Annotated in this window: 102 protein-coding genes, 2 tRNA genes, 1 other RNA gene and 1 riboswitch (2 of these 106 only partly in view); of the genes, 43 read left to right on the plus strand and 62 right to left on the minus strand. The window is 61.5% G+C overall.

The genetic code is table 11. The annotated features are described in order from the left end of the window. From BUC24_RS14265 to BUC24_RS14280, 4 genes are all read right to left on the minus strand, one after another. On the minus strand, positions 1-118 hold the beginning of the coding sequence (locus tag BUC24_RS14265; RefSeq protein ID WP_073217309.1) for a sensor histidine kinase. It extends 2,135 nt beyond the left edge of the window; the window shows 118 of its 2,253 coding nt (coding positions 1-118); it begins with the start codon at positions 116-118; its stop codon lies off the left edge, out of view. After that, entirely contained in the window at positions 115-1,401 is a 1,287-nt protein-coding gene (locus tag BUC24_RS14270) for a class I SAM-dependent methyltransferase (protein ID WP_073217312.1), read from the minus strand. Before BUC24_RS14270 ends, BUC24_RS14265 begins: the two co-directional genes overlap by 4 nt. A gap of 39 nt (positions 1,402-1,440) precedes the next feature. Next, on the minus strand, positions 1,441-2,634 hold the full coding sequence (locus BUC24_RS14275) for a TRM11 family methyltransferase (RefSeq protein ID WP_073217317.1): 1,194 nt from the start codon (positions 2,632-2,634) through the stop codon (positions 1,441-1,443). A gap of 364 nt (positions 2,635-2,998) precedes the next feature. Beyond that, positions 2,999-4,084 carry a hypothetical protein gene (locus BUC24_RS14280; RefSeq protein ID WP_073217320.1) on the minus strand — a complete coding sequence of 362 codons (1,086 nt, stop codon included), beginning with the start codon at positions 4,082-4,084 and terminating at the stop codon, positions 2,999-3,001. Between the two features lie 1,694 nt (positions 4,085-5,778). On the opposite strand from BUC24_RS14280, the gene BUC24_RS14285 reads away from it, so the two are divergent. From BUC24_RS14285 to BUC24_RS14350, 11 genes are all read left to right on the plus strand, one after another. After that, positions 5,779-7,047, plus strand: a complete 1,269-nt coding sequence (locus BUC24_RS14285) for a hypothetical protein (protein ID WP_143167523.1) — start codon at positions 5,779-5,781, stop codon at positions 7,045-7,047. A 1,523-nt stretch (positions 7,048-8,570) separates the two neighbouring features. Next, positions 8,571-9,422, plus strand: a complete 852-nt coding sequence (locus BUC24_RS14295; RefSeq protein WP_073217329.1) for a leucine-rich repeat domain-containing protein — start codon at positions 8,571-8,573, stop codon at positions 9,420-9,422. A gap of 926 nt (positions 9,423-10,348) precedes the next feature. Further along, positions 10,349-10,849, plus strand: coding sequence for a DUF2726 domain-containing protein (locus BUC24_RS14305; RefSeq protein ID WP_073217336.1), 501 nt, complete (start codon positions 10,349-10,351; stop codon positions 10,847-10,849). Between the two features lie 355 nt (positions 10,850-11,204). Then, positions 11,205-11,558: a hypothetical protein gene (locus tag BUC24_RS26660; protein WP_143167524.1), complete on the plus strand. Its 354-nt coding sequence runs from the start codon at positions 11,205-11,207 to the stop codon at positions 11,556-11,558. Positions 11,559-11,718: 160 nt separating this feature from the next. Continuing rightward, entirely contained in the window at positions 11,719-12,168 is a 450-nt protein-coding gene (locus tag BUC24_RS14310; protein WP_073217339.1) for a DUF4240 domain-containing protein, read from the plus strand. Positions 12,169-12,263: 95 nt separating this feature from the next. Continuing rightward, positions 12,264-12,764, plus strand: a complete 501-nt coding sequence (locus BUC24_RS14315; RefSeq protein WP_073217342.1) for a DUF2199 domain-containing protein — start codon at positions 12,264-12,266, stop codon at positions 12,762-12,764. A gap of 114 nt (positions 12,765-12,878) precedes the next feature. After that, on the plus strand, positions 12,879-13,220 hold the full coding sequence (locus BUC24_RS14320) for a hypothetical protein (protein WP_073217345.1): 342 nt from the start codon (positions 12,879-12,881) through the stop codon (positions 13,218-13,220). Between the two features lie 501 nt (positions 13,221-13,721). Further along, positions 13,722-14,093 (plus strand): SMI1/KNR4 family protein, encoded by a 372-nt coding sequence (locus BUC24_RS14330; protein ID WP_073217347.1) that lies wholly within the window; start codon positions 13,722-13,724, stop codon positions 14,091-14,093. Between the two features lie 203 nt (positions 14,094-14,296). Next, positions 14,297-14,980, plus strand: coding sequence for a DUF1963 domain-containing protein (locus BUC24_RS14335; protein WP_083598925.1), 684 nt, complete (start codon positions 14,297-14,299; stop codon positions 14,978-14,980). A gap of 170 nt (positions 14,981-15,150) precedes the next feature. Beyond that, entirely contained in the window at positions 15,151-15,543 is a 393-nt protein-coding gene (locus tag BUC24_RS14340) for a hypothetical protein (RefSeq protein WP_143167525.1), read from the plus strand. A 908-nt stretch (positions 15,544-16,451) separates the two neighbouring features. After that, positions 16,452-16,883, plus strand: a complete 432-nt coding sequence (locus tag BUC24_RS14350; protein WP_083598926.1) for a DUF6678 family protein — start codon at positions 16,452-16,454, stop codon at positions 16,881-16,883. A gap of 49 nt (positions 16,884-16,932) precedes the next feature. Here the strand turns inward: BUC24_RS14350 and BUC24_RS14355 are convergent, their stop codons facing one another. From BUC24_RS14355 to BUC24_RS14395, 9 genes are all read right to left on the minus strand, one after another. After that, on the minus strand, positions 16,933-17,505 hold the full coding sequence (locus tag BUC24_RS14355) for a hypothetical protein (protein ID WP_143167526.1): 573 nt from the start codon (positions 17,503-17,505) through the stop codon (positions 16,933-16,935). Positions 17,506-17,542: 37 nt separating this feature from the next. Beyond that, positions 17,543-18,022, minus strand: coding sequence for a lysozyme inhibitor LprI family protein (locus BUC24_RS27560; RefSeq protein ID WP_373887974.1), 480 nt, complete (start codon positions 18,020-18,022; stop codon positions 17,543-17,545). After that, the gene (locus BUC24_RS26975; RefSeq protein WP_073220112.1) at positions 17,928-18,626 is read right to left on the minus strand and encodes a hypothetical protein; all 699 of its coding nucleotides are present in this window, start codon (positions 18,624-18,626) and stop codon (positions 17,928-17,930) included. Before BUC24_RS26975 ends, BUC24_RS27560 begins: the two co-directional genes overlap by 95 nt. 82 nt (positions 18,627-18,708) lie before the next feature. Next, positions 18,709-19,905 (minus strand): tyrosine-type recombinase/integrase, encoded by a 1,197-nt coding sequence (locus BUC24_RS14370; RefSeq protein ID WP_073217367.1) that lies wholly within the window; start codon positions 19,903-19,905, stop codon positions 18,709-18,711. Between the two features lie 141 nt (positions 19,906-20,046). After that, positions 20,047-20,136, minus strand: a tRNA-Ser gene (locus BUC24_RS14375). Between the two features lie 59 nt (positions 20,137-20,195). After that, positions 20,196-22,244, minus strand: coding sequence for a putative bifunctional diguanylate cyclase/phosphodiesterase (locus tag BUC24_RS14380; RefSeq protein ID WP_073217370.1), 2,049 nt, complete (start codon positions 22,242-22,244; stop codon positions 20,196-20,198). A 1-nt stretch (position 22,245) separates the two neighbouring features. Next, the gene (locus BUC24_RS14385) at positions 22,246-23,364 is read right to left on the minus strand and encodes an EAL and HDOD domain-containing protein (RefSeq protein ID WP_229448216.1); all 1,119 of its coding nucleotides are present in this window, start codon (positions 23,362-23,364) and stop codon (positions 22,246-22,248) included. A gap of 343 nt (positions 23,365-23,707) precedes the next feature. After that, positions 23,708-24,334: a response regulator gene (locus BUC24_RS14390; protein ID WP_073217373.1), complete on the minus strand. Its 627-nt coding sequence runs from the start codon at positions 24,332-24,334 to the stop codon at positions 23,708-23,710. Further along, positions 24,331-25,689 carry a cache domain-containing protein gene (locus BUC24_RS14395; protein WP_073217376.1) on the minus strand — a complete coding sequence of 453 codons (1,359 nt, stop codon included), beginning with the start codon at positions 25,687-25,689 and terminating at the stop codon, positions 24,331-24,333. Before BUC24_RS14395 ends, BUC24_RS14390 begins: the two co-directional genes overlap by 4 nt. 188 nt (positions 25,690-25,877) lie before the next feature. Here BUC24_RS14395 and BUC24_RS14400 point away from each other — a divergent pair, with 188 nt between their 5' ends. From BUC24_RS14400 to BUC24_RS14440, 9 genes are all read left to right on the plus strand, one after another. After that, positions 25,878-27,941, plus strand: a complete 2,064-nt coding sequence (locus BUC24_RS14400) for a carbon starvation CstA family protein (RefSeq protein WP_073217382.1) — start codon at positions 25,878-25,880, stop codon at positions 27,939-27,941. A gap of 2 nt (positions 27,942-27,943) precedes the next feature. Continuing rightward, on the plus strand, positions 27,944-28,144 hold the full coding sequence (locus BUC24_RS14405) for a YbdD/YjiX family protein (RefSeq protein WP_073217386.1): 201 nt from the start codon (positions 27,944-27,946) through the stop codon (positions 28,142-28,144). Between the two features lie 137 nt (positions 28,145-28,281). Continuing rightward, positions 28,282-28,626 (plus strand): GntR family transcriptional regulator, encoded by a 345-nt coding sequence (locus BUC24_RS14410; RefSeq protein WP_083598928.1) that lies wholly within the window; start codon positions 28,282-28,284, stop codon positions 28,624-28,626. Further along, a complete protein-coding gene (locus BUC24_RS14415; RefSeq protein WP_073217394.1) occupies positions 28,626-29,522 on the plus strand; it encodes an ABC transporter ATP-binding protein in 897 nt (298 codons plus the stop codon). Before BUC24_RS14410 ends, BUC24_RS14415 begins: the two co-directional genes overlap by 1 nt. Further along, positions 29,519-30,193 (plus strand): hypothetical protein, encoded by a 675-nt coding sequence (locus BUC24_RS14420; RefSeq protein ID WP_143167527.1) that lies wholly within the window; start codon positions 29,519-29,521, stop codon positions 30,191-30,193. The genes BUC24_RS14415 and BUC24_RS14420 overlap by 4 nt, the downstream gene beginning before the upstream one ends. Continuing rightward, positions 30,160-31,323, plus strand: coding sequence for an acyltransferase family protein (locus BUC24_RS14425; protein WP_178372551.1), 1,164 nt, complete (start codon positions 30,160-30,162; stop codon positions 31,321-31,323). The genes BUC24_RS14420 and BUC24_RS14425 overlap by 34 nt, the downstream gene beginning before the upstream one ends. Before the next feature lie 29 nt (positions 31,324-31,352). Beyond that, entirely contained in the window at positions 31,353-32,078 is a 726-nt protein-coding gene (locus tag BUC24_RS14430) for a LolA-like protein (protein WP_073217405.1), read from the plus strand. Between the two features lie 262 nt (positions 32,079-32,340). Beyond that, the gene (locus BUC24_RS14435) at positions 32,341-35,187 is read left to right on the plus strand and encodes a hybrid sensor histidine kinase/response regulator (RefSeq protein WP_073217408.1); all 2,847 of its coding nucleotides are present in this window, start codon (positions 32,341-32,343) and stop codon (positions 35,185-35,187) included. Position 35,188: 1 nt separating this feature from the next. Next, positions 35,189-37,294: a putative bifunctional diguanylate cyclase/phosphodiesterase gene (locus BUC24_RS14440; RefSeq protein ID WP_073217411.1), complete on the plus strand. Its 2,106-nt coding sequence runs from the start codon at positions 35,189-35,191 to the stop codon at positions 37,292-37,294. 3 nt (positions 37,295-37,297) lie between these two features. Here the strand turns inward: BUC24_RS14440 and BUC24_RS14445 are convergent, their stop codons facing one another. Further along, positions 37,298-39,700: a penicillin acylase family protein gene (locus tag BUC24_RS14445; RefSeq protein ID WP_073217414.1), complete on the minus strand. Its 2,403-nt coding sequence runs from the start codon at positions 39,698-39,700 to the stop codon at positions 37,298-37,300. 166 nt (positions 39,701-39,866) lie between these two features. On the opposite strand from BUC24_RS14445, the gene BUC24_RS14450 reads away from it, so the two are divergent. After that, positions 39,867-40,157, plus strand: a complete 291-nt coding sequence (locus BUC24_RS14450) for a hypothetical protein (RefSeq protein WP_073217417.1) — start codon at positions 39,867-39,869, stop codon at positions 40,155-40,157. On the opposite strand, the gene BUC24_RS14455 is transcribed toward BUC24_RS14450, so the two are convergent. The 8 genes from BUC24_RS14455 to ubiD all read right to left on the minus strand — a co-directional run bounded on the left by BUC24_RS14455 (position 40,048) and on the right by ubiD (position 48,243). Then, complete coding sequence (locus tag BUC24_RS14455) at positions 40,048-40,914, minus strand: DUF2334 domain-containing protein (RefSeq protein ID WP_083598929.1); 867 nt, start codon at positions 40,912-40,914, stop codon at positions 40,048-40,050. The two genes, BUC24_RS14450 and BUC24_RS14455, sit on opposite strands and share 110 nt — an antisense overlap. Beyond that, positions 40,901-42,037, minus strand: coding sequence for a glycosyltransferase (locus BUC24_RS14460; RefSeq protein WP_073217420.1), 1,137 nt, complete (start codon positions 42,035-42,037; stop codon positions 40,901-40,903). Before BUC24_RS14460 ends, BUC24_RS14455 begins: the two co-directional genes overlap by 14 nt. A gap of 82 nt (positions 42,038-42,119) precedes the next feature. Next, on the minus strand, positions 42,120-43,325 hold the full coding sequence (locus BUC24_RS14465) for a CaiB/BaiF CoA transferase family protein (protein ID WP_073217423.1): 1,206 nt from the start codon (positions 43,323-43,325) through the stop codon (positions 42,120-42,122). Beyond that, positions 43,325-43,915 carry a recombination mediator RecR gene (recR, locus tag BUC24_RS14470; protein ID WP_073217426.1) on the minus strand — a complete coding sequence of 197 codons (591 nt, stop codon included), beginning with the start codon at positions 43,913-43,915 and terminating at the stop codon, positions 43,325-43,327. Before recR ends, BUC24_RS14465 begins: the two co-directional genes overlap by 1 nt. A 7-nt stretch (positions 43,916-43,922) precedes the next feature. Then, a complete protein-coding gene (locus BUC24_RS14475) occupies positions 43,923-44,249 on the minus strand; it encodes a YbaB/EbfC family nucleoid-associated protein (protein ID WP_073217430.1) in 327 nt (108 codons plus the stop codon). A gap of 49 nt (positions 44,250-44,298) precedes the next feature. After that, positions 44,299-46,470 (minus strand): DNA polymerase III subunit gamma/tau, encoded by a 2,172-nt coding sequence (locus tag BUC24_RS14480; protein ID WP_073217433.1) that lies wholly within the window; start codon positions 46,468-46,470, stop codon positions 44,299-44,301. A 122-nt stretch (positions 46,471-46,592) separates the two neighbouring features. Then, positions 46,593-46,691, minus strand: an RNA gene (ffs, locus tag BUC24_RS14485) — signal recognition particle sRNA small type. A gap of 67 nt (positions 46,692-46,758) precedes the next feature. Further along, on the minus strand, positions 46,759-48,243 hold the full coding sequence (ubiD, locus tag BUC24_RS14490; protein ID WP_073217436.1) for a 4-hydroxy-3-polyprenylbenzoate decarboxylase: 1,485 nt from the start codon (positions 48,241-48,243) through the stop codon (positions 46,759-46,761). A 468-nt stretch (positions 48,244-48,711) separates the two neighbouring features. On the opposite strand from ubiD, the gene BUC24_RS14495 reads away from it, so the two are divergent. Further along, positions 48,712-49,629: a transglycosylase SLT domain-containing protein gene (locus tag BUC24_RS14495; RefSeq protein ID WP_178372552.1), complete on the plus strand. Its 918-nt coding sequence runs from the start codon at positions 48,712-48,714 to the stop codon at positions 49,627-49,629. 408 nt (positions 49,630-50,037) lie between these two features. Here BUC24_RS14495 and nusB read toward each other — a convergent pair whose 3' ends face one another. Genes nusB through ribBA form a run of 3 tightly spaced genes read right to left on the minus strand, consistent with a single transcriptional unit; the run spans position 50,038 to position 52,178 of the window. Continuing rightward, a complete protein-coding gene (nusB, locus tag BUC24_RS14500; protein ID WP_073217439.1) occupies positions 50,038-50,508 on the minus strand; it encodes a transcription antitermination factor NusB in 471 nt (156 codons plus the stop codon). A gap of 33 nt (positions 50,509-50,541) precedes the next feature. Next, positions 50,542-51,021 (minus strand): 6,7-dimethyl-8-ribityllumazine synthase, encoded by a 480-nt coding sequence (ribH, locus tag BUC24_RS14505; protein ID WP_073217442.1) that lies wholly within the window; start codon positions 51,019-51,021, stop codon positions 50,542-50,544. A 44-nt stretch (positions 51,022-51,065) separates the two neighbouring features. Then, a complete protein-coding gene (ribBA, locus tag BUC24_RS14510; RefSeq protein WP_073217445.1) occupies positions 51,066-52,178 on the minus strand; it encodes a bifunctional 3,4-dihydroxy-2-butanone-4-phosphate synthase/GTP cyclohydrolase II in 1,113 nt (370 codons plus the stop codon). Between the two features lie 243 nt (positions 52,179-52,421). On the opposite strand from ribBA, the gene BUC24_RS14515 reads away from it, so the two are divergent. Beyond that, the gene (locus tag BUC24_RS14515; protein WP_073217448.1) at positions 52,422-54,299 is read left to right on the plus strand and encodes a putative bifunctional diguanylate cyclase/phosphodiesterase; all 1,878 of its coding nucleotides are present in this window, start codon (positions 52,422-52,424) and stop codon (positions 54,297-54,299) included. Positions 54,300-54,343: 44 nt separating this feature from the next. After that, a complete protein-coding gene (locus tag BUC24_RS14520) occupies positions 54,344-57,160 on the plus strand; it encodes a M16 family metallopeptidase (RefSeq protein ID WP_073217453.1) in 2,817 nt (938 codons plus the stop codon). Positions 57,161-57,173: 13 nt separating this feature from the next. Here the strand turns inward: BUC24_RS14520 and BUC24_RS14525 are convergent, their stop codons facing one another. The 10 genes from BUC24_RS14525 to glyA all read right to left on the minus strand — a co-directional run bounded on the left by BUC24_RS14525 (position 57,174) and on the right by glyA (position 66,000). Beyond that, positions 57,174-57,794, minus strand: coding sequence for a riboflavin synthase (locus BUC24_RS14525; RefSeq protein ID WP_073217456.1), 621 nt, complete (start codon positions 57,792-57,794; stop codon positions 57,174-57,176). 6 nt (positions 57,795-57,800) lie between these two features. Next, entirely contained in the window at positions 57,801-58,877 is a 1,077-nt protein-coding gene (ribD, locus tag BUC24_RS14530; RefSeq protein WP_073217459.1) for a bifunctional diaminohydroxyphosphoribosylaminopyrimidine deaminase/5-amino-6-(5-phosphoribosylamino)uracil reductase RibD, read from the minus strand. 183 nt (positions 58,878-59,060) lie between these two features. Continuing rightward, positions 59,061-59,606, minus strand: a complete 546-nt coding sequence (locus tag BUC24_RS14535) for a GspH/FimT family pseudopilin (protein WP_229448220.1) — start codon at positions 59,604-59,606, stop codon at positions 59,061-59,063. After that, a complete protein-coding gene (locus tag BUC24_RS14540; RefSeq protein WP_073217461.1) occupies positions 59,603-60,046 on the minus strand; it encodes a type IV pilin protein in 444 nt (147 codons plus the stop codon). The genes BUC24_RS14535 and BUC24_RS14540 overlap by 4 nt, the downstream gene beginning before the upstream one ends. Beyond that, positions 60,043-62,028, minus strand: coding sequence for a pilus assembly protein (locus BUC24_RS14545; protein ID WP_073217466.1), 1,986 nt, complete (start codon positions 62,026-62,028; stop codon positions 60,043-60,045). Before BUC24_RS14545 ends, BUC24_RS14540 begins: the two co-directional genes overlap by 4 nt. Beyond that, positions 62,025-62,672: a pilus assembly PilX family protein gene (locus BUC24_RS14550; protein ID WP_073217469.1), complete on the minus strand. Its 648-nt coding sequence runs from the start codon at positions 62,670-62,672 to the stop codon at positions 62,025-62,027. The genes BUC24_RS14545 and BUC24_RS14550 overlap by 4 nt, the downstream gene beginning before the upstream one ends. Continuing rightward, a complete protein-coding gene (locus BUC24_RS14555; RefSeq protein WP_073217472.1) occupies positions 62,669-63,604 on the minus strand; it encodes a PilW family protein in 936 nt (311 codons plus the stop codon). Before BUC24_RS14555 ends, BUC24_RS14550 begins: the two co-directional genes overlap by 4 nt. After that, on the minus strand, positions 63,601-64,134 hold the full coding sequence (gene pilV / locus BUC24_RS14560) for a type IV pilus modification protein PilV (RefSeq protein ID WP_143167528.1): 534 nt from the start codon (positions 64,132-64,134) through the stop codon (positions 63,601-63,603). Before pilV ends, BUC24_RS14555 begins: the two co-directional genes overlap by 4 nt. Positions 64,135-64,262: 128 nt before the next feature. Further along, a complete protein-coding gene (nrdR, locus tag BUC24_RS14565) occupies positions 64,263-64,730 on the minus strand; it encodes a transcriptional regulator NrdR (RefSeq protein WP_073217476.1) in 468 nt (155 codons plus the stop codon). 22 nt (positions 64,731-64,752) lie between these two features. After that, on the minus strand, positions 64,753-66,000 hold the full coding sequence (glyA, locus tag BUC24_RS14570; protein WP_073217478.1) for a serine hydroxymethyltransferase: 1,248 nt from the start codon (positions 65,998-66,000) through the stop codon (positions 64,753-64,755). Between the two features lie 102 nt (positions 66,001-66,102). After that, positions 66,103-66,212: riboswitch (ZMP/ZTP riboswitch) on the minus strand. Between the two features lie 128 nt (positions 66,213-66,340). On the opposite strand from glyA, the gene BUC24_RS14575 reads away from it, so the two are divergent. The 9 genes from BUC24_RS14575 to BUC24_RS14615 all read left to right on the plus strand — a co-directional run bounded on the left by BUC24_RS14575 (position 66,341) and on the right by BUC24_RS14615 (position 72,489). Beyond that, entirely contained in the window at positions 66,341-67,090 is a 750-nt protein-coding gene (locus BUC24_RS14575) for an SDR family oxidoreductase (protein WP_073217480.1), read from the plus strand. Between the two features lie 91 nt (positions 67,091-67,181). Next, entirely contained in the window at positions 67,182-67,586 is a 405-nt protein-coding gene (ybgC, locus tag BUC24_RS14580; protein WP_083598930.1) for a tol-pal system-associated acyl-CoA thioesterase, read from the plus strand. Positions 67,587-67,610: 24 nt separating this feature from the next. Continuing rightward, positions 67,611-68,300 carry a protein TolQ gene (gene tolQ, locus BUC24_RS14585; RefSeq protein WP_073217486.1) on the plus strand — a complete coding sequence of 230 codons (690 nt, stop codon included), beginning with the start codon at positions 67,611-67,613 and terminating at the stop codon, positions 68,298-68,300. 12 nt (positions 68,301-68,312) lie between these two features. Next, on the plus strand, positions 68,313-68,747 hold the full coding sequence (locus BUC24_RS14590) for an ExbD/TolR family protein (protein ID WP_073217488.1): 435 nt from the start codon (positions 68,313-68,315) through the stop codon (positions 68,745-68,747). A 16-nt stretch (positions 68,748-68,763) separates the two neighbouring features. Next, a complete protein-coding gene (locus tag BUC24_RS14595; protein ID WP_073217492.1) occupies positions 68,764-69,600 on the plus strand; it encodes an energy transducer TonB in 837 nt (278 codons plus the stop codon). Between the two features lie 37 nt (positions 69,601-69,637). Next, positions 69,638-70,903: a Tol-Pal system beta propeller repeat protein TolB gene (gene tolB, locus BUC24_RS14600; protein WP_073217495.1), complete on the plus strand. Its 1,266-nt coding sequence runs from the start codon at positions 69,638-69,640 to the stop codon at positions 70,901-70,903. 36 nt (positions 70,904-70,939) lie between these two features. Beyond that, a complete protein-coding gene (pal, locus tag BUC24_RS14605; RefSeq protein WP_073217498.1) occupies positions 70,940-71,461 on the plus strand; it encodes a peptidoglycan-associated lipoprotein Pal in 522 nt (173 codons plus the stop codon). 117 nt (positions 71,462-71,578) lie between these two features. Then, complete coding sequence (gene ybgF, locus BUC24_RS14610; RefSeq protein ID WP_073217501.1) at positions 71,579-72,340, plus strand: tol-pal system protein YbgF; 762 nt, start codon at positions 71,579-71,581, stop codon at positions 72,338-72,340. 73 nt (positions 72,341-72,413) lie between these two features. After that, positions 72,414-72,489 (plus strand) — tRNA-Lys (locus BUC24_RS14615). 289 nt (positions 72,490-72,778) lie between these two features. Here the strand turns inward: BUC24_RS14615 and BUC24_RS14620 are convergent. From BUC24_RS14620 to epsL, 23 genes are all read right to left on the minus strand, one after another. After that, entirely contained in the window at positions 72,779-73,573 is a 795-nt protein-coding gene (locus tag BUC24_RS14620) for a DUF1345 domain-containing protein (protein WP_083598932.1), read from the minus strand. A 74-nt stretch (positions 73,574-73,647) separates the two neighbouring features. Next, positions 73,648-74,787 carry a nucleotidyltransferase family protein gene (locus BUC24_RS14625; RefSeq protein WP_073217507.1) on the minus strand — a complete coding sequence of 380 codons (1,140 nt, stop codon included), beginning with the start codon at positions 74,785-74,787 and terminating at the stop codon, positions 73,648-73,650. Positions 74,788-74,804: 17 nt separating this feature from the next. After that, positions 74,805-75,788 carry a UDP-glucose 4-epimerase GalE gene (gene galE, locus BUC24_RS14630; protein WP_073217509.1) on the minus strand — a complete coding sequence of 328 codons (984 nt, stop codon included), beginning with the start codon at positions 75,786-75,788 and terminating at the stop codon, positions 74,805-74,807. Beyond that, complete coding sequence (locus BUC24_RS14635) at positions 75,785-76,585, minus strand: WecB/TagA/CpsF family glycosyltransferase (RefSeq protein WP_229448222.1); 801 nt, start codon at positions 76,583-76,585, stop codon at positions 75,785-75,787. Before BUC24_RS14635 ends, galE begins: the two co-directional genes overlap by 4 nt. Continuing rightward, positions 76,551-77,873: a UDP-glucose dehydrogenase family protein gene (locus BUC24_RS14640; protein WP_073217512.1), complete on the minus strand. Its 1,323-nt coding sequence runs from the start codon at positions 77,871-77,873 to the stop codon at positions 76,551-76,553. Before BUC24_RS14640 ends, BUC24_RS14635 begins: the two co-directional genes overlap by 35 nt. Then, positions 77,870-78,934, minus strand: coding sequence for a DUF4124 domain-containing protein (locus BUC24_RS14645; protein WP_073217514.1), 1,065 nt, complete (start codon positions 78,932-78,934; stop codon positions 77,870-77,872). The genes BUC24_RS14640 and BUC24_RS14645 overlap by 4 nt, the downstream gene beginning before the upstream one ends. Then, positions 78,931-80,130, minus strand: a complete 1,200-nt coding sequence (locus tag BUC24_RS14650; RefSeq protein ID WP_218606507.1) for a glycosyltransferase family 2 protein — start codon at positions 80,128-80,130, stop codon at positions 78,931-78,933. Before BUC24_RS14650 ends, BUC24_RS14645 begins: the two co-directional genes overlap by 4 nt. Further along, on the minus strand, positions 80,127-81,398 hold the full coding sequence (locus BUC24_RS14655; RefSeq protein WP_073217517.1) for a glycosyltransferase family 4 protein: 1,272 nt from the start codon (positions 81,396-81,398) through the stop codon (positions 80,127-80,129). Before BUC24_RS14655 ends, BUC24_RS14650 begins: the two co-directional genes overlap by 4 nt. Next, entirely contained in the window at positions 81,395-81,952 is a 558-nt protein-coding gene (locus BUC24_RS14660) for a serine O-acetyltransferase (RefSeq protein ID WP_073217520.1), read from the minus strand. The genes BUC24_RS14655 and BUC24_RS14660 overlap by 4 nt, the downstream gene beginning before the upstream one ends. Continuing rightward, positions 81,942-82,988: an acyltransferase family protein gene (locus BUC24_RS14665; RefSeq protein WP_073217523.1), complete on the minus strand. Its 1,047-nt coding sequence runs from the start codon at positions 82,986-82,988 to the stop codon at positions 81,942-81,944. The genes BUC24_RS14660 and BUC24_RS14665 overlap by 11 nt, the downstream gene beginning before the upstream one ends. Beyond that, a complete protein-coding gene (locus BUC24_RS14670; RefSeq protein WP_218606508.1) occupies positions 82,985-84,379 on the minus strand; it encodes an O-antigen ligase family protein in 1,395 nt (464 codons plus the stop codon). The genes BUC24_RS14665 and BUC24_RS14670 overlap by 4 nt, the downstream gene beginning before the upstream one ends. Continuing rightward, positions 84,376-85,308 (minus strand): glycosyltransferase family 2 protein, encoded by a 933-nt coding sequence (locus BUC24_RS14675; protein WP_073217532.1) that lies wholly within the window; start codon positions 85,306-85,308, stop codon positions 84,376-84,378. Before BUC24_RS14675 ends, BUC24_RS14670 begins: the two co-directional genes overlap by 4 nt. Further along, the gene (locus tag BUC24_RS14680) at positions 85,305-86,402 is read right to left on the minus strand and encodes a glycosyltransferase family 2 protein (protein WP_073217536.1); all 1,098 of its coding nucleotides are present in this window, start codon (positions 86,400-86,402) and stop codon (positions 85,305-85,307) included. The genes BUC24_RS14675 and BUC24_RS14680 overlap by 4 nt, the downstream gene beginning before the upstream one ends. Continuing rightward, entirely contained in the window at positions 86,403-87,851 is a 1,449-nt protein-coding gene (locus BUC24_RS14685) for a lipopolysaccharide biosynthesis protein (RefSeq protein ID WP_073217539.1), read from the minus strand. Further along, the gene (locus BUC24_RS14690) at positions 87,852-88,841 is read right to left on the minus strand and encodes a glycosyltransferase family A protein (protein ID WP_073217543.1); all 990 of its coding nucleotides are present in this window, start codon (positions 88,839-88,841) and stop codon (positions 87,852-87,854) included. After that, positions 88,838-89,845, minus strand: coding sequence for an acyltransferase family protein (locus tag BUC24_RS14695; protein WP_073217547.1), 1,008 nt, complete (start codon positions 89,843-89,845; stop codon positions 88,838-88,840). Before BUC24_RS14695 ends, BUC24_RS14690 begins: the two co-directional genes overlap by 4 nt. An 8-nt stretch (positions 89,846-89,853) precedes the next feature. Next, positions 89,854-90,756, minus strand: a complete 903-nt coding sequence (locus tag BUC24_RS14700; protein WP_083598933.1) for a polysaccharide biosynthesis tyrosine autokinase — start codon at positions 90,754-90,756, stop codon at positions 89,854-89,856. 31 nt (positions 90,757-90,787) lie between these two features. Further along, positions 90,788-92,155, minus strand: coding sequence for a chain length determinant protein EpsF (gene epsF, locus BUC24_RS14705; protein WP_073217550.1), 1,368 nt, complete (start codon positions 92,153-92,155; stop codon positions 90,788-90,790). Continuing rightward, the gene (epsE, locus tag BUC24_RS14710) at positions 92,155-92,940 is read right to left on the minus strand and encodes a polysaccharide export protein EpsE (protein WP_073217553.1); all 786 of its coding nucleotides are present in this window, start codon (positions 92,938-92,940) and stop codon (positions 92,155-92,157) included. Before epsE ends, epsF begins: the two co-directional genes overlap by 1 nt. Continuing rightward, entirely contained in the window at positions 92,940-93,782 is an 843-nt protein-coding gene (locus tag BUC24_RS14715) for an EpsD family peptidyl-prolyl cis-trans isomerase (RefSeq protein WP_073217556.1), read from the minus strand. Before BUC24_RS14715 ends, epsE begins: the two co-directional genes overlap by 1 nt. Continuing rightward, on the minus strand, positions 93,779-94,117 hold the full coding sequence (locus BUC24_RS26980; RefSeq protein WP_178372553.1) for a hypothetical protein: 339 nt from the start codon (positions 94,115-94,117) through the stop codon (positions 93,779-93,781). Before BUC24_RS26980 ends, BUC24_RS14715 begins: the two co-directional genes overlap by 4 nt. 31 nt (positions 94,118-94,148) lie before the next feature. Beyond that, entirely contained in the window at positions 94,149-95,492 is a 1,344-nt protein-coding gene (locus tag BUC24_RS14725; protein WP_178372554.1) for an undecaprenyl-phosphate glucose phosphotransferase, read from the minus strand. Positions 95,493-95,547: 55 nt separating this feature from the next. Then, positions 95,548-96,750 carry an XrtB/PEP-CTERM-associated polysaccharide biosynthesis outer membrane protein EpsL gene (gene epsL, locus BUC24_RS14730; RefSeq protein ID WP_143167529.1) on the minus strand — a complete coding sequence of 401 codons (1,203 nt, stop codon included), beginning with the start codon at positions 96,748-96,750 and terminating at the stop codon, positions 95,548-95,550. Between the two features lie 723 nt (positions 96,751-97,473). On the opposite strand from epsL, the gene BUC24_RS14735 reads away from it, so the two are divergent. The 8 genes from BUC24_RS14735 to BUC24_RS14770 all read left to right on the plus strand — a co-directional run bounded on the left by BUC24_RS14735 (position 97,474) and on the right by BUC24_RS14770 (position 106,289). Next, the gene (locus BUC24_RS14735) at positions 97,474-98,655 is read left to right on the plus strand and encodes a DUF4124 domain-containing protein (RefSeq protein WP_229448224.1); all 1,182 of its coding nucleotides are present in this window, start codon (positions 97,474-97,476) and stop codon (positions 98,653-98,655) included. A 124-nt stretch (positions 98,656-98,779) separates the two neighbouring features. Continuing rightward, on the plus strand, positions 98,780-99,307 hold the full coding sequence (locus tag BUC24_RS14740; RefSeq protein WP_073217566.1) for a hypothetical protein: 528 nt from the start codon (positions 98,780-98,782) through the stop codon (positions 99,305-99,307). Between the two features lie 115 nt (positions 99,308-99,422). After that, on the plus strand, positions 99,423-100,073 hold the full coding sequence (locus tag BUC24_RS14745; RefSeq protein ID WP_073220143.1) for a TetR/AcrR family transcriptional regulator: 651 nt from the start codon (positions 99,423-99,425) through the stop codon (positions 100,071-100,073). A gap of 142 nt (positions 100,074-100,215) precedes the next feature. Beyond that, positions 100,216-101,595 carry a D-arabinono-1,4-lactone oxidase gene (locus BUC24_RS14750; protein ID WP_073217569.1) on the plus strand — a complete coding sequence of 460 codons (1,380 nt, stop codon included), beginning with the start codon at positions 100,216-100,218 and terminating at the stop codon, positions 101,593-101,595. Beyond that, positions 101,592-102,872 (plus strand): alanine racemase, encoded by a 1,281-nt coding sequence (locus BUC24_RS14755; protein ID WP_073217573.1) that lies wholly within the window; start codon positions 101,592-101,594, stop codon positions 102,870-102,872. Before BUC24_RS14750 ends, BUC24_RS14755 begins: the two co-directional genes overlap by 4 nt. Positions 102,873-102,898: 26 nt before the next feature. Then, the gene (locus tag BUC24_RS14760) at positions 102,899-103,324 is read left to right on the plus strand and encodes a DUF2147 domain-containing protein (protein WP_073217576.1); all 426 of its coding nucleotides are present in this window, start codon (positions 102,899-102,901) and stop codon (positions 103,322-103,324) included. A 20-nt stretch (positions 103,325-103,344) separates the two neighbouring features. Next, positions 103,345-104,250 carry a TorF family putative porin gene (locus BUC24_RS14765; RefSeq protein WP_083598936.1) on the plus strand — a complete coding sequence of 302 codons (906 nt, stop codon included), beginning with the start codon at positions 103,345-103,347 and terminating at the stop codon, positions 104,248-104,250. Positions 104,251-104,279: 29 nt separating this feature from the next. Beyond that, positions 104,280-106,289, plus strand: a complete 2,010-nt coding sequence (locus tag BUC24_RS14770) for a neutral/alkaline ceramidase (RefSeq protein ID WP_073217580.1) — start codon at positions 104,280-104,282, stop codon at positions 106,287-106,289. Here the strand turns inward: BUC24_RS14770 and BUC24_RS14775 are convergent. Next, positions 106,282-107,367, minus strand: a complete 1,086-nt coding sequence (locus BUC24_RS14775; RefSeq protein WP_083598937.1) for a hypothetical protein — start codon at positions 107,365-107,367, stop codon at positions 106,282-106,284. The genes BUC24_RS14770 and BUC24_RS14775 overlap by 8 nt on opposite strands. A gap of 71 nt (positions 107,368-107,438) precedes the next feature. Between BUC24_RS14775 and BUC24_RS14780 the strand changes: the two genes are divergently transcribed. After that, positions 107,439-108,092: a hypothetical protein gene (locus BUC24_RS14780; protein ID WP_143167530.1), complete on the plus strand. Its 654-nt coding sequence runs from the start codon at positions 107,439-107,441 to the stop codon at positions 108,090-108,092. 20 nt (positions 108,093-108,112) lie between these two features. Here the strand turns inward: BUC24_RS14780 and BUC24_RS14785 are convergent, their stop codons facing one another. After that, a complete protein-coding gene (locus tag BUC24_RS14785; RefSeq protein ID WP_073217586.1) occupies positions 108,113-109,525 on the minus strand; it encodes a pyridoxal phosphate-dependent decarboxylase family protein in 1,413 nt (470 codons plus the stop codon). A gap of 40 nt (positions 109,526-109,565) precedes the next feature. Between BUC24_RS14785 and BUC24_RS14790 the strand changes: the two genes are divergently transcribed. Continuing rightward, positions 109,566-109,976, plus strand: a complete 411-nt coding sequence (locus tag BUC24_RS14790; RefSeq protein ID WP_073217589.1) for a DUF3293 domain-containing protein — start codon at positions 109,566-109,568, stop codon at positions 109,974-109,976. Here BUC24_RS14790 and pbpC read toward each other — a convergent pair. After that, on the minus strand, positions 109,973-112,060 hold the full coding sequence (gene pbpC / locus BUC24_RS14795; RefSeq protein ID WP_073217592.1) for a penicillin-binding protein 1C: 2,088 nt from the start codon (positions 112,058-112,060) through the stop codon (positions 109,973-109,975). The genes BUC24_RS14790 and pbpC overlap by 4 nt on opposite strands. Next, on the minus strand, positions 112,057-114,750 hold the 3' portion of the coding sequence (locus BUC24_RS14800) for an alpha-2-macroglobulin family protein (protein WP_073217595.1). 2,943 nt of this gene lie beyond the right edge of the window; the window shows 2,694 of its 5,637 coding nt (coding positions 2,944-5,637); its start codon lies beyond the right edge, outside the window; the stop codon is at positions 112,057-112,059. Before BUC24_RS14800 ends, pbpC begins: the two co-directional genes overlap by 4 nt.

The raw sequence follows: 114,750 nt of genomic DNA on the forward strand, positions 1-114,750 counted from the left end.
CATCATAGGAATTTTTTATTATCTCAACAAGGGCGATACGTTCGTTTTTAATTAACTGATCACCTAACATTGTTAGGAGACGGGCGTAAGGGCGGAATTTGAGTTTCTTTTGGGTCATCGATGAGCGATCAAAATATATTCTTCGGAATAAACCATCTTCGATAGTTTCTTTTGTGAAAACTGTCCGTTATTCTCGCGATAGGGAGTATGCAGTTTATTTGAGATCGTTCGCTTTGTCGCCAGCACTTTCCTAAAACCGCTTTTCATTAACGATTCTGTCAGATGCGCGGCGTTATCAAGCTTGACGCCATTCTGAGTTGTGTCACCAATGACAAAAAATGCTAGACCGCCTGGACGCAAAAAAGAGAAACACCGCTTCGCAACTTTTTGCATATCCAAGTAGTATCTGGCCGCAGCGCCTGCGGCAAGCGGGTTTTTACCGTACAGGCTGAATACAATTTGGTAGGCAACCTCATTCAAATTCTTGAGTTCTTTTCGCAAATCTACCGCGTTTACTCCACTACCAATCGAACCGACGCGAAGATCGCGATAGTCTTCCGCGTAACCTAACCACAAAGAAGATAATTGATGCAGATCGGCATATTCATACGACGTTACGTATGGCGGACTGGTAATAATCATGTCCATGAGCTCGGCAGGCGCTTGGACATCAATAATATTACCGTTAACGATTTCTGTTTTTGCGGTATTGCTTTGACTTGACGCGCGCCAAGCGCTAGTCATGAAGCTACATTGCTTCAAAAATTCGTTCAAAACGTCCTTGGGCTTTTTAGTCGGGTCAAGCTGAGGCTTTGTCGAACGCTGTCTCCATTGTGAAGTCGACTTTAGAATTGCAGAAAACGCGCAAAGAAACGCATCCTTGAACGGTGAGTTTTCGGGCAGCGAAATATTTATACTGTTCCGGAGCCTCGCCAAAGCCCGAAACTGTTCAATTTGAAACCAATACAAAAGCCTATTTGTTCGGCGTAGAGAGAAGTTAGTCTCTTCGTCAACTAACTCAAAATTTGCCAAAATCAAATCGCGATATCGAACAAACTCCTCTGGATCACAGAATGTGCTCTTGACCGAGGCAATCAATGTCGCAACTGGATTGATGTCACAGCCCCAGAAATCCACTTCTTCTCGTCGGGCCTCATAGGCAACTGTTCCGCATCCACAAAATATATCGGCAACGCGCTTGAGAGTTATCCCCTCTCTCCTCGCGTAGTCCAAAGCCCTAGTCGCGAGGAACGCAGGAAACTTTGCTGGATAAGAGTGAATTTTATGAATTTTTGACTCTACGATGTCATCCAAATCCCAGTCGCCATTTGACTCCAGCGAATCGAGTCTCTTGAATGATGAATTGTAGGAATAGCTCACATCAGTCAATTGAGTTATCATTATGGTCCGCAACCCTTATCCGGATAAACCCGAACCTACTTAAGCGTGCCCGAAGGTCAGAATGGTCTCGGTTCGCATCCTCTTGCCAAGCGAGCCACCTGCCGGGGTCGGCAAGTATCTACTTCCTACTGGCAAATCCCGCTCGAAGGAATTAATCGTTCTCATTCCATTCATCACCGCAGCCGCTTCAACGCCTGCCGAGTTTTGAATAAAGTTGCCCTTTAAACACGAATTTCCCACCACAAAGGTGGCTGTACCCTCTCTTTTCACTACGCGGGCTACTTCGGACATCATCCGATATAAGTCTTCAGAATAGCGGTGGATCATGGAAACATGCTTGCGCTGCAGTATCTCAACATCGCACATTGCTGTCCAAATAGGCTGATATCTCGTCATTACCAATTGTTTATCTGGGGCACGTTCGGCGCCAATGCTAGTCGAACGAATTCCTCTTAAATTGCTTATACGAAAGCCAAGCCAGACTAATGAAAGTCGATGGCCTCTGAGATAGTCAATCGCATTTAGATAAGGCGGGGAAGTTAGTACAAGATCAACACTATTATCGCCAACTGACTTCAATTTGCGTGCATCGCCAAGGTTTACTTCCGAAGCTCCAGAAGTTGGCGTTTCGAGTAAGCGCTTTCGAATTTGGGCTATTGACCGCATCAATGCCGGTAACACTTCAAAGTCTGATTCAGCGCTTACTTTATGTGGCCTGCTGTGGGAGGTGTCGCGCGCTAGCGAAGCGGCTTGTTCTTTAGTGATAATAATTCTACTGAGTGCAACTTTTATCACATCTATGGCTGCTTTCTTTTGGCCGGAGAATCGCCTCCGTGTCATGCCATCAAGCACAAATGCAATTTTTCGCAGAGCAATCTTTTGCGCAGAACCGAACCAAAAATCGATAAAATCACTGGTTTCTGGGTCGTCGTCAATCCACGGAAGCACTACGCTCTGGTCGCCGATTCGCTCAATTTCATCGAAAAGTTGATCAGCCACCGTTTTGATCAGGTCGTCTGCAACGGACTTCGTCCAGACACGGCTCATCAACACTGCGAGGGGGTCCATATCAAAACCAAAAGCGCGATGGCCCAATTCTGCAGCTTGACGGATCACAGTTCCAGAACCCGACATAGGATCTAACACCACGCTATTTGGACGCAGATTGTCTAAGGTCGCAAGCGCGAGTTCCGGAGCCATGCGGGCCGGGAAGGGATGGATTGTACGAATCAAAATTTTTCCTAGTTATCTTCGGCGATGACAGTAAGGCAACACCGGTCGGCGGCGCATCATAGAGTTCGGGGCGCGGCAGATTCTTCGCAACGATTCTACCTCTCGGCTCATCTTGGTCAAAGTATTACTAGCGGTAAATGCTCAAATATTCGCTTTCGGAGGGGTGCCACGGCTGCGCAAAGTGAGAATTTACCTGGTATGGGCGTCAAAGCACACAAAATCACCTCGTACCGCTAGCGACGGCACGACCTTGAAACGGTCAGGGCGGAGCGAAATCGAACAATTCAAAAAATGGCCTCTACCCTGCCATGGGGCTTCAAGAAGAATGGAAGGCACTTTTCATGGTGGCCAACCACGCGTATGTTCATGTCCGCGTTTTCGAGCTGGTGCCAACGGGGCCTAGCGGCTCGAAATAGGTGTCTATAAAATTTGGATTCGGATGAAGCACGAAACGCCATAGAGGTAATAAGGTGCTGTTGAAATTAAGGGGGATGCATAATGAGAATTCGTCTGGATCACCTATGACGTCAATTGCAATGGGCTTTCCGTTAGCGACTGTATATTCGGAATAGGCCTGCGAGATCATTGAACTCATTTCAGCGACAATAGCGAACGGTTGCCCGCTCGGTACCTCATCCGGGCAACTCGTGAATAGCAAACCCAGCAATCTATTGTTGTCGATTATCGGCTGGCAGGATTGTCGCCAGCGCCCGTACTTCATCAGGTAGAACGCTATCCGCTGGTCTAGCTCATCCAGGAGTTCGTTCCCATCACAAAAAAGCTTTGCGGTTTTGAACGTGACGCTAGCGTCTCCATTGATATCAATCTCATTTGCATTGTCAGAGTCCCCCATTAACTCCAATGAAAGCTGCGGAAGCGTAGCGATTGATACATCTCCAAGAGTGTACATTTCGTTTTTCGCGATCGCGCTAAGTACGGTAATGGTAAAACATTTTCCGGTTCTAACAAATGCGTCCCTTGAAAGCAAACACCACATTTTAATTCGCGAAAAATAAACAGCTACTTTTAGATTTAGTCCTTGCGCCTCTGCGTAACGTTCAAGAGTTTCCAAATAGTTTTCATTTATAGAGAAGCATTCGTCGAAACTCGTGAAGTGAAAATTTTTCACCTCGACCAGCATCACCGTTCCGTCGTGCAAAACAAGCCTATAATCCGGCGCCTGCATCGGAAGCCCAGAAACGAACAAATCCCCTCCATCTTCTGTCTTTATTAACCTACAGCGTCCAAGAGCCCCTGCGATATAGGCGAACATTGCCTCAACTCGCTTTCCATGCAAAATTGTATCGGCTCGTCTTGTGGTTGTAAGGGAATTTAAAGTAATTTTCCCGAACTGGATCAGGTCTTGGTCACTGTCGAGCTTGAGATTGTTTACGCGCGCCAGTGCCGAAAAAAGTTCAAGGACCCCGAATTTCTCCGGGTCTCTTTTCATACGTCTCATCGCGTTACTCTCAATATTGGGAGGCCGTCGCCGACATTGTTCGGGAAAAGCACACGTGAGATCTCAAATGGAAAACTGCGAGGCCTACTGTCCAATGTGCTGGATCAACAAACTTTACCAGCTAAATGCACTCGGTGCACACCCAACTACTGTGCGATCCAGCGCTTCCCGCGTAAGAGTGCCTGGCGTAGCGAACCATGCTGCACCCCGCAAGGGGCCCAGCATCAGGGTGGCGGATCCTGCGAGAGTTCGCTATTGTGTTCGCCTTGTGCGGTCCTACGAATGTCTGATGGATTCGTAATAGGTTGAACATTTCCTTAGCTGGGTCGGGTGAATAGTTCTTGCGATGCTGCTATTTGCGGTTAATGGGCAAAGTCGTTCTTCGCATATTCACCTGAAAATCGTTAGCGCAAGAATATTGCGTAACTGCACAAACGGTTCTGCTAGCCGGTTCATCCCATTCGAAACGAAGACTTGCGCCAGCACCAAGCAAGATGAAACGGCCCTAGAGTTCTGCCAGGGCTTTCAACGCATACGACAAGCTTGGTTCTCGCCAATTATACGAACGTGGATAAATCTCTATAAATGAGATTTCGATCTGCGATGCAGCAGTTGAAGAGGAGCAGCACCGGGATTGCCCCCGACGCGCCAACATCACCCATAGCTCCTCGTTTCGCAAAGATCGGCACACGGCGACGTCGGAGAGCCGACCACGTGAGGATCTGACGTAACCGCCGCGCTGTAAGCTGGGATTCAAAATCCTCAACGCACCTCACTAGGGGCGACGCGCGCCCGTGGCAAAGGGTCTCGGGGCACAGCCCTGAGCAGGATGGTAGGCAGCTGCAGGAAGTGCAACGACCGCAAGCTGCCGGTTGCGATTCCGCCGCATGCGGCGGTGGAGCAAACCCTACCCTGTCCCAGCTTTTTTCGACATTTTTCTGTCGGTTTTAGCGGTCGGGATCCAGTGGTCAGAACAGTCGCGTAAGCGCAGGCTGGAACGTCGGGCGACACAGACGATGTGCGTTTTTTGGTGCGTTTTTTCGTGCGTTTTTTTGCGTTTTTTTTGCGTCTTTTTGTGCGTCTTTTGTGCGTGCTTATGAGCGTCGTTGTGTACGACTTGTGTGCGTGCTCGTGAGCGATGTTGCGTACGATTTTGGTGCGTGTTCGTGAACGTCGTTGTGTACGATTTTGTAGGAGCTTCTGCGCGTCCTTGTGCACTTCTTGCACACATTTCTTTGCGCTTTACGCAGTTGGTTTGATGTGCGTTCGTCGCGGCAAGCCAGCGGTAAAGATCCTGACCAAGCTATCCGCATTGTCTTTCCGAACTACGCTAGCATCCGCGAAAGCTTTGCCGCAGGTGTTAGCTAGCTGTGCGGTACGCCCTGCCCCCGCCGCGCGACAGAACCCTCTCGTTCTTGCATTCGCCCCCCACCTTGGCCAATTGCGCGTTCGCACACGGCTGTGCAGGATTCGTGAACTTCGGAATGATTTGTCTCCGCTCAGATGAGATCGTGTACGATTGCCGACCTGACACCGGCGGCCCCGCTGACAAGACGTAACCGGGGCCCCTGCCAGAGTTCGGACGTCACTAGCCCATCGTCGACCTCCCGGCTTCCTTTGAACGTGGGGCTGTGTCGGGTTTTCCGAACCGTCATCCACAGAGCTTCGAAATCAAGGATCGCAAAGTGTCTTCATTTACTATCGCAATCGAATCTTTTCTTGACGCCATCAATGACGAGCAGTCCTGGGTCGAGGAGCTCAACGTTCATTTGCAGAAAGTCTCCGCGCTATATTCAGAAGCCAGTGCTGGCGAAATCAACGATTCGCTCCGTCGGCTCGCGTCGTTTTTGCCAAACTTGCGATTGGTGGCACTCGGCCATGTCGCCATTACCTGCGGTTCGCTGGTTGAGCGCGGGGGCGATCCTGAAATCGCCGGGCCCTCATTGCTTGAAAAGCTCACTGTTGTCAACGAGGCGGTTTTGGACTTCTATCATCGCTGCCGGGCTCGGGCCGAGTGGGATAAAGAACTCATTGAGGAGCTGCGGCCGGCGGCCATCGAAAATGCTGACGAGGATATCGGGCCGGACGGCTTGACGCCAGCTGCGATTATCGAGGATCACGTCAACAACGAAGGATGGCAAGGCCTCGCTCAGCGCTTCGGGCCTGAACTTTTTGAAATATGCCCGACTTCGGTTTTAGGCCATATGGCGGACGAGTATTTTCGCCTTGGCCTGATCGCCCATCTCTCGCGGTCGAAGAAATTGCGCAGAGCAGCACGGGAGCAATCCGGATTACTTGAACAGACTCGCACAGTAGACAAAGCCAGTGGTACCGAACGGAGCTTCCTAATCACCATGTTGCGAGTACTCGACGATGAGCAACTATTGATCTTGCATGTCGAGCAAAAGAAAGGGTTTGTGATTCGCATTTCCGGCATCGCTGACAATTTTCAACTGCACACGCTACTGGCCGGTGCGATCATCGGTTCACCATCTAAGGGCATGGTGACCGGGGAGGCGCCGAGCAGCTTGGCCGTGGCCCAATGTAAAGACACTGCCGTGGGCGAGGCTGGCGGCGAACATGTGACCGGGCCATTCAATCTTTGGAACTGGGGCGGTATCCAGGCCGACGGTCGCCTCCCAGCCGGACAAGCCGGCATGCGTCACTGGATTTGGGGCGAAGGATCGCCCGCCGACATCCTTCCATTCGAGGATCGCCGAATGGTGCTCGTGGGCCCGCCGCCGTTCGGACGGAGTTGGGTCGCTGGCCGTACATTTTGCGGCATGGCTGGCGAAATGAAGGTCGAGCGACAACTAAGCGATTCCGAAGTGGCGCATTGGGTGACGCGCATTGCGCAAGCGGCACACCCGGCTCAGTCAAGTGCGGGCTCGCAGCGGACACCTTTCACCTCTGAAGCGGCGTCGAATGCGAAACCATGGTGGAAGTTTTTTTGAGGGTGTCAGGGCCAGGTGCTGGAACCTGACATCAGGACTACAACGAGCGCATCAACGCATCTAGCCGCGCCGGCTTTAATAAACTGTCGCATGTTCTAACTGCACATAGTCGACATTGCGTGCGACTGCTGCACCTGGCCCCTTTACCGGAAACTGCGGAATGCCTCATCGCAGCGCAGATGGGATTATGTATGATAGCCGCACCTGACACTACACCACGCTTTTTCGCATCCGATGACGACTTGGTGAAGTTCACTGACCTACTCAGAGAAAAAATCGCGCGCCATGAAGCTGTCAACCCAACTGATTAGACGAAATGTCCCACAATCCAACGATGGCGAAAGCACACAGTGCCAAGCAAATGGAAAAGTTCATTGCATTAGGGTGGACGCTAGAACATGAATTTAAGGCTGCAAATGGGGAAACCTACGAATGGCTTCTCCGTTGGACCCTCAGTTCTTCTCCGGTCAGCCGCCCTGTCGATAGCATAGATTGAAGAAGATGTCGTTAGCTGCGACGCCGTTACGGCCGGTCGTATAATCGGCCGAGATCGGCGAGCAGCGGTCGTTAAAATTATCTCAACGATCTTGATGTACCTTACACTTGGATGCATAGAAGAAATGACTTGGGAATATCGAGTAATGAATCGGAGCGGTGAGCTTGCCATCTATGAGGTTTACTACCGTGACGACGGAACTGTGCAGGGCTATAGTGCCGATCCAACCTTCCCAGGTGGGGATACGATAGGCGCGCTGCGCGAGAATTGTCATCAATACTTGGCTTCGCTGGAAAAGCCAGTGCTTGAATACCAAGACTCGTGAAGTCATGCATCGCACGTCTGAGGGCAATTAAACATGGCATGCAAGGTGCAGACGGAGTCGTCAGCTTGCGACCGAGTATTATCGGCCAGGAGCCGTCATTCGTTTAGCTCTTACTTCACTAGTCATACTTATGTACGAGATCGAAATCACACGGTTTCAACCACTCCCCACATTGCAGAAATTTTCCTTAGCTGCAGCGGCGGAGGCAGCGACTGTAGTCTCGGGTATAGACGATGAGACAGCTGTCATATTCGTCGCGAACATCCGCGATCAAGTCGACTACGGCAACTTCTACGTTTGGCTTTGCACAGGGCGCGCATATGTCCGCCTCGACGAACACGGAGAGCACTTCGGTTCCTATCGAGATGCCTCGGCGATTCCACCGGTTGAAACTGTATTCTTTCATGAGGATGGGTCAACCTTCAGTGCTCCACTCGCCGCCACGGTTAGTGTTGCGTCAGCTCGAGAAGCTCTGGCGTATTGGCTGGCCACAGGCCGAGCAACCACTGCGCTCCTGTGGTCATAGTGGCGACAAACAGCGCTTGGCTGATGCGCGCAGCTGTGACCGGTGAGTCTACTTGCTGCATGTCCGATGTAGCGGCATCGGCCGAGGTCTGCACCGTGCCTTAACCGTCAAGTACAATCAGCCGCAACCGGCCAGCATCGGCCGTTCGCCATTCAAACGCAACTAAGGAACTCGCTTTGGCTGACATCTTACTCACACCGGATGAGGGAGGCTACTACTGTCTGACGCGGGAACTGCCACCCGAGACAATGCGTCAGCTGGCACAACTAAGTGCGTTGGAGCCGCTCAAGCTCAGCATCACCAAGATTGCGCAATTTGGTGTCGGGCACGCACGGTGTCTCGCTGGTCTGCGGGTTCAGCAACTGTGGATATGGTGCGATGTAACGCGGGCGGCCATGAATCACATCCTGCAGCTTGAAGGACTACGGGAGCTCGACATCCTCTGTATGTCCGGTCCAGGCAAATTGAAGAATTTTCACAAGGCCGTGCAGCTCGAAGTTTTTCGCGCCAATCATTACATGACTGAGCCCGACCTGCTCCAAGTGGCGCAATGCAAGTCCATTCGCGTGCTCGGTGCGCAAAATGCCGATCTAACGCAGTCCGCGTTTGCCGCGCTGCTGTCTATGCCCAACCTCACTGCGCTAGATCTTGAAGCCACCCGCTTTGACGACAAGATGGCGAGGAAGATCAGTCGCTCCACCACCGTAACCTCGCTCGACGTCGGCGGAACTCGTCTGACGCGGGCTGGCCTCGCACACCTAATGAAAATGACCCAGTTGCAGTCCCTCGACCTGTGGGCACTCGACTTGAACGCTACAGACCTCACGATACTGCTGACGCTCCCCAACCTGGAATACGTGTCGTTCGGCGGAAATGATAATGCGCCGCCGCTCGACGCCGGTGCCATCACGACGTTAATTTTGGGAAGTCATAGTCTAAAGCGCGTTTGGCTTGAAGGCATTCCGCTAGAGGTCCGTCAACGCGAAGCTCTGGAAGTCAAACTTGAATACTTGCACCTTTCTAACTGAACTATGGGCGGCGAGGGAGCATTGGTCCGATAGCAGCTTTGGGGTGCGGATTCAACCGCTCGCATTTACCAGCAACTAAAGGCCAGAAGTGGTCGAGCGCATTTTGCGCCAGTTAACGCGTTCGCCCCCGCCGCCGGCTGGTCGCGGGTAGTCCGCAAGTCGCTTTGGTCGCGCGGCCCGAGGCACGTCAACGGGTCTCGGGGCGAAGCCCTGAGAAGGGTGCTAGGCAAACGCAGGGAGTGTAACGACTGGAGCTTCGCCGATTGCTATGCCGCCGCGCGCGGCGGTATAGCAAAGCCTACCCTGTCCCGCTATTTTCATCGCCCTTTTTTCAGGCATGAGGCACTCGCACAGCGCCGCTAGTGATACGTTCTCGAATACGTTTTTGCATACGATTTCGTCCACGTCTTTGTATACGTTTTCGTGTACGTTCTCGTGAACGTTTTTGTGAACGTTTTTGTGAACGTTTTTGTGACGATTGTTGCGAAGACTCGTGCGACGGCTTTGGTGAACAAACACCGACACGATGCCTTGAACGAACACCTGAAAGACCGTATGAAGGCGTCCGTGCACGACCCCGCCTCCGCACTCCATGTGCGGCATCGGATGGGCCTCGCTTGGTGCGCTCGTCTATCGCCGCATGCTCTTGTGGTTCCGCCTTACCGCGCTTCGTCTTATGCACGGTATGCCGTTCGCGTTGGCGGCTTGACCCGCGGCATTGGCTGGTCCGTTCGGCGCCATTGGGACTCGCGTCTCCTGGCAACGGACGGCCCAACAAGTGTGGGCTCGGGCAGCGGTCCTCGTTGCGCGAAAGCGCGCCGTGTAACGCTTTTAAAGCTACGACGCTTAGCTACACTTGGTGATATGATTCCCAAAAGAAACAACCAGTAGATCTATCCCATACTCAACCTAGAACGATCACACGCATGAAAATAGTAATTGTCATCGCTTTGTTTGCCTTCATTGCCGCCATCTTGGTGGCCGTTACGCTAACGCAGCAAGGCAAAGAAAGGGCTGGCGCCTACCGGAGGCGGAAGGTGATGTCGGAGAATGAACTAGAATTCTTCGGCCGTCTCGTAGCCGCGCTCCCCGACCATTATATTTTTCCTCAGGTCGCCATGAGTGCGCTACTGGAAGCCGCGAGCAGCGACAAGAAAACAGCCCACAGTGACCGGCTTCGCATCGCGCAGCAGCGCGCAGACTACATTGTTTGCACGAAGAACTGTGACCTGGTTGCTGTCATCGAGTTGGACGACAGGACCCATTCAACGGCAAAGGATCAATTGCGGGATTCCCGCCTGGAGCAGGCCGGCATCCGCACCGTCCGGTTCCAGTCCCGCGCCAAGCCTACTGTCGATGTGCTCCGCGCCGCCATCGTTGGACAGACTTCAATGGCTGCTGCAGTGCAGGCCGCACCAATGCCTTGAAGATCGCCGCTGCTCCTGGGACCGATGAAGCTTTGCGGCCCAGCGTGGTCGGCGACATAGGCGCGCGCGACCAGGAGCAGACTTATAAAATTTGAATGATGCACGAGCTCACCCTCTTCCTGACTCAGATTTGTGGTACGACGATGGCTCCGTGCGGGCATGTGCAGTGATCGATGAGAACACTCAGATTGCGCTGCAGTGGCTATCCATCTATTGGAATCGCTGGTGGGGGCAACCGAGCCGACTAGCGCTGTTTTTGCCGTCAAGTACAATCGACAGTTGTCGGTCAGAAGCCGGTATTCGAACTCCGCACCATGGTCACCGCGTTTAACTTTAAGACTGGATCAAACGCCACATGAACTTCCTTCCCCTTGGGTTTCTTCTTGGTGGCTTTCTCTTAGGAGCGTGCATCTCGGAACGATCATTGCGCAGGGTGTCCGAGACTCAGCAAGGTCGGCTGCTGCGCGAAACGGCGATGCTACGAAAAATTCATCTGGTTGGTATTCCTCTTCTTCTGCTACTAGGATACTTTTTTCCTATCGCATTTTGGCCAGGCCTGACTGTATATTTTTTGCTTGCTACGTATTTGGTCGCTGCGCGACTGCGTTCGGTGGATTTGCCGATCGAGCTCAAACAGTGGCAAATCGGGTCGGTAGCATCGATAGCCGCAGGCGCAGGTATCGCATGGATTGCTACCCTATTTTTTTAGTGGCGCCTCCGCCAATTTATGAAGGTTCAAGGCTGCAGTGGCCGAGGTCGGCACGCACCGGCACCGTCGGTTACCACCGGCCAAGAACAGACCCTCGAGGCGAAGAAGGCCTGTTGGCCCGGCAGAAGCACAAACAAATTTAACCTTGGCGAAAACTTCAATGACTGATCCTGAATTCTGGAACCTGATAGCGCTGATCGATGTGACTGCATTAGATGAAGGGCGCGAAGATGAGGCTGTCGAACCGTTGCAGACCGCACTGAATATGAAGTCAGAGGCTGAGCTATTCGGCTTCGAAGAGGCCCTGTCTCAAAATCTCTATGCGATAGATGGCGATGTCTTCGCCGACAACGCAGGTGATTCCGGTGGTTCGGATGATGGGTTTCTTTACGCACGCTGCTTTGTAGTCGCAAAGGGGCAGGAGTTCTACGAAGCCGTGAAATCTGACTCCACACGGATGCCGAAGTCAATTGAGCAATGGTGTGAATCCTTGCTTTATCCACATCGCGCCGCATGGGCGAAGCAGACGGGAAAAGATCAATCCGAATGGCCGTTCGAAGCAACCGTCAGTTATGAAAGCGGCAGCAACGCGGAGCTCTGGCACGAGTAGAGTGCAGCTCTCGGCCAGGAGCTGCCCCTCGCAATGGGGCTCGGGCTCAGCGGCATGCAGAGCTGGTTTAGTTTAATAGGTATTGGGCGCTATTTATGAATGGATTCAATTGCCGAACATGCGGCGAGTATCACTCCGAGATGCCTATGTGCCTCGGAGCAGATGCGCCTGCCTTGTGGTACACGTTACCGGAGGCAGAGAGAGCCTCTCGTGCATTGCTTTCTTCTGACCAATGCGTAATCGACAACGAACATTTTTTCGTCCGTGGTCGCATCCTGCTCCCCATCGTAGAAAGCGATGACTCATTCATCTGGCTAGCTTGGGTTTCGCTAAGTGCTAAGAACTTCAAAAGAATGAGTGAGCTCTGGGATACTGATGGGCGAGAGGCAGAACACCCATACTTCGGCTGGCTCCAGTCTGCACTTCCATATGCGGAGTCTACTCTGAGCTTGAAAACCGCAGTACATACTATGCCGCTTGGCGAGCGTCCGGAAATCGAGATTAAGTCGGAAGAACACCAACTCGCGACCGAGCAAATTCGCGGCATCTCGATGGCAAGGGTTCAAGAAATTGTGGAGCGCGCTTTACATGGGTAGTCCGCCTCGCCGGACTAGTTAAAAACAGTGCTGGACCGCCGGTTCACCGCCCCTGGTAGGTGCACTGAACGGGTAAAATGGACCATGAGCCGACGCACAAGGGCAAGGAAAACAATGATTTATCTTGACTGTTCGGGCGTCCGTTTTGGTTCACAGCTTGACGAGAAGCATCTGTTTGAGTGGGCGATGGAGATTCCCGGTATCCTTCGATGGGAACAGGACACACTGGTCGTGAGAACGATCCTATCGCAGGCCTCCCTGAGGGATCTCGTAGCTTTGTTCAGTCGGTATCAGATACCGATGGCACAACTTGCTCAATTCCGAACGACAAAGAACGAAGACTGGTTTGCTTCACCAGAGATGTATTGGCAAGGTCGCGTGTTCGGCACTTCGTTACAAATCGCCTCGCATGTTCAGGAGGCAGCTGGCGCACCAGGCTGTGAAAAATGGCGCTAACTAAGCGATAGGGTGTGTCCGATTAAACTGGGGCAAGATCAAAGACAAGTACGATGCATGGGGCACCTCATAGTGGCATTTTGAAGTCGGTACTGATGGCTGGGTGACTCGGCAGATTGAACAGTACGATTGCGGGATGCGGCTTCGCTATGGGCCTGCACATGAGGCTGACGAATCTGGGGGGCTTGCTCAGGCCGCACTTGCGCTATCGGATCCGGAGTACGTATCGATTTCTCAGCAGGAATTCGATACGCTTTGGCAGCACTTGTAGCGATCCATTTCGGCCGATAGCGGACTTTGGCGACCTAATGGAATGCTACTTCACCCTGCACGGCAGCGCCCATCTGATACGTAGCAACGGGGCCTCTCCCCTGTCCTGTTCCGCATTCACGCAATGCCGAGCAGAGTTGGAAAGCTGCAGATGCTTTGTCTCGGCTTAGACGAGATCGGGTACGATTGCCGCACCTGACACCACGCCGGATTCACGCCGGCTTCAAGCGAATGCAAAAGCTTACCAATCCTGAAATTGATGCAATTGAATCCGATCTTGGATTTCAGCTTCCTGGACTCTACAGAAAGCTTCTGATCGAAATTGGGCACGGAGAGTGCGATGGCTTCGAAATCTATCACCCCCGCGAGATCTCCGGCCTCTATGAACATCACTTCGATAACCCGGCAGATCTCTTCAGGTCCTACTTCCCTTTCGGCTGTAACAACCGAATGCAGGAGATTTGTTTGATCGATCCTTCGAGAGAGGTCGCGGCGAGTATCTGGCATGAAACCCACCCTGATGACTACCCTGACGAAAGATGGCTGCCATACGAGCAGTGGATGCTCGAGCATGACAGCAAGCTTCCGCGCGCGGAAATCTAACGTTAGCGGAGCCCATTTTGAGGTTCATCGCGTGACAATGTCGTCCTAGGAACGCGAAGTAGCCAGACATCGTAATCGCACAGACAAAGGGCAGGTACGGCACGACGAACAGCGAGTGACTTCTTGACGCAACAAGGCCAGTAGAACGCGAGGCGCCTTTGCTGCCCACCTTGATTAATGGTAGTTCCAAATTAGATAGGCCAATGGAAAATTTCAGACGTCAACTCGCACGTTCCGCTACAAGGTTTGAAATTGGTGGTTTTCGGCCTCCACAGGACGAATTTGAGAGCTGGTTTGGCCGCGTGAATGTTTGTGCCCCTGGCGAATCTTGGCCGGAGTCCGGAGGAAAGCCGATGCATGCACTTTGTCAGATCAACATGCGAACGCTCGCAACCAGACCCGAACGTCTCGCAGACATCGATCTCATTGCCATATTTGTCGGCCCAGATGACCTCCCCATTGATACACCGAATGGTGAAAACTCGTGCCTTCGTGCTTACAAAAATATTGACACCTTAGTCGGCCTTCCCCCGAGAGATACAAAGTCGCAGATCCGAGCTCTTCCTATGCGGCCAATCGCGATTCAAGAGGATTTCCCCTGCTGGGAAGATGTGCCAACTGAAATCGCCGCCGAGGTCGATGAGCACTATTTCGATCTGTTTGAAAACATCGGTGGTCTGAAACTGGGTGGTTGGCCAATGCTGGTGCAATCTGAAATTTATTGGGCGCCATGGAACCGACATCCAGCGTTGCCAGAATACGTGTTTCAAATCGACTCTACTGAGAAAGGCAATTGGATGTGGGGAGACGCAGGCGTAGGCTATTTTGGGCGAGGGACGGCGCCGGGAATGGAAGACGAATGGGCGCTAGCATGGCAATGTCTCTAGGCATTTAATTTCGTTCACCAAATAACCAAAGAGGACCGATAAACGCAGATCTGCAACGTCGGCAATGGGGCAGTCGCCGACGACCATGTGTGCGTGGCCGGGTACAATCGGCCAGAAGCCGTCACTCGCTGGACTGCTTCCATCTTTCGTCAACTCCGATCCACGATTGCATGCCCATCAACGCCATGAAAAACCTCACCGTGATTTTGGTCGACCCACCTGACGATGAAGCACCGTCAGTTACGCTCCGAAGCGAACAAGGTGAGCTGGTTGCATTTTGCTATCCGTGCAGCCTCAAGGTGGGCGATGTCATCGCAAACCGTCTAACGGTTCTGGATGCCGATGTTCGGGCGGCTTATTTGTCTGACTGGCCGGCCGACCAAAAGGAGGCGCTGTCCTCAGATTACCTTGAACGGATCAGCCATTACGCCTATCGTGGACGGGGACGCGTTATCGACGCTGAGAGAGGGCTAGTTGAAGTGCAAGGTTTTGTGATTGAGATGGGCGCCGCGAACGAAGGCCATGTCGATTTCGAGATCAATCGCCTCGATATAAGCCTTTAGGTCACGACGAAACAGTCCACCTCGGGCGGCCGCGGGCAATTCGCCGACAGCATTTTGATGTCGAGTACAATCGGCAGTAACCGGCTAGAAGCGGCCAGTCACGTCAAAACTATTCTTTGCTTGTCATGTCTCTACTGTCACCAACATTGAACTGGATTGTCAAGGCGTGGAACGAAATGGGCAAAGAGTTTTGCTCGGTCGAAATTCCGGTCCTACAGTTTCATCACTTTGATACTGACGATCTGGGGTTTCCCTTCCGGAATTCAGCCATTAATTCTTGGCGCTTAGTATCTGGACAGGTGATTGCTGATCCAGAAGTGAAATTGTCTCGAGTGCCTTACGTGGCATTTTGCTTGAGCGAGCAAAAGTCTACCGTGCATGTGCAGGTGCAATGGGCTACACGGTGCGGCTATGGATGGGATATCAAATTTGGCACCCATGGGGAAGTCAGCAGTCAGAAACTGCGATGGATCTCCTAGACTTGTTGTAGCCCCCGGGGCAGCGCTGGAACGAATGCGGGGCATCTCCACGTCAATGACAGAGTTGGACGAGTTAAAGGAATTTGCCCGTGTTGCGACTCGATCCGCACTTGAAGGATATGAGCGCATACCTGAGGAGTGGGAGCTGAATCTGACTCTCAGGACTTCTTTCGACGGTGACCATCGAATTTTCGAGCTGTACGTTGCTGCCGAACGGCCTGTCGATACGGTAGTGATCAGTTCCGCAACTGTGAATCGAAAGACGAAAGCAGTTGTCGTCGCAATCCCAAATCTAATGCAGAAGGCGAAATAATAACCCTTCCTTCCTCCCAAAAATAACATGCCGCGAATACGATTGTGCAGTCGCGTAGGCTGCTTTGAGGTCCGGATTCAACCGGTCGACGCAGCACACTAATACCCAAGAACGCCATGAATGACTTGCCAAACGCCGGAACCGGAAGCAACGAGGTAGTACGAAAAAAAATTGACGCGGCCGTCGCTGCCAGGAACTTAGGTGCCGTGTCAAACAACACTCGCTGGAATGAGCTGATCAATCACTTCCGCAGTCTGACGGAATGGCGTCCGTCTTACCGGTCCAAATCGGTGACCGGGCATATTTCCGATTGGGACGTTGAGTGGTTCTACCATTTGCCTTTTCCGTTCGCGTCCGTCGAATGGTTTGATATCGGTCTATGGGAGCCGGTCCCCGCAAAAGGGATGCTGCTCGCACCTTCCAATATTGACCATACGGTTGAAATTTCTGAGATCGTCAAACAGATCGGTTTCGAATTCGAGGTACGCGGCGACATCCTCAGGATCTGGGGCTACGTGCCGAAATCTTACGAGGACTTCCCGCGCTGATCCTTACGGTTCGACGTGCTCCAGCAGCCTGATGAAGTCTGGTGCAACCTTAGGGCTGGGACTCTCTGGAACCTTCGGGGACGGGGAATGGTCTCTGATCGGACACTACTCCCTGCCCGGCATCGCGAAGGATTACGATCAAACTTTGCGCGAACTGCAGAAACCCAGCCGCCACGCTCATGACCTCCTCAAACCTCACGGTCTCTAATGCTTCGACTTGCTTCTTAACGTCTTGATCGTAGTGGCCTGCGGCGTGATTGCGAACGGGGTGCCAGCCTTTCAGTTGCTTGAGTTCCGCTTTCCACCGTCGCTTCAGATCGTTAATAGCGCTTGCTTCGACCGCGATGTCACGCGCCTCTGCTAGAGCCAGCAACCTAGGTAGCAGCGTTGTCCTCAAGCGCGCGTCAAACTCAAACAGCCGCAGTACCAATCCCTTAAGAGCGACGGATAGCGCGAAGCCAATGGGCTGATTGCGCAGCACCGTCGTCATCTCCACGCACACATCGTATTGGAATATGCAAGTCTGCAGCTTTATCTCTACGAATTCATGCGAGAGCGCATTAGTCGGCAACGAATAGTGCTTGTAGGCCTCGTTTAGGTTGGTCTGCGCCTTGAGGACCATCTTCTCAAAATCGATCTCGTATATGGGCGTCACAGCGTTAGGACCGTTTCGAGAGGGCGTTCAAGTCGATGAGACGAGTGTCGTTCAGCCGTATCAGACACGAGCGCTCGTACGACGGAGCTGCTGTGCCATTTTCTGAATTCCGTGAGTGCTGGATGCGAGTGAGGTCTAACTCAACACCGCACTGCTTCATACGATAGTCTCTCCACGCCTCATGCGCTGCAATCAGCATTGGCCTGCGCGTGTTGTCCGCACCTTTCACTAACGCCGAGTTGGCCTTCTCTACTTGCATGGACGTGTCTTCCAGAGTCGTTTTACTACAAGCTTCGTCAGAAAACCAAAACGGTTTCTCACGGCAGTTCTCAGCCAATGCAGCTGATGGTAGAGATAGTAGAATCAGGAGGTAAAGGGCCGGCCGCATATCAGTCTTCGTGGCAAAGATGCCCCGTTGCGCCGAACGCCTTGTATCGGTACGTTCTAAATTCCCCTTTGGACACGTACTCCTTCGCACTTTCATTGCGCACCTTAAGATGCTCTTCAACCTCCGCGCTCTTGAGATTGTAGTGACGCTTGTCCAGAAAGCCCGCATTTACAAGCTTGGGATGATTCATCAGTGGCGTCAGATCGCCATCAAGAACGCTTGTGTCAACAAATCGGAAGTCCAGCAGGTTCGGCATTTTCTCCAGAAAGCGAAGATTGTCTAGTGGCGCGCACCCGTTCAAGCATAGAACCTTCAGATTGCGAAGGTCAAACAGGTCACTCTTCGGACTGAACTTTCGCGACGTGTTCACATGGAGCCATTCGAGATGATCTCCTATACCGGAGAGTCCTGCGTCGCTCTCAAGCTTCAGGCACCAACTAAGTTCAAGGCGCTTGATTTTGCCTAGTTTTGCGATTTCCGAGAAGGACGTGATGTTTGAAAAATTCATTTCAACGTATTCAGCTGAGGTGACGCCACTCAGCCCATGAAAGCCGGGCTCCTTGGTTTTGAACCTCTGAATACGATAGTACGTTGCACCTGCCACTGCTTCAGACAAGGCCTTACCGCGTTCAAACTCGATGGTCGCCAATTGGCCTCGTGGCAAGCGATCCATCCATATCGTGTTGTAAGTCCAATCCATCTGCATTTTCTCGCTGTGGGCAACGGCAGCTTGTGGCCGGCAACGCTATTGTACTTGACGTGCCATTGTGATTAACCGGCGCTCAGGGCCACGCCGCGCAATAGCTCGCCCACGCCTGCATCAACGTCACCCGCTTCTCGAACAGATCTCCACGCCGATACGCCGCCTCCACCTTGTCCGGCAAGCTGTGAGCCAGCGCATGCTCGCACACCTCGCGCGAGAACGCGTTGCTCGCCTCCTCCGAGCACCAGTCGCGGAAGGTGGACCTGAAGCCATGCACCGTGATGTCCCCGTGCCCCATGCGCCTTAAAACGGCCGTCAGGCTCATATCGGACAAAGGCAGGTCTTTGCCCCGGCCAGGGAAAACAACGTCGCCAACGCGCTCCAATGACTTCAGAAGGACCATCGCCGCAATCGACAAGGGAACCCTGTGCTCCTTCCCCGCCTTCATGCGTCCGGCCGGAATCGTCCACACCTTCGCAACGAGATCGATCTCGCTCCACCTGGCGCCACGCACTTCGCCCGACCTGCACGCAGTGAGGATCGTGAACTCGATGGCCCGCGCAGCCACGCCCTCGCACGCGCGCAGTTCGTCCATGAAGCCACCCACGTCGCGCCACGGAAGCGCGGGATGGTTCTTCACCGGTGCGATCTTGTTCGGATTGGCCAGCAGATTATCGAGATGCCCGCGCCAGCGCGCCGGGTTGTCCCCCTGCCGGAATTTGCTGACGGTCGCCCAACCGAGTATGGCCTCGATGCGTCCACGCAGACGCACCGCCGTCTCGGTCTTGTTTCGCCAGATGGGCCGCAACACCTTGACCACCAGGTCCGTATCGACAGCCGCCACGGGCAGCCCGCCAATCAACGGACTCGCATACGTGGCGATGGTGTTCTCCCACTGGGCCACATGCTTCGTATTCTTCCAGCTCCCCCGATGCGCATCGATATACGCCGCAGCACATTCATCGAACGTGATGCGCTTCGCTTCATCAAGAGCATGCGCACGCCGCGCATCGCGCCGCTGCCCCAGCGGATCGACACCATCGAGCAGCATCTGCCGGCACGCCCTCGCCTTCGCGCGCGCGCCGGCCAGGTCCACGGTGATGCAAGACCCCAGCCCCATCTCGTGCGACCGGCCATCGCGCATGTAACGAAAGATCCAGCTCTTTGATCCAGACCGCGACACCTGCAGCCAAAGTCCGCCACCATCCCCATGGTAGCCAGGCTTGTCGAGCCTGCCAACGAGTATGGCGGAGAGTTTGTTGATCCGAGAGGCCATAAATTCCTACCCACAAATCTACCCACAAATGAAAGCTGGATTGAGCGGGATCTTATCGCACAACCTGGGACAAACTTTTGAGATTTCTCCTATGAGGAGACGAAAAAAAGCCCCATCGTGTGGGGCTTGATGTTCAAGATCTGGCGGAAGCGGTGAGATTCGAACTCACGAAGGGCGCAAACCCTCGCCAGTTTTCAAGACTGGTGCCTTCAACCACTCGGCCACGCTTCCTGCAGCCCCGCATTATACAGAATTCACCGCCGCCTGGACACCCGCCCCGCCCAACCCCTTCAAGCGGTCCAATTATCCTTCAGCGCCTGCTCAAATACATCGGCCGCCAGCGGCCGCGAAAACAGATACCCCTGCACCTCGTCGCACCCCGCTCCCCGCAGGAATTCAAGCTGCTCCACTGTCTCCACGCCCTCGGCAATCACCCTGTGTCCCAACTGCTGCCCAATGCTGATAATGGTGCTGGCAATCGCGCAGTCATTGCTGTCGCCCGGCAGTCCGGTGGTGAACGAGCGGTCAATCTTGAGCGTATCAATCGGAAAGCGCTTCAGGTAAGACAAACTCGAATACCCGGTCCCAAAGTCATCCAGCGACAAGGTCACGCCCAGCGCGTTGATCTGGTCCATGATGTTGATCACCCGCTCGATGTCGTGCATCAGCGTGCTCTCGGTGATCTCCAGCTCCAGCCAGCACGGCTCCAGGCCATGCCGCGCCAGCGTGTTCGACACCCGCATCGGCAGGCCCGCGCTGAACTCGCGCGCAGACACGTTCACGGCCAAACGAAACGGCGCCACGCCGGCCTGCTTCCACAGCGCGGCCTGGGCGCAGGCTTCTTCCAGCACCCACTCGCCCAATTGCACGATCAAGCCGGTCGATTCTGCCAGCGGAATAAATTCGGACGGTGGCACCAGCCCGCGCACAGGGTGCTGCCAGCGCACCAGCGCTTCCGCGCCAACGATATGGTCGCTGCCAATTTCAAACTTGGGCTGGTAATGCAGCAGCAGGCCGCCGTTGTGCAGGGCGTAGCGCAGGTCAGTCTCCAGGCGCATACGCTCCTGCATTCCCTGGTTCATCTCCTGGCTGTAGAAGGCCACGCCGTCATCGGCCCCGCCCACGGTCTGTTTGGCGCGCGCCATCGCAATGTCGGCCGTGCGCAGCAGCGATTCGGCGTCGGTGCCGTCCTGCGGATACACGCTGATGCCAATGCTGGCGCCCACGCGCAGGTCATGCCCTTCAATCAAAAACGGTTCCACCAGCGCCGCCTGCAGCTTGCGTGCGACCGTGGTCGATTCAAAGTGCTGGCGCAGGTCGAACAGGCCAACGGCAAATTCGTCGCCCGACACGCGCGCCACCACGTCCTGGTCGCGCAAGGCGGCTTTGAAGCGCTGCGCGACTTGGCGCAGCAGCTCGTCGCCAATGCGCCGCCCCAGGGCGTTGTTCACTTGCTTGAAGCGATTGAGATCGATGAACAGCACGCAGCCGCTGGCGTCGTTACGCTGCGCGACTGCCATCGATTGGTCCAGCAGCTTGGTCAACAGCGTGCGGTTGGGCAGGCTGGTCAGGCTGTCGTGGTAGGCCAGCTGGTGCAGCCTTTCTTCGGTGCGCTTGCGGTCGGTAATGTCGCTCAGGTAGGCGATCAATCCCGCGGGCCGGCCCTGCAAATCCTTCAGCGGCGCCAAGGACAGGCTGGCCCAGAAGACTTCGCCCGATTTTTTCCGGCGCCGCACTTCCATCACTTGCCCGCCCTGCTCCATGAACGCGTCGTGGAAGGCGGGATCTTCGTTCACGTACAAGAACAGCACGTTGCGGCCAATCGCTTCTTGCGCGGTGTAGCCGAACAGGCGCTCGGCACCCTTGTTCCAGCTGGTGATGTAGCCTGTCTGGTCCATCGTCAGCACCGACTCGTGAATCTGGTCCAGTATCTGCGCCTGGTGCGACAGTTGACGTTCAATCTCGATGTACGCGTGCGAGGAACGCAGCGCCATGGCGTGCATCTGCAGTAGGTTGCCAGTCAGGTTGGCCAGGCTGGACATGTGCTGGCGGTCGCCGCTGTCGTACAGCGGCCGGCCCCACACGGCGTAATAGCCAAACCGGCGCCCACTGCACACAATGTCCTGCACCAGCCCCACCATGGTCGCGGGGAAGGGTTCGGGGGCGGGTTGCGCTTCGCCGTCTGGCGCGGCGGGTACGAAGACGCCGAACGGGCTGCCCAGCAGACTGCGGGCGATGCGTCCCAGTTCGTCGGCCAGAAAATCGCCGCGCATGTGCATCACCGCTTCGCACAAGGCGGCGCTGCTGCTCATGATGTCGGTGGCCGGGCGCAGGAACATGCTACAGGTTCCGGCTAACTTGAATCGCCCAGTGATAGGCCGCCAGCTGCGTCGTCCACCATGCCTGCGGCGCTATCCGCGCCTGCTCCAGCATGGCCGGCGTCGCGCTGCGCGCTTCGGTCAGGGAAAGCATGTCGCCAAAGCGCCCGCTGCGCGTAAGCAGCGCGTCGCCCGCAAGCGATGGCAAATTCAAGGTGCCGACGATTTCTTCCATCGGCATGGCAAACAGCAAATCCAACAGCGAGAACACGCCGGTCATGAAGGCCAGGTCCTGGTCGTCACGCTCGCCGCCGTCCAGTTTGCACAGGGCTTCCATCTGCGCAGCGCGCAAGGCAGCCACCGGCAGCAGCGGGTTGGCCAAACCGTCAGGTTGCTGGCGTGCGTACAGCAGCAGTTGCAGCCAGCGCTGCAGTTGGCGCCGGCCAAGTACACTGATGGCTTGCCCAAAGCTGGTGATGGGAACGCTGTGTGCAAACGCGGCGGAGTTGGCCAGCTTGAGCAGGTGGTACGACAGCGCAGGGTCCTGCTTGAGCAGTGTTTCGATGTCGCGCGTTTCGGCGTCGCGCGCCAGCAGGCCCAGTAGGGTCATCAGGCGCTTGCGCGAGCTGCCGTCATTCGGTTCGCTCGACGGCTCGGGGTGCAGCGGAAAATCGCCAGAGAACCATTCGTACCCTACCCGCGCGCACTGGGCACGCCGCGCGGCGCTGTTCACGCCGTGCGCAAGGTGGGGGCCAAACATCAGCGGCAGCACTTCGCGCAAGGGCGCTTCGTTGCTGAAGTCACGCGCAACGGCGCGCATTTCGGGGTGTTGTTTGACGCCTTCGGGCAGCGGGCCGTCGATCAGGATGCGGTAGCCGCTCGCCTGCAAGGCCAGCAGGCGGTTGCGCTGTGCATCGTTGGCCATGGCGCTGGCCTGGATCGCGAACATGACGCGCGCGGCAGGCATGGATTCAAGCAGCGATTCTGTCAGCACGTCGGGTGAGTCCAGCATCAATACCGCAGGCAGCGGTGCAATGGCGGTCAGTACATCTGGCAGGCGGAATACGCTGTGCAGGGCGGCCGTCAAATCGCCGTCGGCGGGCTGCACGCGCAGGCATAGTGCTGCCCACGCGTTTTGCATGTTTGATACCGCTTCAATTCCTACAATGGGGAAGGTCTGGGTATCGGTCGGGGCCATCTGCATCTCACTAGGGGTCTTACTCAATGATAAGGGGGATGATACTGAAACACAATCAAATTAGTTGCTTCTGGGATACGCTTTTAACGATTGTTTCTTGCAGATGTAACTAAATTAAAGGGCGTGTTTGATACGGGTGCTTTGGGCTATCGATTTCGGAGACGCCCCGTACTTACATCGCCCTCGCGTAGGCGGGGGCCTATGGCACGCATCCGTAAGAGGTAAAGCCAGCGTGGTATGGGCCCCCGCCTGCGCGAGGGCGATGTGGTGGTTGCATGCTATTGCTCTACGGATCAAACCTGGCGTGCTGCACCGCGTATTTGATCAGCTCCGCCTGCCCTTCTATCCCCAGCTTGCGCTTGATATTGAGCCGGTGCGTTTCCACCGTCCGCACCGACAAATCCAGCACCTTGGCGATCTGCTTGTTCGACTCGCCCTTGGCCAGCTGCTGCAGCACTTCCTGCTCACGCACGGTCAGCTGGTTGTCCTGCACCAGCGGGCGCGCCAGCTGTCTGGCCAGGGCCGCACTGTAATAGATCCCGCCTGCCATCACCGTATCAATGGCCAGCACAATGTCCTTGCCCGGCGCGTCTTTCAGCACATACCCGCGCGCGCCAGCCTGCATCGCCTGGCTCACATATTCCAGCTTGTCGTGCATCGACAGAATCAGCACCGCGATCGCCGGAAAGCGCGCCCGAAACTGCGCCGTCGCTTCAATCCCGCTGGTGCCGCGCATGTTAATGTCCATCAGGACCAGATCGACCTTGCAGTGCGCCGCCTGCTCCAGCGCTTCCTCCGCGCCACCCGCCTCGGCCACCACATTCAGATACGGCACTGCCTCCAGCCGCGCGCGCAACCCGTCGCGCACTAGCGGATGATCGTCCACCAGCAAAATGTGTATGGTCTCGTTCATGCGCCCGCCTCCACCGATGCTTGTACTATCGTGCCGTCCGGCATTGAATCAATTTGCAGCTCACCGCCGATCGCTTCCATCCGCTCCATCATGTTGCGCAGGCCGATGCCGCGTTTCGGGTGGCTGGCCACCATGGCGGGGTCGAAGCCGCTGCCATTGTCAGCAATGCGCAAGATTACTTTGCGGCCGTCGCGGATCAGTGTGATGTCAACGCAGCTGGCTTGGGCATGCCGTTCGATGTTGGTTAACGCTTCCTGAGCGATGCGGAACAACACCGTGTTCACCACATGCGGCAAGGCCTCCGTGCTGCCTTCGGCCCGAAAGCGCACCGGCACGGCGGCGTTGTGCGTGCATTCCTGCGCCAGGTGATCGAGCGCCGCGGCCAGCCCCAGGTCATCCAGAAGGGCGGGCCGCAAATTGTGCGAGATGCGCCGCACTTCGCCCAGCACGTCATTGAGCTGATGGGCCGTGTGCTCAAAGCTGGCGCGCGCGGCCTGCTGCTGCTCGGCGCTGCCGCCAAGCCGAATCACGCCGGCCTCAATCTGCAGCTTGATCGACACCAGCCACTGGCTAATGCCGTCGTGCAGATCGCGCGACAGGCGCGCCCTCTCTTCTTCCTGTGATTCCACCACGCGCTGCGCCAATACCTTGAGCTTTGCGTCAGCCACACGCAGTTCGCTCACGTTGAGCGCGTAGCCCGATCCCGCCACCACCAGCGCGCTCACAATCGCCATGGCGGCGATCCACAGCATGGTGCCGCGGATATTGCGCGACTGCTGGGCGTCGATCTTGGCCAGCGCCGCGTCCACGTCGTCCAGGTAGATCCCGGTGCCCATCATCCAGCCCCAGTTCGCCACCGGCACCACGTAGCCAAGCTTGGGCGCGGTCTTGCTGGACGAGGGCTTGGCCCACATGTAGCGCTGCAGCCCGCCGCCGGCCTTGGCGCGCGCCACCAGGCGCTGGATGGTGGGTTCGCCACTGGCGTCACGCAGCTCCCACAGGTTGCGGCCCACCAGTTCGGGCTGGCGCGGATGCATCAGGTTGTTGCCTTGGTAGTCGTAGACAAAAAAGTAGCCGTCGTTGCCGAAACTCAGCGAGGACAAGATGCGCTTGGCTTCGTCCATGGTGGCCGCGTCAGTACGGCCCGACCCGGTCAGGTGGGCAATCGATTGCGCGGCAATGGCCACGTAATGTTTGAGCTCGATTTCCTTGCTGGCCAGGTAGGCTTGCTGGATGGTTTCGCGCTGCTGCTCGGCCAGGGTAATGGCCTGGTGCCGCACAAACAGGGCGATCACGCACAGTGCAAGAATCAGCGGGGTGACCGCCAGCAGGATGACCTTTTGCCTGAGCTTCATTGATTCCATGCATGGATTTTACGTTGCTTATGCCCTGCGCGCCTACGTAGTACTACGCAGGCGCTTGCGTAGTGCTGCGCTTGTCGCGCTCCCGGCCCTGGCGAATACTCGCTCCAAGCTGCATGGAATCCCGACCGGTTTAAATGGTCTAACTTCGTGCGGCACATAAAAACTACAGGAGGAGTCACATGAATCGTCTCACAAGCCAGGCCGGCTGGGCCGCGCTATCGGTCGGCGGCGCCATTGCCCTGGCCTACATCGCCCTCATGCGCGGCGAAACCATCAATGCCATCTGGGTCGTTGCCGCAGCAGTGTGCGTGTACCTGATCGCCTACCGCTTCTACAGCAAGTTCATCGCCGAGCGTGTGGTCAAGCTCGATGCAACGCGTCAAACACCGGCCAACAAGTTCAATGACGGGCTCGACTTCGTTCCCACCAATCGCTACGTGCTGTTTGGCCACCACTTCGCCGCCATCGCTGGCGCCGGCCCCTTGGTCGGGCCTGTGCTGGCCGCGCAAATGGGCTATCTGCCGGGCATGATGTGGATTCTCGCTGGCGTGGTCTTTGCCGGTGCGGTGCAAGACTTCATGGTCCTTTTCATTTCCACCCGGCGTGACGGGCGTTCGCTTGGCGACCTCATCAAGTCGGAACTGGGTGAAATACCGGGCGTGATCGCGCTCTTCGGCACCTTCATGATCATGGTCATTATCCTGGCGGTATTGGCGCTCATCGTCGTCAAGGCGCTGACCGGCTCGCCGTGGGGCAGTTTTACCGTCATGGCCACCATTCCCATTGCGCTATTCATGGGCGTGTATTCGCGCTATGTGCGTGTGGGCCGCATTGGCGAGGTATCGCTGATCGGCTTTGTGCTGCTGATGGCAGCCATCTTTGGCGGGCAGTATGTTGCCGGCCATCCCGTTCTGGGCCCCATGTTCACCTTTACCGGGGTGGAACTTACCTGGATGCTGATCGGCTACGGCTTTGTGGCTTCCGTCATTCCCGTCTGGCTGCTGCTGGCGCCGCGCGATTACTTGTCCACCTTCCTTAAAATTGGCACCATCGTTGCGCTGGCCATTGGCATTTTGTTTGTCGCGCCTGAACTGAAAATGCCAGCGGTCACCAAGTTTATCGATGGGACCGGCCCGGTCTGGTCGGGCAGCCTGTTCCCCTTCCTCTTTATTACCATTGCCTGCGGTGCGGTGTCCGGCTTCCACGCACTCATCGCTTCCGGCACCACCCCAAAAATGATCGAGAACGAGCAGCACGCGCGCTTTATCGGCTACGGCGCCATGCTGATGGAATCGTTTGTCGCCATCATGGCACTGGTGGCTGCGTCCACCATTGAGCCTGGCATCTATTTCGCCATGAACAGCCCGGCAGCCTTGCTTGGCACCACGGCAGAATCGGCGGCAGCGGCCGTCAGCCAGCTGGGCTTCGTCATCACGCCAGAGATGCTGGTGCAAACGGCCAAGGATGTGGGCGAAACCACCATCATCTCGCGCGCCGGCGGCGCACCGACGTTGGCTGTGGGGATGGCGCATATTCTGTCCGGCGCAGTGGGCGGCAAAGCCATGATGGCCTTCTGGTACCACTTCGCCATTCTGTTCGAGGCGCTGTTCATCCTTACCGCAGTCGATGCGGGCACCCGCGCTGGTCGCTTCATGCTGCAGGATCTGCTGGGGGCGTTTGCACCTTCGCTCAAGCGCACGGAATCCTTGCCGGCCAACCTGATCGCCACGTCGCTGTGCGTGGCAGCCTGGGGCTACTTCCTGTACCAGGGCGTGGTCGATCCATTGGGCGGCATTAATACACTGTGGCCACTGTTCGGCATTGCCAATCAAATGCTGGCTGCCATCGCGCTGATTCTTGCCACCTGCGTGCTGTTCAAGATGAAGCGGGCACGTTATGCCTGGGTCACCATGGCGCCAACCGCGTGGCTGCTGGTGTGCACACTCACAGCCGGCTGGCAGAAAATGTTCCACGAAAACGTGAAGATCGGTTTCCTCGCCCACGCACACAAGTTCCAGGCGGCGATTGATCAAGGCGTGCTGCTGGCCCCGGCCAAAAACATGGAGCAGATGCAGCGCATTGTCTTTAACGACTACGTCGATGCGTCGCTGGCGGGCTTCTTCATGGTGGTGGTGCTGGCGGTGCTGGTGTTTGGCATCAAAACGGTCCTTGCGGCGCGCGCCAATGGTTCCCCAAGCGCAAAGGAATCCCCGTTCGTGCTGCAACCCATGGCGCAGGCCTGATCATGTTCAGCGAACTCGTTCAGGCCGGCCGCTATCTGGGACAGAGCATGCGCCTGATGGTCGGCTTGCCCGAGTACAGCACCTACGTCGCGCACATGGAAAAAACCCATCCGGGCGATCCGATGATGACGTACGAGGAATTTTTCCGCGAACGACAGGAGGCCCGCTACGGCGGCGCCGGCAAACGGGGCGGCTGCTGCTAGCCTGCTCAACAAAGGACGCTGCCCGGCGTCCTTTTTTTTCGTCCGCAAAAATCGCTTGCACGACCGTGCATAGTGTATATACTGTGTATATGGACATACACAGTACATTCGTCATTTCGCAAACTGATGGACGCCCCATGTACCTGCAGATCATCGAGCAGGTACGGCACAAGGTCGCCGCGGGCGACTGGCCTGCCGGCGCGGAAATTCCTTCCATTCGTCAACTCGCTGCGAATTTGAGCGTCAGCGTCATTACCGTTAAGCGGGCCTATCAGGAGCTGGAACAGCAGGGTGTCATTCTCACCCAGCCCGGCCGTGGCTCCATCGTGGCCCATGCGCCCAAGCTCGATCCGGCGCAGTGGGAGGCACAGTTGACAGACGTGCTGGCCCAGGCCGTGCGTCTCGGCCAATTGCTGGGGCTGAAACCGAAAGAAATCAGCGCCCGCCTCGACCAGGCACTTCACCAAGCAAAGGAACAATAATGGACTCACTGGCAGTGCAACTACGCGCCGTCTGCAAGCGCTATCCACACTTTGCCTTGGACCAGGTGGACCTGTCGGTGGCCAAGGGCAGCGTCATGGGATTTCTCGGTGCAAATGGTGCGGGGAAATCGACCACCATCCGCATCCTGATGGGCCTGAATCATCAATCCAGCGGCAGCGTGCAGGTACTGGGCCATGCAATGCCGTCACAGCAAGCCCTGGCCAAGCAGGAAATCGGCTTCGTGTCCGAAGATTTGCGCCTGTACGGCAGTGCCAGCTTGCAGTGGCACATGGATCTGGTGGCCTCGGTCTACCCGCGTTGGGATGCCACGTACTCGAAGGCTTTACTGGGCCGCTTCGATCTGAAGGCGGAACAGAAAATCAAGGGCTTGTCGCACGGTCAGCGCGTCAAGGCGGCTTTGCTGCTGGCACTGGCGCGCCGCCCCCGCCTGCTGGTCCTCGATGAACCGACCACCGGGCTCGATCCGGTTGCCCGGCACGAAGTCCTGGCAGAACTGATGCATGCCATGGTGGATGAAGAACGCACGGTCCTGTTCTCTTCCCACAACACGCGCGATGTGGAGCAGATTGCCGACGCCATCACCTTCATCGACCGGGGCCGCATTATCGATGCAGACGACAAGGAAAACTATCTCGAGCGCTGGCGCCGCATTCAGCTGGACCTGCCGCCCGGCCGTATTTTGCCCGCCATGCCGGGAACGGTGTCGCTGGTGGGCGAAGGTCGTAGCCGCATCCTTACCACAAGCAATTTTACGGATGAAATCACTGGCACCTGCCAGGCTGCCGGTGCCAGCATCCACGCGGTGCAATCAATGAGTCTGGAAGAAATTTTCGTCAATACGGTCATGGGCCGTCGCGGGGAGGCTGCAGCATGAATATCCATATGATCCGGATCTTGATCTTGAAAGACTTGCGCCTCTTGCTGGTGCCGGCGCTGCTGTACTCGGCTTTGGGAATCGCCGCTGTGTGCATGCTGGGTGTTGCGCAGCAAGCCTTCTTTTATGGCGGAACCGTGCTGCTGATCACCGCCATGATGGCCTTGGGTTTTCATCCGCCTATGGCAACCGTGGTGGGCGAACGCAAGGAACACACGCTGGCGTTTATCATGAGCATGCCCATCACCCCGGCTGACTACACGTGTTCCAAGCTGCTGGTCAACATGGTGTTGTTCTTCCTGCCGTGGAGCGCGCTGGTCGCGACCACCTTCGCCACGATCGTGGCGCGATCTTCCCTTCCGGATGGCTTGATCCCCTACGCCAGCATACTGTTCGGCACCGTTGCCCTGAGTGCCGTACTGATCCTGTGCGTGGGCATTGTGACCGAATCGATGCAGTGGACCATCGCCACGCAAATTATCAGCAACCTCGCGTTTCAAGCCGTGATGTATGCTGCATCGAACGCGTCTGACATCAAGGCCAGCATGACGGGCGACACGATTGTCTGGAGCGCAACCGCGCTCACGTTCCTGGCCGTGCAACTGGGCACCGCCGTCCTCGCCATCTGCGCCACCCTGTGGCTGCAAGCGCGCAAGACCGACTTTATCTGACATCCGGAGTAAGCATGAAAACCGACAAGCACGACTTGGCGGCGGGGGAGACGCGCGTCCACAGTATCGACGCTGTGCGCGGCATCGCCCTGCTGCTGGGGGTGGTACTGCACGCGAGCATGTCTTTCCTGCCCGGCCCGCAAATCTGGCTGGTAGACGATGCGCAAAGCAGCGTTCTGCTCTCCGTGATGTTTTTTGTGATTCACATGCTGCGCATGCTGACCTTCTTTCTAATTGCCGGCTTCGTCGCACATGCAGGTTTGAACAAGCTGGGTCCTGCCGCGTTTTTCAAGGACCGGCTGCGTCGAATCGGTCTGCCGCTGGTCCTCGGCTGGTTGCTGTTGTTTCCTGCGTTGATGTGGGCGGGCAAGGTGCCAAGCGCGTATTGGCATATCTCGCTACCCGCTTTTCCGCTGATGCATTTGTGGTTCCTGTATCTGCTGGGCTGGTTCTATGTTGCGCTGTCGCTGCTCCGGCGTTTCTCCGCCACCCGCCTCACGCATCTCCTGCTGCAACCTTGGGGCCTGATACTGCTGGCAGCGCCGATGTGTTTGAGCCTGTATTTCCAGGCTTACTGGATGATGTGGTTCGGTATTCCCACGCCGGACCAGTCCTTGATGCCCAACTCGGCCGCCCTGGTCAGTTTCGGCAGCGCATTCCTGTTCGGCTGGCTGGTGCAATCGCATCCTGACACCCTGACCATCTGGCGCAAGGGCTGGCCGCGCAATCTTGCCATTGCCTGCGCTTGCACCGGCTATTGCCTGGCGCACGCAGGACTCACGCCATTGCTGATGCCTGTCCCTCAAGGCGGCGCCAAACTCCTCTATGCGGCGAGCTATAGCTTTGGCGCATGGAGCTGGGCTCTCGCCCTGATTGGCATGGCGCATCGTTTCCTGGCCGCGCCGAACGCCACGTTGCGCTACCTGGCCGATGCCTCGTACTGGATGTACCTCGTGCACTTGCCGCTGGTGGTTGGCCTGCAGAGGATCGTGGCGCCGTTCGCCTGGCCGTGGTTGTTGAAATTCCTTCTGATTCTTGCAGTGGCGTTTGGCGTAATGCTGGCCAGTTACGCCTTGCTGGTTCGCAGCACCATTGTCGGTGTTGTGTTGAATGGCCGTAGAAAAGCCTGACCCTTGTCCACCTTTTTTGAAAGAATATCATGCGCCCTCTTCCGCTTCTGTTTGCTGCTCTGCTTTCCCTTTCCACCTCGGTGAATGCCGCACCCAACGCACAAACCGTGCTGGATCAATACGCCAAAGCAATCGGCCCGGTCGACCAGATCCAGAGTCGGCGTGTCGCCATGCGTTTGATCGGCGCCGCACCGTTTGAGTTGCCTGTTACCGTCGAGGCGCGCCGCCCCAATCTGATCCACAAAGAAGTCACGATCCAGGACACTGTGCAAGTCATGGCTTTCGACGGCAAGGTCGCATGGAAGATCGACCCTTTCGTGCCGGGTGGATCAGTGCCGTTTGCCATGACCGGCGACGAGGCTAACGCGCTCATCGAGGAAGCCGAATTTGACGATGCTTTGATTGGTCCCGCTGGCCGCGGCATCAAGGTCGCCTATCTCGGTGACGCACTTGTGGACGGCAAAGCGGCGCAATCGCTGCGCGTGACACGTCCCAACGGCAAGACATCCACGGTGTGGCTTGATGCGGCGACCCACCTCGAGCTTAAACGGACGCAGTTGGGGCCAGTGATGGGGCAGATGAAACAGATCGATATTTTAAGCAGCGATTACCGTGTTGTTGACGGCATCAAGTTGCCGCATAAAATTGAAATCGGCCTGTCCGGGGCAAAGGAACGCATGACGATTGTGGTTGAGAAAGTCGAGCTGAACGTCAAGCTCGACCCATCCCGATTTGCCAAACCCGCCGCGAGGTAAAAACCGCTTCCCGCGTGATTAAGCAACTGTAAGCCCACCACCATCGCCCTCGCGAAGGCGGGGGCCTATTCCACCTAACCGAATTCGGCACAGTGGCATGGGCCCCCGCCTTCGCGAGGGCGATGTAGTTGGGCAATCTCCCTCTGTTGCGCCCCCGCCTCTCCTCCCCCGCATCCTTGTCCCTCATCAAAGCTGTCAGGATTCTTTACACGTATATTTTTCCTGCCGGAATCCGATTCCCACCTCACCTTGCGACGCCACCATGTTGAACTTCGAGCGCTCCAGTTTGAACAAGAAGTTGACCATCATCTCGTTCCTGTCCACCGGTACCGCACTCTCGTTTGTATTCGTCGCTTTCACCGTCACCTCCGTATTGAACCACCGCAAAGATGAGGGAATGCAACTGTCCTCCTTTGCCGGCGTGATTGGCGCCAACAGTGTTGACGCGCTCACCTTCAACGATCGCAGCCGCGCCCACAAAACCCTGTCCGCGCTCAAGGCCAAGGAAGAAATTTCCACCGCCGCCCTGTTTGACCGCAATGGCGTCTTGTTCGCGCAGTACGCCCGCCCCGGCCTGGCTGAAGCCGACCCTGCAACTTTGGCAGTCGATCCCGACGACGACAGCTTGATCCACTCCAATCGCCAGGGCAGCTCGTTCTGGTCTACCAAGATGCGGCGTTTTCGTCCGGTTACCGGACTGGACAATATGCAAATCGGCGTCGTCATGATCGAAGCGGACCTGACCGCCATGTGGCTGGACGTGTTGAAAAGCCTGGGCATGATTGCCGCGGCGATGGGCGGCTCGCTCGTGGTGGCGATGGTGCTGGCCAGCCGCTTCAAAGGCAGTATTGCCGACCCGGTGACCAAGCTGATCAATGCGGCACAAAAGGTATCTGCCAGCCAGAACTACAACTTGCGCATTGCCCACGAACGCACCGACGAACTGGGCACATTAATCGACAGCTTCAACGACATGCTGGCCCAGATCGAGGGCCGCGGCGCTGCCCTGACCCATCATCGTGACGAACTCGAACGGCAGGTCAGCGTGCGTACCGAGCAGCTGGAAAAGGCCAAGAACGCCGCCGAGGCTGCCAGCCGGGCGAAGAGTGCTTTCCTCGCCACCATGAGTCACGAGATTCGCACGCCCATGAATGGTGTGCTTGGCATGACTGAAATGCTGCTCAGCACCTCACTGACAGAAACCCAGCGCAACTTCACTAAGCTCGTCAAGCGCTCGGGCGAACATCTGCTCGTGATCATCAACGACATCCTGGATTTTTCCAAGATCGAAGCAGGCAAACTGTCCATTGAATACATTAACTTTAATCTGTGGGATCTGCTGGACGACATCAACAATATCTACAGCCCGCAAGCCCAGGCCAAGGGTATCGCCCTCGATTTCGACATCGCCAACGACATTCCAATCGCCATCTGCGGCGATCCGAACCGCCTGCGCCAGATCATGGCCAATTTGCTGGGCAACGCAATCAAGTTCACGGACCGCGGCCAAATTCTGGCCAAGGTCCAGGTCATTTGCGAAGACGCGGCCAAGGTGAGTCTGCGCTTCGAAGTGCACGACACCGGCATTGGCGTGTCGCGCGATGCGCGCGGCCGGATCTTTGAAGCGTTTTCGCAGGCGGACAACTCCACCACGCGCAAGTACGGCGGCACCGGTCTGGGCCTGGCCATCTCGCGTCAGCTGGTGGAACTGATGGGCGGGACCATCGGCGTGGAAAACGCGCTGACCCAGGGCTCGATCTTCTGGTTCACGGCCAGCTTCGACAAGCGCCGCGTGGAAGTGGACAATCCCGGCACCGCGCTCAAGGCCGTGGAAGGCTTGCGCGTGCTGGTAGTCGACGAGCGCAGCGAGACGCGCGTGGTACTGGAAAGGCAGCTGGCCACCTGGCAGGTTGCAACCCAGTCGGCGCTGTCGGCGGTGGACGCGGTCGAACGCCTGACGGCGGCTGCGCGCAGCGGCATGCCATTTGACGTCGCGATCATCGACATGGACCTGCAGCGCACCAGTGGCCTGTCGCTCGCTGCCGCCATCAAGGGCGACCCGGCCACCGCCGCCACCCGCCTGCTGCTGGTGAGCGACAACCGCCTTGCGGCCGATCCGGTGCAGCGGCGCGAAGCGGGCGTGGCTTACCAGCTGATCAAACCGGCGCGTGCCGGCGATCTGTTCGAATGCATCATGACGCGTCCGCGCACCAAATTACCGGTCCTGACGGCGCCGCTGGAACAGCGTGCCGTGCTGCCAACGCGGGCCGCTGCGCCAGTGCCATTGGCAGTCAAGCCGCCACGGGTGCGCAAGGTGCTGCTGGCAGAGGACAATCCCGTTAACGTGGAGGTGGCCAGAGCGATGTTGTTTAGTCTGGGGCTGAAGGTACAAATCGCCCGCAACGGCGACGAAGCGCTGCAGGCAGTGCGCGCCGAACCGTTCGATATCGTGCTGATGGACTGCCAGATGCCGGTCATGGACGGCTTTGCCGCTACCGCCGAAATCCGCCGCTACGAGCAAGCCGGCGGCCGTGGACGCACCCTGCCCATCATCGCCATCACCGCCAACGCACTGCAGGGCGACCGCGAGGCCTGCCTGGCCGCCGGCATGGACGACTACCTCAGCAAGCCGTTCACGCAGCAGCAGCTGGCCGCCGTGATTGGGCGCTGGATCGGGATCGCGATTGCCGCGAACGTGCACCATGACGAGGAAGCGCCGGTGCTGCCCGCGGAGGTGCGCGAAGTGATCCAGCGCCCCGCCATCAACCAGCAGGCGCTGGCCAATATCCGCGCGTTGAACAAGGACGGCGGCGATGCCCTGGTGCAGAAAGTGATCGCAGCCTACGTCGGCGACACGCCCAGCCATTTGCAAACACTGCGCACGGCCATTGCAGCCCTGGACTGCGCCAGCTTGCGCAAGACCGCCCACAGCCTCAAGTCGAGCAGCGCCAACATCGGCGCCGAGAAGCTGGCCCAGATGTGCAGAGAGATGGAAACGCTTGGCCGCAGCGACACCACCGATGGCGCCGCCCGCATCCTCATCGACATGGAGCACGAATTCCAGGCGGTTCGGCATTCGCTCAATGCCATCCTAGAGAAGGAAAATTGACATGCCAGTTAACTCCAACAAACGCGGTGTCGTGCTGGTGGCCGACGATGACCCGGTGATGCGTCTTCTGATGATTGAAATGCTCGGCCAGGTGGGCCTGGACGGCATCGAGGCCGCTGACGGTCGCCAGGCAGTGGCACGCTTTCAAAGCATGGCGCCAGACTTGATCATGATGGATGTGGACATGCCCAACATGGACGGCTTTTCGGCTTGCCGCGAAATTCGCCGCATCGAAACCGGTGCCGCGGTACCCATCATCATGGTCACCGGCGGCGACGACATTGAAGCGGTGACCAACGCCTACGAGGCTGGTGCGACCGACTTCATCTCCAAGCCGATCAACTGGCCGATCCTTGGGCACCGGGTCTTGTACGTGCTGCGCGCGAGCGACGCCATTGTGCGCCTGCGTATCGCCGATGCACATAATCGCGCCGTGCTGGCGGCCATTCCCGATACGTTTTTCCGGCTCAGCAAGGACGGCATCTACCTCGACTACGAACAAGGCCACGATGCCGCCGCGCCGACCTCGGTGCACGAATGCGTGGGCAAGCATATCAGCCAGATGCTGCCACCCGACATTGCCGAGCGCATCATCGAACAGATGCACGCCGTGCTCGACACCCAGCAAGTGCGCTCGGTCGACTATGAAATGCCGCGCAGCGGCACGGTACACCACTTCGAAGCGCGCCTGGTGGCCACCGGCGAAGACCAGGTTCTGGGCCTGGTGCGCGACATCAGCGAACGCAAACGCACGGAAGAACAGATTCGCCGCCTGGCCTATTGCGACAGCCTGACGGGCATACCGAACCGCCAGGCTTTTTTGGAAACACTGGAACGTGAACTGCACCGCTCCAAGGATGGCAACAAGAAGTTTGCAGTGCTGTTCATGGACCTCGATGCCTTCAAGCGCATCAACGATACGCTGGGCCACAACGTGGGCGACCATCTGCTGCAGATCGTCTCGGAGCGTCTGCGCGAAACCATTCGCCCTTGCGATCTGGTGTCGCGCAACGGCCAGCCCCACAATCTGGCGCGCCTGGGGGGCGATGAATTCACCATCCTGATTCCCGACCTGGAACGGGTCGAAAATGCGCTCAATGTTGCACAGCGCGTCAAGGATGCGATGCGCCGCCCCTTCCTGATTGAGGGCCACGAGATCTTCGTTACCGCCAGTATCGGCATCTCGCTGTTTCCCGAAGATGGAGACGACTGCGACTCGCTGCTCAAGTTTGCCGACACCGCCATGTACCACGCCAAAAACTGCGGCAAGAACAACGCGAAACTGTACAGCTCCTCGCTGACCATGCAGATTATGAGCCACGTGAAGCTCGAAGTCGGCTTGCGCAAGGCACTGCAGAACAATGAAATGTACCTGCTGTACCAGCCGCAGATCGATGTCAGTTCGGGTGACATTGTCGGGGTGGAGGCGCTGGTGCGCTGGCGTCACCCGGAGCGCGGGCTGGTCTCGCCCACGGAATTCATCCCCCTGGCCGAGGAAACCGGCTTGATTGTGCCAATTGGCGAATGGGTGCTGCGCACGGCCTGCATTCAGGCCAGGCAGTGGCAGAAGGCGACCCAGCGCTCACTGCGCATGGCAGTCAATCTGTCGGCCAAGCAGTTCAAGGACGAGAACCTGACCCAGATCGTGATGGCGGTGCTAAGCGAAACCGGGCTCGATCCGCGTCTGCTCGAACTGGAACTGACCGAGGGCACGCTGATGGACGATGCGCGCGCCACCATGGCCACGCTGGAGCAGCTGCGCGCGCTGGGAGTGTGCTTGTCGATCGACGATTTCGGGACCGGCTATTCGTCGATGAACTACCTCAAGCGCTTCGACGTGCGCACCCTGAAAATCGACAAAAGCTTCATCTGCGGGCTGCCGGAGGATTCCGAAAACGCCGCCATCACGCGCGCCATCATCGCCATGGCGCATGGGCTGAAAATGGTGGTGGTGGCCGAGGGTGTGGAAACTGACGAGCAGCTGGTCCTGCTCGAGGAATACGGCTGCGACATGGTCCAGGGCTTTTACCTGGGCCACCCTTCGCCCCAGGAGCTGATCACCGCCATGCTGCACAAGGCGAAGTCGCTCCCGGAGGTGATGAAGTAGGCGCTACTTGACGAAGGTCAGGGTGTGCTCGGCCTTGCCCGGCAACAGCGGCGTGGGCGTGCCCTTGACCCAATCCTCGTGCCCCGTCAGGAAGTAAGGCGACAGCGGGTGCCCGCTTTGCCCGCCCGGCATGTTGAAAATGCCCTGCTCTTCCCTGCCTGGCGACACCGTCATCCGTTCCGACTGCCCAAATTTGCTGCCCGACACACGCGGCATGTTGGCGTCACCCGGCAGCGGCTCGGCCGGTACCGCCAGCCAGCGCTTCAGGAATGGCGCCGCCATGGTGATGGGATGGGCGATGGCGGCCGTATTGCGTTCACCCCAGGTGGCAGCGCTCAGCGGCTTGCCGTCCTTGGTCAGGTCCGCAATGGCGCGGTCGATCGCGGCCAGCTGCACGGCCTTCCAGTCGGCGTGACCGGGCGGCAGCCAGGCGGCCGGCTGTTCGTCCAGCAGACGCGCCAGCACCACCGGCCAGCGCGAAGTGATCAAAGCCATGCTGGCCTTGTCGCCCAGGGCTTCCAGCTGGCCGTTGGCGCCGTCGTACACCACATCGTACATCGACCACATGAACTGGCGCGCCAGGCGGTAGCCGACCGAATCCACACTGGCATGGCCGGTCCAGCCGCTCTTGAGCAGCTGCTGGAACTGGGCACGCTGCGGCTTGCCCTGCACTGCCGCTTGATCCAGCACAGCCAAAGCACGCTCACGCCAGGGGGCGATAAAGATGGCGCGGTCGTCCAGGCCCACGCTGTAGACGCCCGCCACATCGGTCTTCGGTCCCAGCGCCAGCAAGGCATCGCGCACTTGCTTGTTGCGCGCGCCTATATCAAAGCCGCCGTCGCCGATTTGCGGGGCGCCCGGGCCGATCAGCTGACGGCTGTTGGCGGTGGAAAGCTGGCCGTCGGCGGGATTGAGCACACGCGGGTAATCGGCTGGCGCCAGGCTGCCCGCGAACGATGCGGCCGTGCCGTCGAGCCCAATCGGATAGGTGTCCGCAGCGCCGGGCCGTACGCGCTGCGGCATCAGGCCGGCAATGGTCCAGCCGATATTGCCCTTGTCATCGCCGGCGACGAAGTTTTGCGCGGGGATGCCAAGTGTGTTCGCCACAGCCAGCGCCTGTTCGACGTTATCAATTTCCTCCAGCTTGCGCGGATTGGCATTGAGGGCATCGTCGCGATGGGCCAGCCAGTGGACGGCGTAAATCTGCCCTGCCACTTCGCGCACAGGCCCGAACGAAGTGTCGCGCACGACCATGGTGTGGGCAGGTGCGCCCTTGATCAAGATCGTTTCGCTGTGTTCGACCGGCGTCTCCCACCCGCCTGGCGTACGCAGCTGGCCAGGGCGGTCGGGGCTTGCCTCCAAGGCCACCAGATCGAGGTAGTCGCCGTAGCTATTGGTATAGCCCCAGGCCAGATGGCCATTGCTGCCGACAACCACGGCTGGCAGCGCACCAGGCAGGGTAACGCCCACCACGCGCCGCGGCTTGCCCTGCGCATCGGGGAACTGCAGGGCCACCCGGTACCAGATATTCGGGAGCTGCAGGCCAAGGTGCATGTCGTCGGCAACGATGGCGGCGCCATGACTGCTGCGCGAGCCGGCCACGGCCCAGTTGTTGCTGCCGACTGAGTCGACGAAATCGGCCGAGGCCAGCTCGGTGCGGGCCGAGCCGCGTGGTGCGCCCCACCACGATGGCGGTGCCGGCGGAATTGGCGCCAGCGGCGCGCTGACGCTGTTGGCATCAAGCGGGGCATCCCACTGTGAATACTCGGGCAGCAGGAAGGCACGCTGCTCGGCGCTGGTGTGCGTCTGCAGCCAGCCGCGCGCAATCTCGCGCGGCATCAGCTTGCCCTGCAAGTCAAAGTACATCGCGTACACCACCAGCATCGAGTCGGCCGCTGTCCATGGGCGCGGCTTGGCGCCAATCAGCGCGTATTCGAAAGGATTGGCCTTCAGCGCCGACAGGCCATCATTCACGCCGCTGACGTAGTGCTCGAGGAAGGCGCGTTCGGCCGGGTCCAGCGTTTTGAGTATGCGCTCGGCGCGGGCGCGGAAGCGGTGCAGCCGGTGTTCTTCATCGGTCTTGAGCGCCTTGGGTCCGAACAGCTCCGACAGTTCTCCTGCTCCCACGCGGCGCAGCAAGTCCATCTGGAAGAAGCGTTCCTGCGCATGGACGTAGCCGGTGGCGTAAGCCAGGTCGGCCCGGCTGGCGCCACTGATCAGGGGCACGCCACGCGCATCGCGCGCCACCGTCACGGGCGCGCTCAGGCCGGGCGCCTGTACTGTGCCTTCCAGCCTGGGCAGGCTGTTGCGTAGGTAAAACCAGGCCGCCAGCAGCGCCGCACAGATGAGTAACAGGAGAATGATCAACAGACGTAAAGACAGGACCTTCAACGTACGTTTTTGCATCGTGTTCCTCTTGATGGGTATCGCGAGCAGTGTGCCAGAAAAGTGCATGCAGGAGGAAGAATTACCCATGCGCCACAGTCACGGTTCCTGAAACCATATTGAGATGGATCAATCGTTGATCACCTCGGGCTTTTAAGCTGGATCCATATCAAGCAAGGAGAGCGCGATGTCCAATCTCATCAAAGCCGTCATGGCGGCATTGTTGCTGGCCGGCTGCACCACGCCCGAGCAAAAGGCGGCGAGCATGCAGGCAGAAATGGAGCAGATGATGCAAGTCTACGGGCCCGCCTGCGCCAAGCTCGGCTACGCCGCCAATTCCGACCCGTGGCGCACCTGCGTGTTGCAACTTAGCACCAAGGAAAATATGGAACGGTATGGCTACGGCTATCCAGGCTATTACGCGGCATATGGGCACCGGTACTGGGGACTGGGCGGACGCTGGGGCTCGGGCTGGTAACACTGCTGGCAGCCACCAGCCGCGCCGCGTAATCCTGCTTGGTCATGGGGGTGCGCGTACGCAGCAGGCGCGCGATCAGGTGCTGGGCATGGCGCACCAAAGCGCGGTGGTGGGCGTCGCGCGGGTGCAATGCCAGCCGCAGCAGGGGTGTGCGCGCAGCCAGCGCGGCAACGGCAGAGGCCAGCGGAGGCGAGGCGATCCGGCCCGCCGCATTGCGGGCTGCATACACCAGGGCCGGGGCCAGCACGGACTGTCGAGGTTGCAGCAAATGGAAACGCGTAAAGGTTGTGGTGTAGCGGAACGGCTGCTCTTCCAGTGCCGCCCAGGCTGGCGCGCCCAGCAGCCAGGCAGGGGCAACAAAGCCAGTCACGGGCCAGCCGCGTTCCTGAAACCAGCGCAGGCCAAGTTCGATCCGGCGCCGCGCTTCGGCAACATCGATGGCGGCAAACTCGCCTTCACTTTGGGTGTACACGGTGCGCAGCAGGCGCCCACTGCCAAGGCCGCGCACGGGCGCAGGATCGCGATGCGTATAGCCGTGCAGCGCCAGCTCGTGCCCTTGCCCCATCAGGTTTTCGAGCATGGACTCGCAGGCCAGCGAGCGCTGCGCGGCGTGGTGATAGCGCGGCACCACCAGCCAGGTGAGAGGAATGTCGGCAACAGCGCGAACGGCGTCCAGCAGAATCAGACATTCGCGCCAGGTGGCGGGCGCCACATCGTGAATGGCCACGCACAGGGCCGGACGTTCACTCGGGTACACAGCCAGGCTCCGCTTTAAGTTCGGCCCGCTGATGCGTGGCCAGCAGACCGGCGTAGCGTGCCATGAGCTGGGGCAGGATGCGGTCCCAGTCGTAATGCTCACGCACGGCGCTTGCGGCGGCAGCAGACAGCGCGCGTATATCGCGCGCGAACAGCGCATCAATGCCGGCGGCCAGACTGGCTGCGCAATTGGGCGGCACCAGAACGCCACTGCGCTCGTCGACCAGTTCGGCCACGCTGCCGCCACTGGTGCCCACCACCGGCAGGCCGCAGGCCATGGCTTCGAGCACGATCAAGCCAAAGGTTTCGCAGTCGCCCGGATGCACCAGCGCGTCGCAGCTGGCCAGCAGGCGGGCCAGCGCCAGCTGATTGCGCTGGAAAGGAATGACGCGGGTTTGCGCCGACGGCGGCAAGGGCATGCCGCCGCCAATGAGCACCAGATAATAGGGTTGGCCGAGCAGGCGCACCGCCTCGATCAGCAGCGCCAGCTTTTTTTCGGGCGTGAAGCGACCCGCATACACGAGCAGCCGGCTGGCACTGGGCACAGCCAGTTGCTCGCGCAGCGAGGCGATACGGTGTTGGGGCGAGAAAACGCCACTGTCGATGCCCAGCGGCTGATGCACGGCGCCAGGCACACCCATGCTGGCCAGGCGCTGCGCCATTAGCCGGCTGGGCGCCAGCACCAGGTCGCACTGCCCATACAACTGCGCCAGATAGCGGCAGGCGCCCAGCATGGCCATGCGCCCGAAACGGGCCTGGATCAGGCGCGCCAGGTCGGAATGGTAGAAGGCCACCACGGGAATGCCCAGCTGGCGCTTGACCCGCAGCGCCGCCCATGCCGCCGGACCGGCATCGCCCACCTCGATCAGGTCAGGCTGCAGCTGCGCCATCAGGCGCGCCGGCCGCGCCACCGACAAGGGAAATCGATAGCCATGCAGGCCAGGCACGGCCAGGCCGGGAAAACGGACCAGGGAAGGTAGATCGCTGTCGCCGCGCACGCTGGAACTGAAGATCGTGTGGCGCACACGGGCGCGCTGCGCCAGCCAGCGCGCCTTGGCGTTGATATAGGTACTGACGCCGCCTCCTTCGGCAGCATAAAACATGGTGATGTCGACGAGATGCATGCGCAAGAGTCCACGGGAGTGAACTCACGATACCAGCGCACGCTGTGCCCTGTTTGAGCACACGCAAAGCGCGCCGGCACGCTTAGAGTACGCCGTCCTCGCGCAGTGCGGCGATGGCTTGCTCGCTGTAACCAAGTGCATGCAGGATGGCGTCCGTGTGCTCACCCAGCGCCGGGCCGAGCCAGCGGGTGGTGCCCGGTGTGGCCGACAGCTTGGGGGTGATCGCAGGCATCTTGACCGGCGTGCCATCGGCAAACTGATGCTGCTCGAACATGCCGCGCGCCAGGAATTGCGGGTCGCTCATCATGTCGCGCACCGAATAGATTCTACCGGCCGGCACATCGGCCGCCTGCAGCGTGGTCAGCGCGCTGTCGATAGTCTGGGTATCGCACCAGGCTTGAATGGCCGCGTCAATCTCGGCGCTGCGCGGCACGCGGCCATCGTTGCGCGCCAGCTGCGCATCGCCCGCCATGTCGATCCGGCCCATGGCCAGCATCAGGCGCTTGAAAATCGCGTCGCCATTGCCCGCGATGACGATGTTTTCGCCGTCGCTGGTGGTGTAGGTGTTGGACGGGACAATGCCGGGCAGCGCGCCGCCGGTACGCTCGCGCACCACGCCCGCGTGATCGTACTCGGGCACCAGCGACTCCATCATGTTGAATACCGCTTCGTACAGCGCCACGTCGACCATCTGGCCTTCACCGGCACCGCGGCCGCCAGTGGCATCGCGATGGCGCAGCGCGACCATGGCGCCAATCACACCATGCAGCGCCGCCACCGAATCGCCAATCGACACGCCCACCCGCACGGGCGGGCGGTCCGGATGGCCGGACACATAGCGCAGCCCGCCCATCGATTCACCAATGGCGCCAAAGCCCGGCTGGTCCTTCATCGGGCCGGTCTGGCCAAAGCCGGACAAGCGCACCATGATCACGGCCGGGTTCTCGGCTTTCAGCTGCTCGTAGCCGATGCCCCACTTTTCCAGCACGCCGGGACGGTAGTTTTCAACGATGATGTCCGCTTCCAGCGCCAGCTGTTTTGCAATGGCGCGGCCGCGTTCATCCTTCATGTTGAGGGTCAGGCTTTGCTTGTTGCGTGACTGGACAGACCACCACAGCGAGGTGCCGTCCTTGAGAATGCGCCAGTGGCGAATCGGATCGCCGCCATCGGGCGCTTCGATCTTGATCACGTCGGCGCCAAATTCGCCCAGCATGCGCGCGCAGAACGGGCCGGCAATCAGCGTGCCCAGTTCCAGCACCTTGATACCGGCCAGTGCGCCCGCTTGCATCACGTGGCGCGGCGATCGAGCATGGCGCGTGCGATGGTGCCCGCGTCCACGTATTCCAGTTCGCCGCCAACCGGCACACCCCGCGCCAGGCGGCTAACCTTCAAGCCGCGCGCCTTGAGCATCTCGCTGATGTAGTGGGCGGTGGCTTCGCCTTCGTTGGTGAAATTGGTCGCCAGGACCACTTCGCCTACCACGCCGTCGGCAGCGCGGTTGATTAATTTGTCGAGATGGATATCCTTGGGGCCGATACCGTCCAGCGGCGACAGGCGCCCCATCAGCACGAAGTACAGGCCCTTGTAGGTGAGGGTCTGCTCGATCATCAGCTGATCGGCTGGCGTTTCGACCACGCACAGCAGCGCTTTATCGCGCGCCTCGTCGAGGCAGGTGTCGCAGACCTCGGTCTCGGCAAAGGTATTGCACATGGCGCAGTGGTGGACCGCGTCCACCGCCTGGTACAGCGCACGCGAGAGCATGGCAGCGCCCTCGCGGTCATGCTGCAGCAAATGAAACGCCATGCGCTGCGCCGACTTCGGGCCGACGCCGGGCAGCCGGCGCAATGCTTCGGTCAGGAAGTCGAGCGATTTGGACATGCGAACCTTAGAACGGCATCTTGAAGCCAGGCGGCAGCTGCATGCCCTGGGTCAGACCGCCCATTTTTTCGGCGGACGTGGCTTCCGCCTTGCGCACGGCGTCGTTGAAGGCGGCGGCAACCAGGTCTTCCAGCATGTCCTTGTCGTCAGCGAGCAGCGATGGATCGATCGAAACGCGCTTGACGTCGTTTTTGCAGGTCATCACAACCTTGACCAGACCGGCACCGGACTGGCCTTCCACTTCCACCAGCGCCAGCGCTTCCTGCGCCTTCTTCATGTTGTCCTGCATGGCTTGCGCCTGTTTCATCAAGCCTGCGAGCTGGTTCTTCATCATGATCGTTCTCCGGATTCAAAAAATGGATAAATGGGAATGCTAAAAAGGGTCAGAGTGGGGCAGCCGACGGCGCCGGACGCACCGAGCCGGGCACGATGAAGGCGCCCAGATCGCGCATCACATCGCGCACGAAAGGATCGTTGACGACGATCTCTTCGGCCTGACGCTGGCACAGTTCACGGTAAGCGATGGCTTCTGCGCTGGCGGTGTACCAGACCTGGCCGATATCGATTTCAACGTGCACCTTGGTCGCCGGGAAGCGGTCCTGCAGCGCAGCAGCGAGCTTTTCGGTGTTGCCGCTGGCGCGCAGCGTATCAATCGGCACGCGCAGGCGGAAGGTGGTGACATTGCCGTCCGGCGTGCACGAAACCAGCTCGGTCTGAAACGCGAGCTGCTGCGACACGCCGCGCAGCGGCAGCACCGCTGCCAATGCCGGCCAGTTCCCGTCCCATGCAATTTCGGGGACCGGCGTGATGACATAAGCAGGTTTCGGCATGGCCGGCGCGCGCACCGGTGCTGCCACCACTGCTGGCGCTTCCTGGGCCACGGCGGTATCGTCCGAAAATTCGGTGACCCAGTCAGGCGGGCCGTCATCGGGCTCGCTTTGCTGATACTGGGCTTGCGCTTGTGCGTGCACCTGTGGCTGCGCCATCTGCACGGGTGCCTGCGCGGCGGCGGCTTGCGGCTGATCCCATGGCGGCGGCGCTTTCGGCGCAGCAGGTGCAGGCGGGGGCTCTTCCGGCGCGGGGGCCGGCGCTGCCGCTTGCGCGGGCGCCGGCGCGGGGGCTGCCGCCGCATCGGCTTGATTGGTCATGGCCGTGGAACGGCGCGGTGCGGCATGGCGTCCGCCACTGCCCGCACGCGCCGCTTCCAGCGCCGCATTGAGGGCTGCGCGGGCGGCACTTGCCGGACCGGCCGCTGGCGCCGCAGCGGCAACAGGCGCGGGTGCGGCCTGCTGCACCGGGGCTGCCGGGGGTGGCGGCGGCGGAGGCGACATGGTGGCGTGACTGGCGACGGCGGCCGAGGCGGCGCGCGCTGGCGGCGCGGCCGCAGGCCGTGGCGATGGCGCTGCCGGCCGCACACTGGCCGGACCAGCTGGGGCCACGCCTTCGGCGCCCCCGTTACCAGGGCGGAAAGCGAGCATGCGCAGCAGCGTCATGGTAAAGCCGGCGTATTCGTCCGGCGCCAGGCCGATCTCGTTGCGGCCATGGACGGCGATCTGGTAATACAGCTGCACTTCCTGCGCATCGAAGGCGCCAGCAAGGCGATGGATATCGGCCAGCTCGGGCAAATCTTCCGGCACCGCGCTCGGCACCGATTGCGCCAGCGCGATCCGGTGCAGCAGCGTGCCCAGATCCTGCAGCGCACCGTTGTAAGACAGGCTGCGGCTGGCCATTTCATCGGCCACCACCATCAGATCGGCGCCATCTTGGTTGAGCAGCGCATCGAGCAGGCGAATCAGGTAGGACTGGTCGAGCGCCCCCAGCATGCCCTGCACCGCTTCGAGCGTAACCTGGCCTGCCGCGTAGGCGATGGCCTGGTCGGTCAGCGAGAGCGCGTCGCGCATCGAGCCGTGCGCGCCTTGTGCCAGCAGGCGCAGGGCCGGCTGCTCGAAGGTGATGCCTTCCTGGCCGAGGATGTTATCGAGATGGCTGATGATGTGCCCGGGCGGCATCTGCTTCAGATTGAACTGCAGGCAGCGCGACAGCACGGTCACGGGAATTTTTTGCGGGTCGGTCGTCGCCAGAATGAACTTGACGTGCGGCGGCGGTTCTTCCAGCGTCTTGAGCATCGAGTTGAACGCATGGTTGGTCAGCATGTGCACCTCATCGATCATGTAGACCTTGAAGCGCGCATTCGACGGTGCGTACACGGCTTGTTCGAGCAGCTGCGCCATTTCGTCCACGCCGCGGTTCGACGCCGCATCCATCTCGATGTAGTCGACAAAGCGGCCAGCATCAATGGCGGTACACGCTTCGCATATGCCGCACGGGGTGGCGGTGATGCCGCCGTTGCCGTCCGCGCCGATGCAATTGAGCGACTTGGCCAGAATGCGCGACAGCGTCGTCTTGCCCACACCGCGGGTGCCGGTAAACAGATAGGCATGGTGCAGGCGGCCGGTTTGCAGCGCGTGCGTCAAGGCGCGCACCACATGCTCCTGGCCGACGAGCGTTTCGAAGTTCTTGGGGCGGTATTTGCGGGCGAGGACTTGATAGGACATGCGTGGATTTTACCGTATGTAGCACACCCCAAGGGATGCGAAAGAGCCATTGTAGCAAGCTATGCCGGTACGGCAAACAGAGGGCGAAACGGGAGGGGTAATACGGGCGGGGATAGATCGAAGGAGGCGAGCCTGATCTGCGGCACTTATGGTTAACGGCCGTGGCTGCTTCGTTCCCGACCTGACCAGGTTAGCCATGCCACAATGCGCAGGGGCCCGCCAGCGCTCATTATAACCGACCTCAGAAATTTGTGGGGAGCATCACGATCGTGCTCCCCTTTCGGCCGCTTACAGGCCCAGTTCTTGCCAGATGCTGTCGATCCGGGTCTTGACCTCGGGCGTCATGGCAATCGTCGTGCCCCACTCGCGGCTGGTTTCGCCAGGCCACTTGTTCGTGGCGTCGATGCCCATTTTGCTGCCCAGTCCGCTGACTGGAGAAGCGAAGTCCAGATAGTCGATCGGCGTGTTGTCCACCAGCAGGGTGTCGCGGCTGGGGTCGACCCGGGTGGTGATGGCCCAGATCACTTCTTTCCAGTCGCGAATGTTGACGTCTTCATCCACCACGACAATGAACTTGGTATACATGAACTGGCGCAGGTAACTCCATACGCCAAACATCACGCGCTTGGCATGGCCGGCGTACTGCTTTTTCATCTGCACCACCGCCATCCGGTAGCTGCAGCCTTCCGGCGGCAGGTAGAAGTCCGTGATTTCGCTAAATTGCTTCTGCAGCAGCGGAATGAACACTTCGTTCAGCGCCACGCCCAGCACGGCGGGCTCGTCTGGCGGTTTACCTGTATACGTAGAGTGGTAAATCGGGTCGCGCCGCATGGTGATGCGGTCGATGGTGAACACGGGGAAGCTGTCCTGCTCATTATAGTAACCAGTGTGGTCGCCATATGGGCCTTCCAGCGCGTGTTCGTAGCCGGTGGGGTGGTTCGGATCGGCGTAGATGTGGCCTTCCAGCACGATTTCAGCCGAGGCGGGCACGCGCAGCTCGCTGCCGATGGCCTTGGTCAGCACCGTGCGGCTGCCGCGCAGCAAGCCGGCAAACTGGTATTCGGACAAGCTGTCCGGCACCGGGGTGACGGCGCCCAGAATGGTGGCCGGGTCGGCGCCCAGCGCCACGGCCACCGGATAGGGGGCGCCCTTGGTGGCAATGCCGTGTTCGCGGAAGTCGAGCGCCCCGCCCCGGTGCGCCAGCCAGCGCATGATCACCTTGTTGGGGCCCAGTACCTGCTGCCGGTAGATGCCCAGGTTCTGGCGCTTTTTGTTCGGGCCCTTGGTAATGACCAGGCCCCAGGTAATCAGGGGCGCCACGTCCCCCGGCCAGCAGTGCTGGATCGGCAGGCGGGCCAGGTCGACATCGGCCCCTTCCCACACGATCTCCTGGCACGGTGCGCCTTTTACTTCCTTGGGCGACATGTCCCACACGGCTTTGACGAGCGAACCCAGGTCCATGAAATCCTTGAAGCCCTTGGGCGGCTCGGGCTCTTTCAGGCGCGCCAGCACGTGGCCAATCTTGCGCAGTTCGCCCACATTATCGGCACCCATCCCCAACGCCACGCGGCGCGGCGTGCCGAACAGATTGCCCAGCACGGGCATGCGGTGGCCGGTCGGATTCTCGAACAGGATGGCCGGCCCTTCGGCACGCAAGACCCGGTCGCAGATCTCGGTCATCTCCAAATAGGGCGAAACGGGCATGGAAATGCGCTTCAACTCGCCCATTTCTTGCATTTGAGAAACAAAATCACGCAGATCTGAATATTTCATCGGTTTTTTCTGGTTTTTTTCAAGGTTGCATGGTTGTTCAATTGTCCATGCCAAGTAGTTGATTTGACAGGGTTTTGCTGCAATGCATTAACAAAAGCTAGATCTAAAAGTAATAAGGATCAATAGTGTTAGTATTGACTTGATATAAACCAGCTTCTACAATTTGCACCATGTTGATGAGACAGCAGCGTCCAAGGACCCAATTTTAGCTGTTCTCAACCATTCACGGGGTCGGGGCCCCAACGACATTTTAAGGAGTGTTTTCAATTAGGCGTCTGCCTAGCCCCCGAAAACAGTTGTTTTGCGAACGGTCTAATACCACAGGGAACGACCCGCTGAAGCAAGCAATGACGGCGTTAATCGTGCGCATCAGCCACGATAGACGATATTTCTGATGCACGGCATTGGTAATCCACTGCGACTTATCGCGGTTCTGGGATTACTGTTGCCGCGACAAAGGGGAATTCGATGATAAATCGTTTCAACGAGGCGGCGAAGTTCGCCCAAGCAATGGCTGCCCAGCCAGTGACGTGGTCTTCCGTCGCAAAAACCGGCCGTGGTTTGATGACCACGATGCAACACACCCTGACCGTCTTTGGTCTGAGCGCTCTGGCCCTGGTGGCCATGCTGTACACCCGCCCTGACATGGCGAAAGAAGTATCGGAGTTTCTGTCGCCGGCGCCCGTGGTGGTCGCCAAGCCCGTGCAGGCCCCTGCCCTGTCGGATCTGATGGCCGCGCGTGAAGCGAGCGCCAAGGAAGATGCGGAGACAGAAGCCGATGAAAAAGCTGCGCTGGGCAATGCCAAGCAACAGCAATTCGTCACCACCTGGCTGTCCAAGCGTTACCGCGTAGCAGGCGATGCCACCAATATGCTGGTCTCGACCGCGTATGACACGGCCCATGAAGTCAAGATCGACCCACTGCTGATTCTGGCTGTGATGGCGATTGAATCCGGTCTCAATCCGTTCGCGGAAAGCCCGGTTGGCGCCCAGGGCCTGATGCAAGTCATGTCCAAGATCCACCACGCCAAGTTCCAGGACATGGGCGGCACCCAGGCTGCTCTCAATCCGGTTGCCAACATCCGTGTCGGCGCCCAGATCCTGAAGGAATACGTGAGCCGTGGCGGTTCGGTGGAAGCCGGCTTGAAAACCTATGTGGGCGCTGCCGCCTTCGAAACCGACCAGGGTTACGGTTCGCGCGTGCTGGCCGAGTACAACCGTCTGAAACTGGTGGCCAAGGGCAAGCAGGTGCCGACCTTCACGCCACCAGCGCCAGCATCGGTGGTTGCGGACAAGGCAGCAGATAAAGCAGCGGACAAGGCGCCTGCCAAGCCGGCACCAACGCCAACGCCAACCCTGCATAACGACCAGTTGGCCGGGCTGTAAGCAACACGCACTATATATATAGTGAAAAGCCGGACTCCTTGCGGAGTCCGGCTTTTTTTATGGCGTGCGGGTACTTCGCAATCAGCGCTTGCACGTCACAGCGACTACCTCGCACCTGCCAACACCACATTGCACGTGACAACACTACATCGCACTCGCGAAGGCGCTGGCGCATGCGCCAGCCCTATACCATTTCACCGAATTCGGAGGCATGGGATGGGCCCCCGCCTTCGCGAGGGCGACGTGCTGGTAATTCGATGGGCGTTGCCTAGGGTGCGTATAAATGTGCTGGTAAGTCGGTGGGCGTTGCCTAAGGTGTATATAAATGTGCTGATACGTCGATGGGCTTTGCCGCGGGCATAAAAAAAGCCGCCCAGCAGGCGGCTTTGTCTGTACTGCGATGCCGAATTAACGACGGGTGTCGGCTGCCACTTCGTCCGCGCGCAGCTTCGGCGCCAGCTTGTCGAGCACGCCATTGACGTACTTGTGCCCGTCAATCCCGCCAAACGACTTGGTCAGCTCGACCGCCTCGTTGATGACGACGCGGTAGGGAATCTCGAGATTGTTCTTGAGCTCGTACGCGCCGATCAGCAGCACTGCGTGCTCGATTGGCGACAACTCGGCCACGCCGCGGTCGATCAGGGGCGCAAACGCTTCGCGCAGGGCCACCGAATCCTTGATGGCGCCATACAGCAAGGCGGCAAAATGCTCGGCGTCGGCTTTTTCGAAGCCGTGGGCGGCGCGGATGTTGGTGACGACAGTCTTGGCGTCTTCGTTATTGAGCAGCCATTGGTACAGCCCCTGCAAGGCGAACTCGCGTGCGCGGTGGCGCGGGGTGCGGTTCTTGCTCGGGTTGGCGTGCGTGGTTTTTTCAGTCATGGTACTTACCTGTTCTTCTGTGATGCGGGAGGCTTAATCTTCGTCGGCTTGCAGTTCTTCGAGGGCGATCAGCAGGTTGGCCATTTCAACGGCCACGCGGGCCGAATCGGCGCCCTTTTCTGCCATGCGCACTTCGGCTTGCTCGTCATTTTCGGTGGTCAGCACGGCGTTGGCGATGGCGATGCCGTAGTCCAGACCCACGCGGGTGATGCCGGCGCCCGATTCGTTCGACACCAGTTCAAAGTGATAGGTCTCGCCACGAATGACGGCGCCGAGCGCGATCAGGGCGTCGAATTGTTGGGTTTCTGCCATTTTTTGCAGGGCCAGCGGAATTTCCAGCGCGCCAGGCACGGTCACGTGCAGCACGTCTTCATCGGCCACGCCCAGGTGCTTGAGCTCAGCCAGGCAGGACGACAGCAAGCCATGGCCAACGTCGGCGTTGAAACGGGCTTGGACGATACCGATACGCAAGCCAGCGCCGGTCAAATTGCTTTCATAGGTTCCTACGGTCATCTCAATGCCTCTTTATCTGTTCTGGAATGTCTGTCTAGTGTACTTCAGGCGGCCGGCTTTGCCATGTATCCGGTGACTTCGAGATCGAAGCCGGTCATCGATGGCATCTTGCGCGGGCTGGCCAGCAATTGCATCTTGCCCACGCCCAAATCCTTGAGGATTTGCGCGCCAATGCCGTAGGTGCGCAGGTCCATGCTGGCAGCGCGCGCCTGCGGGCGGGTTTCGGGGGCGTCCAGGGCGGCAAACTGGGCAAACAGCTGGTCGGCCGTTTCACCGCAGTTGAGCAGCACCATCACGCCGCAAGGGGCAGCCTTGATGGCTTGCATGGCCGAATCAATGGTCCACGAGTGGGTGGTGGCGCGGCTTTCCAGCACGTCCAGGATGGAAACAGGCTGGTGCACGCGCACCAGCGCTTCGCAGTCGGCCTTGATGTCGCCATGCACCATGGCCAGGTGGGCCGAGCCGCTCGGCTTGTCGCGGAAGGCGATCAGGCGGAAGTCGCCGTGCACGGTGCTCATCTTGCGCTCGGCCAGGCGTTCAACCAGGCATTCGTTGGCGCTGCGATAGTGAATCAGGTCGGCGATAGTGCCGATTTTCAGGTTATGTTCTTTGGCGAACTCGATCAGGTCCGGCAGACGCGCCATGGTGCCGTCTTCCTTGAGAATCTCGCAGATCACCGAGGCCGGGGTCAGGCCGGCCATTTCGGTCAGGTCGCAGCCGGCTTCGGTGTGACCGGCGCGCATCAGCACGCCGCCAGGCACAGCCCGCACCGGGAAGATGTGGCCCGGCTGGACAATATCGGCCGCGCCCATGTTCTTGTTCACGGCCACTTGCACGGTGCGCGCGCGGTCGGCAGCGGAAATGCCGGTGGTCACGCCTTCGGCTGCTTCGATCGAGACGGTGAAGTTGGTGCCGAACACGGTGCCGTTGTTGGTGGCCATCATGGGCAGCTGCAACTGGCGGCAACGCTCTTCAGTCAGGGTCAGGCAGACCAGGCCGCGCGCATGCTTGACCATGAAGTTGATTGCTTCGGGCGTGACAAAGTCGGCGGCCAGGACCAGATCACCCTCGTTTTCGCGGTCTTCCTCGTCGACCAGAATGACCATGCGCCCGGCGCGCAGTTCGGCAACAATTTCCTGGGTGCTTGCGATAGACATGCGATTTCCTTGTAGACGGGGCTGCTTTTTTGCGAATCCGCTATTTTAAAGGATTTACCCGACTTCAACTTATCTAGATGCCGAGGCTGCCCTCGGGGCGGCTTCTTGAACACAAAATTTTGTTGCAGCGCGCCAACGAAAATTGCGAACACCGCTATAATTGTGAACTCTGATGAATTAACATGCAACACACTCACGGACTTCGTTCCGCGCGCCACCCTGTTTTGGAGTCATGATGTCGAGATGCATGCCGCTAGCAATGCCCCGTGGCCGCCTTTGCAGGATGCCTGCCTGATGGCTGCCGCCCTGTCGGCGCAAGCGCTGCAGGCCCTGTTGGCCCGGCATGGCGTCGCCAATCCGGCCCTGGCGCAAGAGCTTGGCAGCCTGGTGGGCGAGCGCGTGGCGCACCTGGAAGCGAAGGCCAGGGACAATGCCCAGCGCTTGCGCATGACTGAACAGGTGTTCCAGAGCACGCAGGAAAGCATCATGATGACCGACACGGCCGGTGCCATCATTGCCGTCAACGCCGCGTTCGAGCAGGTGACCGGCTACAGCGAACAGGAAGTGCTGGGCCAAAATCCCCGCATCCTCAAGTCGGGGCGCCATGACGCCGCCTTCTACCAGGATATTTTTGACAGCCTGCGCCAGGCCGGCCAGTGGCGCGGCGAGATCTGGAACCGCCGCAAGAACGGCCAGGTGTACCCGGAGCGCATCGTGATTGACGCCGTGCGCGGTGACGATGGCAAACCCGAAGCGTATGTATCCGTGTCCAGCGATGTGAGCGCCCTGCGCGCGGCCCACCACCAGGTCGACTTCCTCAGCCATCACGATTCCCTGACCCTGCTGCCGAACCGCCAGGTGCTGGCCCAGCGCGTACGCGACGCCGTTACCGCCGCCCGCACGGGCGAGCGCCAGATCGCGCTGCTGCTGTTTAACCTGGACCGCCTGCAGCGTATCAACGACAGCCTGGGGCACGAAACTGGCGACGCCATGCTGCAGGAAATGGCGCGCCGCGCCGGCGTGGTGGCAGGCCCGAACGATACCCTGGCCCACATGGGCGGCGATGAATTTGTCCTGCTGCTCACCGACTGTCTCGATTCAGACGCCATTGCCAATACCGCCGGGCGCCTGATTGAGGCCATTTCACGCCCGGTGCAAGTGGGCGGGCATGACTTGATCCTCACGGCCAGCATCGGCATCAGCGTGTACCCGCGCGACGGCGGCACGCCCAGCGAATTGCTCAAGGCGGCCGACGTGGCCCTGTCGCACATGAAGGACACGGGGCGCAATGGCTTCCGTTTCTTTAAAGGCGAGATGAATGCGCATGCGCTGCGCTGGATGTCACTTGAAACCCATCTGCGGCGCGCCATCGAACGCGGCGAACTGTCGCTCCATTATCAGCCCCAGGTGGCTATTGCTGATGGCCGCATCTGCAGCATGGAAGCGCTGCTGCGCTGGCGCAGTCCGGAACTGGGCCAGGTGGCCCCGGGCGACTTCATCGCCCTGGCCGAAGATACCGGCCTGATTCTGCCGATCGGGAACTGGGTGATCCGCCAGGCCTGCCTGCAGAACAAGGCCTGGCAGGATGCAGGCATGGCGCCACTACGGGTGGCCGTGAACGTATCGGCGCACCAGTTCATGGTTGGCAATCTGCCCGAGGTGGTGGCGGATGCGCTGGCCGAAAGCGGCCTGGAGGCGCGCTACCTGGAGGTGGAGCTGACCGAGAGCGTGATGATGCACGACAGCGAAGCCACCGCCGCCCAGCTGGCGCGTCTGACCGACATGGGCGTGTCCATCTCCCTGGACGACTTTGGCACCGGCTACTCTTCGCTCGGTTACCTGTCGCGTTTCATGCTCGACAAGCTCAAGATCGACCAGACCTTCGTGCGCAATATCACCACCGAACCGCGCAGCGCCGCCATTGCACAGGCGACGATCGCACTGGCCCATGGCCTATCGCTGGTGGTCATTGCCGAAGGCGTGGAGACCGAAGCGCAGTACCAGTTCCTGAAAGCGATTGGCTGCGACGAAGTGCAGGGCTACCTGTTCAGCCGCCCGGTCCCCCCGGACCAAATGGAAAACTTGATTTGCGGCAAATCGTCGCTCGCGCACCTTGCCTGAGCACGGAGTATGATGCGGACTCGATTCCAATCCGTGTGCAGCCAATGTCCAAGAAACTGGCAAGATCCGTCGTAACCGCCCTCTTCTGCTTTACCGCCACCATCAGCGCACGCGCTGCGCTCGACCTGTCGCAGCCGCTCCCTGTATCACCCCAGGTCAAGGTGGGCCACCTGCCCAATGGCCTGACCTATTACATCCACAAGAACGGCAAGCCGGAAAACAAGCTGGAACTGCGGCTGGTAGTCAAAGCCGGCTCCATTCTGGAAGACGAAGACCAGCGCGGCATGGCGCACTTTGTCGAGCACATGGCCTTCAATGGCAGCACCCACTTCCGCAAGCACGAACTGGTGTCGTACCTGGAGTCGATCGGCGTGCAGTTTGGCGCCGACTTGAATGCCTACACCAGCTTTGACGAAACGGTGTACATCCTGCCGATTCCAACGGCAAAGCCAGCCCATGTCGACAAGGGCTTCCAGGTGCTGGCCGACTGGGCGCAGGGTTTGCGCTTCGAAAGCGCCGACATCGATCAGGAACGTCCGGTGGTGCTGGAAGAACTTCGGCTCGGCAAAGGCGCCAATGACCGTATGCAAAAAGTGCTGCTGCCGAAGGTCTTCAACGGCTCGCGCTATGCGCAGCGCCTGCCGATTGGCCAGGAAGCAGTGATCAGCAAGGGCTCGCACGCGGCGCTGAAGCGCTTTTACAAGGATTGGTACCGGCCGGACCTGATGGCAGTCGTGGTAGTGGGCGACATCGATCCGCAGGAGGCCGAACGCCTGATCACACGCCACTTTGCTTCGCTCAAAAATCCCGTCAAGCCGCGCAAGCGCTTCGAAGCGACCATCTCGCCGCGCAATGCCACCGAGGCGATCGTGGTCACCGACAAGGAAGCGAGCGGCAATGCCCTGCTGGTGCGCTATCCGGTGCAACCGGCGCGTGAAGAAACCACGCTGGGCGGCTACCGCGCCATGCTGGTGCGCGGCCTGTTTTCCGCCATGCTCAATCAGCGCCTGCAGGAACTGGCGCAGCAGGCCAATCCCCCGTTCATGGCCGCCAGCAGCGACATTGGCCGGCTGGCCACCCGTTACGAAAGCTACACCGTGGCGGCCAGCCTGGGCAAGGCTGGCGCCGTGCCCGCGATTCAAGCGCTGAGCGAGGAACATGCGCGCGTGAGCCAGTTCGGCTTCAGCGAGGCGGAACTGGAGCGCGCGCGCAAAAACCAGATGCGCCGCGCCGAACGCATGTACAGCGAGCGTGAAAAAACCGATTCGGGCACCCTGGCCAGCGAATACATCCGCAACTTCCTCAACGGCGAAACCATTCCCGGTGCCGAAAACGAGTACCAATACATGCGCGAGATGCTGCCGTCGATCTCATTGGACGAAATGAATGCCTATGCGCGCGCCACCATCCCCACCAACGCGCCCAAATTGATCGCCTACACCGGGGCCACGAATAGCCAGACGCCCACGCCGGGCAGCGCCGATCTGCTGGCCGCCTTCACGGCGGCAGAGCAGACGGTGGTGGCTGCGCGCGACGACCAGGCAGTGGCGGCCGAATTGATGGAGACGCCGCCCGCAGCCGGCACCATCGTCAGTGAAACCGAAGACAAACGCCTTGGCCTGACCACGCTGCTGCTATCGAACGGCGTGAAGGTGATTCTTAAACCGACCGACTTCCGCAATGACCAGGTGCTCATGAGCGCAGTGCGCCTGGGCGGCCAGTCGCTGTATCCGGATGCGGACCGCTTCAATGCGCGCTACGCCAGCAATGTGGTGGCGGCGATGGGCGTGGGTGCGCATTCGCCAGTCGAGCTGCGCAAGATCCTGGCCGGGAAGACCGCCAGCGTGAGCGCCGGCTTGAACGCGTACACCGAGTCGCTGGGCGGCGCCAGTGGCAGCAGCGAAATTGAAGCGATGCTGCAGCTGCTGTACCTGCGCTTTACCACCATCCGGCGCGACCCGGTGCTGTTCCAGTCGTTTGTCGACAAGCAGATCGAGTCGGCGCGCAACGCACTGTCGCAGCCGGAAGCGGTGTTTCAGGATACCCAGGTAGCCACCTTGTTCATGGACCATCCACGGGTGGCGCGCGTGGCGCGGCCGGAAGACTTTGCCGGCCTCGATCTGGATCGTTCCATCGCCATTTACAAAGAGCGCTATGGCAGCGCCAAGGGCTTCACGTTCATGTTCGTGGGCAGCTTCGACCTGGCCGCCATCAAGCCCATGATTGCGACCTATGTGGCTTCGCTGCCCACCTCCGAGCTGCCCCTGAACTTCCGCGACATGCAGATCGAGACGGCCAAGGGCATCGTCAAGAAGGATGTGCGACGCGGGACGGAAGCGAAAGCGAATGTGGCAATCAGCTTCGCCGGCGACACAAGCTATTCGGAAGAAGAGCAGATGCGCGTAAACGCGCTGCTGGAAGTATTGAACATCAAGATCACGGAAACGCTGCGGGAAAAGCTGGCACTGATTTATGGCGGCGGCATGAGCGGCGGGATCAACCGCATTCCCAAGGGCCAGTACCTGATCAACCTGGCGCTGCCCACCGGTCCGGCCAACGTGGACAAGGTGATTGCCGCCGCCTTTGCCGAGATTGAAAAGGTCAAGGCCAACGGTCCGGACAAGGCGGACCTGAACAAGGTCAAGCAGAACTGGATTCTGGAGCACCGCAAGTCGATGCGCGAAAACGGCTACTGGCTGGGCAGAATGCAAGCGTCGCTGCTGCAGGGGACCGACCCGGCCAACATCCTTGACTACGAAAAACGCATCGAGGCCATCACCACCCAGGACTTGAAAAAGGCCGCGCGGCGCTATCTCGACACGCGCAATTACGTGCAGGTGGTGCTGTACCCCGAAAAATAAGCCTGGCCGCTGCCTAGACTTTGCCGGCGGAGAGCATGCGCTCGACGTAGCGCGCGATCAGGTCGATTTCCAGATTGACCTGGCTGCCGGCACGCAGATGCTTGAGCGTGGTGACCGAGATGGTGTGCGGGATCAGATTGATCGAGAAGCGGCATACGCCGTCGGCCTGGTCTTCCACCCGGTTGACGGTCAGCGATACACCATTGACCACCACCGAGCCTTTGAAGGCGAGGAACTTGGCCAGGTCCTTTGGCGCGTCGATCACCAGTTCCCAGGATTCCCCCACCGCCTCGAAGCGATGCACGCGGCCCAGTCCATCGACGTGGCCCGACACCAGGTGGCCGCCCAGGCGCTCGGCCAGGGTCAGCGCTTTTTCCAGGTTCACTTCACCCGGTGCATCCAGGCCCACGGTGCAATTGAGGCTCTCGCGCGAGACATCGACGCTGAAGGCGGTATCGGTCTTGACGACGACCGTCATGCAGGCGCCGTTGATGGCGATCGAGTCACCCAGGCCCACGTCGGCCAGGGGCAAGCCGCCCGCGTGGATTTCCAGGCGCACGCCTGCATCGAGACCGCCTTCGAGGGGCTGGACGGTGGTGATGTTGCCGACAGCGGCGACGATTCCGGTAAACATGCTGGATTATTCCTCAGGTTGATTGAAGCGGGCGAGGATACGGATATCCGCGCCGATTTGTGTGACGTCGTGAAAACGCATGCGGTATTGCTGGTCCAGCGCCTGCAGCGGCGGCAGCGCGAGCATGCCCTGGGCATCGCCGATCAGGCTGGGCGCCAGATACACGAGCAGCTCGTCGACGCAGCCTTCGCGCACCAGCGAGCCATTCAGTTTGGCGCCCGCTTCCACATGCAATTCGTTGATCTCGCGCCGGCCCAGTTCCAGCATCAACGCGGGCAGATCGACCTTGCCGCTGGCATTGGGCAGCAAGATGACCTCGTGGCCAGCGGCGCGCAGGCGCGCTTCTTTTTCGGCGTTGCCGGTGGCGGCCACGATCCAGCTGGCGGCGCCTTGCAGCACGCGCGCGTCGGGGTCGATGTCGAGCTTGCTGTCGACGACGATGCGGCGCGGCTGGCGTGGCGTTTCAACCGCGCGCACATTGAGCTGGGGATTGTCGGCCTTGACGGTGCCAATCCCGGTCAGGATGGCACAGGCGCGCGCGCGCCAGGCGTGGCCGTCGGCACGCGCTTCCGGTCCGGTGATCCACTGGCTTTCACCGCTGTGCAGCGCAGTCATGCCATCCAGACTGGCGGCAGCCTTGAGACGGACCCATGGGCGGGCACGGCGCATGCGCGAGAAAAAGCCGATATTGAGTTCGTAGGCTTCGCTGGCCATCAAACCTGAACTGACGGCGATGCCGGCCGCTTCCAGCTTGGCCAGGCCCTGCCCTGCCACCAGCGGATTCGGGTCGACCATGGCGGCCACCACCCGCCCCAGGCCGGCGCGCACCAGGGCGTCGGAACACGGTGGCGTGCGGCCGTGGTGGTTGCACGGCTCCAGCGTGACGTAGGCGGTGGCGCCGCGCACATCGTGGCCGCGGGCAGCAGCGTCGCGCAGGGCCTGGATTTCGGCGTGGGCCTGGCCGGCAGGCTGGGTGTGGCCGGCGCCGATGACGACGCCGTCGCGCACGATGACGCAGCCAATGCGGGGATTGGGCGCGGTCGTGTACATGCCTTTGGCTGCCCATTCGAGGGCAAGTTGCATGTAGTGGGTGTCAAGGTCTGGTGGCACGGCGGTCAGGGAGCGGTTGTCTGACCACGATTTTACATCGTTGGGGGAAAGTGGTGCAGCCGTCGTCCTCGCGAAGGCGGGGACCCATAGCATGCACGCGTTACGACTGTGCCAGCGTGGTATGGGTCCCCGCCTCCGCGAGGACGATGTGGCAAATCAGTTCGGGTCTGGGCCTTCGCAGCCTTCTTTGTCGCGCTCCGGGTCGCATACGCGGACCCGGCCCAGCATGTTGATGCGGATGCGGCGGATGTGCGGCCCCTGGTACAAGGACAAGGTGCCCCAGCGTGCGGCCTGGCTGCTGGTCGCGCTGCAGCCACGCCCGGCGCTGTTGAAGGCAATGTAGTACGGGGCTTTGTTGCTGGTGAAGTTGGTGCTGAACAGCAGGCTGTCCGCCAGTGGCGCGTGGGCGGCGATCACTTCTTCGTCTGGTCCGGGGCGGCGGTCGCCATCTGCATCCACAAATACAACCCAGCCACCACCCCAGTTTTTGCCCGCGGCGTCGAGCGGCACCATCAGGACGCGGTCGGCCCGCGCAATGGCTTGCGAACGGGTCAGGTCAATGGCGCTGACCAGGTCACCCACGGCAGCCTTGAGCTGATAGCGCAACAGCAGATCGCGGATGGCAGGCAGGGCCAGCGCAATGAGCACGGCCCCGATCGCCAGCGCAATGAGCAGTTCCAGCAGCGAGAAGCCGCGCCTCACGGCCAGCACCGCGGACCCGGGCCGCTGGCGCGATGGTCGCCATTGCTGGTCAGGGTCAGCGTTTCGCACTGGCGGTCGCGAAAACGCCCGTCGACCCGCCCGGTGCCGGGCATGGCTTGCACTTCGATGCAGCGGTTGAGCGCCATCCCGGGGCAGGCTTGCGCGCGCAACTCGTAAGCGCTTTCGCGCGCGCTGCGCCCCGACCACCACTTGAACTGGTCGGTGCCGCCGTTGTCACTGTCCGCCGAAAATGGCAGGTAGCGGTTGTTGTCGGCGTAGTAGCGCTCCTGGCGCTGCATGGTGTCAAGCAGGGCCACCTGCGCCTCGCTGCGCCGCACTTTGACGATGTAGCCGGCGTAGGAGGGATACGCCAGCGCCGCCAGGATGGCCACCAGGGCCGTCACGATCAATATCTCGATGAGGGTAAATCCGGTTTTCATTTTCTCTCCCTGGTTCGGGCATGCAGTTCTTTCCAGTTGCCCACTTCGCGCCAGCCCACCCGTCCGGCCGGGAACGCGATCTTGATGCGACTGGTGCTGGCGCCGCGCAGCACCGTGATGCTGCGCGTGACGACGGTGCCGCCGGTAGGGTCGCGCGCGCTGCCAGCCGCAGGGCCGGCAAACAGCAGCGGCGGCAGCAAGGGCGCGGCCACGGCGGCGCCCGTGGTGGCCCCTGGCCCAGCCAGGCCGGCGCTGTCAAGCGCCCAGCCGCTAAGTGCGTCGAGCAGATAGCTGCGCAGGATGGGTGGTCCGTCGGTGCCGGGTGATACCGTGTCAAAGACAATCGCGCCACCGAGCGCGAGCGCGCTGCCGGCAGCACGCTCGCCTTGTGTACGTGCATTGGGCAGATCGAAATACCAGCCGCGCTTCGCCTGCGGGCCGCCGTAATCGACGGCCGCCCCTTTGATGGTGTAGCTGTCGCTGCCCTCGAGCGTGCGGCGCAGCAGCTGGGCGCGCGTGGGCGGCGGCTGCGGCTCGGCCTCGGGCCGGTCCAGAATCGCATACAGCGACTGCACCTTGAACGAGGGTTTGAGCAGGTCGCCCGCTTCAAGCAGCTTGCCAGTGCCAAACAGGACAAGATAGCCACCGCCTGGCGCAAACACCACCACCGGGGCATGGCTGATCGGCTGGGCCAGCCCGTCGCGGTCGCTTGCAGTGAACAGCAGCTGGACTGTGCGGCTGCTCAGATCGAAGCGCCACAGGCGGCCTTGCAGATCGCCCGCGTACGCATACAGGGCGCTGCCATCAGGATGCAGCGCCAGCGCTGGCGGGCCCAGGGCGTTCGGCAAGGCAGGATCGGCGCCCATGGTGGCCAGGCGCACATAGTTGCTACCTTCTTTCCAGGCTTGCGCGGCTGGTTTGCCTGCACTGAGCAGGAACAGTGCGCCATTGCCGTCGTCCTGCAAGGGATTGATGCCGCTGGGTGCGATGACAAAGTGGCCAAACAGGGGCTGGCGCCGGCGCGTGCCGGTGCGCAGTTTGGCGACGATAGGCGGCGCATGCAGGTGGCCGATGGCAGGATCGTCGCTGGCACCGAACTCCCACACCGGTGGCGCGCCTTGCTCGGGGTCGGTGATGTCAAGCGCAAACAGGCCGCGCGCGCCCATGCCCATGCCGGAAGCGAGCACGGTATGCCAGGCGCCGTCCAGCAGAGCGTCACCCTGCCCCGCACTGGCGTCGACAAAGGCCTGGGCCTGAAAGTCAGGCGCCGCAAGCAAAGACAGACGCGGCCCCAGCGCGCGCGGCAGGTAGGCGAACAGCTCGCTGCCATCGTCGGCTGCAAACGCGTGCAGCATGCCGTCATTGGCGCCTACATAGGCAGCCAGGCGGCGCGCCTTGTAGCGGTTGCGAAACGCCGGGTAGCGCGCGCTTTGTTCGACCGCAGCAGGCGCGCCAACGATCAGGGGCGTGCTGTGCAAGATGTCGCCGAGCAGGGATTGGCGTGGGCGCAGTCCTTTGCCTTCACCATCGCGCATGCCGTGCAGCCAGGCTGCACGGGCCTGGCCCTGGCCGTCGCCGGGCGCGCCGGGCGATGGCGCATCAAGCCAGGCTTGCCAGGCCCCGTCCAGGGCTTTCCAGGTGAAGTCCTGCGCCACGCCAGCGGCGTCGCTGGTGCCGAGGTGACGGGTGGCGCTGCGGTTTGCAAGCAGTGGCGCGGCATCCCAGGTGGCGTCTGGCGCAATGGTGGCCAAGCCGTTCAGTCCCAGGACCAGGGTATGGCGGCGCACAGTGCCGCTGGCGTTCGTCAGGTCGTACTCTGTCAGCAGCACAAATGGCGGTCCGGATAGCGGCCGCCACACCGCTGCGGGGCCGGCTCCCTGCGCCGGTGCCCCCAGCCGCACGTGCGGTATCTGCAGCGCCGGCGCGCCGCTTGCGCAGGCACAGAACAGCCAGACTGCCAGCACGACGAGCGCGCGGCTCATGCGCGTTCCCCGGCACCAACTGGCTTGAGATAGTAGGACTGCAGCACCACACAGTGATTGGGATTGGCGCCGAAGCCAATCGCCGTGATGCGGTAGAACAGCGCGGCCTGGCTACTGGCGTCGACACCGGCACGCACATAGGGAATCTGCTCGATGATGTAGCGCGGCAGGCGGGCCGGCAGCATGCCGGCGCCCACCGGCATGGCGGCAGCCGTGAAGCGGCCGTATTCAACAAAGCGCGCCTCACCTGCGCCGTCCTGGTCCAGCTGGACCCGCTGCCAGGCCGGCGCCGCGGGCGGCAAGGCGGGCGCGCACAGGCCCAGCCCCGGATTGCCCACGCCGCTGCCGCAGCCTTCGGCAAACAGCGCTCCGCCACCCGGCGCAAACAGCGCGGCCCGGGGCGAGGTGGCGCCGGCGGCGCCATCGATGTCACGCTCGGCATCGAGCAGCGCCGCCTCGGCTGCCTGCAGGGCCAGCAGGTGATCGCGTTCGCCCCGGGCCGATTTTTCTGCGTTGATGGCGGTGCGCATGGCGGCCACCCCAACCAGCATCAGGACCAGCATGGTGGCCATGGTCAGTACCAGGGCGCTGCCACGCTGGCGCAGCCATGGGAGGTAGCGGACACGCTGCAGGGGCGCGGTCATGGCGATGGCAGCCGGTTGCGCAGCAAAATGGTGGCGGCGAAGACGCGGTGGGCACGCTGGCGCAGCGCCGGGTCCATGGCATTGCGGTCCAGGCGGGTGCCGGTGTCGGCATCGGCCCGCACCTGGCTGTACCAGTTGCCGAAGGCATGCAACAGGCGCGGGCCTTGCGTATGGTCGATGGCGCCTTCGGCGTGCAGAATGAGTGACACCTTCAGGCTGGCCACGCGGCGCCACCAGCTTTTGCGCAGGCGGTCACGTTCGCGCACGGCGTCGCTCTCGCCTTCGCCGGCAATGGCGGCGTCCATCTCGTTGACGGCAGTGGCGCTCAAAAAACTGTTGGCCACGCCGTCGGCGACGGCATCGGTGTCAACCCCGTACAGCACCTGGAAGGAATCGACGCCGCCAATGATGGCGTCGGCGCTCCAGTTGTTGGCGCCGCGGTACTTGCAGCGCAGCTCCGGGCGCCCGCCGGCGCTCAAGCCGACGTAGAAGATGCTCCAGCCCTGCTGCCCTGCGCCCACGGAAAAACCGGCACAGGTGGTGATGCTGCCATCGCCCTCGCCGGGACCGGCGCCGCTAAAGCGCAGGGCCAGGATGTCGCTGCCATTGATGGCGGCCGGGCGTGGATCGTTGAGCGCGTGCGCGGCCGGCGCCAGCGAGGCCGCGTCGAGGCCGTGCACCGGTGGCTCGGCGGCGTCGAGATCGCTGGCGGCGTCGGCGCGGTCCCAGTCGACCCAGGCAGCCTGGCGCGCGGCCCGCTCGATGGCGGCCAGGGCAAAGCGGGCCGCGTCGTCCACATTGGCGGCCTGGGTTTGCGCGGTGTACGCAGCGTGCGAGGACAGCAGCAAGGTAGCCGCCCCCAGCACGACCAGCATGCCAAGCGCCAGGGCGATCATGGTTTCGATGATGGTGATGCCGCGCTGGCGCCTCATGGGGACGCGCCCTCCACTACCATGACCAGCGCTGGCGTGGCCGCCCAGCTGCCATCGGGCTGGCGCCGCAGCCAGCCCAGCTTGACCACGATGGGCGCCGTTGGCGCACCACTGCAGTCCCAGCTCAGGGTGGCGCTGTCGTCGCGGCAGACGCGGATGCGCCCGCCCGGGAAGTCGCGCTGCAGCAGCTGCACGGTTTCGGCCAGGTCGAAAGCGGCCAGCTGGACACTGGGGCAGGCGCCGGCGGCAAAACACGGTGCCGGTTCAGGCGGCGCGCCGTCGTCTGCGCTGTAATGCAACTGGAGATAGGGATTGGCAGCGTCGGGCGCGTGCAATTGGGCGGGATTGGCGCGCATGCGCTCGGCCAGGCTGGCAGCGAGCTGCACGCCATTCGACAGCAGCGCGCTGGCGTGCCGGGTGCGCAGCGAGGCCAGTTGGGCAGCGGCGCCACCGAGCACGCCGACAGCAAGCACCAGGACCGCGACCAGGACTTCGAACAAGGCGAAACCACGGGCGCAGCGTGTGTGCAAGGGAGCCTCCGCAAAGGAAGAATCGCGGCTGCCATGCGCGCCATGCGCATTGATCGGGATCGCGAGAGGCTCAAGTTATCAGCGCGCGCAAGGACTGCGGCTGACTTGTCTCAACAGTGCAGAGGGACTTATTTCCGAGTTTTGCGATCCTGCCCGACTTCGGCAATCGCATCCTGGAACTCGGCCAGGTCTTCGAAATTCTTGTACACGGAGGCGAAGCGGATGTAAGCCACCTTGTCGAGCCGCTTGAGCTCCAGCATCACCAGCTCGCCCACGTAGCCTGATTCGACTTCGCGCTGGCCGCTGGTGAGCAGCTTTTCTTCAATCGAGGCCACAGCCGTATCGATCGCTTCGGCCGACACCGGCCGCTTGCGCAGCGCCAGCATCAGCGAACCGCGCAGCTTGGCCGAGGCGTACTCGGTGCGGCTGCCGTTCTTCTTGACGATGATCGGCATCGACAGCTCGATCCGTTCCTTGGTGGTGAAGCGTTTGTCGCAACGGGCGCAACGGCGCCGGCGCCGGATCGAATCGCCTTCCTCGGACACGCGGGTATCAAGGACCTGCGTATCTTCATGCTGACAGAAAGGACATTTCATGAGGCGGCGGCGGCTCCGTTGTTCAGGCTGCGTAGACCGGGTACTTGTCGGTCAGCTTCTTGACTTCGGCCTTGACGCGCCCGACGACGGCAGCGTCGCCCGGGTTGTCAAGGATGTCGGCAATCAGGTTGCCCACGGTGGTGGCATCTGCTTCCTTGAAACCGCGGGTGGTGAAGGCCGGGCTGCCCAGGCGGATGCCGGACGTGACGAAGGGCTTTTGCGGATCGTTCGGGATGCCGTTTTTATTGCAGGTCATGTGGGCAGCGCCCAGCAAGGCTTCGGCTTCCTTGCCGGTCAGGTTCTTGGAACGCAGATCGACCAGCATCACGTGCGACTCGGTACGGCCGGACACGATGCGCAGACCGCGCGCGATCAGGGCCTTGGCCAGAGCGTCGGCGTTTTTCACGACCTGCTTCTGGTATTCGGCAAACTCGGGGCTGAGCGCTTCCTTGAAGGCGACGGCCTTGCCGGCGATCACGTGCATCAGCGGGCCGCCCTGGATGCCAGGGAAGATGGCCGAGTTGATGGCTTTTTCGTGTTCGGCCTTCATCAGGATGATGCCGCCGCGCGGGCCGCGCAGCGATTTGTGCGTGGTCGAGGTGACGAAGTCAGCGTGCGGGACCGGGTTCGGGTAGACACCAGCGGCGATCAGACCGGCGTAGTGCGCCATGTCAACCATGAAGTAGGCACCGACTGCCTTGGCCACTTTGGCAAAGCGTTCGAAATCGATTTTCAGCGAGAAGGCCGAAGCGCCGGCGATGATCAGCTTGGGCTTTTTCTCGTGCGCCAGGCGCTCCATGGCTTCGTAGTCGATGTCTTCGGCTTCGGTCAGGCCGTAGGAGACGACGTTGAACCATTTGCCCGACATGTTCAGGGCCATGCCGTGGGTCAGGTGGCCGCCTTCGGCGAGCGACATGCCCATGATGGTGTCGCCCGGTTTGAGCATGGCGAAGAACACGCCCTGGTTCGCTTGCGAGCCGGAATTGGGCTGCACATTGGCCGCTTCGGCGCCGAACAGTTGTTTGACACGGTCAATCGCCAGTTGTTCAGCGATGTCGACGAATTCGCAGCCGCCGTAGTAGCGCTTGCCTGGATAGCCTTCGGCATACTTGTTGGTCAGCTGCGAGCCCTGGGCTTGCATGACTGCTGGCGAGGTATAGTTTTCCGAGGCAATCAGCTCGATGTGATCTTGCTGGCGGGTGTTTTCCTTCTGGATCGCGCCCCACAATTCCGGGTCAACGTTGGCGAGCGTGTGATCTTTTGCAAACATGAAAAAACTCCAATCGATAAGAGTGCGAGGCACCTGGCTGTAAGGATCGAATGAGGGGAGCCGTCGGACATGGGACAGGCAGCCTCATCGTGCGCTTCCATCGGTGGCTGCCCAGGCGAACGGCTGTTGAAATCTCACGTTCCCCGGTGGAAGCCCACCTTTCGCCGACAGCCGATCTGCACCGCGACTTTTCGCCAGTTACGTGAGACGTAATGGAGCCCAAATTGTAAGTTAAACCCTGAATTAGGGCAAGGAAGCGCAGGGGCCTTCCCGCCGCGCCGGGCTGCTTATGCCCCTTTCGGCTACAATCTGCGGCGTAAACTTCACTCAAGGTATCTACATGATCGTCTTTATTACGGGGGCCTCGGCCGGCTTTGGCGCCGAAATGGCACGTACGTTCGTCAAACACGGCCATCAGGTTGTCATCAGCGGCCGCCGCAAGGAACGACTGGACGCGCTGGCCGCCGAACTGGGCGACCTGGCGCTGCCGCTCGTGATGGACGTGACGAACAAGGATTCGATCAATGAAGCCTTGTCGATGCTGCCGCAATCCTGGCGCCAGGTCGACGTGCTGATCAACAATGCCGGCCTGGCCCTGGGCACCGCGCCCGCCCACGAAGCGCCGCTGGCGGACTGGGAAACCATGATCGCCACCAATTGCACCGGCCTGGTGACGATGACGCGCGCCCTGCTGCCGTCGATGGTCGAGCGCGGCAGCGGCCTGGTGGTGAATCTGGGTTCGGTGGCCGGCCACTACCCTTACCCGGGCGGCAATGTGTACGGCGCCACCAAGGCCTTCGTGGACCAGTTCACCCTCAACCTGCGCGCCGATCTGGTGGGCACGGGCGTGCGCGCCACCAATCTGGCGCCCGGCCTGTGCGGCGGCACCGAGTTTTCGAATGTGCGCTTCAAGGGCGACGATGCGGCAGCGGCCAAGGTGTACGAAGGCACGGTGCCCCTGAGCGCGGCCGACATTGCCGAGACCGTGTACTGGATTGCCACCCTGCCGCCCCACATCAACATCAATACCATCGAGATGATGCCGGTGTGCCAGGGCTTTTCGCCCTTCGCCATCAAGCGCCATCTGTAAGGCGGCCGATGCAGTGCCATAGGGAAACTTCTCGATCCCAGGCAAAATCGTTTAGAATGTTTCCCACATTCATTTTATGACAACATTGAGCATGGCCTCAGACTTTACCTGGCCGGTACGCATTTACTATGAAGACACCGATGCCGGCGGCATCGTGTTTTACGCCAATTACCTGAAGTTCTTCGAGCGCGCGCGCACCGAGTGGCTGCGCGCCGCTGGCGTGAACCAGCAGCAGCTGGCAGAACAGGAAGGGGCGATTTTCGTCGTCAAGAGTGCGCATATCGACTATCATGCGCCGGCCAAGCTCGATGATGTATTAAACTTAACATTAAGCATTGAAAAATTGGGCCGTGCATCAGTCCAGTTCGTACAGCAAGCCTGGTGCGGCGATGTGCTGCTGGCCAGCGCCCGCGTCAAAGTCGGCTGCGTGGATGCAGTCACCCTGCGTCCATGCGCCCTTCCGCCCGCAAGCGCTGATAAAATGCGTGCCGCCTGATTTACTACCGAAAACAGATAAACGATGAACGCACCTCAAGACCTTTCCTTTCTCGCCCTGATCACCAATGCGCACTTGATCGTGCAATTGATCATGGGACTGTTGCTGGTGGTATCGCTGATGAGCTGGACGTATATCTTCCGCAAAGCGTTTGCCATTCGCGCCGCGCGCACCCAGACCGAAAAATTTGAACGCACCTTCTGGGCGGGCGGCAACCTGCACACCCTGCACCAGAGCGCCAGCAGCAGCCGCGACCAGAGTGGCGCGCTGGCCCGTATTTTTGACGCCGGCATGGGCGAATTTATCAAGGGCAAACAGGCAGCGGACAAGCGCGAATCACAAGACAGCGGCGCCCTGCTCGATGGCGCGCGCCGTGCCATGCGCGCTGCCTTCCAGCGCGAGCTCGATGCCCTCGACTCCCATTTGAACTTCCTGGCCTCGGTTGGTTCCGTCTCGCCTTACGTGGGTTTGCTGGGCACCGTGTGGGGCATCATGAATGCCTTCCGCGGCCTGGCCAATGTGCAGCAAGCCACGCTTGCAGCGGTCGCGCCCGGCATTGCCGAAGCGCTGATTGCCACCGCCATCGGCTTGTTCGCCGCCATTCCTGCCGTGGTGGCCTACAACCGCTACACGCACGACATCGACCGTCTGGCGATCCGCTTTGAGAGTTTTGTGGAAGAATTCTCGAACATCCTGCAGCGCCAGTCGCGCTAAGCGGAGCGGAACATGGCTTTTTCTTCCAGCAGTTTGCGCGGTGGACGCGGGCGCAAGCTCAAATCGGACATCAACGTGGTGCCTTACATCGACGTGATGCTGGTGCTGCTGATCATCTTCATGGTGGTGCCGCCGCAAAACAGCCCGAGCGTGATCAATCTGCCCAACGCGCAAAAGTCAGCGCTGCCGCCGGACAATTACATCCAGATCCAGCTGCTGCAAAATGGCGAGCTCTCGCTCAGCGTCAATGGCAAGCGCGCCCTGGCTGGCGAAAGCTTCAAGAACCGCCCTGCCCTGCTGCGCCGCCTGCGCGCGCTGCACAGCGACTTCCCCGAGTATCCGGTGATGATCGCGGGCGACCGCGACGCCAAGTACGATGACGTGATCCAGTTGATTTCGGAAGCGAAAAAGATGGGCATTACCCGGGTTGGCCTGGCCACCAAGTGACGAACGCATGGCACCCATGAATCCAGCCGCCGCCGGCGGCGCCCCGTACACTGTTCCGCCGGAACCGAGCCGCACGCCTTCGATCATGCTGGCGCTGGCCATGCACGCGCTGCTGCTGGTGTTCCTGTACATCGGCGTACGCTGGCAAAACACCGAGCCGAACGCGGTCGAGGCCGAAGTGTGGGACATGAAGACCCAGGAGGCCGCGCCGCCCCCGCCGCCGCAGCCGGAACCGGTGGTCAAGCCAGAGCCGATTCCGGAGCCGCCGCCACCGAAGCCGGTGGTGGAAGAGCCGGTGGCGCCAAAAGCGCCCGATATCGCGCTGGAAAAGATCAAGGAACAGAAGAAGAAACTGCTGGAGAAGAAGCTGGCCGACGAGAAGCTGGCGCAGGAAAAGCTGCGCGAAGAATTGAAGGAAGAAAAGCTCAAGGAATTGGCTGACAAGAAGGCCAAGGCGGCGCAAGCGCTTGCGGACCAGAAAAAGCTCGACAAGCTGCGCGAGGCGGAAACCAAGCGCATGATGGCCAACCTGGGCGGCACCGGCACGGCGGCGCAATCGAGCGCGCCCCGTATTGACACGGGCTACGCCGCAGCCGTCAGCGGCAAGATCAAGCGCTCCACGTCTTACGTGGGCGACACGGACGTGCCGGGCAATCCCGCCGTGCAATTCAAGATTGACCAGTTGCCTACCGGGGAAATCATCTCGGTGCGCAAGGTAAAAAGCAGCGGCATCCCCGCTTTTGACGCGGCGGTGGAGCGCGGCATTAACAATTCGTCACCACTTCCGAAGAAGAAAGATGGTACGGTAGACCGCACCGTCGATGTCACCATCAAAATGAAGGATGTCGAGTGACACAGCATCGTTGCCACGAATTGAGGAAAACCGACCTATGAAAAAACTGCAGCAACTCGTTTTCAGCGCCGGCCTGCTGGCTGCCGCTGGCGCACACGCGCAACTGAAGATTGAAATTTCCGGTGTTTCGGCCAACCAGATTCCGGTCGCCATTGCCGCCTTCGGCGACGAAGGCGTGGCCCCGGCCAAGATTTCCGAGATCATCAAGGCCGACCTGGAACTGTCGGGCGTGTTCAAGGTGATCGACGCCGGCGGCCCGATTTCCGAGACCGATCCAGTGAGCTACAGCCAATGGAAGCAGCGCGGCGCCGACGCCCTGGTGGTGGGCAGCGTGCAAAAGCTGGCCGATGGCCGCCTGGAAGTACGCTACAAGCTGTACGACACGGTCAAGGGCGGCCAGCTTTCGACCCTGTCAAACGCGACCACCCCGCGCTACACGCGCACGGCCGCGCACCGCATTGCCGACGATGTGTATGAAAAGCTGACCGGCACCCGCGGCGCCTTTGCCACCCGCATCGCCTACGTCAAGGAAAACCGCGCCGCGCGCGACTACCGCCTGCTGGTGGCTGACGCCGACGGCGAAAGCATCCAGGAAGCGGTCATCTCGAAGGACCCGATCATTTCGCCTTCCTGGTCGCCGGACGGCAGCAAAGTGGCGTATGTCTCGTTCGAACTGCGCAAGCCTGTCATCTACGTGCAGGACCTGGTAACGGGTGGACGGCGCGTGATCGTCAATGAAAAAGGCAGCAATTCAGCCCCCAGCTGGTCGCCTGACGGCAGCAGCCTGACGGTGGCACTGTCGAAAGACGGCCACACCCAGGTCTACAGCGTGGGCGCTGATGGCAGCGGCTTGCGCCGCCTGTCCAACAGCAATGGCATCGACACCGAACCGCAGTACTCGGCCGACGGCCAGACAATTTATTTCACGAGCGACCGCAGCGGCGGGCCGCAAATCTATAAAATGAGCGCCAGCGGCGGCAATGCGCAGCGCGTGACCTTCAATGGCAGCTACAATATCAGCCCGCGTGTGTCGTCCGATGGCAAAACCCTGGCATGGGTGTCGCAGCGCGATGGGGGCTACAGTCTGTACGCAATGAACCTGGCCAGTGGCCAGGAGATTCGCCTGGCCGATTCGGCCACTGAACCGAGTTTCTCGCCTAACGGCAAATACATCATGTACGCAACCAAGGCTGGCGGACGCACCTCGCTGGCCGTGGTCTCGGTTGATGGTCGAGTCAAGCAGCGTTTGTCTACACCAGCAGGAAACATTCGGGAGCCCAACTGGGGTCCCTTTATGAAGTAAAAAAGAGTACTTTTAACCACGTCCAGGAGAAAAACCATGCGCAATTTCAACAGTCTCGCCTTTATCATCGCAAGCGCCGCCCTGCTCGCAGCTTGCAGCTCGCCAGTCAAACTGGAAGAGCCAAAAGTCGTCGAAAAGTCGGAAGCCCCGAAGACCGACGTCGCCGATCCACGCGATGTGCGTCCAGTCGAAACCGGCTCGATCGACCCGCTGAACGATCCAAAAGGCGTGCTGGCCAAGCGTAGCGTCTACTTCGACTACGACAGCTATGTTGTGCGTGACGATGGCAAAGAAGTGGTCAGCAACCACTCGGGCTACCTGAGCAAGAACAAGGGCCGCAAGGTTCTGATCCAGGGTAACACCGACGAACGCGGCGGCACCGAGTACAACCTGGCCCTGGGCCAGAAACGTGCTGAAGCCGTGCGCAAGGCAATGAGCTCGCTGGGCGTGGCCGAGAGCCAGATGGAAGCCGTTTCGCTGGGCGAAGAAAAGCCAAAAGCAATGGGCACCGGCGAAGCAGTCTGGGCTGAAAACCGCCGCGCCGACATCGTCTATTGATTGACGATGAATCTGACGCTGTAGTCGTCAGGGCGACATGACAACGGGGAGCCATGCGGCATTGGCTGCACGCTCCCCGTTTCCATATTTTCGCAACAGGTTTGAAAGAGTCACGCTATGACATACACATCCAGGACCCGCATCGCGGCCACGCTCCTCGCGCTGATGGCATGCCTGCCGCTGCAGGCCAACGCCGGTCTGCTCGACGACGATGAGGCACGCAAGGCCATCCTCGACCTGCGCGCCAAGGTCGACAACATCACGCGCGACCTGAACAGCCGCCTTGACGCGAAAGCCGACAAGACCAGCGCGCTTGAGATGGTGAACCAGAACGAACAGACCATCGCCGAGATCAACAAGCTGCGTGGTCAGCTCGAAGTGCTGAGCAACGACATTGTGACGATGCAGAAGCGTCAAAAGGATTTTTACACCGATCTCGATAATCGCCTGCGCAAGCTGGAACCGCGCCAGGTGAATATCGACGGGCAGGAAGCAGCCGTGGCGGCCGATGAGCAGGCCAGCTATGACAACGCCATGAGCACTTTCAAGGGCGGCGACTACAAGGCGGCGGCCAGCCAGCTGAGCGAGTTTGTACGGCGCTATCCATCGTCGGGTTATGCCTCGAACGCGCAGTACTGGCTGGGCAACGCCTACTACGCGCAGCGCGACTGCAAGAAGGCCATTGCGGCCCAGCAGGTAGTAGCAGCCAACTATCCGGACAGTGCCAAGGCGCCGGATGCGATGCTCAATATCGGCACCTGCCACGCCGAGCTCAAGGACAAGAAAGCGGCCACCAAGGCGCTCAAGGACTTGATCGCCAAGTACCCTGATTCCGCCGCGGCACAGGCTGCACGCGACCGTTTGCCGAGTCTGAAATAAGTCGTTTTTCGAAAAAATATGGGTTTGGGCATTTGACAGAAGCGCGGATGCCCCCTATAATCTTGCTTCTTTCGGGTCGTTAGCTCAGCTGGTAGAGCAGCGGACTTTTAATCCGTTGGTCGCAGGTTCGAATCCCGCACGGCCTACCACGAATGCGCAGTAGTCAGAAAAGCAGTTACGAGTGATCGTAACTGCTTTTTTGTTTTGGTCATCGCTTTCGCGCCGGCACCGGCAGGCGATGCAAGGGACCGCGGCCTGTGGGGGCATCGTGTCTCGTTTTGTCTCATTCTGTCTCATCCTGCCTGTTTTCGTGTCATTTGCCGCCTGGGACCGCATTTTTCAACAGGATGAGACACGATGAGACAAAACGAGACAAAACAAGACCCGATGCCCCACTGAGTCGCGCGGCGCCTACCCTGCTCGTGGTGGCACGCGCAGCTAAATTAATCCTGAAGCAATGTTGATCGTCAGCGCCAGCAAAGTGGCGTTGAAGAAAAACGCCAGTACGCAATGCAGCAGTCCCGTGCGGCGCATGGCGCGGCTGGTGAAGCTGACGTCGGCTGTCTGGGCCGAGGTGCCGATCACACAGGAAAAATAAAGAAAATCGCCGTAGTCGGGCTGCTCTTCGTTGGCAAAGGCCAGCCCGCCGACGCCATCGCGCTCAAGCGCGAGATAATAGTCGTGCGCGTAGTGGGTGGCAAACATCACCTGGGTGAAGGTCCAGGAGGTCAGCAGCGTCCCCATGGCAAGCGCCACGTGATTGAAGCGGACGGCCCCGTGCAGGTCACGCGCCAGCGCCAGTTCGCCCACGATGGCAGAAAGCGAAGCCACTGCCGCCATGACCACCATCGCCAGAATCAAAGCGCGGCCTTCATCCTGGCCCTTGGCGCGGGTGCGCATCTGCTCGTGCGAGGACGCGAACATCATGTGCAGCGTGAGCGCCAGATACGTCAACGCACCCGCATTCCAGGCGACGATGACGCGGGTGACCGCATGGGGAATCAGACTGTCGGGCAGCAGCGTGCCAACCAGCAGCGCCAAAGCGATGCACCCAAACAGGCGTGGCCGCGCCAGCACGATGCGCGCAAAGGTGGGGCGAACGTGACCGGAACGGTCGCCGGAAGGACCGCCGGAGGGATCGGGGAGCGGTTCGGAGAACGGATCGGGAGGCGGTTCGGCGGCCCGATCGTGAGATGCGTCTTGTTGCGGGTCTGGGGAAGTGTCATCTGTCATGAAGACATGATAGGGCACTTCCCTGCCCTGCGGCCAAATTCAGCCATGCCGGCGCACGCGCCGGCAGCCCGCATTTACGCTGCGCGCACCACGTGCAGATCCGGTGGCGAATGGCGATTGCGCGCATTGCCCCATTCACTGGTCTCGGATTCGGACACGTGCGACATCACGCCTTCGCGATCGACGCAGTAATCCTTGAAGACGATCTTTTCCTGCACCGTTGCTTCGGCCAGAATGCGCGTGTACTCAAACAGCACGCTGCGCACCACATTGGCGCCAGCGCAGATATGGCTGCCGTGGCCAATCCAGGTCGGGCCCACAATCGTGCAGCCGGCTTCAATGTGAGTACCGGAACCAATGTACACCGGCCCCACAATGGTGGTGCCTTCGCGTTCGATGCGTGTGTTCTGGCCCACCCACAAGCCATCTTCAATCTGCACGCCCGGCACGTTCAGGTTGCGCACCTCGCCCAGCATCACGCTTTGCAGCACGCTCCAGTAATCGGTGACGGTACCGATGTCGATCCAGTCGTAGGCGCGCTTCTGTGCATAGAACGGCAGACCGCGCTCGACCAGCAGCGGGAACAGATCGGAGCCGATGTCGAACACGGTATCGGCTGGGATCAGGTCCAGCACTTCCGGTTCAAAGATATAAATGCCGGTACTGGCAAAGTTGGAGCGCGCCTCTTCCCGTTTCGGCTTTTCCTGGAACGAGACAATGCGGCCGTCGTCGTCGGTGACCACCACGCCATAGTCGGACACCTTATCCCATGGCACTTCTTTGGTGATCACGCTGGCCAGCGCACCCTTGCGTTTGTGCTCGAACAGAGCCGACTTGAGGTCAAGGTCAATCAGCGCATCGCCGCACAGCACGATGGTGGTCTCGTCAAAAAAACCGCCGAACTGCTGGATCTTCTTCATGCCGCCGGCCGAGCCGATCGGCTCCGGTACCGCCACACCCAGTTCATTGGTATAGCCTTCGAAGGAATAACCCAGGCTCACGCCGAACTGCTCGCCTTCGCCAAAATAATCTTCAATCTTTTCGTGCAAGTGCGCCACGTTGACCATGATGTCGCGCACGCCATAACGGGCCAGGTGCTCGATCAGATAGGCCATGACCGGCTTGCCCAGGATCGGAATCATCGGCTTTGGCAGGTCGTAGGTCAGCGGGCGTACCCGGGTGCCTTTGCCGGCTGCAAGAATCATTGCTTTCATTTGTCTATCCTCTATTTTTAAGATGAAGTTTGGCGCATGCGGCATTCCCAGCGCCAGGCGGTTTCGATAATGGTGTCGAGCTCGGCATGACGCGGGATCCACTCAAGCACAGCGCGTGCCTTGGCCGGATCGGCAACCAGACGGGCCGGATCGCCCGCCCGCCGTGGTGCGTCACGCACCTCGATCGGCTGGCCACTGATGCGGCGCGCCGAATCGATCACTTCCTGCACCGAAAAGCCGGCGCCGTTGCCCAGATTGAAGCAGTCGCTGTCTCCTCCATGCTGCAGCCGTTGCAGCGCCAGCAAATGCGCGCTGCACAGGTCCACCACATGGATGTAATCGCGGATGCAGGTGCCATCCGGCGTCGGGTAGTCGCGCCCGTACACGGCAATGTGGTCGCGGTAGCCCGACGCCACTTGCAATATCAATGGGATCAGATGGGTCTCCGGCTCGTGCCGTTCGCCCAGCTGTCCGTCCAGATCGGCACCGGCCGCGTTGAAGTAACGCAGGCAGGTGTAGCGCAGCCCGAAGGCGCGCGCGTAGTCTTCCAGGATCTGCTCGACCATCGCCTTCGAGCGTCCGTAAGGGTTCAAGGGCCGGCTCGGCTGGCGCTCGTCGATCGGCACCTGTTCCGGTTCGCCAAAGATGGCGGCCGTCGACGAAAAAATGAAGCGCTCGACGCCATGCGCCACCATCGCGTCGAGCAGATTGAGCGTGTTGGCCACGTTGTTGCGATAGTACTTGTCGGGCAGTTGCACCGATTCGCCCACCTGGATGAAGGAAGCGAAGTGCATCACCGCGTCGAAGCTGCGGCTGGCAAACACCGCGTCCAGCGCGGCGCGGTCGGCCAGGTCGGCCTCCACCAGTTCGGCACCCAGCACGGCATCGCGGTAGCCGCCCGACAGATTGTCGAACACGACCGCCTGATGGCCCTCGGCGCGCAGCATCTTGACCATGTGCGAACCAATGTACCCCGCCCCGCCGACCACCAGCACGTTCATGATTGCCCTTTCGGCTGCGCCAGCGGCATGCGGTAGCGGTGGCAATGGGCCAGGAAGCGGATGATGTCGACCGTGTAGCGGCGCGCCAGGCGCTTCGGCTCCAGGCACAAGCGATAGAACCATTCCAGACGCAGCTTGCGCACCAGGTCGGGCGCACGCGGCTTGTCGCCCGCCCAGAAGTCGAACAAGGCGCCCACGCCCATCACGATGCCGGCATCGAGCTTGGCGCGGTGATTCAGAATCCACGCTTCCTGGATCGGGTTACCCAGTGCGACCAGCACCACGTCCGGCGCCACCGCGTTGATGGCACCCACCAGGTCAAGCGCGCCGCGCATGCCGCCGTAACCGTCGCAGCAGCCCACCACTTCCTGCCCCAGGGTGTTGGTGGCAAAAGCAGCGGCCTTGTCCAGCACTTCAGGCTTGCCGCCCACCAGATACAGGCGCAGGGGGCGCGCTGCCTGGCGCAGCAGGAAAGGCGTAAAGTCGGTGCCGTTCAAGTTGGCCGGAAAACGCGGTGCACCCAGCAATCGTGCGGCGATATCGAGCCCCACGCCATCGTTGACGACCACCACGCCTTCTTCATGCATGCGCGGCAGCAGCGCGCGGCATTGCACCACCAGGTTGGTGTTGGCAAAGAACAGCGCGCGCTTCTCGCCTGCGGCCAGGGCGTCCAGCAGGCGCCGGGCCAGGCTGTCGGCATCGGTGCGCAGTACCGGAAAACCGGCGATGGGCGTGACGTCTTCTTGCATGGTGCGCATCACCTTAACGGCGCCCGATGGCGCTGTATTGCAGGCCATGGCTGCGCACAATGGCTGGCTGGTACAGATTGCGGCCATCGAAAATGACAGGGTTCTTGAGCGCCGCCTTGATCTCTTCAAAGTCGGGCGCGCGGAATTCCTTCCATTCGGTCACGATCACGAGCGCGTCGGCGTCTTCCAGCGTGCCGATCGGCGAGGTGGCATACGACAGGCGCGGATCGTCGCCAAAAATGCGGCGCGACTCATTCATGGCGACCGGATCGTAGGCCACCACGGTGGCGCCCATGGCCCACAGACCTTCGATCACCACGCGGCTGGAGGCGGCGCGCATGTCGTCGGTGTTCGGCTTGAAGGCCAGACCCCACAGCGCGAAGCGCATGCCCGACAGGTCGCTGCCGAAGCGGTCGCGGATCTTGTTGAGCAAGACGCTCTTTTGCGCTTCGTTGGCGTCTTCCACGGCCTGCAGCACTTTCATGCCGGCGCCGTGGTCGGCACCGGTGCGCAGCAAGGCTTGCACGTCTTTCGGGAAGCACGAACCGCCGTAGCCGCAGCCCGGGTACAGGAAGTGGAAGCCGATGCGCGGATCGGCGCCGATCCCGATGCGCACCTGTTCAATGTCGGCGCCCAAAATGTCGGACAGGTTGGCCATTTCGTTCATGAACGAGATGCGCGTGGCCAGCATGGCGTTGGCGGCGTACTTGGTCAGTTCAGCCGAGCGCACATCCATCACGATCACGCGGTCGTGGTTGCGGATGAACGGGGCGTACAGTTCGCGCATCATCAAGATGGCGCGTTCGTCGGCCGCGCCGATGACGATGCGGTCAGGGCGCATGAAGTCGGCCACGGCGGCGCCCTCCTTCAGGAATTCCGGATTCGACACCACCGAGAACGTGGCGTCCGAGCCCCGTTCAGCCAGCTGGGTGCGCAGCACTTCGGCCACGCGGTCGCCCGTGCCCACCGGGACGGTCGACTTGTTGACCACCACTTTGTAGCCAGTCATGTACTTGCCGATGCTGCGCGCGGCCGCCAGCACATACTGCATGTCGGCCGAGCCGTCTTCGTCCGGCGGGGTGCCCACGGCGATGAACTGCATGGTGCCGTAGCCAACCGAGTATTCGACGTCGCTGGTAAAGCGCAGACGGCCGGCAGCCACATTGCGGCGGATCAGCTCCTGCAAGCCAGGCTCGTGGATCGGCACTTCGCCATCGTTGAGGATGGCGATCTTCTGTTTGTCCAGGTCCAGGCACAGGACCTGGTTGCCCATTTCAGCGAGACAGGTGCCGGTGACCAGGCCAACGTAGCCGGTACCAATGACGGTAATTTTCATGTTTTTCTTTCCGAAGGTTGTTTGACTGGCCCGGAGGGACGCAGCTTGGTGGCGTCGGCCGGAGCCGCGCCATGGGCTTGGGGTTTGCCGAAGTCTTGCGGCAGGAACTGCAGGCGGTCCCAGGGGAAGCCATCCATGATCTTGCCTTTGGAGGTGCCCCTGAACAGCGCAGGATAGGGATCGAGCGCGCCACGCGCGGTCGAGGATTTGGGGTTTTGCAGACGCAGCGAAATGGCGCCAGCCTTGTCCCACACGACAAAGCCATACTTCTGGGCGGCGCGCGCGATGGTCGCGGCCACCGGGTGCAGCTTGAGGCTGTCGACGTCCACGGACGGGTCCAGGCGCAGGCGCAAGCCTTCGGGAATGCGGTTGGCCACGCGTTTCGGGTTGAAGCCGTCGGAGCGGTGCGCCGGCCACGACTTGATGCTGAAATGCTCGGCGTCGACCAGGGCAATGCCCATCGCATGGCGGATCTCGCCGCGCTGCAGTTCTTCAGGCGTGATCTGGCCGCCAATGAAGGGCAGGCTGGTGGCGGTGGTGCCGTAGTGGCCCGGGAACACGCCGTCGCTCTTGGAGGCCTGGTCCAGGCGGCCGCCCCAGCAAGCCTGCCACTGGCCGTCCTGCTTGCGCGCGCGCCAGAATTCCCACACGGTGTCGCTGGAGGGCTGGTAGATCGTCATTTCCGCGTCGGTGCCGTTGGCCGGCTCGGCGTAGTCGGGAATCGGCACGTCCTTCCACTGGGCCGCCAGCGCCTTGTCGGTAAAGCCCTTGTTCTGGCAATTCCATTCGCTCACATCGGTGCCCTTGACCTTGGGGCCGACCACGTACACGGGGCTGGCGTACTCACTGGTGTTCAGGTTGACGTTGCCGTAGTAGGCTTTTTTCTGGCGCAGGAATTCCTGCACGAAGGCGTCCGAGTCCGGATGCAGTTCTACCTGGCGCGGAATCGGCGTGTACCAGAAGCTGTCGGGCGCGAACACCGCATCCGTCGGCAGCTTGGCGCCAATGGCCGGTGCGCTCAGCGCCAGCGCCGCGAGCAGGGTCAGGGACAGGCGGCTCATGAAGGATCCCGTTCCGAACGCACCCAGGCCACCTGGCGCTGCACCACAAACTTCAGGTAGAGGGGAATTTTCACCAGCGCGTACACCGGCGCATACGCCAGCTCGCGCCCGCTCAGGATGGTGCGGCCGAAGCGCACCCAGGCTGCCAGCACGGCCAAGCCCAGCAGCAGCGGCGCAGGCAAAGCCAGTGCCCACGGCAAGGCGGCGCCCGTGATGGCCCAGATCAGCGCGCCCAGCGCACCCAGCGCCAGCGACACCAGCACCAGCAGTGCCAGCGGCGGCACGCACATGTCGAGTGTCAGCGCAACCAGGCCGGCATTGCGCGCGCGCAGGCCTTCAAGCAGCAGGCGCGGACCGTCGCGCAGCATGATGGCCAGGTGACCATGTTCCCAGCGCGTGCGCTGCGACTGCAGGCCGGTGGCGTTGATCGGGAATTCGCTGGTGACCAAGGCTTCCGGGCAGAACACGGGCGCCTGGCGGGCACGGGCAAAGTCCAGGCCCAGACGCAGGTCTTCCACCAGGTCGGCGCTGGCCAGGGCGGCGCCTTCAATCAGAGTCCAGGGAAAGGCCATGCCGCTGCCCATCAACTGGCACGGCTGGCCAATGCGCGCCAGACCCAGCGCGCGGGCCCGGTTCTTCACGGCCCAGGCAAATTCGGCGATGCGGGTTTTCAGGCCGGCGTTGCCAGGCGCGCGCATCAGGTACAGGGCCTGCACCGGGCGGCCGCTGGCAGCGCAGCGCTGGGCCAGGGTGTCCAGTGCCTGCGGGCCCAGCATGCAGTCGGCGTCCACCACCACGACCATTGTAGGTGGATTCTTGGCCAGTTCACGCACACCGGCATCCAGGGCGAAGCCCTTGCCGCGCTGGACCAGATCGGTGCGCACCAGGACTTCGGCGCCGGCGCCACGGGCCTGCTCGGCCGTGTCGTCGCTGCAGTTGTCAGCCACCACCAGCAGGCGGTCGCCCGCGATCAGCTGCGAGCGCACCGACGCCAGCGTGGCCAGAATGCCGGCGCCTTCATTGTGGGCCGGTACCAGCACGGCCAGCGGGGCGCGCGCTGCACCCAGGGTGGCGCCAGTGCTGCGGCGCGCCGTCAGCGAGAGCACCACTTCCAGTACAAACACGGCCACCGGCAGCGCTAGCAGCAGGGCTGCCAACACAAACAGCACCTGGGCGACGGTCAGCAGCGCGCTCATGCTGCACGCTCCGCGGGAGCGGCCGCTGCTGGCAAGCTGCTGGCCGCTTCGCTGGCACTGTAAGCCTGTGGGCCGGCCAGGAACAGGCGTCCCAGCTTCCCTGCTTCGGTATCGATGGCATGCCGCTCCAGCACGCGCACGTGGGCCGCTTCCCCCATCTGGGCCAGCGTGGCGGGCGCCGTGGCCAGCACGTCTTCCAGCGCGGCGACCAGGGCATCGACGTCACCAGCGGGGAACAGCCAGCCTTCGCGGCCCGGGCGCACCAGTTCGGGAATGCCGGCCACGTAGGTCGACACGACCGGACGGCGCAGCGCCATCGCTTCCATGATTACCACGGGCAAACCTTCGGCAAAGCTGGGCAGGACCAGCGCGCGTGCCGCCAGAATTTCGGCGCGCACGGTCTCGCTGCCGATCCAGCCGGTGATGCGCACGTGCGCCTGCAGGCCGGCGCGGGCAATCATGGCTTCCAGTTCCGGCCGCATTTCACCGTCGCCAGCGAGCACCAGTTCGACCGCGGTGCCGCGCTGGACCAGGCGTTCAATGGCAGCCACCAGCAGCAGCTGGCCTTTTTGTTCGCACAGGCGGCCCACGCACACCAGGCGCGGCGCCGCAGGCGGCAGCGGCACGGCGCCGGCGTGGAAGGCCGGTTCGATACCGCAGTGGACCACTTGTACCTTGGGCCAGTCGGTCTGACCAATCCAGCGGTACAACTGGCTGCGGCCAAAGGAACTGATAGCCACCACGAAGGCCGAGCGGCGAATTTTTTCAGCCAGGTGCAAAAATTCGGGCTGGTCGAATTCTTCCGGGCCATGCACGGTAAAGCTGTACTGCGGCCCGCCCAGGGCATGCACCAGCATCGCCACCTCGGCTGAATTGGTGCCGAAGTGAGCGTGCAAATGGCGCGTGCCGGCTTGCTGCAGCCAGGGCACCACGCGACACGCTTCGGCCAGATAGATCATGTGGATCGGCCATGGACGCGCGGCGCGCTGGCCCATGCGCCAGGCCAGCGCCAGCGCGCGGGCAAAGCGCAGCGGTGCCGTGGCACACTGGCGCAGCACGGCGCCAGCCAGGGCCACTGCCCCGCCCTGCAGCACGTAGCGGGTGCGGGCCCGCTCGCGCTGGTCTTCCGGGTCAACCAGGGTATCGCCCCAGCCGCGCACGGCAATGCGTTCGACCTCAAAACCCTGGCGTTCAAGTGCCAGAATCTCGCGCCGGATAAAACTGTGGCTAACCTTGGGGTACTGGTTGACCAGATATGCGATTTTCATGTGCGGCCTATCGATTGAATGGTATTGCCGGCCGTGCCGGCCGGGCTGCGCAGGATGACGCGCGCGGGCGAGCCGACGGCGGTGGCGCCGTCCGGCACGTCGCACAGCACCACGGACAGCGCGCCAATGCGCGCGCCATGGCCGATGCGGATGCCGCCCAGCAGCTGGGCGTAAGCGCCCACGTCCACATCGTCGCCCAGCACGGGTACCGGACCGCCTGCTTCGCGGTTGCCGATGGTGACGCCTTGGCGCAGGGTGCAGTTGGCGCCAATGACGGTGTCGGGATGGAGGAAAATGCCGCCGAAATGCCAGATGCGCAGGCCGGGACCAATGCTGGCCGCTTTGGGCAGACTCACGCCCACTGCGGTTTCCACCAGGCGAAACAGCAGCCAGTAGCAGCGCGTCAGCACTTTTTTGACCAAGCCAGGCGCGCGCGCGTCAATGCGGCGGCCAAAGCGGTAAGTCCACACGGCCCAGGCCGATTGTTCTTTGAAGAGCGGGTGGCGCATGCCGTACCGCACCAGATCCGCGTCCCAGTGAGGGTCATGCGCCATCGTTTTCTCCCGAAAAAGGCGGGGCCACCGGCAATACCGCAGCCGCCACCGAAGGCGTGCGCGTCTTGCTCAGGCGGTTCGCCAGCAGGCGGCCGCGCTCGATGAACCAGCGTTCAAAATAATGGGTCGAAATGTGGGCCAGCGCGAACACGGCGGCAAACAGCAGCGGGCGCTTGGCGTACTTTTCGATCAGGTCGCCGCTGCCCAGCCAGGTGGCGGCCAGCAGCGGATGAATCACGTACAGCGCGTAGGAAATCACGGCCAGGTACAGCAGGAAGCGCTGATCCAGGCTGCGCACCAGACCCGTGTTTGGCGCCACTAGGGTGGCGCCGACCAGCATGGCGGCCAGATAAGGGCGAGCAAAATTGAGCCAGGTCCCCAGGGGCATGCACGACAGCACCAGCAACAGCAGCAGCGGCCACTGGGGAATGCGCGCCAGGCAGGCGCGCAGCGACGCGCCGGCGTCAGCGTGCATCAGCAGCGCCAGCGTGCAGCCAGCCAGGATTTCGTCGACCCGGTAATAACTGATGTCCGACGCGTACACGCCGTGCCAGATGCGCAGCCCGGTAAACATCAGTCCCAGCACCGGCAGCAGCCACAGGCCGCGCGTGCGCAGGCAGGCCACCAGCAGCGCGGCCAGCACGTAGAACTGCACTTCCAGGCACAAACTCCACATGTGCAGGGTCAGCGGCACCAGCTGGCGCGGCGGCAGGTTGCCGTAAAACAGGTAGTGGGCCAGCCAGGTTTGCACCGACGCATCGCTCACCAGCAGTGCAATCACGAAGGCCAGCCAAGCCAGCGGCACCACGCGGCTGAAACGGCGCACCAGGAAGGCGCGCACGCGCGGCTCGCGCAGCAGGGCCGAGGTAATCAAGAAGCCCGACAGCGTGAAGAACACGGCCATGCCCAGAATGCCGGCGCTGTAATTGAGCTGCCAGGGCTTGGGACCGAGCGGCAGCAAGTGCGCCGCCAGCACCAGCAGGATGGACAGGCCGCGCCAGCCATTGAGAACAGGCAGTTGTGGCGTGTGGCTCATACGCCCTCCTTTGTAGGGGCGCCATGCGCCAGCAGCGCGCAGCCGGAGCCGAGCACGAACCAGAAATACCAGTTGAAGGCCAGGTAGGCGGACATATTGTCGGAGGCCGACACAATCAGGTACTGCAGCATCATCACAATCAGCACAAAGGCGCCCAGACGGTTGACGGTCACCATGCCCTTGAGGGTCCACATCACGCGGCCGTACACCCACAGGCAGGCCAGCGTGCCGATGGCGCCCAGTTCGAACAGCCACTGCACGTACATGCTGTGCGCGCCAAAGTGGGTCTTGCCGGCCAGCGGGAAGAAGGTAGGTGAATAAAACTGGAACGACTCCAGCCCGTAGCCAAACAAGTAGTGCGAGGGACGCATCCAGTTCAGGCCCGATTCCCAGATGTACAGGCGCCAGGCAAAGGAATTGAGCTTGGCATACAGCTTGACTTCGTTACCGGCGCCCAGGTCGAGCACCCGGTCGCGCACGTCGGGAATCAACAGGGCCAGCAGCGGCACCACCAGCATGTAGATCAGGTAGCGGCGCTCGAACAGCAAACCATAGCCAAGGAACAGCGCGCCGCAGGCAATCCAGGCACTGCGGGTCTGGGTCAGGGCCAGCATGGCAAACAGCAGCGCCAGGTAGGCGGACAGGCCAACGCGCTCGCGCTGCGCCAGCTTGTAGGTGTCGCTCTTCAGGATGTAAAAGCCCAGGCCGATGACCAGGGTCAGGTAGAAGGCGTAGATGTTCGGGTGCGCAAACGTGCTTTGCAGGCGCGCCCCGTTGGGGCCATGCACGCCGCCCTTGATGGCAATGTCGACCAGGCCGTAGATCAGCGGCAGCACCGACGAATACAGCACGATGCGCGCGCAGCGCTTGAAGTCGTCCGGCGTGCGCACCACGTAAAAGGCGCTGACGAACACCGCGCAGTAGGACAGTTGCGCCAGGTAGGCGCGCAAGGCGTCGGCCTTCGATGGCGCCATGATCACCGCGCCCAGGCCGCACAGCAGCAGTGGCACCCACAGCAGGAACATTTTCTTCGGCAGCAGCTTGGGCTTTTCAATCACCAGCAGCAGCGCGATCATGATGATGAAGACGTTGACCAGGAAGCCCACGCCAATCTGGGTGCCGCCCAGCGAAATGCGGGTGGCGTCGAAAAACACGTCGCAAAACGCGCGCAGCAGCAAAATCCCCGTCAGCAGCAGCACGCGGCTGGCCACCAGCAGCATCACCAGCAGCAGCACCGCCGGCAGGATCATGGCCTTGGCCACGCTGCCATCAACCGCACTCACAAAGCCAGGCACCGCCATGCCCACCAAAATGGCGAACAGGGCCAGCAGCGGCGCGCCAAACTGGCGCACCGGTGCAAACGGCATGGCTGGGAGTGCGGCTGGCTTCATGCGAACCTACGGGTAGCCAGTTGTTGACCAAGCTTGCGGCGCGAGGCGCGTGCAATCAGGTGCGCGCAGCGGCCCAGTTCCATTGGACCGGCGCCGCTGCCCACGCGCTTCCAGCCCATGTTGAGGGCGTCGCCAATGCTGCCGCTGTGGGCAAACAGGGCCATGAACACTTCGTAGGCCTGGCGCCGCACCGGGGCCGGCAAGGCCGCGTATTCGGCCGCGAACTTGGCCAGAATGCGGCGGTGCCCCTGCACCACCGAACGCGGATTGGTCGAGATGCGCACCTTGTCGGTCACGCTTTGCAGGTACAGCACCAGGTACTCGCGCTGGCAATGCACACGTGCGCGGCGGCACAGGCGGATCAACAGATCCCAGTCCTGGCAGCTGCGGAAGTTTTCGTCCAGGCCGTTTTCCAGCAGCAGCAGGTCGCGCCGCACCACCAGGTTCGAGAACGAGCCGATGAAGTTCGACACCAGCATGCGCTGATAGCACTCGCCTTCCACCTCGGGGTGGATCAGCATGGTTTCGTTGCCGTCGTCGTCGACGCAGCGCAGCCAGGTGTAGCTCAAGCCGCAATCGGCCGCGCGCATTCCGGCGATCTGCTTTTCCAGTTTTTCGGGCAGCCACAGGTCGTCGCTGTCGAGGAAGGCGACATATTCGCCGCGCGCGCGCCGGATACCCACGTTGCGCGCTGCCGCCCCGCCCTGGTTCGACAGCTGGGCCACGTACTGCACGCGCGGATCGGCATAGGCAGCCACGCGTTCGGCCGTGTCGTCGCTGGAATAATCATCGACGATGATGATTTCGATGTCACCCATGGTCTGGGCCAGCGCGCTGTCGATGCAGGCGCTGATGCAGTGGCCGCGGTTATAGGTCGGTACGACCACGCTCACCAGTGGTGCCGGACGGCTTGGATCGATTGGATTCATTGGATTCTCCCGGAAGGCGCCAGGCGCAGGATGGCTTGTTTTTGCAGGCCGCGCAGCAGCCAGGAACGCACGGTGCGTTTCTCGGCCGAGCGCGCGCCGTGTTGGGCGGCAAAGGCGGCAAAGCGCAGGGCCATGCCGGCGCGCTCGCGCCGCGCCAGCACGCGCCGGAACGCCAGTTCGCGTTCCAGGTCGGGGCCGGCCGGCGCCATCTTGCGCATCAGCGCTTCGAGCTGCAGGTAGCCATCGGCAAAATCACTCTCGCCTTCAATCTCGAACAGGCGTTCGCCGTGGTTGCAGAACGGGGCCGGGTCGACCCGCGCCACCTGGTGCATGAGGGCCGCCGTTTCGGCCAGCGAGCGCGAAATGTCGAGCGCCATCTGCATCTGGGCCTGGTGCTTGGTGGCGCCCACATTGCCGCCATGCCAGCGGTACTGGATCAGCTTGCGGTCCAGGTTGACGCAGGGCGCCACCAGGGCCAGCTGGCCAAACAGGAAATAGTCTTCGGCCAGGCCAGGCACCTGCAGCTGGCGCGCGGCCGGCAACACGCCAATGAAGTCGTCGCCATAGCGCACCGCGCGCCCGCTGCGCTGGCCCAGGCGCTGCAGCGCGTCCAGGCGCATGGCAGCAGCCGGGTGGCACACGGGGGTGCGGAACAAGGCACCGGCGGCAATGCCATCGCGCCCGGTCGGCATGTCGATCTGGCCGATGGTCTTGCCAGCGGCGTCAATCACGTCGCCCAGGGAGCCGGCCACCACCAGGTCGGGATTGGCTTCAAAGGCGGCCGCCAGCACGGCCATGCGCTCGGGCAGCGAAACGTCGTCGGCATCCTGGCGCAGCACGTACTTGCAGTCGCACAGTTCCAGACCGGCGTTGAGCAAACCGGACAGGCCGCGCGCTTCGGGGAAGCTGCGCACCACGATGCGTGCATCGCGCGCGGCATAGCTTTGCGCCAGCTCGGTGCTGCCATCGGTCGAGCCGTGGTCCAGGACGATCAGGCGCCAGTCGCGGAAGGTTTGCGCAACAATGCTGTCGAGTGCGGCGGGCAGGAAGGCAATCCCATCCTTGACCGGCAACAGTACGTCGAATGTGGCCATTTATGCCTCTACTTTCTTTTGAAATCCAACCAGTGAACCCAGGCTCAGCAACTGCGGGCGCAGCAGCACGGCCGCCGCGGCGCCGTAGGCCAGCACGCCAATGGCCACTTGCACCAGCAGTGCGATCAGCGGGGCCGGTGCCGCCTGCGCCACCAGCGGTGCGCAGAGGCGCAGCGCCAGCACCATCAGCAGGGCTGCCGCCATGGCCGGGGCCACGCTGCGCGCCACGTCCATCAGGCTCAGACCGATCAGGCGGCCACTGAAGTACAGCGCCGGCAGCGCATTGACCACGTTGGCTGCCAGATAGGCTGCCGCCACGCCTTCGATGCCCCAGCGCGCGCCAATCAGCACGCCACCGACCTGCAGCACGGCGCCCAGAATGCCCAGGCGCAGCATCAGCCCGGTGCTGCCGCGCGCCATCAGCACCGTACCGGTGCTGCTGACCAGCGACTGGATGAAGCCCACCGGCGCCAGCCAGGCCAGCAGCACCACCGAGGTTTGCCATTGCGGCCCCAGCATCACTTGCACGAAGGGCTCGCGCAGCGCAAACAGGCCGGCCATCAGGGGCGCGGTGAGGAAGGCGATGAAGCCGAGCGTGCGCAGGTAGAGCGCGGCCACATCGGCCTGGCCCTCGCCGCCCTGCTTGCGGCTCATGACGGGGAACAGCACGCGCGACGCGACAAAGGTCATGTTCTGCAGCGGGAACAGCATCAGGCGGTAGGCCATCGAATACACGCCCAGCGCGGCGCTGCCCAGCAGGCGCCCCACCACCATGCTGTCGGCATTGCGGGCGATGTACAGCACCAGGTTGAACATCGACAGATTGCCGGAGAAGCCCAGAATCGACTTGAATTCGGCCTTGGCCCAGTGACGCTCCGGCTTGAAGGCCGAGCGCAGCACGATCACGCTGGTTGACACCACGGTGGCGGCAATCATTTGCGCCACCAGCGCAAACACGCCGGCGCCGCGCCAGGCCAGCAGCAATGCCACCGCCAGTCCCACCACGGCGGCCGCGATTTCGGCGCTGGCCACGGCCTGGAATTTCGATTCGCGCTCCAGCAGCGCCTGGTGCACCACGCCCAGCGCGGTGACCGGAAACACCAGCGCCAGCAGGCACAAAATGGTGGCCAGCTGCGGCTCGTGAAACACATGCGCCATGAGCGGCGCACTGATGGCCACCACCGCGCCAATAGCCAGGCCCAGGCCCACGTTCGACCAGTGCACAGTCGCTGCCATGCGCGGCGACACGGTGGCGGCCTGGATCAGCGCCGCACCCGTGCCCATGTCCTTGAACAGGTAAGCCAGGTTGGTGACAATGGCGGCCAGCGCCATCAGGCCGTAGGCGTCGGGCGCGAGCATGCGTGCCAGCACGGTCATGCTGACCAGCTGCGAGACCACGCGCGCGCCTTGCGACAGGGCTACCCAGCGGGTATTCGAAAAGTTCGACATCTAGTGTTGTCCGGTGCGGGTCAGGGTGAACGATTTACGCAGGCGCGACAGGCGCGCCTTGAGGTCGGGCGAGGCGGTCATTTCGACCAGCTGGCGCAAGGTGGGCAAGCGCCGCAGCGTCCACACGTGGCCGGCCAGCGCGCGGTAGCGCACCGGCACGCCGTTGGCCTTGCAGATCACCAGGTAGCCGCGCAGCAGTGCATAAAAACGGCGCACCAGCTGCGGCATGATCGGCGCCAGCCTGGCGCGCTCGGCGCGGCACTGCCCTGCCAGCGTGGCCAGGGTATGCAGGTAGCCCAGCGCATGGCGCTCGGTTTTGGCCTGCGTCATGATGGAATCGGCACGCACGCGGCGGTCGAACAGCACGTCGTCAATGCACAGCGACACGCGCGCCTTGCACGACAGGACGGTCAGCAGCTCTTCGTCTTCGTGCACGATGGGAGCAAACGCCAGCGCGCCGTCGGCCCACAGCGTGCGCCGCGATACGTACAGGCAGGCGCTGGAAAACAGGACCTGGGCTTGCAGCATGGCGCCGGTGGCGGCCACGCCGCTGGCAAATTCGCGCGTCATGCCACGCCGGTAGGCAGGCAGATAATTGGCCGTGCAGCCTTCGTCCAGGAAGGACAGCCCCGAGAAATACACAATGTCGACCTCGGGCCGGCCCGCCAGCAAGGCTTGCATGCGTGCGCCAAAGGTCGGCACCAGCAGGTCGTCGGAATCGAAGAAGTAGACAAAGTCGCCCGTCGCCAGGGTCATGCCCAGGTTGCGCGCGCGCCCCAGGCCGCCGTTGACCACGCGCTCGATGCGCACGCCTGGCTGGGCGCGGTAGCGCTCGAGCACGGCGGGCGTGGCGTCGGTACTGCCATCGTCAATGATGATGATTTCGTGGAACGGCACGCTTTGCGCCAGCAGCGAGTCGAGCGCGGCGCCCACGTAGCCTGCCACGTTATAGGCAGGCACGATCACGCTGATGGTAACCGGGGCCGTCATGCTGCCACCTGCGGCTGCTGCGCTGCGGCGGCGCTCTGCGCCTTGCGACGTCCCAGGAACAGGCGCGCCGCTGGCGGCCACTGCTCCAGCAGCAGGTGCACGCCATAGCTGACCACCAGCGCGCCGATGATGCGCGGACCGGCCTGCATGATGCCCAGTTCCTTGGCGATGAACAGCTGCACCAGCTGATGCACGGCCAGAATCGTCATCGAGGCCGCGCCCAGGGCGGCAAACACGCGCCCGGCGCGGGTGGCGGCAATGCGCTGCGAGAACAGGGCCAGCACGGCCACCATGCCCAGCGAGCTGAGCAAAGTCAGCAGCGGGATGCCGTACACGCCGGATTTCATGTCCAGGGTATTGGTCAGGCCTGGCAGGTGGGCCAGGAACAGTGCCGCGCCCGCCAGCGACAGCGCCAGCCACAGTGCGCCCCAGCGCGCCAGATCCAGACCGCGCGCGGCATAGCCAAGCAGGTACAGCGGTGCGGCAAACAGCACCACTTCAGCCGACCAGGGCAGCATCCAGCCAGGGAACAGCCAGGCGCCCAGATATGCCGCGCCCAGCAGCGCCGCACCTGCCAGCGCCCACACGGCCGTGCTGCAGTTGCGCAGCAGGCAGTGGGCCAGCTGGCCGGTCAGGAAATAGCAGGTCAGGAACCACAGCGGGCCGGCAGCGCCATTGAGCCAGCGACCGCCAAACAGCATGGGCGGGGCCAGCTGGCCCAGCGTCAGCGCGGTGCCGGCCGGGGCCGACATGAGCGATTCCAGTGGCCACAAAATAATCAGGAAACACACATACGGCTGCAGCAGCGTGCGCGCCTTGTTCATGGCGTACACGCCCTGCGTGGCGCGGGTGTCGTGCAGCCAGCCGCCGGCCAGGAAGAACAATGGCATGTGGAACATCTGGATCAGGCCCACCAGATTCTGGTTGAAGCTGATGTGGCCGACGACGACCGTGAGGATGCCGATCCCCTTCAGTACGTCGATCCACGTTTGGCGTTGGCTCATGACGGCACTCAGAATTGGTTAAGAATGGCGCCCAGCACCGTGATGCCGGAACCGCTCATGGATTGCGACAGCGCGCTCACGCCGCCCAGCGGGCTGCTATCCTTGCGCGCCACCACCAGGGCAGCGCCCGCGCACAGGGCCACGCAGCGCGCGTCGACCTGGGGACCGGCGGCGGGGGTGTCGATCAGCACCACGTCGTAGTAGCGCGCCAGTGCACCGACCAGCTTGCCGAAACCGGGCCGGCCCAGCAGCTCGGCCGGATTCGGCGGCGCCGCACCGGACGTGAGCACCGACAGGCCCGTCATTTCAGGGATCTGCTGCACCGCTTCGGCGCCCGCGCGTCCGGTCAGCAGGGCCGACAGGCCCACCCGGTTCGACAGGCCAAACAGGGCGTGCTGGCGCGGGTTGCGCAGGTCGGCGTCGATCAGCAGGGTGCGCTGGCCCAGCTGGGCAAACGCCACCGCCAGGTTCGAGGCCACGAACGTGCGCCCTTCATGCGGCTCGACACTGGTTATGGCCAGGGCATGCTGGCCGGGGCCGTGGAACCAGCGCTGGGTCAGTTCGGTGCGCAGCACGCGGATCGCTTCGGCCTCGGCGCCAAACGGCGAAAACGCCTGCACCAGCTCGCTGCTCAGCGCGGTGCTGTCCGACAGCAGATACGGCGAATCGAACTGGCGCGCCAGCGCCAGCTCGACGTCGGCGGCCGTCAGCAAGCCAAGGCTGATGGCTGCCTGCCCGAACGATTGGCCGGCCGCGCGCTGGCGGGCCAGGATTTTTTTGGTCTCGCCTGGATCGAGGCGGCCAGCTGCCACCAGGATCGCACCGAGCATGCGCTGCGCGGAACGGGCGGCGGGAGCGCCAGCCGGCCCTGCACTGCCGGCGGCATGAAATGGCGTATCGTTGGTGGTCATGGTTGTTCCGATTCAGTGAAGGAGGGACAGCTCAGGCAACGCGCCGCTGGCGCTTGACGGGCGCGCTGCCAATCGAGCCCAGCAGTACCAGCCCGGCCGATTCGCGCAAGTCGTGCGCCGAACGCACGCGCCGGTCCATCAATTCCAGCAGCATGGCCCCGCCCACGCCCAGCAGCAGGCCGGCGGCCAGGCCAATCAGGGCATTGAGCACCAGCTTGGGTCCGAACGGCTTGAACGGCGCCAGCGCCGGGGTCAGCACCGCCACGTCGGACTGGTTGGCCTGGGCTTCGATATTGGTCAGGGCCAGCCGGTTTGCCACCGAGTCATAGGCGCGCTGGGCACTGTCGACTTCCTTGCTCAGCACGGTCAATTCGTCGCGCGCGCGGTTCAGGCGCAGCACCTTGTCGCGCTGGGTGCGCAGCGCCGCAGCCGCCTCGTCGCCGCGCTGGCGCAGGATGGTCGCGTTGGCGCTGACGGTGGCCGAGGTGGCAGCCACCTGGGCGGCCAGGTCGGCGCGCAGCTTGTCGACTTCGGCCTTGGCGCTCTGGTACTGCGGGTGATTCTTGTCGAGCCGCTGGGCGATTTCGGACAGCTTCGATTCGGCCACGCCCAGCGCCACTTTCAGGTTCTGGATCATGGGATTGTTGGCCACGTCGGGCGAGCCGACTCCGCCCGCGGCGCTGCGCCCGCGCGCCGACGCTTCCATCGCCAGACCCTGGGCCACCACGGCCTGGCTGGACAATTCGTTCAGGCGCACGGTTTCCACGTCCAGGCTGCGGTCGGTGCTGACAATGCCGTTTTCCTGCTGATACTTCGACAGGCGCTGCTGGGCCGTTTCCAGCTTGTCGCGCAAGACCTTGACCTGGTCGTCAAAATACACGGCGGTGCGCTGCGAGGGCTGCACTTTCAGGTCGATGCTCGTTTGCAGGTAGGCGGCGGCAAAGGCATTGGCCACGCGCGCGGCCATGCTGGGATCGGTGCCGATGTAACTGATCTGCAGCACGCTGCTCTCGCGCGCCGGCTGCACTGCCAGCTTGCCCAGCAAGCCTGCCGCCAGCCAGTCGCGCAACTCGCCCTTGCCGCCGGTGGCGTTCAGGAAGTGGGTCTGGACGTTCGGCGTTTCGGTCAGCTTGAGCGCATCTACCACTTTGAGTGCCACGCTCATGCTGCCGACGATTTCAATCTGGGTCTGCATGTAGCCTGGCAGCAGCTGCGAAGCCATGGCCTGGCCCGTCACCGGATCGCTGCCCTTGTAGTTGAGCACCAGCGAGGTCGTGGCCTGGTAGGTTTTCGGCGTCATCATGGTCACGCCAATGGCGGCGGCCAGCGCCAACAGCGGCGCCAGCACCACGATCGGCCAGCGCGCGCGCAGGATCAGCAGGGCCTGGGTCAGGTTCATTAGAACAGGCTCTCTTTGACGTAGACCACGTCGTCAATCTGGATCACGTCGCTCTCTTTGGCAGCGAACTCGGTGACCTTGCCTTCGCTGTCGCGGCGCTTGATGCGCATGCCGCGCTCGGTGCCGCGCAGCGACAGGCCGCCACCGACCGACAGCGCCTGCTGCACCGTCATGGCCGGCTCCAGGCGGTAGGCGCCCGGCTTTTGCACTTCACCGTAAATGTAGAAGCGCGGCGCGCGCTCGACAAACACCACGTCGCCGGTGACCAGGTCCAGGTTCAGCTTCAGGTCGCCCGCCCGCATCATCTTGACCAGGTCGACTGTCTCTTTCACGCTTTTGCCGTCGCGCTGGCGAATCAGGTAGACAATGTCGCCGCCCTCAGGCAGCACGCCGCCAGCCAGCGCCAGAATGTCAATCAAGCCCTGCTTGCCATCGACCGGGTAACGGCCTGGCTTCGATACCTGCCCCAGCACCGACACCATGCGGCTTTGCGGCGAGGTCACCAGAATATTGACTTGCGGCTTCTTCACGAAACCGCCGCTCACCAAGAGGCCGGCCAGCTTGGTTTCGGCAGCCGACACCGACAGTCCGCCCACTTCCACCTGCCCCACCAGCGGGAAGCTGATGGTGCCGGCCTGGCTGATGCGTGTTTCCAGCGCCAGGTCGGGGTTGCCGTAGACGGAGATTTTGACCAGGTCGCTGGGACCGAGCACCACTTCTTCAGCGCGGGCCAGCCCGCTGACACTGAGCAGCAATGCGCACAGTGCAATCACGATTTTGTTCATCATTTCTCCATGGATGTCGATGGCAGCGCGCCCAGCGCACTTGCCGTACTGTCTTGTTGTTGCTTGAAATAGTTGATCTTGGCCAGCCCGCGCAGGCGCTCGATCTCGGCTTGTTCGGCACGCGCTCGCGCGCTTTCGCGCAGTGCGGCTTCGGCCTGGGCCAGCGCTTGCGCCTCGGGCACGGGATCGGCACGCACATCGCGCAGCGCGTCGATCGTGGTTTGCGGACCGGCCACCACCACGAACAGCTGGTGCTTGCGCATGGTTTGCAGGCGTGTTAGCAGAGGCGCTTCCAGTTCGCTGCTGTGGCGCGCCAGACGCGCGCGCGAGTACGGCACCTTGCGCGCGTCGAGCCAGGCCGCAACCTGTTCCAGCGAGCCGGCGCGGTCCACCTGCTGTTTGAGGGCAGCGCTGAAGTCCTTGCTGTCGAGGACGAACTGTTCAATGACAAACAATTTGCGCTCGGCGAACAGGGCTGCGTGCTCGTTCAGATAAGCCGCAATGGCGGCGCTGCTGGGCGCCGGCAGCGCCGCTGCCTTGCTTTCCAGGTAGGCCTGGGCCAGGATCGCCGTATTCGAGCGCGCCATGGCTTGCTGCACCAGAGGCTCGCGGTCCAGCTTGTGCTGGATGGCTGCCTCTTGCAGCAGCTGGGTATCGATCAGGAAGTCGACATGGGCCTTGTCCACGGGCGCGGCGGCCGGTGTCTGCAGACGGATATCGATGCCATTGACGGTGGCCAGGGGCGCGGCAGGCACCGAATCGGCACCGGCCGGACGGCAGCCCTGCAGGGAGACAAACGCCAGCGCGCCCAGCGCGGCGCATGCGATGCGGGGAGCGTTCACGACAGCGTCCGCGTCGGGCGCAAGGCAAAGCCGGGGCCACGGTGGCGCGCCAGGTACACCACGCAGCCAACGAGCAACAACAGCAAGGCGGCAAACGGCGGCTGTGGCCGTTCCGCCACCAGCCCGGCTGCCGCGCTGGCCGGCACCGGCACCGGGAATTGCGAGGCGCTGGCCACTGGCGCCGCAGGCAGGCGTTCGCCAATCAGTTCGAGACGGCCGGACGGGCCGCCTTGCGCGTCGAGCGAAGGCGCCAGTTCAATGACAGGTACCCCGGCGCCGGCAAATCCGGCGGCGCTCAGCAGCAAAGCCGCGAGCACGAATCGTAGAGAGCTCATAGCATCCTTTCGTTGGTGGTTAGGGAATGGGTTAGTAAGCATTGTCTCGGCCCAGCACGACTTTCACGGTGCGCAGCACGATCCACAGATCAAGCGAGAGCGACCAGTTGCGCAGATAGTCGAGATCGAATTCGATCCGCGCTGCCATCTTGTCGAGCGTGTCGGTTTCGCCGCGCAAGCCATTGACCTGGGCCCAGCCGGTGATGCCCGGTTTGACCTTGTGGCGCAGCATGTAGCCCTTGATCAGGCCACGGTATTGTTCGTTGTGCGCCACCGCGTGCGGACGCGGGCCCACGATGCTCATGCTGCCGCCCAGCACATTGAGGAACTGCGGCAGCTCGTCCAGCGAGGTGCGGCGCAGCACTGCGCCCAGGCGCGTGACGCGCTGGTCGCCCTTGCGCGCCTGGGTGACACGGGCGCCGTCTTCGGCCACCGACATCGAGCGGAATTTGTAGACCACGATTTCTTCGCCGTTGAGCCCGTAGCGGCGCTGGCGGAAAATGACAGGGCCCTTGGAAGTGAACTTCACGGCCGCGGCAATGCTCAGCATGACAGGCGCCAGCATCAGCAGGCTGATACTGGCCAGCACGATGTCGCTGGCGCGCTTGACCAAGGAATTCAAACCCGAGAATGGCGTTTCGCAAATGGCCACCACTGGCATGCCGCCCACTTCGTCAAAACGCGCCTGCATCAGGTCGAACGTGACCAGGTCGGGCAGGAAGTAGATCGAGGCCGTGGTGTCCTGCAATTCGTCGAGCAGCTGGCGCCCGCGCGGCTGGGCCGACATCGACTGGCTGATGAAGATCATGTTGATGCCCTGCTCGCGCACGTACACGGCGGCGTCGGCCATCTTGCCCAGGAACGGCGCCTGCGACATTTGTTCGGCCAGGCGCTCCTCGGCGCGGTCGTCGAAAAAGCCGCGCACTTCCATCATCCGGTGCGGCGACTCGGCAATGCGTTTGGCCAAGGTGAGGCCGGTTTGATTGAGGCCGACAATGACCACCGTGCGGGTTTGCCCGGCGCTGTGCAGGCCGAAGGCGAAGCGGCGCAGCGCCAGGTGGCCGGCCAGCAAAATGAAGGGGGTGGCACCAAACCAGGTCCAGATCACGCGCTCCGAATACAAGTAGGAGTACCCGGTGGCGTAGCCGATCAGCACGATGATGGCGACAAAGATGGCCCAGCCAAAAAAGATGCCGCGCGCCAGGGCGCGCAAGCTGCCGATGCGCCAGTTGCGGTGCGAATCGATCTGTTCGTGCAGATACGAGGACACGAAGAACGCGATAATCGCCAGCACCAGATAGTGGCCGGAGAACGGCTCGTGCTGCACGCGCGTGAGCACGAACAGGGTGCCGAGGATGACGACCGGATCGAGCATTCGCTTAAAAAACGAAAACACCGGGATATCGCGGACTGTGGTCAGGTGCATACGTTCAGAACTCGTATTTAAGAGACATTTGCAAGCCGCTGCTCGGGTAACTGTTTCCGGGCTGCGTGGAACGGCGTTCAGTGCGGAAAGCCTGTCCGGCCAATCGCAAGTGCGCCGTGGCGCGGTACTGGAGTTTGACCACGGCGCTGTTCACACGATCCTCGCGTTCAGGCGCCGTTGCCGGTATTCCTGCCAGGCCGCTGTACTGGCTGGTTTCATTCTTGAACAGGGCGTCGACGCGCACCTTGTCGCTGGCATTCCAGATCGTGCCCAGATTGACGCCCTGATTCAGGGTGTAGCTGGCGGTGATATCGTCAATCGCGCCAATTTCGCGCCAGGCCCCGAAAGCGAGCGTGACCTTGCCGCTCACCATCGAGTTGGCCTGCAGGCGCGCGTTCAGGCCGCTGTAATCGCGCGCCGGAAAATCATCGTGCTTGCGCCGCACCGGGCCGCCCAGAAACTGCAGCTGGCTTTTGCGCGTGACCAGCCAGTTCACCTTGATCTTCAACTCGTCCTGCGTGTAACTGTTATCGACCAGCAGCGCCCCCACCTGCTGCCCGAACGGATAGCGGCCGGTGGTGTGGCGCAACTGGGTGCCCACGGTACTGCCGCTGCGCGCCAGGTAATCGAGCCCCAGCTCGCTCATTTGTTCGATCCGGTCCAGCCCTTTTTGCGACAGCAGCTCATGCTCGAGGTCGGAACGCGAAGCGCCGGCGCGCACGCGCCAGCTCGGATGCAACAGGTAGCCACCGTCAGCGAACTGGCGGCGTTCCGCGCGCAGATTGCGTTCGCGGCCGTGGAAATTCACAAACGGCGCCAGCGCCTTCACATAACTGGCGCCGATGTTGCCGTCGACATGTTCGCCCACGCGCCAGTTCCAGTTCGCGCGCAAGTCATGCGCGTTATGGTCGAGCTCTGGCAACTGGTCGTAACGAATATTGGTGAAATTGAGCGCTGCTGACAGCGCTTGCTGACTGATACGCTTGTCGACCAGTACACCGGCGCTGGCCTGGCGCGAACTGGTCGATTGCGCGCCGGCGCCGCCATTGACGCCTTCGTCGGCGCCGAGCAGATTGTCCTCATGCGTCAACGCATAGCCAACGTAAGGCCGGACCACTTGCTCAGGCGCGGCCAGCGCGGGCAAACTCGTTAACGCTCCCAATAATTGCGCGCAGCACGCTGCGCGCACAGCAGTATCGGATTTCATTGAAGCCGCTCCATTCAAAAGATTTGCACAAAGGCTCACACCAGCGCCCAGCGTGCAGGAATGCAACAGCCACAGCAGGTTCCGATAATTGCCGAACCGCGGCGCACTGCGCCGCAGCATGGCGGTCAGAAATTGAGTCAATTTTGATGCCCCCATCACAGGGTCGCCCGGATCGCATGCCAGTCCGACGGACTGTTTTCCCATCAGTTCATGCACACCCGGTGTGTCTTGATTTACATCAAATTGTCGAAGAAATTATAGATTAATTTGAATTGTTGCATGTGCGTTAATTTCGAATCGTGCGTAACAAATGCAACAGAATGTAACTGAAATATTCCTACGCTTTCTTCCTACCAACCTCTTCCCTCCTCCGCCGCGCAATTGACGATGGCACGATTTTTTACATAACAATCAATTGCTTAGCGAATATATGCATGAATTTTGCGCTCATCCCGCACGGGTAACGGCGCGCGCGCGCACCGTTGTAATGTAGCAAAAGAGACATTTTCGCATTTTGTTGCGACGCGCAAAATATTACGTTCCAATACGACATTTGCAATAATCGAGTGACAATTTAAATAGTAAAAAGATACCAAACTGTTGCGCTGAATCAATATTTTTTACGTACTGCAATAGAACTTGCCTCAAGAAAGCATAATATTGCCGTACGGGAAAACTTTGATGAGGTGATGTATGTTTCAGGCTCTGGTAAAACAAACAAACGTGGCTGCGCGCCCTGTCCGCACGGTCCTGTCAGTCGTGCTCAGCACAATGGCATTGAGCGCATGCGGCGGCGGTGGTGGTGACGCCCCGATCCCCAATCAAGTACAGGCGGCGACGTCGACCCAGCCGCCCGTCCCCGCCGCACCGGCGCCAGCAAGCCCGCCAGCCAACCCGGCACCAGCGGCCACTCCGGCACCAGCTGCCAACTCGGCGCCACTGGCCACGACCACCAATGCCCCGGCCCCGACCACCGGCGCTGCGGCCCTGGCATCGGATGCCATCTTTGCCCCGACCAGCTTCTGGTATCAACCGATCCCGGCCAATGTCGCGCTGCATGCAAACACCACCGGCTTCCTGGCCGACTTCCTGCGCCAGAAAGCGTCCTACTACGGCACCGTCAACATCAACACCTGGGCCTATGCCAGCCCGGTGTACAACGCGGCCGCCGATACGCCGACCACCAAAGTTGCGTACTCCAACTGTCAGCAGAAGATTTATGGCGAACCGGCGCTCGAAGCCCAGTGGACCGCCGTGCCGATTCCTGCCGGCGCGGCCCCGGCCGACGGGACCGACTCGGAAATGACCGTGTACCAGAAGTCGACGGACACGCTGTGGGAATTCTGGGTGACCAAGAACGTGAACGGTGCCTGGCAAGCTTGCTGGGGCGGCAAGATGACCAATGTCAGCAAAAGCAATGGCATCTTCCCCTTCCCGTATGGCACCACGGCCACCGGCCTGCCCTTCATTGGGGGCCAGATCACGGCCGAAGAACTGGCACGCGGAGAAATTCGCCACGTGATTGGCATCTCGCTGGTGGAAACGGAAACCAACAGCATTCTGTCGTGGCCGGCGCTGCGTTCGGATGGTTTCAACCCGACGCTGGCACCGAACCGCATTCCGGAAGGCTTGCGCTTCCGCCTTGACCCGACCATCAATGTGGACGTGCTGCCGATGACGGCAGCGGGCAAGATCATCGCCAAGGCAGCGCAGAAGTACGGCTTTATTGTGTGGGACAAGGCGGGCGCCATTTCGATCCGTGCCCAGAATCCGAAAACCTACACGGCCCAGGGCCAGGCCAATCCCTACCCCGCGCTGTTTGCCAACAAACCTTCGTATGCCGTGCTCGATGGCTTCCCTTGGGAAAAGCTGCAGTTCTTGCCGATGAATTACGGCAAGCCCTGATTCAGCGGCACCGCCGTAGCACTTACAATGGCAGCGACGTGCAAACGTCGCTGCCATTTTTTTCGTCCGATGCGATTGCGTCACCGCGCTAGTGCGTGCGCCGCCTCCCAAGACAAAGGAACTCATGTACAAATTCATCTTGCTGGCGTGGGCCATCAGCTTCTCGCAAGACATTTTTGCCTGCTCATGCGATGTCACACCGCTGGACACTGTTGCCGTGCGCAGCGCCCCGCAGATCGTCATCTTCCGCCTGGTCAGTGCGCGCGTCGCAGCCAGCAGGGACGGTACGGGCGCCCGCAACGACGTCATCGGAACAGTGCAGCCGGTTGAGAGCCTGCGCGGTCGCAAGAGCGCCATGCGCGAAGTGCAGTTTTCTACCGAGCCTTGCTGTGGTCTGCGGCTGGACGTCGGGGCGTATTTCGCGGCGTTTCCCGATCAAAATCAGTCACGGTTCTTCGCGAATAACGGCAACCTGATCGAACTGGGACACGCCGCCGCCTTCCAGGACGGCCGCGACCGGCTGATAAAAGTGCTCGAAGGCCGACAAACCTTAAACAGTGTATTTGGGCGCAGCGTGCGCGACAGGACCGAGCAGTCGCCGGTACTTCCTCCCTGTGTCGAGCCGGGCAAAATCAGGCTGAGTACGCCGTAAATATGCGCGTGCAGACACCTGCGCTGGCCCAGTATGTGTCCGATTCTAAACATCACGCGACTATTTCTGATAGGCTCGGGCCGCGGAATGAGAATTTATTTTAGGAATGGATCACATGGCGAAGGCATCAAGCAGCGTGCAGGATCGCAAGCTGAGAGAATCCGAACAGCGCCGCAAGGACATCATCAAGGTCGTCCGAAAGCTGATTAAAACGGGCGGCACGCGCGAGATGACGCTGCGCAAAGTCGCGGAACACGCGGGCTTTTCCACGACCGTGGTGTATGGCCTGTTCAAGGACAAAGCCACCCTGATCACCCAGGCCATGGACGAGGATGTCCTGGCCCTGGTCAAGGCCATGCGCGCTGCGGTCGACCCGGCCCTGTCCCCGATCGACAACATCAAGCGCGTCGGCCGCGCCTACGTCACCTTTGGTTTGCAGCACCCGGACCAGTACGCACTGGTGTTCATGGAACGGCGCCCGCACACGCCAGTGGAAAACTCCATGCTCGAGCATGGCAACCAGGTGCAGGACCCCTACGCTTTTGGGGTACAACTGTTCGTCGAACTGGCCGCCGCCGGCCATGTGAATAAGGCCCAGATCGAAGCCATGGCCCAGATTTTCTGGGAAGGCATTCACGGCATGACCTCGCTGCGCCTGGTCTTTGGCGACAAGGAAATGTGGTTCGAACACGACGCCTTCGACGTCCACATCGACGCCCTCATGGATGTCCTGATCACCGGCATCTTGCACCGCTTCCGCCCCTGAGTTCCCCTTTCAAGCACCCGACCCGGCCCGCGCACGGCAGAAAATAAAACGTTGTTTTATTTTTGATACGTCGTTATTATCCAGCACATTGTTCTGACAATTGCGGAGGTTGGATGCACACGGTTTCGGACCTGGTATCGGCATGAGAACACAGCGCAGATGGTTCCTCAAAACCGGCGCTGCCGCCCTTGCAGCGGGCCTGCTTCCGCTACGCATCGCGCCGGCGCAGGCCGCGCAAGCGAGTACTGCCACCCACTGGGAAAACTGGTCCGGCATCGTGCAGTGCAAGGCCCAGGCGCTGGCCCAGCCGGCCGATGAAGGCGCCGTTGCCACTCTGCTTGCCGGCGCCAGCGGCGCGGTGCGCTGCGTGGGCGCCGGCCACTCGTTCACGCCCCTGGTGCCAACAGACGGCACCCTCCTTTCGTTGGACCGGGTAGCCGGCCTGCTTGCGCACGACAAGGCCGCCCTGAGCGCCACCCTGCATGGCGGCACCCGGCTGGCGCAGGTGTCCGCGCAGCTCGACAGCGCGGGCCTGGCCTTGCGCAATCTGCCTGACATCAATATCCAGTCGCTGGCGGGCGCCATCAGCACTGCCACCCATGGCACCGGCGCCGAACTGCCCGCCATGCACGCCGATGTCACGGCGCTGCGCATCGTCACGCCCCAGGGCGAGCTGGTCGACTACGACCAGTTGCGCCACCCCGACCAGCTGGCGGCCGCGCGCGTGTCGCTGGGCGCGCTGGGCGTGATCACGCGGGTGACCATGAACGTGGTGCCAGCCTTTAACCTGCGCCGCAAAGTCTGGCTGGCCCCGGTCGAAGAAATGCTCGAGCGTGCCCCGGAGCTGGCACGCACCCACCGCCATTTCGAGTTCTACTATTTGCCTTTCACCGGCTATGCGGCCGCCATCACGCATATCCCCTTTGCCGGCACCGAGGTGGCCATGCCACCCTCGCAGGACGAAGACATGCTGCGCGACCTGCGTCGCCTGCGCGACTGGCTGGGCAGCTATCCGCAATTGCGCCGCTGGAGTGCGGCCAAGCTGATCGACCCCAGCCTCACCGAACACGCCACCAACCGTTCCTGGCTGCTGCTGTCGAACACGCGCCCCACCCGCTTCAATGAAACCGAATGCCATGTCCCGCGCGACGCCGGCATTGCCTGCGTGCGCGACGTGATCCGCACACTGGAAAAGCGCAACGAAGTATTCTTCCCCTTGGAGTTTCGCTTCGTCAAAGGCGACGATGCCTGGCTTAGCCCCTTCTACAAACGCGACAGCTGCTCGATTGCCGTCCACGCCGCGCAAGGCGAACCTTACGCTTATCTGATGTCGGAAATTGGCCCCGTGTTCCGCAAATACCAGGGCCGCCCGCACTGGGGCAAACTGCACAACTTCAGCACGGCCGAACTAGCGGCCCTGTACCCCCGCTTCAAGGACTTTCTGGAACTGCGGCGCAGCCTGGACCCGCGCGGACGCATGCTCAATCCGCATCTGCGCACCCTGTTCGGAGTGGCCACATGAAACGGCGCACCATGGTCGCCGCCCTTGGCGCTGGCCTGGTCGGCGCCGGCGCGCTGGCCCTGCACCCGGGCCAGCGCGGCGCCCCGCATGCGCCCTATTTCGCCCGCATGGCCGCGGCCTTGCGCGCGGCGGGCATCGCCACCCCCACCATGGTCATCGACCGCGACGCCCTGCACAATAACGCGGCCCAGGTCACGCGCAACATCGCCGGGCGCATGCAGCTGCGCCTGGTTGCCAAGTCGCTTCCCTGCCTGCCCTTGCTGGACGACCTGGCTGCGAGCATGCGCACCGACCGGCTGATGGTGTTCAATCTGCCGTATCTGCAGCAACTGGCCGAACAGCGTCCCGCATTCGACCTGTTACTTGGCAAACCACTCCCCGTTGCTGCGGCAGCGGCGTTCTATCAGAACCTGAAAACAGCGACCTTCAACCCGTCAACCAAACTGCAATGGCTGATCGACGGGCCGCAACGGCTGGCCCAGTACCGCGACCTGGCACGGCAGCGCCACCAGGCCATGCGCGTCAATATCGAACTCGATGTGGGCCTGCATCGTGGCGGCGTGGCCGACAGTTCGGCCCTGCAGCAGATGCTGGCCATCTTCAAGTCCGAGCCCTTGCTGGAATGGTCCGGCATGATGGGCTACGACGCCCACATCGCCAAGCTGCCCGACCTGCCCGGGGTGCGCAGCGGAGCCTTCGAACATGCCACCTCTGTGTACCGTGACTGGACCGCCACTGCCACGCACGCCTTGCATGCGGGCGCCACCCCGGCGGATCTGACGCTCAACGCAGGCGGCTCGCCCACCTACCGTCTGCATGACGGCAGCAAGACGCCGAACGAAGTGGCGCTCGGTTCCGCCCTGGTCAAGCCAACTGACTTCGACCTCGATTCCCTGCACGACCTGGCGCCTGCCGCATTCATCGCCACCCCCGTGATCAAGGCACCGCCAGAATTCCTGATGCCCAACGGGGTCGAGTGGCTGGGCAGTCTGGCGCGCATGTGGGATGCCAATCAGCGCCGCGTGTATTTCATCTACGGCGGCAACTGGCTGGCCAATCCGGTCTCGCCCGAAGGCCTGGCGCCAAGCGGCCTGTATGGCCCATCGTCGAACCAGCAAGCCATGCTGGGCTCCGGCGCACAGAACCTGCAGATGGATGACTTCATTTTTTTCCGGCCGCGCCAGAGCGAATCCGTACTCCAGCAGTTTGGCGACATCGTCGTCATGGAAGCAGGCCGTATTACGCAACGGTGGCCGGTTCTGCCGGCCATGCCATAGGGATTGAACGACGACGAGGAGACAAGATGAACGCACAAGGATTGCGCAAGTTGATTTTCATTCTAGCCGCTGCTGCGGTGGCGCCGGCCATGGCCAGCCAGGACGCCGCAGCAGGACTCTGGCTCAGCGCCGACAAGGCAGCCATCATCGAATTCAAGGCCTGCGCCGACGCACCCGGCGCCCTGTGCGGCACCATCGTCTGGGACAAGGATGCCGGCACCCCGGCCGACGCCTGCGGCGTCATGATCGCCAAACTCAAGACCTACGAAGACGAGGCCTGGCGCAACGGCTGGGTGCACGACCCGCGCACCAAAAAGAACTACAAAGGCATTGTGCGCGTCAAGGATGCCACGCTGATGGTACGGGCCTTTATTGGCACCGAGCTGCTGGGCGAAACCGAAGTCATGACTAGGGCGAGCGCCATTCCGCCCGGCTGCAAGACCAAACAATAACAACACCGCAAGGAGACCCAATGAACACACGTATCGCCCACGCCATCGGCCTGGCCATCCTGGCTGGCGCCATCCACAGCGCGCAGGCGCAAAGCGACGAGCCGGCCGTACAAAGCTATTCGCTCGATATTGAAGCGAAGGTGCTGACCGACCGCAAGAACCGCGGCGTGTCGGACACCTACAACCGCCCCGGCGCCGAGCTGACCATGGAAGCGGTGCACGAGTCGGGGCTGGTGGGCTACCTGCAGCTGGGTACCGTGCGCAAGGAGATTTTTCCGGAGACGAACGGGCTGCAGGTGACAGGCGCCGTGGGCTACCGCTGGGGCAAACCGGATGGCTGGCATTTTGGCGTGGGCGCGGCGCAGGAATGGTTCCCGGGCGCGAAGGTCAACAACGCGCCAACCGGCATTGACTGGAGCACGGGCGAACCCACCGGGCTGACCGACACCAAGTTCGACACCACCTACGCCATTTTTGAATTTGCTTACGGCGTGGTCGAAGCGCGGTATCTGTACGTGACCAGCAAAGACCTGCGCGGCAATAACACCGCCATCATTTGCGGCTCCACGTACATGCCGGCCGTGCTGGCGGGCGGCGATCCAAGCAAGGCCATCGCCTGCTACGAAGGCGGCTTCGAACATTCGCGCGGCTCCCAGCTGCTGGACGTGGGCGTCGAACATAAACTGACGGGACAGACCAAACTGATTGGCCACCTGGGCTTCCAGAAAATGCGGCACTTCCGCGACGGTGACCTGGTCGACTACAAATTCGGCGTGGTTCATACCCGCTGGGGCCTGGACTTTGGTGCCGAAATTGCCGGGGCCGCGCTACGCAACCGTGAACTGGCAGTGGTGCTCGACAGTGCGGGCCGCAGCAAGAAGGTCGACCGCGCCGCGCTGATCCTGTCACTTGCCAAACGTTTTTGAGGGCACTACACACATAAAAGGAGACTGCAATGACCACGCACATGCTGTTCCGACGTTTGTCCATCGCGCTTGGCGCCACCCTGATGTGCGGCGCGGCCAGCGCCGATCCTTACCTGGTAGGCCGCGGCATGGCCGACATCACGGGCGAAGCGGCGGAAGTCGGCATGATGGGTTATGCAGCCCTGTCGCAGGTCAGCGGCGGCGTTCACATGCGCCAGCGTGCGCGCGCCTTCATCGTGGTCGATCAGGCCAGCGGCAAACGCACCGTGTTTGTCAACAACGACCTGGGCATGGTGTTCCAGGGTGTGCAGCAGGAAGTCATCCGCCAGCTGCAGGCCAGGCACGGCGCCCTGTACGGCCCGGACAACGTGGTCCTCTCGGCCACCCACACCCACAGCGGCGCGGGTGGCTTCTCGCACTACGCGCTGTACAACTTCACCACTTACGGCTTCAACAAACGCACCTTTGACGCCGCCGTCAGCGGCATTGTGCAAGCCATCGACAAGGCCCACCGCGACCTGAAACCCGGTTCGATCGCCATCGGCAAAGGCGAACTGCTGGACGCCAGCAATAACCGCTCGCTGCCGGCCTACCAGCGCAATCCCCAGGCGGAACGTGAGCGCTGGGGACGCCCGATCGATCCCGAAATGACGGTGCTGCGCTTTAAACAAGGCGCCGCCGACGTGGGCGTGATCAGCTGGTTCTCCACGCACGGCGTGTCGATGTCGCCCAACAATCACCTTCTCAGCCCGGATAACAAGGGCTATGCCGAATGGCGGTGGGAACATGAATTAAAAGGTGTGCGCTACAACGCCGACAGCGACTTTGTGGCAGCATTCGCCCAATCGAACGCGGGCGACATGACGCCCAATCTCAATCTGGATGGTACCGGCCCTACCGCCAACGAATTCGACAACACCCGCCTGATTGGTGAGCGCCAGCTGCAAAAAGCGCTGGCCATTTACAACGGCGCGCTGGAACCAATTACCGGCCCGGTGGACTACCGCCAGCGCTTCATCGATTTCTCGCGCGTGAGCGTGGCCCCGCAATTTGCCGATGGCGCCACCCGCAGCACCTGCCCCGCCGCCATCGGCAGCGCCTTCGCCGCCGGCACCGAAGATGGGCGCGGGCTGGACGGCTTCTTGGAAGGCGACCTGAAAGGCAACCCATTCTTTACTGCGCTGGGCGGCATCATCACGCCTGCACCGCAGTGGGTGCGCGACTGCCATGGCGTCAAGCCCGTACTGCTGGCGACCGGCACCCAGCAGCCCTTCCCCTGGACACCCGATGTGCTGCCGGTATCGGTGATCCGGATTGGCCAGCTGGCCATTGTGGCCGCGCCAGGAGAATTTACCATCATGGCCGGGCGCCGCGTGCGCGACACCGTGCGCGCCGCACTGGGCGACAGCGTCAAGCACGTGGTGTTTGCCGGCTACGCCAACGCCTACTCGGGCTACGTGACCACCCCGGAAGAATACGACGCCCAGCACTACGAAGGCGCCTCCACCCACTTTGGCAAATGGACGCTGGGCGCCTACCAGCAAAGCTTCCATGAACTGGCAACAGCACTGCGCACTGGCGCACCTGCTTACGCCAGCGCACCCGTGCGCGACCTGCGCAACAACCAGCTGTCATTCCAGACTGGCGTGGTGCTCGACAATACGCCGATCTTCAAAAGCTTCGGACAGACCGTGCGTGACGCAAATGCCAGCTATGCGCGTGGTCAGCGGGTCGAGGTCGAATTCTGGACCGGGCACCCAAAGAACAACCTGCGCCAGAATGGCACTTTCCTTGAAGTGCAGCGCTGGGACGGCGGCGCCTGGCGCACGGTAGCCAACGATGGCGACTGGAGCACCATCTACCGCTGGGTGCGGGTCGACCCGGTATGGGGCACCTCGAAGGCGGCCATCTCATGGGATATCCCGACTGACGCCGCGGCTGGCCAATACCGGATCCGCCACTACGGCGACTACAAAAACGGCTGGGACGGCAGCATTCACGGCCTGACCGGCACCAGCCGCACCTTCCAGGTCAATTAGCGCTGCAAGCGCCTACCTGCTTCCCGAACAGAGTGCCGAGATTAAGTTCGGCCGGGAAGCCGGACGGCGTGCGGGTCGCTGAAAAGCCTGCGCGCTGCAGTCCGGCCAGGTAGGGGTTGTTCACGTACTGCTGGCTGAAGGTGCCGGTGCCGGTGAAGTAATGCGCGAACAAATGGGCCGGATCGAGCGCGAATTCACCGCGATAGCTGGCGCCGTCGTTCGAATCATCCCAGCCCCATGGCGCATTGGCCGAATTGGTGCCGCAGGTCTTCAGACCCGAGCCGCAGTCGCCGCTGGTATTGCCTCGGAAAGTGCCCCAGTTGGCAAACGTCAGTCCTTGATTGGCTGGCTGAATCGCGTCGCTGATGGCAGCGGCAAACAGCCCGTTAGGCGCATGCATGTCCACCAGGCGGTATGGCACATTGCGGTCGTTGCCTGAAGTAGGGAATTCCGCGGCGCCCAGGGTCGGATAGTAAATCACGCCATCCTGGTTGGCCGCGCCCGTGAAGTTGCCGATGAACGGCCAGGCTTTCAAACCGTGCCCCTTCGCTTCCTGCGCCGTCTTCACGCGATTGATGCCATTGTGCGCTTCCAGCGATACCGTGCCGTCCAGGCTTTCGCTGCTGCCCTTGAAAGGGCTGCCCGGCGCCGTGTAAGAGTAAAAGTCCTTGTGGAAGACCGTGATCATGCCTTCCAGCGCGCCATAGCCCGTGCCGCTTTTACGCACTGCCATGATGGCGCCTTCGAGATCATTCTCGTGTTCCTGGTCGAAGGCAGTATCGGTCCAGTCGCGCGGGTGGTAGAAGGCGTAAGTAATGAAATAGTGGCTGCAGCTTTCGACGACCGAGTAATACACGGTGGCTGGCCACTGCGCGCTGCCGCGATTGTCCCAGTTGTTGGACGCGTCGCGGTCGCCGTCGTAATCGTAGGCCGTAATGTACTCGGATGGGTAGTCGCTTGAGTCGGTGTCCTGATAGTGCACCGGGGCGTAGCGGAAGGCCAGTTCGGCAGGGGTGGCGGCCAGTGCGCCGGACATGCAGCCTGCGGCAACTGCCAGACAGATGATCGATTTCAGCATTGCGTCTCCTTGTTGGTAAAACAGAGGGTATGAGCCTGCGAATAAAGATAGCCCGTCGTGATGACAGGCGCATGAATTTTCTGGCAATTCAGTGCCTGGAACAATACGTGACGCATAATGCTGGAATGGACCCTTCAAGCAATTCTCAGATGACGCTCAAATTACGAATTCGAGATCAAAAAAGCGCATTGACGCTTGCATTCCTGCTCGCGCTGACGCCCATTGCAAAAGCCGACTCGTGGTCCTACCCCGCGACACGCGCGGAAAAGATCTTCACGTTCGGTAAAACGAAAATCGTCATGGTCACGGACGGCACGGCAGATCGCCGCAATCCAGAATTCACCATGCAAGTGTTTAAGGATGGCGAATTGCAGGCACAGGTAAGAAACCTGTCGTTCGAAACCGTCGCCGCCTCGCCGGATGGCCACTTGTTCGTCGGCCTGTCAAACCGAGGGATTCCGGGTTCCGCCGTCGTGGTGTTCACCGACCGGGGTGCAGTTACCATGCTGGCATCGCACCGGATCGCGCAATTTGACTACTGCGACAAAAGTGTTTCGATCGTGCGGAAGTGGTACAACGAGGACGATCCGCAAATACGGTTTGGTGATGAAAACACCAAGGCCGGAACGTCAGGGATCACCTTGCGCGACTGCCGTGGTCAAACCGTGGATCTTTCCGACGCTGTGCTGAAAGCTTATGCCACCGCCGAGCGCAAGCCTCGATAGGATCTATTTGTGACGTTCCTTTAAGCCTGCAGCACACGCGCCACCGAGGCAATCGCCCGCGCCACGTCCTGCTCGCTGGTTTGCCAGTTACAAACCGATATGCGCATGCAGCGTTTGCCGCGCCAGGTCGTGTTGGTGAAATACGCTTCGCCATCGGCCAGCACCGCCGCCGCCACCGCATCGGTCCATTTGTCGTGATCCGCTTCGTTGGCGCCGGCATGCTGGTCGATAAACCGCACCAGGCCCTGATTGATCTGCGGCTCCCACACCATTTCCGCACCCGGTAACGCGGCGATGCCGACGGCGATGGCGCGCGCGGCGGCGCAGCAGCGCTCGACCAGCGCTTCCACGCCACTTCGGCCAAGCTGGCGCAACGCGGCATACGCTGCTACGCCTCTGCCCCGGCGCGACCAGTCGGGATTCCAGTCCTTCGGCTCGCGTACCAGATCGTTGTGGGTCACGTAGCTTGCCTCATACGCCATCGCGCTGCGGTGGGACTGTGGATGGGCCACGAAGGCAAAGCCGCTGTCGTAGGGGACATTGAGCCATTTGTGCCCATCGGTCGCCCACGAATCGGCCTGTTCAACGCCCGCCAGCAAATGCTTGTAGCGGGCGCTTGCATTGACCCAGAGCCCGAATGCGCCGTCTACATGGACCCAGGCGCCGTATCGGTGGGCAAGAGGAATCAGGTCAGCAAACCGGTCGTATGCACCAATATTGAGGTCACCGGCCTGCAGCAGGACGATCGTTGGCAGGTCGGATTGTTCGCGCAAGGCCTGCTCCAGCGTGGCAGCTTCGATCTGACCGTTGGCGTTGGTGGGCAGGCCAAGGACCGCGCCTGTGCCCATGCCGAGCATGCGCGTCGCACGCGTGATGCTGCCGTGGTATTGGTCGCTGCTCAGCACCCGGATGCGCGGTGCCCCGAACAAGCCGTCGCGCTCCACATCCCAGCCGCGTTTGGCCAGCAAAGCATTGCGGGCTGACGCCAGCGCCGTAACGTGTGCCATCTGGCAGCCGCTGGTCACGGCAAAACTGGCGCCTTGCGGCAGGCCCAGAACGTCCTTGAGCCAGCCGCCCAGCACTTCCTCGATCACCGTCTCTGCCGGCGCGCAGGCATAGGCGGCCGCGTTCTGGTCCCACGCGGAAGTGAGCCAGTCGGCCGCGAGTGCGGCCGGCAGTGACCCGCCGATCACCCAGCCAAAGAAGCGGCCGCCGGCACTGCCGTTGATGCCACCGGCCGTGTCGCGCACCAGTTCATCGATCACGGTGTCGGCTGCCATAGGCCCCGCATTGAGCGGCTTGGCAAGGCGATCGCGCAGTGTTTCCAGGCTTGCAGTGGCCGCAACAGGCGCCGCATCCAAGGCCGCCAGATGTTCCAGGCAATGGTGCGCCGCGCGCTCCAGCGCGCGTTTATATTCGGATTCGCCTGCCATTATCTTCTCCCGTTTCGGTCACTGACTTATCATATCGCTCATGGACACCGCTATCCCGCCTGAAACCGTTGCTGCCTATCTCGCCGCCGACTTCATTGTCGACGCCGATCCTTCTTTTGTCATGCACATCGGCCAGCGCTGCGACGCCATTGCTGCCCTTGGGGCGAGCTGCTGCGCCTTCATCACTGCCTGCAATCCGCTTGGCGAACCAGCCGATGCCGCTATCAACGAACAGCGCCAGGCCGCGTTTGCGCAAACACTGACCGAGCGCGGTCTGACCTACCGGACCGGCGCAGGCTGCGATCCCAAAGAAGAGTGGCCCTGCGAGCCAAGCTTCCTGATACTTGACCTGCCGCTCGCTGAAGCCAAAACCATGGGCCAGACGCTGAAACAGAACGCCATCGTCTGGTGCGGCGCCGACCTTGTGCCGCAGCTGATCCTGCTGCGCTAGTTGCGCTTTCCACGCACCTGAAAGCGCGTGCGCGCCTTGACGTTACCGCCATCGTCCACCAGCGCCAGCTCGTGCGCCCCGGCCACCGGGCGCCAGGCAAAGTCGTGCTGTGCCGGTCCCAGCGCTGCGCCGTCCAGACGCCATGCCAGGCCTTTGCCCGCCTGGGCGTGAAACACCACCCGCTCCACTTCGTCCGGAATGTCGGGATCAATCGCCAGAATGCTGGCTTCGCCTGGGTAAAGAATCGCCGGCGTGCGTTCCGCTGAGGGCACCAGTGTGACCAATGCCGTCTCGGTCCCGCGCATGAACCACTCTGCACGCGGCGCTTCCACTTCCGGCTCGAAGGCGAGCTGCTGGTGCACCACCCCGGCCGGTGCAGTCGGCGCGCGCGACGGCTGCTGCCGGTGCAGGTGATCAATCACGTCGCGCCAGATCGGCGCTGCGCCGGTCACGCCGGACACGTCCCACATCGGGCGTCCATCAAAATTGCCAACCCAGACGGCGACGGTGTAGCGGTCCGTGTAGCCGACGCACCAATTGTCGCGCATATCCTTGCTGGTACCCGTCTTGACGGCGCTCCAGAACGTGGTGGCCAGTTCGTTGGTCAAGCCAAAGGTCACGCTGCGCGCGGCCCGGTCGGAAAGGATATCGCCCACAATGAAGCTGGCGCCGCTGTCGAGCACCCGCTGCCGCACTTCCGGCGCGCGCGGCGTGAGCGTGGCGCTGCCATGCATGCCCCCGTTTGCCAGGGTACGGTAAGCGTTGGCCAGGGCGAGCAGCGACACTTCGGCCGACCCCAGCGCCAGCGACGGACCATAAAAGCCTGCAGGCTCCACCAGACTGTCGAAGCCCAGCGCATGCAGCTGGTCGTAAAAGCGGTCCTGCCCCGTCAGCAGCAAGGTGCGAACGGCAGGAATATTGAGTGAGCTGCCAAGGCTGGTCCGCACACTGGTGCTACCGCGGAACTGGCGGTCGTAATTTTGCGGGACATACAGGCCGGACACAGTGGTCACATCCAGCGGCGAATCGTCCAGCAGCGAGGCCGCCGTCAGCAGGCGCCGCTCGATCGCCAACTGGTACAAAAATGGCTTGAGCGTGGAGCCGGCCTGGCGCAAGGCGAGCACACCATCAACGTCGTTATCGCCACCGTTGGCAACGTAGGCGAGAATCTCGCCGCTCGCATTGTCAATCGCGATCACGGCGCCGTCGTTCACATTGCGCTCGCCCAGCGCCGCCAGGTGCTGGCGCACGGCGCCTTGCGCAAACGCCTGTACGTCCGCATCAATGGTGCTGCGCACCTGCTGCGATGCACCCTTCAGCAAGCGTTGCGCCACCTGAGGCGCCGGCGCCAGCACGGCAAGCGCCGCCGGGCGCGTGAGGGCCTTGGCCACTTCCCATTCAATATCTTTGCAATTGGCCGGGATATGCAGTTCCGCGCCCAGCGTGCAGGCCCGCCGCGCAAGTACAGATTGGGCAGCGCCGGGCCCGCGCAACAGGCTGGCCAGAATCACCGACTCGGCCTGGTTCAAGCCCGAGGGCGATTTGCCGAACAGGCCGCGCGCAGCGGCGCCGACGCCTTCCAGCTCGCCGCGAAATGGGGCCAGGTTCAGGTAGGCTTCCATGATCTGCTGCTTGGTCCACACGGTTTCCAGCTCGCGCGCGGCCTTGGCCTGGTCCCATTTCTGGCTCAGCGTACGCCCGCCTGCGCTGCGCCGCAGCTTGTCGTCCAGCAGACCGGCCAGCTGCATGGTGATGGTCGATGCGCCGCGCGTAGAGCCATGCAGCAGCCGGTCCCACGCGGCCTGGCCAATGGCGCGCAGATCAACGCCGCTGTGGGTAGCAAAGCGCTGGTCCTCCGCCTGAATGACGGCCGCGCCAAGCGCTGGCGAAATATCGGCCAGCGCGACCCACGGTAAGCGCCGCACCGCCATGTCGACTCGGAGCGACTGCAGCGGCACCCCGTTCCGGTCCAGCAGCACTGAATCCGATGAGCGGTAGGCTACCTTCACTTCGGCTGGCGTGGGCGCCGCTGCCAGCTGCGCGCAGGCCGTAGCCAGCAGCGCCGCAATGACCGCTTGCTTCATGGACCAACGTCCAGCGGCGTGTTGGGCGAATCGGCCATCATTTCGGGGCTGTACATGGCTTCAATATGCGTGGCCGGCAGGTTGAAGCGGCCCTGGTTATTCAGACGCACCGTGTACTCGATACTCCATTTGCCCTTGGGGACAAAGCGGAAATAGGATCGGTACACTTCAAATGTACGCTCCTCAAAGGCGGGCCACACCCAGCCCTGGCTGCGCTGTCCGGCCGTGGCCAGCGCCGAATCGCCACCCAGCCCGTTGCCCAGCACCGTGGCGCTGGCGGGAATCGGATCATCCACCACCACCCAACTCATGTCCGACTGGGCTTCCATGTCCAGGCGCACGCGGTACACGTCGCCACGCGACCATTTGCCGGCGATTTTCTGCTGGACGGGCGTCACGCTGCGGACCACCTTGAAGCCGCTCGACACCGGCTGCTTCAACGGGATCGCAGCCGTGCTCTGTACGGTCACCCATGGTTTGCCAGTACCGGTGTGCGTCAACGTCAGATCTTGTGCGCCGCCCGGCCAAGGCAATGCCTGCGACGGCGCCTTCGCTTCGGTCCAGGCGGCGTCTTTGGTCACCGCATCAAGGCGGACATTGGTGCTGCCCGTGACAGGCTCTTTCTCGAATTTTTTGGAGAACTTATCAATTGCCAGCACGCCCCAGGCGTTAGCCACCGTGGTGCCCCAGTGACCTTGATGCATGCGGCCCATGGCGCCGCGCGCCAGGCGCCCCATGTCTTTCTGCCAGTCCGGCTGGTCCAGCACCGCCAGCATCAGGCGGTTGGCATTCACATCCGGCGAGGCCATCAGCCACCACCAATAGTCTGTGCGCTCGGTGGAGAAGGTCATCGTGGTACCTTGCAAATTCAGGCGCGCATGCAAGATCTGGCTGGCCTGGGCCAGCTTCGCGGCGCGGCCCGGCAGCGTTGGACTGCGCTGCAGCACCAGATGCCAGTCGATCACCGCCGACGTCGGCCACAAATTGGGCTCAACCGAGAACGATTCGATGGATGACGCGGCGATCGGCTTGGTGCGCGACAGTGCTTCCAGCGCGGCCACCTTGCGCACCGCCAGATCGGCCGTGGCCAGGTCGGAGTAGCGCATCACGCGCCCTTCCACAAAGCCAAGCAGACCAGCCTCCATCTTTTCGCGCGCTTCGACAGGAATCTCGTAGCCTGCTTCGGCCGCAACCGACAGCACATACGCGGTCAGCGTATCGCTGCCGTTGCCCGGATACGGGAAGTAACGCAGCAAGCCGTCACTGTCCATGTACAAGGGCATGCGCGCCATGTTTGTCTTCCACAGTTTTTCGTCACGCAGGGCCACTGCGCGCGAGGTATTCTGTTCGAAGCAGGTGTAGGGATAGCGCGTCATGTATTCACGCACACCGGGCAAATCGTCGCCCAGGCGCGCATTGAAGTGGGTCAGAATGCCGCCCCGGCCCGCGATCGCATCGGCGGGCGTCTGCACCTTCATCGACTGGGGTTTATCCAGTTGCAGCAAGGTCGCCTGAATGGTACGCACCGGCGTGACCACGCCCACTTTCTGGTTCACGCTGATTTTGTCGCTCACGCTGGCACCAGCGGCATCCACGGCTTTCGCATCGAACTGCCAGGTCAGGTTTGCGGCGCCCGCAGGCACCTGGAAGTCCCAGCCCAATTCCTGCGCCTGCCCCGCTGCCAGGGTCACGCTCTGGCGTGCCAGCGCCCGGCTCTTTCCCCCGTCCGGCGTGACGCTGGCACCCACGTCCACCTTCAGTGGACCGCTCGATGCGTTGCGCACGGTGGCGCCGGCGCGCAGCTTGTCGCCCTCGCGCACTACCGCTGGCAAACCCGATAGCAGCATCAAGTCCTGCGAGCTGCGGATGACCGTGTGACCGGTGCCAAACAAATCGGCACTGGCATTCGCTACCGCGACAATACGGAACGAGGTGAGCGAGTCGTTGACCGGCACCACGACCTGCGCTTCGCCATTGGCGTCAAGCGTGACCCTGGCTTTCCAGAACAGCAGCGTCTCGAACAGTTCGCGCCCGCCCCCTTTGCCACCACCACCGCCATGCGGGAAGGCCTTGCGGCCGTAATGGCGCTTGCCGATCACCTGCATTTGCGCGGTCGATGTTTCCACCTGCAGACTGCGGCGGCCCATCATCGCCTCCAGCAGGTTCCAGCTGGTGTTGGGCATCAGTTCAAGCAAGCCTTCATCGACTGCGGCCAGTGCCACTTCCGCACCCGCCGGCACAGGCGAACCGTCGGCCCGCGTGACCTTGACTTTGACGCTGGCCTGCTCACGCACTTTGTACACCGGTTTATCGGCGCTGACCTGGACCTTCAGTTCGTGCGCGGCCCAGCCAACCTTGACTGCAGCAATACCGAGCTTGTAGGCCGGCTTGCCCAAGTCGACCAATGCGCTTGGCGCAATCCCGGCCACACGTCCGCGTACCACCAGCGCCGACACGAACACATTCGGGGCATAAGTACCTTTTAACGGAATGCTGAAGGTGGGGGTTTTGCCGCTCAGGGGACGAATGTAGTAGTCCATCACCCCTTCCCGCTCCACCGTCACCAGCGCTGTCGCTTCGCGGAAAGGCGAGCGCACCTGGAAGGTCGCTTCCTCGCCTGGCGCGTACATTTTTTTACCTGGTAGCAGATCGATGCGGTCGTTGTCGCTGGCGGTGAACCACCAGTCGCT

This window comes from Massilia sp. CF038, from assembly GCF_900129765.1.
Classification (GTDB): domain Bacteria; phylum Pseudomonadota; class Gammaproteobacteria; order Burkholderiales; family Burkholderiaceae_D; genus Telluria_A.

Excerpts from the sequence above, each read along its gene's own strand:
- BUC24_RS14320 (WP_073217345.1), top strand. The coding sequence starts at position 12,879 with ATGATTTATCTTGACTGTTCGGGCGTCCGTTTTGGTTCACAGCTTGAC.
- BUC24_RS14410 (WP_083598928.1), top strand. The coding sequence starts at position 28,282 with ATGTACCTGCAGATCATCGAGCAGGTACGGCACAAGGTCGCCGCGGGC.
- recR (WP_073217426.1), bottom strand. The coding sequence starts at position 43,915 with ATGTCCAAATCGCTCGACTTCCTGACCGAAGCATTGCGCCGGCTGCCC.
- BUC24_RS14445 (WP_073217414.1), bottom strand. The coding sequence starts at position 39,700 with ATGCAAAAACGTACGTTGAAGGTCCTGTCTTTACGTCTGTTGATCATT.
- BUC24_RS14700 (WP_083598933.1), bottom strand. The coding sequence starts at position 90,756 with ATGACCACCAACGATACGCCATTTCATGCCGCCGGCAGTGCAGGGCCG.
- BUC24_RS14465 (WP_073217423.1), bottom strand. The coding sequence starts at position 43,325 with ATGCAAGCGGGCGCACTGGCCGGTATCAAGGTGCTGGAACTGGGCACG.
- BUC24_RS14390 (WP_073217373.1), bottom strand. The coding sequence starts at position 24,334 with ATGAACGAGACCATACACATTTTGCTGGTGGACGATCATCCGCTAGTG.
- BUC24_RS14660 (WP_073217520.1), bottom strand. The coding sequence starts at position 81,952 with ATGGCGCATGACCCTCACTGGGACGCGGATCTGGTGCGGTACGGCATG.
- ribH (WP_073217442.1), bottom strand. The coding sequence starts at position 51,021 with ATGACCGTAGGAACCTATGAAAGCAATTTGACCGGCGCTGGCTTGCGT.
- BUC24_RS14420 (WP_143167527.1), top strand. The coding sequence starts at position 29,519 with ATGAATATCCATATGATCCGGATCTTGATCTTGAAAGACTTGCGCCTC.
- BUC24_RS14340 (WP_143167525.1), top strand. The coding sequence starts at position 15,151 with ATGCCCATCAACGCCATGAAAAACCTCACCGTGATTTTGGTCGACCCA.
- BUC24_RS14270 (WP_073217312.1), bottom strand. The coding sequence starts at position 1,401 with ATGATAACTCAATTGACTGATGTGAGCTATTCCTACAATTCATCATTC.
- BUC24_RS14680 (WP_073217536.1), bottom strand. The coding sequence starts at position 86,402 with ATGGCCACATTCGACGTACTGTTGCCGGTCAAGGATGGGATTGCCTTC.
- BUC24_RS26980 (WP_178372553.1), bottom strand. The coding sequence starts at position 94,117 with ATGAGCTCTCTACGATTCGTGCTCGCGGCTTTGCTGCTGAGCGCCGCC.
- BUC24_RS14350 (WP_083598926.1), top strand. The coding sequence starts at position 16,452 with ATGAATGACTTGCCAAACGCCGGAACCGGAAGCAACGAGGTAGTACGA.
- BUC24_RS14415 (WP_073217394.1), top strand. The coding sequence starts at position 28,626 with ATGGACTCACTGGCAGTGCAACTACGCGCCGTCTGCAAGCGCTATCCA.
- BUC24_RS14785 (WP_073217586.1), bottom strand. The coding sequence starts at position 109,525 with ATGGCAGGCGAATCCGAATATAAACGCGCGCTGGAGCGCGCGGCGCAC.
- BUC24_RS14650 (WP_218606507.1), bottom strand. The coding sequence starts at position 80,130 with ATGAGCGCGCTGCTGACCGTCGCCCAGGTGCTGTTTGTGTTGGCAGCC.
- BUC24_RS14775 (WP_083598937.1), bottom strand. The coding sequence starts at position 107,367 with ATGCTGAAATCGATCATCTGTCTGGCAGTTGCCGCAGGCTGCATGTCC.
- BUC24_RS14550 (WP_073217469.1), bottom strand. The coding sequence starts at position 62,672 with ATGACCGCGCCCCTGCAGCGTGTCCGCTACCTCCCATGGCTGCGCCAG.
- BUC24_RS14385 (WP_229448216.1), bottom strand. The coding sequence starts at position 23,364 with ATGCAAAACGCGTGGGCAGCACTATGCCTGCGCGTGCAGCCCGCCGAC.
- BUC24_RS14405 (WP_073217386.1), top strand. The coding sequence starts at position 27,944 with ATGTTCAGCGAACTCGTTCAGGCCGGCCGCTATCTGGGACAGAGCATG.
- glyA (WP_073217478.1), bottom strand. The coding sequence starts at position 66,000 with ATGTTTGCAAAAGATCACACGCTCGCCAACGTTGACCCGGAATTGTGG.
- BUC24_RS14310 (WP_073217339.1), top strand. The coding sequence starts at position 11,719 with ATGACTGATCCTGAATTCTGGAACCTGATAGCGCTGATCGATGTGACT.
- BUC24_RS14305 (WP_073217336.1), top strand. The coding sequence starts at position 10,349 with ATGAAAATAGTAATTGTCATCGCTTTGTTTGCCTTCATTGCCGCCATC.
- BUC24_RS14555 (WP_073217472.1), bottom strand. The coding sequence starts at position 63,604 with ATGAGGCGCCAGCGCGGCATCACCATCATCGAAACCATGATCGCCCTG.
- BUC24_RS14770 (WP_073217580.1), top strand. The coding sequence starts at position 104,280 with ATGACCACGCACATGCTGTTCCGACGTTTGTCCATCGCGCTTGGCGCC.
- BUC24_RS14450 (WP_073217417.1), top strand. The coding sequence starts at position 39,867 with ATGTCCAATCTCATCAAAGCCGTCATGGCGGCATTGTTGCTGGCCGGC.
- ubiD (WP_073217436.1), bottom strand. The coding sequence starts at position 48,243 with ATGAAATATTCAGATCTGCGTGATTTTGTTTCTCAAATGCAAGAAATG.
- nusB (WP_073217439.1), bottom strand. The coding sequence starts at position 50,508 with ATGACTGAAAAAACCACGCACGCCAACCCGAGCAAGAACCGCACCCCG.
- BUC24_RS14460 (WP_073217420.1), bottom strand. The coding sequence starts at position 42,037 with ATGCATCTCGTCGACATCACCATGTTTTATGCTGCCGAAGGAGGCGGC.
- epsE (WP_073217553.1), bottom strand. The coding sequence starts at position 92,940 with ATGAACAAAATCGTGATTGCACTGTGCGCATTGCTGCTCAGTGTCAGC.
- BUC24_RS14525 (WP_073217456.1), bottom strand. The coding sequence starts at position 57,794 with ATGTTTACCGGAATCGTCGCCGCTGTCGGCAACATCACCACCGTCCAG.
- BUC24_RS27560 (WP_373887974.1), bottom strand. The coding sequence starts at position 18,022 with ATGAAAGTGCGAAGGAGTACGTGTCCAAAGGGGAATTTAGAACGTACC.
- ribD (WP_073217459.1), bottom strand. The coding sequence starts at position 58,877 with ATGCAACTTGCCCTCGAATGGGCAGCCAAAGGCATGTACACGACCGCG.
- epsL (WP_143167529.1), bottom strand. The coding sequence starts at position 96,750 with ATGAAATCCGATACTGCTGTGCGCGCAGCGTGCTGCGCGCAATTATTG.
- BUC24_RS14480 (WP_073217433.1), bottom strand. The coding sequence starts at position 46,470 with ATGTCCTATCAAGTCCTCGCCCGCAAATACCGCCCCAAGAACTTCGAA.
- BUC24_RS14685 (WP_073217539.1), bottom strand. The coding sequence starts at position 87,851 with ATGTCGAACTTTTCGAATACCCGCTGGGTAGCCCTGTCGCAAGGCGCG.
- pal (WP_073217498.1), top strand. The coding sequence starts at position 70,940 with ATGCGCAATTTCAACAGTCTCGCCTTTATCATCGCAAGCGCCGCCCTG.
- BUC24_RS14740 (WP_073217566.1), top strand. The coding sequence starts at position 98,780 with ATGTACAAATTCATCTTGCTGGCGTGGGCCATCAGCTTCTCGCAAGAC.
- BUC24_RS14635 (WP_229448222.1), bottom strand. The coding sequence starts at position 76,585 with ATGGCCTGCAATACAGCGCCATCGGGCGCCGTTAAGGTGATGCGCACC.
- BUC24_RS26660 (WP_143167524.1), top strand. The coding sequence starts at position 11,205 with ATGAACTTCCTTCCCCTTGGGTTTCTTCTTGGTGGCTTTCTCTTAGGA.
- BUC24_RS14750 (WP_073217569.1), top strand. The coding sequence starts at position 100,216 with ATGAGAACACAGCGCAGATGGTTCCTCAAAACCGGCGCTGCCGCCCTT.
- BUC24_RS14665 (WP_073217523.1), bottom strand. The coding sequence starts at position 82,988 with ATGAGCCACACGCCACAACTGCCTGTTCTCAATGGCTGGCGCGGCCTG.
- ybgC (WP_083598930.1), top strand. The coding sequence starts at position 67,182 with ATGGCCTCAGACTTTACCTGGCCGGTACGCATTTACTATGAAGACACC.
- BUC24_RS14380 (WP_073217370.1), bottom strand. The coding sequence starts at position 22,244 with ATGTTCCTGCGCCCGGCCACCGACATCATGAGCAGCAGCGCCGCCTTG.
- BUC24_RS14575 (WP_073217480.1), top strand. The coding sequence starts at position 66,341 with ATGATCGTCTTTATTACGGGGGCCTCGGCCGGCTTTGGCGCCGAAATG.
- BUC24_RS14355 (WP_143167526.1), bottom strand. The coding sequence starts at position 17,505 with ATGGTCCTCAAGGCGCAGACCAACCTAAACGAGGCCTACAAGCACTAT.
- BUC24_RS14670 (WP_218606508.1), bottom strand. The coding sequence starts at position 84,379 with ATGAAGCCAGCCGCACTCCCAGCCATGCCGTTTGCACCGGTGCGCCAG.
- BUC24_RS14435 (WP_073217408.1), top strand. The coding sequence starts at position 32,341 with ATGTTGAACTTCGAGCGCTCCAGTTTGAACAAGAAGTTGACCATCATC.
- BUC24_RS14335 (WP_083598925.1), top strand. The coding sequence starts at position 14,297 with ATGGAAAATTTCAGACGTCAACTCGCACGTTCCGCTACAAGGTTTGAA.
- BUC24_RS14695 (WP_073217547.1), bottom strand. The coding sequence starts at position 89,845 with ATGAGCCAACGCCAAACGTGGATCGACGTACTGAAGGGGATCGGCATC.
- BUC24_RS14440 (WP_073217411.1), top strand. The coding sequence starts at position 35,189 with ATGCCAGTTAACTCCAACAAACGCGGTGTCGTGCTGGTGGCCGACGAT.
- BUC24_RS14640 (WP_073217512.1), bottom strand. The coding sequence starts at position 77,873 with ATGAAAATTACCGTCATTGGTACCGGCTACGTTGGCCTGGTCACCGGC.
- BUC24_RS14645 (WP_073217514.1), bottom strand. The coding sequence starts at position 78,934 with ATGAGCCGCCTGTCCCTGACCCTGCTCGCGGCGCTGGCGCTGAGCGCA.
- BUC24_RS14790 (WP_073217589.1), top strand. The coding sequence starts at position 109,566 with ATGGACACCGCTATCCCGCCTGAAACCGTTGCTGCCTATCTCGCCGCC.
- BUC24_RS14675 (WP_073217532.1), bottom strand. The coding sequence starts at position 85,308 with ATGAATCCAATCGATCCAAGCCGTCCGGCACCACTGGTGAGCGTGGTC.
- BUC24_RS14545 (WP_073217466.1), bottom strand. The coding sequence starts at position 62,028 with ATGAGCCGCGCGCTCGTCGTGCTGGCAGTCTGGCTGTTCTGTGCCTGC.
- BUC24_RS14330 (WP_073217347.1), top strand. The coding sequence starts at position 13,722 with ATGCAAAAGCTTACCAATCCTGAAATTGATGCAATTGAATCCGATCTT.
- nrdR (WP_073217476.1), bottom strand. The coding sequence starts at position 64,730 with ATGAAATGTCCTTTCTGTCAGCATGAAGATACGCAGGTCCTTGATACC.
- BUC24_RS14475 (WP_073217430.1), bottom strand. The coding sequence starts at position 44,249 with ATGATGAAGAACCAGCTCGCAGGCTTGATGAAACAGGCGCAAGCCATG.
- BUC24_RS14760 (WP_073217576.1), top strand. The coding sequence starts at position 102,899 with ATGAACGCACAAGGATTGCGCAAGTTGATTTTCATTCTAGCCGCTGCT.
- BUC24_RS14745 (WP_073220143.1), top strand. The coding sequence starts at position 99,423 with ATGGCGAAGGCATCAAGCAGCGTGCAGGATCGCAAGCTGAGAGAATCC.
- tolB (WP_073217495.1), top strand. The coding sequence starts at position 69,638 with ATGAAAAAACTGCAGCAACTCGTTTTCAGCGCCGGCCTGCTGGCTGCC.
- BUC24_RS14315 (WP_073217342.1), top strand. The coding sequence starts at position 12,264 with ATGAATGGATTCAATTGCCGAACATGCGGCGAGTATCACTCCGAGATG.
- BUC24_RS14280 (WP_073217320.1), bottom strand. The coding sequence starts at position 4,084 with ATGAAAAGAGACCCGGAGAAATTCGGGGTCCTTGAACTTTTTTCGGCA.
- BUC24_RS14690 (WP_073217543.1), bottom strand. The coding sequence starts at position 88,841 with ATGACGGCCCCGGTTACCATCAGCGTGATCGTGCCTGCCTATAACGTG.
- BUC24_RS26975 (WP_073220112.1), bottom strand. The coding sequence starts at position 18,626 with ATGGATTGGACTTACAACACGATATGGATGGATCGCTTGCCACGAGGC.
- BUC24_RS14620 (WP_083598932.1), bottom strand. The coding sequence starts at position 73,573 with ATGACAGATGACACTTCCCCAGACCCGCAACAAGACGCATCTCACGAT.
- BUC24_RS14520 (WP_073217453.1), top strand. The coding sequence starts at position 54,344 with ATGTCCAAGAAACTGGCAAGATCCGTCGTAACCGCCCTCTTCTGCTTT.
- BUC24_RS14625 (WP_073217507.1), bottom strand. The coding sequence starts at position 74,787 with ATGAAAGCAATGATTCTTGCAGCCGGCAAAGGCACCCGGGTACGCCCG.
- ybgF (WP_073217501.1), top strand. The coding sequence starts at position 71,579 with ATGACATACACATCCAGGACCCGCATCGCGGCCACGCTCCTCGCGCTG.
- BUC24_RS14655 (WP_073217517.1), bottom strand. The coding sequence starts at position 81,398 with ATGAAAATCGCATATCTGGTCAACCAGTACCCCAAGGTTAGCCACAGT.
- BUC24_RS14540 (WP_073217461.1), bottom strand. The coding sequence starts at position 60,046 with ATGAAAACCGGATTTACCCTCATCGAGATATTGATCGTGACGGCCCTG.
- BUC24_RS14395 (WP_073217376.1), bottom strand. The coding sequence starts at position 25,689 with ATGAAGCTCAGGCAAAAGGTCATCCTGCTGGCGGTCACCCCGCTGATT.
- tolQ (WP_073217486.1), top strand. The coding sequence starts at position 67,611 with ATGAACGCACCTCAAGACCTTTCCTTTCTCGCCCTGATCACCAATGCG.
- BUC24_RS14765 (WP_083598936.1), top strand. The coding sequence starts at position 103,345 with ATGAACACACGTATCGCCCACGCCATCGGCCTGGCCATCCTGGCTGGC.
- BUC24_RS14400 (WP_073217382.1), top strand. The coding sequence starts at position 25,878 with ATGAATCGTCTCACAAGCCAGGCCGGCTGGGCCGCGCTATCGGTCGGC.
- BUC24_RS14755 (WP_073217573.1), top strand. The coding sequence starts at position 101,592 with ATGAAACGGCGCACCATGGTCGCCGCCCTTGGCGCTGGCCTGGTCGGC.
- epsF (WP_073217550.1), bottom strand. The coding sequence starts at position 92,155 with ATGAACCTGACCCAGGCCCTGCTGATCCTGCGCGCGCGCTGGCCGATC.
- BUC24_RS14780 (WP_143167530.1), top strand. The coding sequence starts at position 107,439 with ATGAATTTTCTGGCAATTCAGTGCCTGGAACAATACGTGACGCATAAT.
- BUC24_RS14430 (WP_073217405.1), top strand. The coding sequence starts at position 31,353 with ATGCGCCCTCTTCCGCTTCTGTTTGCTGCTCTGCTTTCCCTTTCCACC.
- ribBA (WP_073217445.1), bottom strand. The coding sequence starts at position 52,178 with ATGTCTATCGCAAGCACCCAGGAAATTGTTGCCGAACTGCGCGCCGGG.
- BUC24_RS14495 (WP_178372552.1), top strand. The coding sequence starts at position 48,712 with ATGATAAATCGTTTCAACGAGGCGGCGAAGTTCGCCCAAGCAATGGCT.
- BUC24_RS14590 (WP_073217488.1), top strand. The coding sequence starts at position 68,313 with ATGGCTTTTTCTTCCAGCAGTTTGCGCGGTGGACGCGGGCGCAAGCTC.
- pbpC (WP_073217592.1), bottom strand. The coding sequence starts at position 112,060 with ATGAAGCAAGCGGTCATTGCGGCGCTGCTGGCTACGGCCTGCGCGCAG.
- BUC24_RS14595 (WP_073217492.1), top strand. The coding sequence starts at position 68,764 with ATGAATCCAGCCGCCGCCGGCGGCGCCCCGTACACTGTTCCGCCGGAA.
- BUC24_RS14725 (WP_178372554.1), bottom strand. The coding sequence starts at position 95,492 with ATGCTCGATCCGGTCGTCATCCTCGGCACCCTGTTCGTGCTCACGCGC.
- BUC24_RS14370 (WP_073217367.1), bottom strand. The coding sequence starts at position 19,905 with ATGGCCTCTCGGATCAACAAACTCTCCGCCATACTCGTTGGCAGGCTC.
- galE (WP_073217509.1), bottom strand. The coding sequence starts at position 75,788 with ATGAACGTGCTGGTGGTCGGCGGGGCGGGGTACATTGGTTCGCACATG.
- BUC24_RS14515 (WP_073217448.1), top strand. The coding sequence starts at position 52,422 with ATGCATGCCGCTAGCAATGCCCCGTGGCCGCCTTTGCAGGATGCCTGC.